The organism is Pseudomonas sp. 9.2(2024) (assembly GCF_039695385.1).
Classification (GTDB): Bacteria; Pseudomonadota; Gammaproteobacteria; order Pseudomonadales; family Pseudomonadaceae; genus Aquipseudomonas; species Aquipseudomonas paraglycinae.
Genome location: NZ_CP155585.1, coordinates 168,849 through 282,543, shown reverse-complemented (window position 1 = coordinate 282,543; position 113,695 = coordinate 168,849). Strand labels below are relative to the sequence as shown.

The window sequence follows — 113,695 nt, the reverse complement described above, 5'->3', positions numbered from 1 at the left end:
CTTGCGCCAAGGCACTCAGAGATACTGAATGGCTGGTGAAGCCCTTCGATGCTCCTATGTTGTGTTAAGTGTTGGCAGATATCTGAACCCCGCCCTAGCGGTTCGGAACTTAAACCCCGGAACTTCTCCCTCCCCATATGAAGTCCGGGGCTTTTTTTGCCTCAAAACTGCCTGTGGCGCCGTCATACTGCGTTAAAAGCACTGCTAAAAATGCTCATTTAAGTCCCCTAAACTCCGCTTTTTAGCAGTGCTTTTGCCTTGCCTGACAGCACCACAGACAGTTTTGAAATCCCTTACTCTGCCGCCGCTTCCACGCCTTTATCTGCCAGTTCCATCCAGCCTGCCAACACAGTGTAGGCCTCTTCCAGACCCATGCGTTTCGGGGCGGAGAACAGCTGGATCGTCACTTGATCGCCCCACCCCTTACGGATTTCCGACTGCACCTTGAGCAGCGTGTTCTTGGCTGCGCCGTAGGTCAGTTTGTCGGCCTTGGTCAGCAGGATGTGCATCGGCATGCCGGCCGCAACGGCCCAGTCGAGCATCAGCAGATCGAAGTCGGTCATTGGATGACGGATATCCATCATCAGAATCAAACCCTTCAAACTCTCGCGGCCACCGAGGTAGGCCTCAAGGTGACGCTGCCAGTGTTGCTTGAGCGGGATCGGTACTTTTGCATAACCGTAGCCCGGGAGGTCGACCAGACGCCGTTCATCGTCTAGCTTGAAGAAGTTCAACAGCTGTGTGCGACCCGGGGTTTTCGAGGTGCGCGCCAGGCTGGCGTGAGTCAGAGTGTTCAGCGCGCTGGATTTACCGGCGTTGGATCGACCGGCGAACGCCACTTCGAAGCCTTCGTCGTCGGGGCACTGATCGACTTTGGCGGCACTGAGCATGAACGTGGACTGTTGGCACAGGCCGAGGATGGGATTCTTGAGTTGCATGGGATTTCCGATGTGGGCGGCGCCGGGATTAGGCGCGGAACGCGGTGTCGCTTCCGTTTCAGTGACGCCAGTATATAATGCCGCAGATTTTGTGTGTGCTTTGTCCCAGCGAAGGATGAAGTTCACGAGAGCGACAGACCTTGATTGCGCATTAGAACGCAGAACGCTCTCAACCCTGAAAAGGTCGTTTTATGACGAAATGGCTGCTGGCTGCCGGAGTCTTGATGCCGCTTTACAGCGCACAGGCTACACAGGATCCGGAAGCCGTGTACAACCGTGTTTGTGGAGCCTGTCATTCCGGCCAACTACCCATGGCGCCCAAAAGAGGCGATCAGGAAGCTTGGACGCCGAGGTTGGCGAAAGGTATGGAGACGCTGGTGCAACACGTGACCCAGGGTTTCAAGGCGATGCCGCCGCGTGGTTTGTGCATGGACTGCAGTGCCGAGGATTACCAGGCCCTCATCCTCTGGATGAGCGAGAGTAAGCCCGGTCCATAACTCTTAACCCTTAGCCGTAGTTGGATTAGCTGATGAACAAACTGATCGTGAGTCTGCTGTTGACCGTGGGAATCTCAGGCTTCGCCCATGCTGCCGGTGATGCAGCCGCAGGCCAGGCCAAAGCCGCCGTATGCGGCGCCTGCCATGGCCCGGATGGCAACAGCATGGCGCCAAACTTTCCAAAACTGGCCGGACAGGGCGAACGCTACCTGACCAAGCAACTGCACGACATCAAGTCGGGCAAGCGCACCGTTCTGGAAATGACCGGCCTGCTGACCAACCTGAGCGATCAGGACCTGGCCGACATCGCCGCCTACTTCGCCAGCCAGAAAGGCAGCGTCGGCGCCGCCGATCCGAAGATCGTCGCTCGCGGTGAAGCCCTGTTCCGTGGCGGCAACCTCGAGAAAGGCCTGCCAGCCTGCACCGGTTGCCACTCGCCGAACGGCGCCGGCAACGCAGCCGCCGGCTTCCCGCACCTGGGTGGCCAACACGCTCAGTACATCGCCAAGCAGCTGACCGATTTCCGCAAGGAAGAAGCCGGCCGCAACAACGACGGCGACGCGATGACCATGCGCACCATCGCCCGCAAGCTGAGCGACGAAGACATCGCGGCAGTCTCCAGCTACATTCAGGGCCTGCACTAAGACGCGCGATTCGAGCGCTGCGTGCAATGGCCAACGCCTGCCACGTTAACGCTCGATTAATCCGTTGCAGCAAGTATAAAAAGGGTGGCTTTGGCCGCCCTTTTTTGTGGCCGCTGCCGTTACACTACAGAACTCATGCCCGCCAGGATCTGTCTGAAAACAGGTCGCGCGAGGCGACCAAAATTGTCCAGGAGTAAAGCATGCGTAATCTGATCATCAGCGCCGCCCTCGTCGCTGCCAGCCTGTTCGGCGTGACCGCCCAGGCCGCCGAAGCCCCTGCTGCCCCTTATGTCGAACTGAGCAACCCGGTGCCGGTCGCCGTGCCTGGCAAGATCGAAGTGGTCGAGCTGTTCTGGTATGGCTGCCCGCATTGCTACGCGTTCGAGCCGGTGATCAATCCGTGGGTTGAAAAACTGCCGTCCGACGTCAACTTCGTACGCATTCCTGCGATGTTCGGTGGCCCGTGGGACGCTCACGGTCAAATGTTCCTGACCCTGGAAGCCATGGGCGTCGAGCACAACGTGCACGCTGCCGTATTCAACGCCATCCAGAAAGAACACAAGAAGCTGACCGACAAGAACGACATGGCCGATTTCCTCGCCACTCAAGGCGTGGACAAGGACAAGTTCCTGGCGACCTTCGACTCGTTCGCGATCAAAGGGCAGATCGTGAAAGCCCGCGAACTGGCCAAGAAATATGAAATCACCGGCGTTCCAACCATGATCGTCAACGGTAAGTACCGCTTCGATATCGGCTCCGCCGGCGGCGCCGAACAGGCACTGAAACTGGCTGATCAACTGGTGGCCAAAGAGCGAGCGGCCAACAAGGCAGCCGCCAACTAAGCGCGGCAATCGCCATGCGCCGCTGGGGAACCGAACGCGTCGTTGGCCTGCATGAACCGCAGGTCAACGAGCATCACCTGGAATCGACGGGCCTGCCCGCAGACAGCCGTCTGCGCTTGCTCAGCTTCAATATTCAGGTCGGCATCAGCACCGAGCGCTATCGGCACTACCTGACCCGCAGCTGGCAGCATCTGCTGCCGCACCCAGGGCGCTCCAGCAATCTGCAAAAGATCGGTAATCTGCTCGGCGACTTCGATCTGGTCGCCCTGCAGGAAGCCGATGGCGGCAGCCTGCGTTCAGGCTACGTCAATCAGGTCGAACACCTGGCCCAGCTCGGCGCCTTCCCCTACTGGTATCAACAACTCAATCGCAACCTTGGCCGACTGGCCCAGCACAGCAATGGCGTGCTCAGTCGCCTGCGGCCGTGGGCGATCGAAGACCATCCGCTGCCGGGTCCGAAGGGACGCGGTGCGATTCTGGTGCGCTTCGGCGAAGGCCCGGAAGCGCTGGTGGTGGTGATGATGCACCTGGCGCTCGGCGCCCGGGTGCGCAGCATGCAACTGGCCTACATCCGCGAACTGATCGGCGGCTACAAGCATCAGGTGCTGATGGGCGACATGAACACCCACGCCAGCGATCTGCTGCAACACTCGCCGTTGCGCGACCTCGGCCTGCTGGCCCCGCAACTCGAAGCGACATTCCCCAGCTGGCGCCCGCAGCGCTGCCTGGACCATATTCTGCTCAGCCCGACCCTGACCCTGGAAAAGGTCGAAGTGCTGGCACAACCGATTTCCGATCACCTGCCGGTCGCGGTAGAGATTCGTCTGCCGGGTTCGCTCACGGCCGATGCATTGCCCGCGTTGAGCACTGCCCTTCGCGGAACCCCTGAATGAGCGACGAAGCCCAGCGCTGGAAAGAGAAATACCTCAAAAGCATCGAACAACAGGAAAAGCTTGAACGTCGATGGGACGCCCGGCTCGACCTGCTGCGCCGTGGTCTGGTGCGCAGCACCCTGGCGGCGGAAGGCACCGACCGCGTGGTCGATCAATGCATGAAAGAGATGCGCGACGTGGTGCGCACCGATGACATGGACGCCGGCCTCGCCGCCCTGCTCCCTCGCCTGGAAAAAGCCGTGCTCGATTCCGAGCAGCGCCGGGAAACCCGGATCGAACAGGTCAGCACCGCACTGACTGCGCTGGTTACTCAGTTGCAATCTCTCCCGCTGCCCCGAGATGTGGCCCAGCCGCTGAAGAAATTCGCCAAGCAGCTGGACGGCCGGGTAAGTCAGGCAAGGGAAATGCCGCTGTTGCTCAGCGAGCTCAGCGGCTTGCAAGGCAAGGCCTTGAGCCAGCTGGAGACGCCGGCGGAACCGGGACGACCGGGGTTGTTGCAGCGTCTGTTCGGCAGCCGCGACAACGAGGAAGCGCCTGTTCCAGTGATGCAGCCCGCGGCGGTCGTACTACCGGCACAAACAGAACAACCGCCCGTCACGCATGAAACCGCGCCCTTGCAGGAAGCGCCTGTCACGACCGCCGAACCGGTCGCCCCTGCGCCCGTCAGCCAGGCACCGGTCGCCGCCCCCGTGGCCGAACCCGCGAAAACTCCAGCGCCAACCCCCGAATATCATGCGGAGCCGGAGGTGGTGGCCTTCGAGCCGGCCAGAATCCTCACCGAATCCCCCTCCGCCCCCAGCGAACCAGAACCCGCCGAGCCTGAACCGGAGCCGCAGGCCTTTACGCCTCCTCCGGTTTTCGCGCCGGCAGTGCCAACAGCCATCAACCCGGACGAACTGATCCACCCCGGCGATACCCCGCCGCCCGTGATCCTCGACAGCCTGCCCATCCCCGAGCCCATCGCCCAGGCATTGGCCGCAATCGATCCGGAGCAATCCGAGCACGATATCCTTTACGCCCTGCCGGACTCGCCGGAACCGTCCTACAGTTCGGTCGCCAAACACATCGAAGACACGCTGATCGGGTTGCTGGACGACCTGACCTTGCCGGAGCGCCACCGCCCGCAAGCAGAGGCGATGCGCGACCGGCTGAAGAATGGGCTGAACTGGTACGAACTGTTGCCGATCCTCGACGATCTGGCGACTTTGATGCTGGCGATTACCGACAGCGGCCAGCACGAATTCGAAGCTTATTTGCAGCAACTCAACGAGCGGCTCGAAGCGTTTCAGAGCAATCTGCAGGCCGCCAGCGAAGGCCACGCCGACAACAGTTCTGCAGCGCGGGCGATGGACACGCAGATCCGCGAGCAGGTCGACGGCTTGCAGAACAGCGTGCAGGAAGCGGCCGATCTGGACGATTTGAAGCAGGTGCTGGAAAACCACCTCGAAGGCCTGCTCGGCACGATGGATCAGCATCAGAAACAGCGTGACGCCCGGGAGCAGGAAGTGGCTGTGCGCCTGAAAAGCCTGGCCGAGCGCGTCGCGCACATGGAGCAGGAAGCGCTGGGCTATCGCGAACACCTTGAAGAGCAGCGCCAGAAAGCCCTGATCGATCCGCTCACCGGCTTGCCCAACCGCGCCGCCTGGACCGAACGGCTCGAACATGAGATTGCCCAATGGCAGCAGCACGGCAACACTTTGAGCCTCGCCATGCTCGACCTCGATCACTTCAAACGGATCAACGACAACTACGGCCACCTGGCGGGCGACAAGGTGTTGAAGATCATCGCCACGGTGCTGCGCAAGCGTATGCGTGGCAACGATTTCATTGCCCGGTTTGGCGGAGAGGAATTTGTATTACTGCTGCCGGCAACACCGCCCGCCGTCGGTGCCAAGTTTTTGGAAACCCTGCGCGCGGCCATCGAAGCCTGCCCATTTCACTTCAAGGGTGAGCGCGTCACGATCACCGTTTCCATGGGTCTGACGACGTTCCGGGCGGGTGAGCACAGCGATCTGGTACTCAAAAGAGCCGATCAGGCGCTTTATCGGGCGAAAAACGCAGGGCGAAACCGGGTGGAGCTGGGCTGAGGCAATTGTTCCATATTGTTTAAATCAGCCATTCAAGCGTCGTAGCGCAAGGCGATACGTTACACTGTTGCATTATCGTCTTGCGTGTACTGCCCTCTGCCATGAAATTTTTTACCCTCCTCGCGTCGCTACTCTTACTGGCCGGTTGTGCCAGCGGGCCGCGTTTTGACACCAGCCACCCTTCGGTCAATCACGACAGCCGTGTGCAGTTCGTGATCGTGCACTACACCTCTGCATCACTCGAACGCTCATTGCAGTTGCTGACCCACGGCGAAGTCAGCAGTCATTACCTGATCGGCGACGACAAGAGCGCCACCATCTACAAACTGATGGACGAAAACCTGCGTGCCTGGCACGCCGGCGAAAGCGAATGGCAAGGTCGTACCTGGCTCAACTCCAGCTCGATCGGCATCGAGATCGTCAATCCGGGCTTCAAGGACACACCGACCGGTCGCCTCTGGTATCCCTACAGCGAAGCCCAGGTGCAGTCGCTGATCGTTCTGCTCAAGGACATCAGCAAACGCCAGGGCATCAGCCCGCGCCACATCATCGGCCATAGCGACATCGCCCCGTTGCGCAAGCTCGACCCGGGTCCGCTGTTCCCCTGGAAGCGTCTGGCGGCCGAAGGGCTGGGGCTCTGGCCCAACGAACAAGCGGTGGCACGCCAGCAGGCGCAATTCAACGCCGAACTGCCGAGCATCACCTGGTTCCAGAGCCAACTGGCGCGCCTGGGCTACTCGACGCCACAGACCGGCGAGCTGGATGTGGCGACCCGGCATGTGCTCGCGGCCTTCCAGATGCACTACCGCCCTACGCGCTTTGACGGTACGCCGGACGCGCAAACGGCAGCGTTGCTGCTGGTGTTGAATCAGACAAAATAATGACGCCCGCCCGACGGTCAGGGCGAAAGTGTAATCAGCAGCTATAACTCATTGGTAATTCTTCGGATATCCATGATGGTTGCTACCCGAGAGACGCTGCGTAGCTGGTTTTATCGCCCCTGGTTTCTGGCGATGATCGCGGCTGTCCTCAGTGCGAGCCTGCTGATCACCGGCGGGCTGTTCGTGGCCATGCGCCAGGTCGAACAAAGCGAAAGCCAGGAAATGAACGCCCAGGGCGAGCGGTTCCTGGCGCGTCTGGAGCAACTGTTCGGCCAGTTGCGCGAAAGCCTCGACGACCTTGAAGCCCAGCCCTTGCGCAGCTGCGACGACGAAATGATCGCGACGTTGCAGCAAGTGACGTTCAACTACCGCTTCGTCTATGAAGCGGCCTACATGGACGCCACGCGGATCTGCTCCAACCGTCCGCGCCAGGAAGGCCTGTCGGTGATCCGTCCTCCGGACATCAAGGGCCCGACCTACAGCTACTGGCTGAACACCACCACCGAACCCGATGAAAACCGCGCGGCGCTGATGCTCGGACGCGGCAACTTTCGCGTAGCCACCTCGCGCGGACATCTCACCGACATGGTCGACCTGTTGCCCGGCAGCAGCCTGTTGGTAGTGCTGGATCACGGGACCCGGGCGATTCCGGTACTCGGCGTTCCACAGGCATGGCCACCCACCGAACCCTGGCCGCCGAAAACCCCGAACGCGCTGCAAGTCACCCAGTCGCATCTGATTTACCGCATGCCAACCGACAACCCGGAATACCAACTAGTGCTGATCAGCCCGCGCACGGGCATGCATATTCCGGAGCTCTGGTGGTGGATGGTGCCTTTCTGTCTGGTGCTCGGTGCGCTGGTGGGCGTTCTGGTGTTCTGGGTCGTGCGCCAGCGCCAGTCGCTCGACGCCGAGCTGCACGGCGCCATCCGCCGTGGCGAGTTGCAGGTGCTTTATCAACCGATCTTCGATCTCGACAGCCGCAACTGCGTCGGCGCCGAAGCCCTGCTGCGCTGGCGACGACCGGACGGCACGCTGACCAGCCCCGACCTGTTCATCCCGATGGCCGAGAACACGGGGCAGATTCGCCAGATGACCGACTTCGTCCTGCAACGCTTACTCGAGCAGCTCGGCCAATTGCTGCGAGCCAATCCGCAGCTGTACATCTCGGTGAACCTGGCCGCCTGCGACGTGATGGTGCCGCGCATCGGCCAGGTCATGGCGCGGCTGTTGACCCTGCATAGAGTCGCGGCGCGGCAGATTGCTTTCGAGGTGACCGAACGCGGCCTGATCGATGTGGTGGTAGCCCGGGAAAACCTGCAAGCACTGCGGGATGTCGGCCATCAGGTGCTGATCGACGATTTCGGCACCGGCTATTGCAGCCTCGCCTACCTGCAAACCTTGCCGGTGGATTGCCTGAAGATCGACAAGGCCTTCATCGACGCCCTCGGCCATGACGCCGCCAGCAGCGGTGTCGCGCCGCACATCATTCACATGGCTCAGGCGCTGGACCTGAAGGTGATCGCCGAAGGGATCGAATTCGAGTCCCAGGCAGCACTGCTGAGCAGCGAAGGGGTGAAATTCGGCCAGGGCTGGCTGTTCGCGCATGCCCTGAGCGCGGTGCAGTTCATTGAACTGATCACTCGTGGACGGCGGCTCGCCGGCCGCCGGATCGACGACGAAGCCTAGACCGCCAGCGCCATGTAGAACTGCGTGCCCTGCCCCGGCCGCGAGTAAACGCCCATCCGCCCACCGTGCAACTGCACAATTTCCTTGCACAGCGCCAGACCCAGCCCGGCTCCGCCCTTCTTGCGCCCGACTTGAACGAACGGTTCGAAGATCCGCCCTTGTTGACCGTAGGCAATCCCTTCGCCGTTGTCTTCGACGCTGATGATCACCCGTTCGCCATGGCGCCGGGCCTGCAAGCGGATCAGACCGTCGCGCGCCGTGTGGCGCAAGGCGTTGTCGATCAGGTTGTCGAGGACTCGATCGAGCTGCGCCTGATCCGCCTGCAAGCGTGGCAGCGGGCCTTGCGCTTCGACTTGCAGGGTAACGCCCTTCTGCGCCGCCGAATCGGCGAAACGCAAACGCGCCTGCTCCAGCAGATCCTCGATGGAGCACGGCGCCAGCGTGAGCTTCTGCAAACCGCTCTGATAACGCGAAAAGTTGAGCAGATCGTTGATCAACTGCATCAGGCGCTGCATTTCTTCATTGACCGTGTCGAGCAGGTCGGACTCGCGCGACTCCGGAGGAAACTTAGCCCGCTCGCGGAACAGCCCGAAAGCCATGTGCATGCCCGTGACCGGTGTGCGCAATTCGTGAGACGCGCGCAGCACGAACTCGCTGCGCACCCGTTCGAAGGCGCGCTGCTCGGTGACGTCATGCAAAACCATCACGGCGCCTAGGATATGCCCCTGGGTATGGCTGACCGGCGTAAGGCTGTAGGTCAGCAGGCGCGACTCGCCATCGACCTCGATGCTCAAGTCTTCCGGCGCCCGCTCGAGGGTGCCGCCGCGCAATACCAATTGAAGTTGTGCATCCAGCTCCGGACGTTGAAGCGCTGTGCCCAGGCCCTCGCCGAAACGGTCGCTTTCCCAGCCCAATTGTCGCTGGGCCACCGGGTTCAAGTGTTCCAGACGACCCTGACGGTCGATCATCAGCAAACCATCATCGATGCTGTCGAGTACCGCTTGCAGGCGCTGCTGGCCAGCGAGCAGTTCGTCGACATTGGTCGCCTGATGCTCGCGCAGGGCTTCGGCCATCAGCCCGAAGCGGCGCGTCAACAGATTGATCTCCATCGCCGAGGACACCGGCAGGGTCACTTCGAAATTGCCCTGGCCGATATTGTCCGCCGCTTTGGCCAACGCTTCGATCGGCGCACCAAAACGCCGCGCAATGCCCTGGGCGGTAACAAAACCAATGATCAGCACTGCCAGCCCCACCAGCCCGAGCAGGCCGGAAATCAGCAGCGCCCGGTCACGGGCAGCGTGCTGGACAGCGTTGATGTTATCCAGCGCGTGCTTGTGCTCGGTGATCAAACCGTTACGCAGGGTGTTGAATCGTTCGCGCAAGTCGCCACTACCACTCAGGGCGGCGCCCGGATCGCGGGAGATATCGAACGCCTCAAGGAAGGTCAGGTAATCGCTCTTCGCCTGACTGAAGCCATATTGGCGATTGTCGTTTTTCTGCTCTTGGGCGATACCCTCGTCGAGCAATTCGAAATAGCGTTGTTTGGATGCTTCGAACGCCACGGGATCGGGTTTCTCGGCAAGCATCATGATCAGTTGATCGCCAAGCGTCTGCCGCAGCTTGAGCCCCAGATCGAGGGTGACGAAGTTGTTGCGGATCAGCGCCTCCTGAGTCCCGGCCATCTGCATCACGCTGACCAGCCCGAGCATCAGTCCGAGCAAGGCCACGGTGATCAGCGCGGAAATGCTCAGGAACAAGCGAGTCCGCAACTTCATCGCCAGTTTCATCGGCGGATGCTCACAGGTTGTACTGCTTGCGCTTGCGATACAGGGTCGAGGCGTCGATCCCCAGAGTCTTGGCGGCCTGATCAAGAGTGCCGGCAGTCGCCAGTACCGCGCCGATGTGGGCTTTCTCCAGCTCGTCGAGGCTCAGCGCGGCGCCAACCCGTGGCGCGTTGTTCGCCGGTTGTTCGGCCATGCCGAGGTGGCTGATTTCCACACGCTCCTGCGGGCAGATGATGCTCGCCCGCTCGACCACGTTACGCAGCTCGCGGATATTGCCGGGCCAGCGATAACCCAACAGTGCTTCACGAGCCTCATCACTGAAACCCCGCGCGGGGCGCGCGTATTCCTTCACGAAGCGAGCGAGGAAACGGTCGGCCAGGGTCAGGATGTCTTCGGCCCGTTCGCGCAGCGGCGGCAAATGCAGGGTGATGACGTTCAGGCGATAGAGCAGGTCTTCACGGAAACGCCCGTCGCGCACCATGTCTTCAAGATTGAGGTTGGTGGCGGCGAGAATACGCACATCGGCGCGGCGGGTGACCGGATCCCCTACCCGCTCGTATTCCTTGTCCTGGATGAAACGCAGCAACTTGGGTTGCAACGTCAGCGGAAAATCGCCGATCTCGTCGAGAAACAGCGTGCCGCCATCGGCTTGGTTAACCCGACCCAGCGTGCTTTCGCTGGCCCCGGTGAACGCGCCACGACTGTGACCGAACAGCTCGCTTTCCATCAGTTCGGCGGTCAGCGACGGGCAATTGATGGTGACGCAGGATTTCTTCTCGCGCTTGCTCCAGCCGTGAATGGCTCGGGCCAGTTCACCTTTACCGGTGCCGGACTCGCCGAGGATCAGAATATTGGCGTCGGTGCCCGCCACTTGCCGCGCGGTTTCCAGTACGACCTTCATCGCCGGGCTGTGGGAATCGAGACCGTCCTTGGGTTTGCGGATCTCGCCTTCGAGGGCTTCCAGACGCGCCGACAGCTGGCGCACTTCAAGCTGCTTGGCTGTCGCAAGGCGCAATTGATCCGGGCTGCACGGTTTGACCAGATAATCGGCAGCGCCGGCCTGAATCGCGTCTACCGCGGTATCGACGGCCGAATGCGCGGTGACGATCACCACCCGCATCCACGGCGCCTGAATGCGCATCTGCGCCAATACATCCAGGCCGTTGTCTTCACCCAGGCGCAAATCAAGGAAGCACAGGTCGAACACTTGGCGTTGCAGCAGCGCGTCAGCCTGAGCCGCGCTGTTGGCGGTGGCGACGGTATAACCTTCGTCTTCGAGGCAATAACGAAAGGTTCGCAGGATGGCGGATTCATCGTCCACCAGCAGAATGCGGCCTTGGTGCTCAGTGGCTGATTCCATTTTTCCTACGCTCCATAAGTGAATGTCTTGGGTTAGTCCCGGAAAAATCGGGCAAGTTGCATGGTTGATTCTGATCGATTCCAGTCATAGCAGGGTAGCTCTCTCCTGCCCTAACGGCTAATCCACTGATTTCATTGGTTTTTTAAACATCGCACAGTTTCAGGTCGGTTTCCTGCCTACTTTTCTGACATCCGTACCCTGTCCTCAATTCAAAAATAATGATTTCTCCTACGAAATAATCGTGCATTACGCACGACCCTATGCGGACCATCGTGCAAGATGCGTCGTCAGGAATTTTCATACCGTTTGTAACTAGCTGATTTTATTGGTTTTTTTCAAACAAAAAAGCTGGCACGCAGGCTGCAATACCTCTTTCAGCCCGGGCAGATATGCACTGCCCCAATCGAACAAGAGTGAGGAACCCAGGATGACTCGCCTACGTGCCGCCCAAATGCGTATCTCGCCACTGCACTTGCAGCAGGCCCTGTTTGGCGCACTTGCGCTGCTGATCACTTTGATCGCCTGCCAGCAATACCTGCGCTGGGAGCACAGTCAGCAACCTGAGCCTTTGATCTCGATGCAACACGCGACGCAGACGCACTTCAGCGCCGTCAGCAGCAGCCAGGCCGACAACGGCGCGATGCGCATGATGGACGTCGACCAGCCACAGCCACTGGGCGACATGCCCCGTGAAGAACGCTGGGTTTTCTGATCAACGAATCTGGGCGTCCCCGCGCCGAGACCGGCAACATCCCTAAATAGAAGCAAGGAGAATCACCATGTTGAGCTGGGCAATCACATTCCTGATCATTGCCATCATCGCTGCAGTACTGGGCTTCGGTGGTATCGCGGGCACCGCCACGGGTATCGCCAAGATTCTCTTTGTCGTGTTCCTGGTGATGTTCATCGCTTCCTTCTTCTTTGGCCGTCGCGGTCGAGGTTGAACATGAAGGGTTTAAAGACACTGGCAGCCGCCCTGCTCCTGGGCGGTAGTGCCATGGCGATGGCGGCCAATGACGGCCAGGCGCGGGTCAACGAACTGTTGAGTTCCGACCCGCAATACAGGGAAACCTGGGAAGGTGTGGTGAAGAAGGAAGAACGCCTGCCGGAATGGGTGATGAACCTGTCCGGTACGCCTGACCAGCAGATGAATGCCGTAACCGAAGATGGCGACAAGTATCTGGTCGGCCCGCTCTGCGAATCCGCAGACAAGTGCATGAACCATCGCTTGATCGTCGCGTTCAGTTTCGACAAGAAAGACGCTTACGCCATGCTTGTGGATGTGCCTGAAGGGCTGCCGGCAGACAAGTCGCCAACGCGACATGCCACCTACCGCTTCCTCGGCAAGCCCGACCAGGGCATGCAGGATCTGTTGATGGAAACGCTGAAGAAAGATCCGAACTGGTATTGAACACGAGGGCAGCCGAAAGGCTGTCCTCCATTGCGTCGGCCCGAGGAAGGCCGGTGCATGACCAGGGGGCCGGGACGTTCTGACTGTTGCAGGGTCGGAGTGACCTACGGGTACAGGGAGTGCCTGCGATGAGGGCCGGGTCAGGGTAAAAGCTGCGACGCAAGTTCGCCAACCGAAGCGGTTTGACGGACTTGCGCTGAGCTTTCAACGTGACAAAACGTTGATCCAGAGCGTTCTGCTCTTCATTTTTATCGCCCACACTGCGTGCGAAAGCATTTCGCGGTGTTTCCTGGCGACCGTATATCGAGAAAGAGTCGATCCACCAAGTCGGACATTTAGTTTCCGAACGTAGGCTTTTTCCCAAATTTTTCGTCGAAATCACTCGTTCAAAAAATAACCAACCTACGCTGTAATGGCCGGTTCACGGCACTTATGCCTGCCGAAATGTCGTATTCGAACCGGTTGGGACGCCAGTTTCATTTAAAAAAGCTCATGCCGATTCGGCATAGGGTAGGCGTTTACGGCATTAGACGGCGCAACCTTGCATCGGAATAGTTGCGCCTTTTTTCGCCTGCCGGAGAGCCGTAAACACGCGCTTCGGGGCACCTTATACGGAGGCAGATGCACAGACTTTTCCGCTGATGAGCGTTCCAGTTCCTGCATGTGCCTGAGTCAAACGCAAGTAAGGGTAAAGATAATGAAGAAGGCAAAGCTTAGCCTCGCCTGGCAGATCCTCATCGGTCTGGTATTGGGGATTGCAATCGGTGCGTTGCTCAACCATTTCAGTGCCGAGAAGGCCTGGTGGATCAGCAACGTCCTGCAACCGGCAGGCGATATCTTTATCCGTCTGATCAAGATGATCGTGATCCCGATCGTCATCTCTTCCCTGATCGTCGGCATTGCCGGCGTGGGCGACGCCAAGAAGCTCGGGCGCATCGGCCTGAAGACCATCATCTACTTCGAAATCGTCACTACCATCGCCATTGTTGTCGGCCTGCTGCTGGCCAACCTGTTCCATCCGGGTGCCGGCATCGACATGAGCACCCTGGGCACCGTCGATATCTCCAAGTACGAGGCGACCGCCGCCGAAGTGCAGCATGAACACGCGTTCATCGAGACCATCCTCAACCTGATCCCGTCGAACATCTTCGCGGCTATGGCCCGCGGCGAAATGCTGCCGATCATCTTCTTCTCCGTGCTGTTCGGTCTCGGTCTGTCGAGCCTGCAGTCGGACCTGCGCGAGCCGCTGGTGAAGATGTTCCAGGGCGTCTCGGAAAGCATGTTCAAAGTCACCCACATGATCATGAACTACGCCCCGATCGGCGTATTCGCTCTGATCGCGGTGACCGTGGCCAACTTCGGTTTCGCCTCGCTGCTGCCGCTGGCCAAGCTGGTGATCCTGGTTTACGTCGCCATCGCCTTCTTCGCCTTCGTGATTCTGGGCCTGATCGCCAAGCTGTTCGGTTTCTCGGTGATCAAGCTGATGCGCATCTTCAAGGATGAGCTGGTGCTGGCTTACTCCACCGCCTCCTCGGAAACCGTACTGCCACGGGTGATCGAGAAGATGGAAGCCTACGGCGCACCGAAAGCCATCTGCAGCTTCGTGGTACCGACCGGCTACTCGTTCAACCTCGACGGTTCGACCCTGTACCAGTCCATCGCGGCGATCTTCATTGCCCAGCTGTACGGCATTGACCTGTCGATCAGCCAGCAACTGCTGCTGGTCCTGACCCTGATGGTGACCTCCAAAGGTATCGCCGGCGTGCCGGGCGTGTCCTTCGTGGTACTGCTGGCCACTCTGGGCAGCGTGGGTATCCCGCTGGAAGGCCTGGCCTTCATCGCCGGTGTCGACCGTGTGATGGACATGGCGCGTACCGCCCTGAACGTGATCGGCAACGCCCTCGCCGTACTGGTCATCGCCCGTTGGGAAGGCATGTACGACGACGCCAAGGGCCAGCGCTACTGGAACTCGCTGCCGCACTGGCGCAGCAAGGAAAAACTGCCGGCCGGTGAAATCTCCAAAAACTGATGCAAAACCCTGTGGGAGCTGGCTTGCCAGCGATGAGGTGCGCACATTCAACATATTCGCTGAATGAACACCGCCATCGCGGGCAAGCCCGCTCCCACAGTGGTTGATGCAAGCCTTACCAACAAACCCCGGAGAAATCCGGGGTTTGTCGTTTCTGGCGACCCCGCTATCATTCGCCGCATCTTCCGGGGGATTTGACTGATGCTTAATGGCCTGTGGCTTGGCTTCTTCGTCGTGGCAGCCGTTTCGGCGCTGGGGCAATGGCTGATCGGCGGCAACGCCGGGATCTTCGCGGCGATGGTGGAAAGCATTTTTGCCATGGCCAAGCTGTCGGTCGAAGTCATGGTGCTGCTGTTCGGCACGCTGACCCTGTGGCTGGGCTTCCTGCGCATTGCCGAAAAGGCCGGCATCGTTGAATGGCTGGCCAAAGTGCTCGGGCCACTGTTCCTGCGGCTGATGCCGGAAGTTCCAGCCGGACATCCCGCGCTGGGCCTGATCACCCTGAACTTCGCCGCCAACGGTCTGGGCCTGGACAACGCCGCCACGCCGATCGGCCTTAAAGCCATGAAGGCGCTGCAAGAGCTCAACCCCAGCTCGACCATCGCCAGCAACGCGCAAATCCTGTTCCTCGTACTGAATGCCTCGTCCCTGACCCTGCTGCCGGTGACGATCTTCATGTATCGCGCCCAGCAAGGCGCGCCGGACCCGACGCTGGTGTTCCTGCCGATCCTGCTGGCGACCAGTTGCTCGACCATCGTCGGCTTCCTGTCGGTGGCGTTCATGCAGCGCCTGCGCGTGTGGGACCCGGTGGTGCTGGCTTACCTGATTCCCGGCGCGCTGATCCTCGGCGGCTTCATGGCGTTGCTCGCGACAATGTCGGCCACTGCGCTGGCGGGCCTGTCGTCGATCCTCGGCAACCTGACGCTGTTCGGCCTGATCATGCTGTTCCTGGTGATCGGCGCGTTGCGCAAGGTGAAGGTTTACGAGGCCTTCGTCGAAGGCGCGAAGGAAGGTTTCGACGTCGCCAAGAACCTGCTGCCGTATCTGGTGGCGATGCTTTGCGCGATCGGTGTATTGCGTGCATCGGGCGCACTGGATTTCGGCCTCGACGGCATCCGTCATCTGGTGGAGTGGGCAGGGTGGGACACACGCTTCGTTGACGCGCTGCCGACGGCGATGGTCAAACCGTTCTCCGGCAGCGCCGCCCGGGCGATGCTGATCGAAACGATGAAGACCTCGGGCGTGGACAGCTTCCCGGCGCTGGTGGCGGCGACGATCCAGGGCAGCACCGAAACCACGTTCTACGTATTGGCGGTGTACTTCGGCGCGGTGGGCATTCAGCGCGCCCGGCATGCCGTCGGTTGCGCGCTGCTGGCCGAGCTGGCGGGTGTGCTCGGCGCTATCGGCGTCTGCTACTGGTTCTTCGGCTGATATTCAGGGCCGGGCAGGTGGGGCAACTTTCTGCCCTTGCTCCACCGCCCACGCCACCACCTTCGCGGTGAGGCGATCACTGGCCTGACCGAAGCCGGCCACCACCGCCGGCACCTTCACATCACTGAGCGGCTGACGTTCTTCGAAGCGGCGACTGGCGAGGATCCGCTGGTCGTAACCGCGCACCAGCAACGCATCGACCCGCACCACCACGCTGGCCTGCGTGCCCTGATACTCGGTCTGAAACGCCTGCAGGCTGCCACCCAGTTCCAGGTCCGCCTGGAAATTGCTGTCGTCGGTGCTCAACAGCGACACCCGGCCATCGCGCTGGAAGCCATCGAGCAAGCGGTTACGCACCAGCACCGGCGCCGGATCGCTCCAGCGCGAGGCCTTGTAACTGCTGATCACATCGCCCTGAGGAATCACCGCGATGCTCGGCCGGTTCAGCGCTTCACTGGCCTGCAGTTTGTTCAGGCGCAGCGACCAGTGCTGGGTAGATGCCGAACTGGCCGAGGCGGGCGCCTGTGCCGTCGGCAGGCGATAGACATCCGACGGTTCGGACTTGGGCAGGATCGAGCACGCGCTGATCAGCGTGAAGCCGGCGAGGAGGGCGAGGCGAATCAGCTTCATGGCGTGAACTCCTTGTTCTTGTCACTGCCCAGCAGGTAACCGCTGGGGTTGGCCTCCAGGCGTTGGGAAATGGCGCGCAGCGAATTCAGGGTTTCACGCAGCTCGCGGATCGCCGGGGCCAGGCCGTTGAGGCCCTGCATGCCGCTGTCGAGGGAATTCTGATTCTTGCTCAACAGACCATTGATGGTGGCGCTGCTCTGCTCCAGGGATTTCATCGCCTGCTCGGCGCTGCCGAGCGCCTGTTTGCCCTGATCGTTGAGCAGGCCGTTGGCGTTGCGCATCAACGCGGACGTCTGTTCAAGCATGTTGCCGGCCTGTTTGCCGACCGTCGCCAGTTGCTGCATGGCCTGACGCAGGTCGCCGCGCTGATCGTTGATCGAGCCGGTGGTCTGCTCCAGATGTTCAAGGGTTTTGCTCACGCGCTCGATGTTGTCGGCAGAGAACATCTGATTGGCATTACTCAGCAACGTCGTGACCCCGCTCATCAAATCGTTGCTGTCGCTGAGCAGCCGCGAGATGGGCGAAGGCGAGGCGACGATGGTCGGCAGATTGCCGTCATGGCCCTTGAGTTTCGGGCTTTGCGGCGTGCCCCCGCTGAGCTGGATGATCGAGGTGCCGGTGATCCCGGCCAAGGCCAGTTTGGCCTCGGTGTCTTCCTTGACCGGCGTGTCGCCAGCCAGGCGAATCCGTGCCAGCACTCGACGCGGGTCCTTCGGGTCGAGGCGCAGGCTGACCACGTCGCCGACCTTGATCCCGCTGTACTGCACCGGACTGCCGCGGGACAGCCCGCTGACCGCCTCGTTGAACACGACTTCGTAATCCTTGAACTCGGTGTCGACACTGGACTTGGCCAGCCACAGACCGAAGAGCAGGGCGCCTGCCACCACAATCACCGTGAACAGGCCGATCAATACATGATGGGCTCGGGTTTCCATGTCAGACCTCGTTGAGCTGTTTGGCGGCGTCCAGCGCCGAGCGGCCGCGAGGGCCGTGGAAGTATTCGTGAATCCACGCGTCGTCGGTTTCCGAGACCACGTCGATGGGACCGGCCACCAGAACTTTCTTCTGCGCCAGTACCGCGACGCGGTCAGTGATGGTGTAGAGCGTGTCGAGGTCGTGGGTTACCAGAAACACGCTCAGGCCCAAAGCATCACGCAGGGTCAGGATCAATTGGTCGAACTGCGCGGCGCCAATCGGATCCAGGCCGGCAGTGGGTTCGTCGAGAAACAGAATGTCCGGGTCCAGCGCCAGCGCCCGGGCCAGTGCCGCGCGTTTGATCATGCCGCCGGACAGCGAAGCCGGGTACTTGTCCGCCGCCGACAGCGGCAGCCCGGCCAGCGCCAGCTTCACCGCCGCCAGGTGCTCGGCGTCGTCGCGGCTGAGGCCGGCGTGTTCGATCAGGGGCAGGGCGACGTTCTCGGTGACCGTCAGCGACGAGAACAGCGCGCCTTTCTGGAACAGCACGCCAAAGCGCCGCTCGATCAGCGAACGCTCATGCTCCGGCAGGCTCGGCAGGTTCTGGCCGAACACCTTGACCATGCCTTCGCTGGGCCGGCGCAAGCCGACGATACTGCGCAGCAACACCGACTTGCCGCTGCCGGAGCCGCCGACCACGGCCAGGATCTCGCCTTTGTACAAGTCGAGGTCGAGGTTCTCGTGCACGCTCTGGCTGCCGAAGCGATTGCACAGGCCACGGACTTCGATCACCGCCTCGGAAGGCGCGCGGGGTAGACGACTCACCAGCCCATCTCCATGAAAAACAGCGCGGCAACCGCATCGAGCACGATCACCACGAAAATCGATTGCACCACGCTTGAGGTGGTGTGGGCGCCGACCGATTCGGCGCTGCCGCTGACCTTGAAGCCTTCCAGACAGCCGATGGCGGCAATCAGGAACGCGAAGATCGGGGCTTTGACCAGGCCCACCAGGAAATGTTGAATCCCTATGTCGCTTTGCAACAGCGACAGGAACATCGCCGGCGAGATATCCAGCGACACCGCGCAGACCACTGCGCCACCGACGATCCCGCAGATCATCGCCAGAAAGGTCAGCATCGGCAGCGCCACCAGCAGCGCCAACACCCGGGGCACCACCAGTAATTCCATGGGGTCGAGGCCGAGGGTGCGAATGGCGTCGATTTCCTCGTTGGCCTTCATCGAGCCGATCTGCGCGGTAAAGGCACTGGCGGTGCGGCCGGCCATCAGAATCGCCGTGAGCAGCACCCCGAACTCGCGCAGGAAGGCGAAGCCCACCAGATCCACGGTGAACACGCTGGCGCCGAAACTGGCCAGCACCGTCGCCCCGAGGAACGCCACCACCGCGCCCACCAGAAAGGTCAGCAACGCGACGATGGGCGCGGCGTCGAGGCCGGTCTGTTCGATGTGGGCGATCATCGGCGTGATCCGCCAGCGCTTGGGCCGGAACAGGCTGCGAGCGATGGTTTCGAGGATCAGGCCGACGAAACCGAGCAGCTGCAAAGTGTCCTGCCAGACCGTATCAACGGCCCGGCCGATACGGGTCAGCAATTGCACGCTGACGCTGATTTCCGGTTCCTTGATCGGCACGCAGAAGTCGGTCAGCGAGCGATACACGGTTTGCAGCAAGGCGCGGTCGGCGCTGGAAATCGTGCAGTCAGGGTGTTCGGCGGATTTTCCCAGCCGCTCGGAGCCGAGCAGTTCGACGAGCAGCGACGCGCCGGCGGTGTCGAGGGCGCCGAGGCCGTTGAGGTCGATGGGGGTGTTGGCGTCGTACTGGCCGTGGAGCGTTTCGCTCAGTTGCTTGAGGTCGGCGTAATGGGCAAGCGTCCAGTCCCCGGTGACCCGCAGGCGGGCAGGGGTGATCGAGGTGTCCAGGCGGGCACTGCCGGTCATTGGGCTGCTGGTCATAAGCTCCGTGCTTGTTCGGCTTTTGAGACGAACCTACGTAATAGCACGAACACGGTTACTTTTCTTTGGTCGGTGTGCTGTCCGTGACTTCGAAGCGCAGCACGCCAATCACCTGACCGTCCTCGGTCAACACCCGCACCTGCCACTTGCCTGTCGGGTTGCCGGGGAAATTCTGTTTGTGAGTCCAGGCCCGGTAGCCCTCCTTGCGCCCGCCGTGGATGTCGAGGGAGATGCGGTCGACCTCTTTGCCGTTGAATTGCCAGACGTGATAAATCCGCTCATCAAGCCCGCGCGGCGCGTTGATCGCGGTGTAGGCATAGAGCCCGCCGCCACGGATCTGTTCGGCGCTGACTTCCTTGAGGCTGGCGCCCGGAACCCGGTCCTGCACCTGAGTGCTGATCGCCACGTCGGTCATCCACAGCGTCGCCGGCGGCACCCACGAACGCAGAACCCAACCGACGCCACCGATGCCGACCGTGATACACAGGATCGCCAGCGCATTGCGCACGGTGCGGATCGGGAAGATCGACGCCAGGCTCGGGAACGACAACACCACCGCAATCCCCAGCGCCCATTTGAAGCTTTGCGAGGTGGTCAGGTGCATGATCACCGGCAGCGCGGTGAGCAGGGCGGCGAACAGGGTCAGGGTGTGCAGCGCGAGGAACGCCCAGCGCCGTGGCGCCAGCCATTTGTAGTAGAGCGGGTCAACGATCGAGATCAGCGCCGCGATGCACAGCAGCCCGGTGAAAAACAGCTGGCCGCTGTTCCAGGTGGTGGTGATGAAGAAGAACGGCAGGACGAAAAACAGGCTTTCCTGGTGGATCATCTGCGTCGCGTAACGCAGCAGCGGCTGGGGGATTTCCCGTTTGAAGATCCGCGTGAACAGCTTGGTCAGGCTGTTTTCCAGCATCAGCCAGATCCAGCTCAGCAGCATGATCGTGGTGATCCAGCTCGCCAGCCCCTGTTGCCGGTCGACCAGAATGAAACTGCCGACCCCGGAGATGAAACCGCCGAGCGCAATGACCCCGGGGTAGCGCTTCATCAGTTCGAGAATGCGCTGGATCAGTAGGGTCAATTTAGACATTTGGGCGGTTCACGACAGTCGAGGAAAAAACCCCGACAGAGTACCGCCCGCCGGGCCGTGTGGCGAGGCTGCCGGTCAGTCTGGATCCACGGACTTGCGCCGATGCAGGCGCCAGCCAAGCAGAATCAGCACCAGCACGCCCAATCCGCCCGCCAGCAGCCACAACACCTGATCGTCGCTGAGCAGCGGTTTCTCGATCCGCAGATAACCCGGTTGCAGCAACAACTCGCGCATGGCCTTGTTCGCCGCCTCCAGCGTCACGCCTTGCAGCTCCCGCGCAGGATCGGCAAAGCGCCCGTCCTCGTAGTCGCCCAACGCGCTCCAGTAATAGTCGGCCATGGCGCTGGTGCCTTGCACGGCCCAGGCCTGGTGGGCGATGGCGGCTTGTTTCAAGCGATTGAAGGTGTCGGCGTCGAGGCCGTTTTTCAGCAGGTCGGCCTTGAGGTCTTCCAGCACTTGTTCGGCTTCGGCGATGTCACCGCGATCCAGGTCGGCGTTGAGGCTCATGAAGCCGACGCCACCGAACACCTCGCGTTCGGCCCACGGCCCGTAGGACAAACCGTGGTTCAGGCGCAGTTGGCGGTACAACGCCCACTCCAGGTATTCCTTGAGCAGGTCGAAGGTTTCGTCGTACTGATCGTCCAGCACCGGCTCCGGCACCAGCCAGTGCAGCTTGGCGCTGTTGCCGATGAAACCGCGAGTGATCGTGCGTTCGTGAGCGGCGCTGGCGCGGATGTCCGGCAGCGGACGGTGTTCGCTCGGCTCGACCGCTTCCAGCGCGCCCCACGCCCGTTCCAGATAGGCCGGCAGCAATTTATCGAGGTCGCCGACGACGATCAGGGTCATGTTGTTCGGCGCGTACCAGGCCTTGCGTACCTTCTCCAGCTGTTCGCGGGTCAGGCCATCGACCTCGGCCCGCTGCGGGCATTTGATGCCCAGTTCGACCGCCAGCTGATTGCTCGCGGTGTGGCCCAGGTCCTGCCGGTCGAGAAAGCGTTGCAGCCGGGTGTAATGACCGCCGTCCTCACGCTCGACCACTCGCTTGGCAGCGTTGATCGCGTTGTCGTCGAAGCGGGTCTGGGTCAGCAGGTCCAGCAGCAGGTCGAGGACCTTGCGCTGGTTTTTCGCCGGGGCTTCGATGACGAAGGTGGTGTCGGCGTTGCTGGTGAAGGCGTTCCAGTCACCACCGAGGGCCTGCATGCGCTCTTCGAGACCGCCTTCGCCGGTGGCGTCGATGCCGCTGAACAGCAAGTGTTCGAGCAGGTGCGGCAGCTCTTTTTCATTGCAGTCGAAATCGTCCAGACCGACGCCGATCACCAAGCGGATCGCCACGTGCCCACGCTCGGTGCCGGGCTTGAGCAGCAATTGCAGACCGTTGGGCAGCGCATAGCCTTCGACCTGAAAACGATCCAGGGCGAAAGCGGGCAGGGAACCGAGCAACAGACAGGCGAACAACAGGCAACGCATAACGAGCTTCCATACGGCTGAATTGGAGATCCGTGTCGTCAGTCCGGCTGCGAGGCCGAACCTTGAGTTACTGACTGACCACAACCCCAGACGTTCAAGGCGAATGCGTGATGTCCGCCATATCGTCCGCCGCCAGCGCGCCGGTATCGGAAGTTTCCAGCACCACATAGGCGCTGCTGCAGAACAGCGAGTTCAGGCGTTTCATGTCGGCAATCAACTCCAGGTGCAACGAACTGGTCTCGATACTCTGCACGATCTTACGTTGCAACCGGCTGACATGGGCGTGGGCCAGACGCCGTTCCTGTGCGCGAAAGCGACGTTTCTCGCGCAGCAACTGGCGGGCGCTTTCCTTGTCGCCGCTGAGGAACACCGACAGCCCCAGCCGCAGGTTGGCGATCAGTTGCTGGTGCAGCCCGGCCAGTTCTTCCAGCCCGTCTTCGGAGAACGACCGGCGTTGAGAAGTCTTCTGCTGCTGCACTTTGCGCAGCATGCGTTCGATCAGGTCGCTGGCCAGTTTGAGGTTGATCGCCAGCTCGATGATCTCCGCCCAGCGTCGACTGTCCTGTTCGCCGAGATCTTCGCGGGGCATCTGCGCCAGGTACAGCTTGATCGCGCTGTACAGCGCTTCGACATCATCGGTCAGCTTGCGCATTTCCTGAGTGATGGCGGTCTGCTTGCCGCGCAGCACGTCGAGGGTCGCGTCGAGCATGTTGTCGATCAGGTCGCCCATGCGCAGGGTTTCCCGAGCGGCGTTGGCCAGCGCCAGACTCGGCGTGACCAGCGCGGTGGCGTCGAGGTGACGCGGCTTTGCGGTGCCGTTGACCTCCGGCCGCTCCGGCAGCAGCCAGGCGCACAGCCGCGCCATCGGCCCGACGCTCGGCAGCAGGATCAGGCAACGCGCGGTGTTGTAGAGCAGGTGGAAGCCGATGACCATTTCCTGCGGGCTGAAATCCAGGCTGTCGATCCAGTGCACCAGCGGGTCGAGTACCGGAATGATCAGCAGCAGCCCGATCAGTTTGTACAGCAGGCTGCCCAGCGCCACCTGCCGGCCGGCGGCGTTCTGCATGCTGGTGCTCATGAACGCCAGCACGCCGCTGCCGATGTTGGCGCCGATCACCAGACCGATAGCCACCGGCAGACTGATGACCGCAGCGCCGGCGAGGGTGGCAGTCAACAGCACGGCGGCAAGGCTGGAATAGGAAATCATCGCGAACAACGCGCCGACCAGGGCGTCGAGCAGGATATCGCCGGTCAGCGACGCAAAAATCACCTTCACCCCTTGGGCATGGGTGATCGGCGCAGCGGCCTCGACGATCAGTTGCAGCGCCAGAATGATCAGCCCCAGTCCGATGGCCACACGGCCCATCTGCCCGAGCCGCGTCTGTTTGCGCGACAGAAAGAAAATCACCCCGATAAAAATCAGCAGCGGCGACAGCCACGACAGGTCGAACGTCAGCACCCGCGCCATCAGCGCCGTACCGACATCGGCACCGAGCATGGTCGCCAGGGCCGGGGTCAACGCCATCAGGCCCTGACCGACAAAGGACGTCACGAGCATGGCGGTGGCGTTGCTGCTCTGCACCATCGCGGTGACGACGATGCCGGCGACAAAGGCCAGCCAGCGTTTGGACATGTTCTGGCCGATCACGTGGCGCAGATTGGTGCCGTACACCCGCAGGATGCCGGTTCGGACGATGTGCGTGCCCCAGATCAGCAGGGCCACGGCAGACAGCAAATTCAGCAGGGTGAGCATGCAGACCCCCTGTAATAGCAGCGCCCCAGAGGGGCAAGTTGACGGTACCGCGCAATTTCTACGTTCTGATACTTAAGCTGTAGTTGGCTAACGGTCTGGGCGCCAGCATTGCACAGCTAAAGCGGAGATTGAAACAAAAGTGTCATGAAAACAGGTTCATGCAGCCATGAAAAAAGGGCCCGAAGGCCCTTTGATCTGTTGCGCAGCGTTCGGGTTACTGACCCGGAATATCCTTGCGCAGTTTCACCGGATCCTGCTGTTTGCGTTTTTTCGCGATGGCGGTGCGCATCTTGATGTTGATCGCTTCGACCGCCAGCGAGAACGCCATGGCGAAGTAGACGTAGCCTTTCGGTACGTGCACGTCGAACGACTCGGCAATCAGCACGGTACCGACCACCAGCAGGAACGACAGCGCGAGCATTTTCAGCGACGGGTGCTTGTCGATGAACTCGCTGATCTTGCCCGAGGCCAGCATCATCACCAGCACGGCCACGATGATCGCCGCAACCATGACCGGAACGTGGGACACCATGCCGACGGCGGTGATCACCGAGTCAAGCGAGAACACGATGTCGATGATCGCGATCTGGATGATGGTGTAGAGGAAATTGCCGCCCTTGCCCGAAGGCTCGTCGCCGCTCTCATCTTCACCTTCCAGCGCGTGGTACATCTCCTGGGAGCTTTTCCACAGCAGGAACAGGCCACCGAAGAACAGGATCAGGTCGCGACCGGAAATGCCCTGGCCGAACACTTCGAACAGGTCGGCGGTGAGGCGCATGACCCAGGTGATCGACAGCAGCAACAGGATCCGCGTGATCATGGCCAGGCCAAGACCGAAGATCCGGGTGCGCTGCTGCATGTGTTTGGGCATGCGGCTGACCAGGATCGAAATCATGATGATGTTATCGATGCCCAGAACGATTTCCAGGGCGGTCAGGGTGAAGAAGGCAACCCAGATCTCAGGGTTGGTCAGCCATTCCATGTGTATTCCTTTGAGCGAGTGTTAAACCAGGACGCCAGCAATCAGCTGGCGTCCTGGTGAGTTTGGTGCCGTTACAACGTGCTGAACAGCGGGAAAGTCCCCAACAGCAAGGCTGCGACCAGTATGCACAGGCAGACCAGCACTGCCCACTTCAGGGTGAAACGCTGATGATCGCCGAACTCGATCCCCGCCAGTGCGACCAGCAGGTATGTCGACGGCACCAGTGGGCTCAGCAGGTGAACCGGCTGACCGACGATCGAGGCACGGGCCATTTCCACCGCGGTGATGCCGTAATGGCTGGCCGCTTCGGACAACACCGGCAACACACCGTAGTAGAACGCATCGTTCGACATGAAGAACGTGAACGGCATGCTCACCAGCGCCGTGATCACCGCCAGGTACGGGCCGAGGAAATCAGGGATCACCGCCAGCAGGCTTTTCGACATCGCATCGACCATGCCGGTGCCCGACAGGATACCGGTGAAAATGCCTGCCGCGAAGATCAGACTGACCACCGACAGCACGCTGCCGGCGTGGGCGGCGACGCGATCCTTCTGCATTTGCAGGCAAGGGTAGTTGACGATCATGGCAATACTGAACGCCACCATGAACAGCACCGGCAGCGGCAACAGGCCGGCGATCAGAGTGCACATCAGGGCCAGGGTCAGCAGGCCGTTGAACCAGATCAGTTTCGGACGGCGGGCATCCGGGAATTGCGAAACGCTGATTTCGCTGTGATCGATTTCGTCGCCGATCAGGTGCAGCTCACCCAGACGCGCACGCTCACGTTTGCCGTAGAAGTAGGCAATGATCAGGATCGCCACCACACCGGCAGCCATCGCCGGGATCATCGGTACGAAGATGTCCGACGGGTCCACGTGCAGCGCACTGGCGGCACGGGCGGTCGGGCCACCCCATGGGGTCATGTTCATCACGCCGCCGGCGAGGATGATCAGACCGGCCATGATCCGCGGGCTCATGCCGATGCGACTGTACAGCGGCAGCATGGCAGCCACGCAGATCATGTAAGTGGTCGCGCCGTCACCATCGAGGGAAACGACGAGCGCCAGTACGGCGGTGCCGACCGAAACTTTCAGCGGGTCGCCCTTGACCAGTTTGAGGATCTTGCGCACGGCCGGGTCGAACAGGCCGGAGTCGATCATCAGGGCGAAATACAGAATCGCGAACATCAGCATCACGCCAGTCGGCGCAAGCTTGGTAATACCTTCGAGCATCATCGGGCCGATCTTCGGGGCGAAACCACCGAACAGGGCGAACAGGATCGGGATGATGATCAGAGCGATCAGCGCAGACAGGCGCTTGGTCATGATCAGGAACATGAACGTGATGACCATGGCGAAGCCAAGGAAAGTCAGCATGGGAATACTCCAGGCGTAGCGCGGCTAGGTAAGTGAGCGGATCGGCGGGATCAGCGCAGAACGGGAAGCACGAGGCGTACGGGCGGAGTGTCAGAAAAAAGGCGTGGGAGGAGGCGGGTTACAGAGGACATCAGAATCACCATTGTTGTTGTTAATTGGGCCTGTCGTGCGAGCAATCGCACGCGTTGGCCAACCGGTCTGTTGCCGGCAGTGGGGGCGATCCTAATCGGGGAACCTTTCAGCTACCTTTCGCGCAAGAAAGCTTTGGGCGAACGGCCAACCGGCCGTCGGATGCGGGCTAGAGTCAATGAACACGGGAAGCGGAGGGCAGGGCGATGACTGAGTTGCACGGCGGTGGCTGCCATTGCGGACATATCCGCTATCAGTTCAGCGGCGCGTTGCAGGACATCGCCCACTGTCATTGTTCGATCTGTCGAAAGGTCAGCGGTGGCATCGTCACTACCTGGATCACGCTGCCGGCGGCGAACTTCCAGTGGCTGGCGGGGACGCCTTCGCGCTATGACTCATCGACCAGTTGCGCCCGGTTCTTCTGTCCGAACTGCGGCGCACAACTGGCGCTGGTAACGTTGCTCAGTCCCGAGAGCATCGATCTGACGATTGCCACACTGGATCACCCGGAGCAGGCCGCCGCCGAGCGGCATATCTGGACCGACAGCCAGTTGCCGTGGCTGCACCTGGACGAGCATTTGCCGGGCGAGCCCGAAGAAACCATCTGATTAAAAAACAGACAGATCCAGCGGCCGCATCGCGCCCATCCAGATCGCGTGTTCGGTGTGATCGAGCAAGTCATCGCCGGTGTCCGGGTGCAGGAACACCACCAAACCCTTGCGATTGAGCGCCAGCCACGGCAGCACGTCGCCGATCAGCTCCGGGCCGAAGGCCAACTGGCAGCTCCAGTCCGGGTGCGGGCCGATCGGACGTTCATGCACGCGGCCCATCTTCAATGGGAATAATTGCGCGGCCTGCTCACACAGCGCCCGCGCCTGTTCGATCGTGCTGGCGTCGTAATAAACATGGGCGTGATAACCCTTGATCGTCTGCATCGCAAACCCTCTGAATCGGTTCGAACCCTCGGCGTTGCCCGTATGTCACACGCCATACAAGGGAAAACAAAAGGGACCTCAGCCATGAAAAATGCCGAAACCCCGGCGGTGAAAGTGGTGCTCTATGGTGCCATGAGTAGCCTGGGCAGTGCGTTGATGGCTGAACTGCTGCGTCGCCAGCACGAAGTCATCGCGATCCTCGACGATCTGACGGCGCTCGCGCCACGGCCGGGGCTGCGCACCAAAAGCGGCGATCTGCTCGATGCCGAGCGGGTCAACCAGAGTGTCGCCGGCAGCTCGGCAGTGATCTGCCTGCTGAATGCGCCGGGCTTGCCGCTGAGCAGCGATCATGTCGAGAAATCCGTGGTGCTGGGGCCGGTGGAACAGGTGCTGGCGGTGGATGCGCTGATCGACGGACTGCAGGCGGCGAACGTCTCGCGGCTGTTTGTCATCGGCGAATTCGAAGCCCTGGACGACCCGGAAAACGCAGACCCATTGCAACGCCACGCCGCCGAAGAAGTGCGCGAAGCCCTGCAAAGCAGCCCGCTGCACTGGACGCTGGTGAACGCACCGCGCAGCGTCGCCGGGCTGACGATCGAGCATTTCAATCAGGTCGGCCGCACGCTCGAACCGGGTCTGGCCGAACCGCTGGAACGCCTGAACCGGGTGGCGGTGGGGATTGCCGATGAGCTGCGGCTGAATCTGCATCTGCGCCAGCACGTGGATTTTGTCGCCGCCTCTTGATCCGTTACACAGCAATCGAAGGCAACGGCAGCCCGGCCAGGGATTCGGCGCTGCTCGCCTGTTCGGCCATCAGCCAATCCACGAACGTCTGGATCAACGCGCCCCGGCGCTTGCGTTGCGGCAGCACCACGTAATAACCGAGGCGCGACAGGGTGGTTTCGGCGATCGGCCGGCACAACAGTCCCTGAGTAAGCAAGTTATCCACAAGGTGCCGCCAGCCGATCGCCACACCCTGACCGCCAATCGCGGCTTGAATCAACAAGGTGTAATTGTCGAAGCGCAGTTGGCCCGGGGCCGGCGGCGTGCTGATGTTCAGCGCGCGAAACAGACCGCTCCAGTCGAACCAGTTGCTGCTATTTTCTCCGCGCAGGTGCAGCAATGGAAACTCCATCAATGCCTGGGCCGGCAAGGGCAGGGGGCGATCCTTGAGCAGTTGCGGGCTGCACACCGGAAACACTTCTTCGCTGAACAGCCAGTGACTTTCGCCCTGTTTGAAGCGACCGTCGCCGAACAGCACGGCAACGTCGATATCCGGACGCAGCATGTTGTGATTGCGCTCGCTGGTGACCAGGCTCACGTCCACCTGTGGATAAGCTTCATGAAAGCGGTGCAGGCGCGGCATCAGCCAATACGCGGCGAAGGCGAAGTCGGTGGCGACCTGCAGCACTTCATGTTGCTGTTGTGTGCTGATCGCGCTCAATCCTGCGTCGATGTTCTGCAAACCGAGGGTAACCTGCTCGAACAGGATCGAGCCGACCTCGGTCAGTTCGATGCCCCGGTAGATGCGGTCGAACAGCCGCGTTCCGAGCTGTTCCTCCAGCCGTTTGATCTGCTGGCTGATGGCCGGTTGCGTCGTGCCAAGCTCCACCGCCGCAGCGGTAAAACTGCGATGACGGGCCGCCGCCTCGAAGGCGCGCAGCAGGTCGAGCGACAAATCACCGAGGGCTTCATACATAAGCTGTGCTTATCCTAGTCATTGTCCGGCGCGGGCTTTACCGGATATTGCGTGGAATCCATGCTCGATCGCAGCAATGTCGCATAAATATTCACTATGGAATGCCGCGATCACATGAAGCGCAAGAACATTCTTTTCATCATGGCCGATCAAATGGCCGCGCCAATGTTGCCGTTCTACGGCCCATCGCCGATCAAACTGCCGAATCTCAGCCGCCTCGCCGAACAAGGCGTGGTGTTCGATGCCGCCTACTGCAACAGCCCGCTGTGCGCGCCTTCGCGCTTCACCCTGGTCAGCGGCCAGTTGCCGAGCAAGATCGGCGCCTACGACAACGCCGCCGATTTCCCCGCCGACATTCCCACTTACGCGCATTACCTGCGCCGCCTCGGTTATCGCACCGCGCTGTCGGGCAAGATGCATTTCTGCGGCCCCGATCAACTGCACGGTTACGAAGAGCGCCTGACCAGTGACATCTATCCGGCCGACTACGGCTGGGCGGTGAATTGGGACGAGCCCGACGTGCGGCCGAGCTGGTATCACAACATGTCTTCGGTGCTTCAGGCCGGCCCGTGCGTGCGTACCAACCAGCTCGATTTCGATGAAGAGGTGGTGTTCAGGGCTCAGCAATACCTGTTCGACCATATCCGCGAGGACGGCGATCAGCCGTTCTGCCTGACCGTGTCGATGACTCACCCTCACGATCCGTACACGATTCCCAAGGCGTTCTGGGATTTGTACGACGATGCGGATATCCCGCTTCCGACGACGCCGGATCAGCATTCACTCGATCCGCACTCCCAGCGTTTGCTCAAGGTCTACGACCTGTGGGACAAGCCGCTGCCTGTGGATAAAATCCGCGACGCACGCCGCGCGTACTTCGGTGCATGCAGTTATATCGACGCCAACGTCGGCAAACTTCTGCAAACCCTCGAAGATTGTGGGCTGACGGACGACACCGTCATCGTGTTCTCCGGCGACCATGGCGACATGCTGGGAGAGAAGGGCCTCTGGTACAAAATGCACTGGTACGAAATGGCCGCTCGAGTGCCCCTGTTGATAAGTGCACCCGGTCAGTTCAAATCGGGCCGTGTCAGCTCTGCCGTCTCCACCGCCGACCTGTTGCCGACCTTCGTCGAACTGGCCGGCGGCAGCCTGGAACCAAGTCTGCCGCTCGATGGCCGTTCGTTGGTGCCACATCTGCAAGGGCAGGGCGGTCACGACGAGGTATTCGGCGAATACATGGCCGAAGGCACTGTCAGTCCGCTGATGATGATCCGCCGTGGCGCCTTCAAATTTATCTACAGCGAAACCGACCCTTGCCTACTCTTCGATGTGGACAACGATCCGCGCGAGCAGGAAGAACTCAGCCAATCACCGCAACATCGCCAGCTTTTCGACGATTTTCTTGCTGAAGCACGGGCCAAGTGGGACATCCCGGCGATCCACCGTGAAGTCCTCGAAAGCCAGCGTCGCCGGCGCTTCGTCTCCGAGGCGCTGACGATCGGCAAGCTGAAGAGCTGGGATCACCAGCCGCTGGTGGACGCCAGTCAGCAGTACATGCGCAACCACATCGACCTCGATGACCTGGAGCGCAAGGCCCGTTATCCACAACCCTGCCAAAACCAATAACGTTAAGGGGAAGTCCATGGTCAAGTTATCCACAGTCGTGACGGTCAGTCTGCTGGCACTGGGCAGCGCATCCGCGTTCGCCGAGAGCTGCGACACGGTGAAAATGGCCGACCCCGGCTGGAGCGACATCGCCGCGACCAACGCCATCACCGGGTTTCTGCTGGATGGCATGGGCTACAAGGCCAAGGTCGACACCCTCGCGGTGCCGATCACCTTTGGCGGCTTGAAGGATGGCCAGGTTGACGTGTTCCTCGGCAACTGGATGCCGGCGCAGCAGGGCTTCTACGACAAGTTCGTGGCCACCGGTGACGTCACCCAACTGGCGAAGAATCTCGACGGCACCGAATTCACCCTGGCCGTGCCGGATTACGTGTGGGATGCGGGTGTGCATAACTTTGCCGACCTGAATAAGTACGCCGATAAATTCGAGAAGAAGATCTACGGCATCGGCTCCGGCGCGCCGGCGAACATCTCGCTGCAAGAGATCATCAAGAAGAACGACTTCGACCTGGGACAGTGGAAGCTGATCGAGTCCAGCGAACAGGCGATGCTGGCCGAAGTCTCGCGGGCGGTGAAGAAGCAGAAATTCGTCACCTTCCTCGGCTGGACCCCGCACCCGATGAACGTGCAGCTGAAAATGCATTACCTCAAGGGCGGCGAGAAGTACTTCGGCGACACGGGTAGCGTCTACACCCTGACCCGCAAGGGCTACGCCGAGGCCTGTCCGAATGTGGGTAAATTGCTGACCAATCTTGCGTTCACTCAGGAGATGGAGAACAGCATCATGGCCGAGGTGGTGAACAAGAAGGTCAGCAATGCGGAGGCGGTGAAGGCGTGGATCAAGGCGAATCCGGCGGTGTTGGACAAGTGGCTTGATGGGGTGAAAACGGTGGATGGCAAAGATGCATTGGCGGCGGTTAAAGCGAAGCTTTGATCGCGGTGTGCTGAAGGTCTGAGTTCGCTTTAGATCTTTTCCCCCCTCTCCCCAACCCTCTCCCCCCAAGGGGGGCGAGGGGGAAAGGGAGCTGACCGTCGTTGGTTTCAGAAACTGAGTTCGACTGAAGACGTTCAGGTCGATGGATTTCGAACAGACACCTCGGTAAGTTCCCTCTCCCTCCGGGAGAGGGTTAGGGTGAGGGGGCTGTTCCTGATTGACACCCTGATACCCTTCACACACCACCCATCCCAAACCGAGAGGATCCATGGCCCTCCCCAGCCGTCGCTCACTTTTCCCCTTCCTGACCTGGCTGCCCCGGCAGACTCGCGCCAGCGTCGGGCGGGACCTGGTCGTCGGGCTCAGCGGGGCGATTCTCGCGTTGCCCCAGTCGATTGCCTACGCCCTGATCGCCGGTCTCCCACCGGAATACGGGCTCTATGCCGCCATCGTCCCGGTATTGATCGCCTGCCTGTGGGGCTCGTCGTGGCATCTGATCTGCGGGCCGACGGCAGCGATTTCGATTGTGCTGTTCGCCAGTGTCAGTCCGTTGGCCGTGCCTGCGTCACAGGACTACATCACCCTGATCCTGCTGCTGACCTTCCTTGCCGGGATTTTCCAGTGGCTGCTCGGCCTGTTGCGCTTCGGCGCGCTGGTGAATTTCGTCTCACATTCCGTAGTGCTGGGTTTCACCCTAGGCGCTGCGGTGGTGATTGCCATCGGTCAATTGCCGAACCTGCTGGGGCTGGATCTGCCGGCCAAGGCCACGGCGCTGGCCAGCCTGATGGATTTGCTTCGCCATCTCGGGACTGTGGATAAACCATCGCTGGTCCTCGGTGCGGCCACGGTGGTGGTTGGCGCCTTGCTCAAACAATGGCTGCCGCGCTGGCCGACGCTGTTGATGACCTTGGTCCTCGGCAGTCTGGTGGTGTGGCTGTGGCCGGCGATGTTCGGCCATGTTCAACTGGTCAGCGCGTTTGTCGGGCGCTTGCCGCCGTTCAGTGGATTGCCGCTGGATATGGACCTGATCCTGCGCCTGCTGCCCAGCGCCGTGGCGGTGGGCATGCTCGGGCTGGTCACCAGCCTGTCGATTGCCCGTTCAATTTCCGCACGCTCGCAACAGCTGCTCGACGCCAACCAGGAAGTCCGCGCCCAGGGTCTTTCGAACATTGTCGGGGCGTTCTTTTCGGGATCGTTGTCGGCCGGCTCGTTCACCCGTTCCGGGCTGAGCTACGAGGCCGGGGCCTGTTCGCCGCTGGCCGGGGTGTTTTCGGCGTTGTGGGTGGCGTTGTTCGCGATCTTCGGTGCCGGGCTGATCGCGCACATTCCGATCCCGGCCATGGCCGGCAGCATTCTGCTGATCGCCTGGGGACTGGTGGATCATCGCGGCATTCGCGCGTTGCTGCGGGTCAGCCGGGCGGAATTTGTGGTGATGAGCCTGACCTGCGTCGCCACGTTGCTGCTGGAATTGCAGACGGCGATCTATGCCGGCGTGCTGGCCTCGTTGTTTTTCTACCTCAAGCGCACTTCGCAGCCGAGGGTGCAGCATTGGCGCGATGGTGAAGACGATGTGTTGCGGGTCGGCGGGTCGATCTTTTTCGGCGCGAGCCACTACCTGCAAGTACGCCTGCAACGGATGCATGGCGCGCGGGTGGTGATCGAGGCGCAGCAGATCAACTTCATCGACTATTCAGGCGTGGAAATGCTCCATCAGGAAGCCCGGCGGCTTCTGCGCCAGGATCGCAGCCTGACCTTGCGTCAGGCGCGACCGCAGGTGGTGGAGGAGTTGCGCAAACTCGAAGGGCCGGAGAAATGCCCGATCCGGTTCGAGGACTGAGGGCGCCTTACAGCGCCAACTGCCGACGCAATTCCGCCAGAACCGGCGCAGTGTCCGGACGCACACCGCGCCACAGGAAGAACGCTTCGGCAGCCTGTTCGGCCAGCATGCCCAAGCCGTCCATCACCACGCCTGCGCCATGCTCGCTGGCCCAGCGGCAGAACGCGGTCGGTTCCTTGCCGTACATCATGTCGTAGCACAGCGTCTTGCCGGGCTCGATCAGGCTTGGGGCAATCGGCGGCACGTCGCCGGTGAGGCTGGCGGAGGTGGCGTTGATGATCACGTCCACCGGCTCGCGCAACCAGTCGTAACCACTGGCCGACACCGGTCCCAAATCACAGAACAGTTCGGCCAGCAGCTCGGCCTTGTCCACCGTGCGGTTGGCGATGATCACCGAGGCCGGTTTCTCCGCCAGCAACGGCTCCAGCGCACCGCGCACTGCGCCACCGGCGCCGAGCAGCAGAATGCGTTTGCCGGTGAGGCTGAACCCGGCGTTGACCGTCAGATCCCGCACCAGACCGGCGCCGTCGGTGTTATCGCCGAGCAGGCTGCCGTCGGCCAGTTTGCTCAGGGTGTTCACCGCACCCGCGCGTTCGGCGCGGGCGGTCAGGCTGTTGGCCAGGCGATAAGCATCTTCCTTGAACGGTACGGTCACGTTGGCGCCGCGACCTTCCTGGAAAAACGCCGTTGCGCAGCCGGAAAAATCGTCGAGCGGCGCCAGCAGGGTGCTGTAGTCGAGGCTTTGCCCGGTTTGTTCGGCGAACAGTTTGTGAATCATCGGCGACTTGCTGTGGCCGATCGGGTTACCGAAAACGACGTAACGATCCATCGGAAATCCTCAGGCCTGGGCCAGCCAGTCGCGATCTTGCAGGAAGTACTCGGTCAGGCGCGCTTCTTCGCTGCCCGGCTCGGCTTTCCAGTCGTAGGCCCAGCGCACTTGCGGCGGCAGCGACATCAGGATCGACTCGGTGCGCCCGCCCGATTGCAGGCCGAACAGGGTGCCACGGTCGTAAACCAGGTTGAACTCGACATAACGGCCGCGACGGAATTCCTGGAACTCGCGCTGCTTGGCGGTGAACGCATCGTTCTTGCGTCGCTGCACGATCGGCAGATAAGCGTCGATGTACGCATCGCCGATGGCGCGCATGAAGGCGAAACTGGTGTCGAAGTCCCACTCGTTCAGGTCATCGAAGAACAGGCCACCGATGCCGCGCGGCTCGTGGCGATGCTTGATGTGGAAGTAGGTGTCGCACCAGGCCTTGTAGCGCGGGTAGACGTCCGGGCCGAACGGCGCGCAGGCCTGTTCGGCGACGCGGTGCCAGTGGATGCAGTCTTCTTCGTTGCCGTAGTACGGGGTCAGGTCGAAGCCACCGCCGAACCACCAGACCGGTTCTTCACCTTCCTTCTCGGCGATGAAAAAACGTACGTTGGCGTGGGACGTCGGCACATGCGGGTTGTGCGGATGGATCACCAGCGACACGCCAAGGGCTTCGAAACCACGCCCGGCCAGCTCCGGCCGATGGGCACTGGCAGACGGTGGCAGGCCACTGCCGAAGACGTGGGAAAAGTTGACGCCGCCCTTTTCGATCACCGTGCCGTTCTCGATCACCCGGGTCCGACCGCCACCGCCGGCCGGACGGGTCCAGGCGTCTTCGACAAAGCGCGTGCCGCCGTCTTCAGTTTCCAGCGCGGCGCAGATGCGGTCTTGCAGGTCGAGCAGATAGGCCTTTACGGCGTCGGTGCGGGTCGTCATGGCTTCACCTTGGATCGGGCGGAACTGCGCGGCGCCCCGCGCAAATGGGCGCGTAGCATACCATCGCAAACCGGCACGCCGCAGTTGACGAAGATCAAGCATGAGCGTTCGATAGGGACCTTCCCAAATGACCCAAGGAGTAGGCAGATGGCCAAGCGAATCCAGTTCCGCGCCCACGGCGGCCCCGAAGTGCTCGAGTACGTTGACTATCAACCCGCCGAACCCGGTCCGCAGCAGGTTCGCGTGAGCAACAAGGCCATCGGCCTGAACTTCATCGACACCTACTACCGCAGCGGTCTTTACTCGCCACCGACCTTGCCGTCGGGTGTGGGTGCGGAAGGCGCCGGTATCGTCGAGGCCGTGGGCAGCGAGGTCACCCGGTTCAAGGTCGGTGACCGTGTGGCGTACGGCAGCGGCCCGTTGGGCGCGTACAGCGACGTCCACGTCTTGCCGGAAGCGAATCTGGTGCACCTGCCGGACGCCATCAGCTTCGAAACCGCCGCCGGCGTGATGCTCAAGGGCCTGACCGTGCAGTACCTGCTGCGCCAGACCTACGAACTCAAGGGTGGTGAAACCATTCTGTTCCACGCAGCGGCCGGGGGCGTCGGTTTGCTCGCCTGCCAATGGGCCAGAGCCCTGGGCGTGAAGCTGATCGGCACCGTCAGCTCGAAAGCCAAAGCCGATCTCGCCAAGGCCCATGGCGCCTGGGAAACCATCGACTACAGCCACGAAAACGTCGCCCAGCGCGTGTTGGAATTGACCGACGGGAAAAAAGTCCCGGTGGTCTACGACGGCGTCGGCAAGGACACCTGGCCGGCTTCGCTGGACAGCGTGGCGCCCCGTGGCCTGCTGGTGAGCTTCGGCAATGCGTCGGGCGCGGTTGACGGCGTGAATCTGGGGATTCTGGCGGCGAAAGGCTCGCTGTACGTCACCCGGCCAACTCTGGCGACCTACGCCAACAACGCCGAAAACCTGCAGCGCATGGCCGACGAGCTGTTCGGGATGATCACCAGCGGCAAGCTGAAAGTGGATATCAGCCAGCGTTATCCGCTGGCTGACGCGGCCAAAGCCCAGACCGAACTGTCGGCGCGGCGCACCACGGGCTCGACTGTCCTGCTGCCCTGACCACCGATGACCTCGTCCCATCTTCATGACGGTGCCGGGGTCTGTTCAGACGTCACAAAAAACGGCGTCTTGCCGGCCAGGGTGGTTTCGAACTCCTGACGAGCAAGACGCTTCACCTCCAGCCCCAGCACACCGGGCAACCTGAACAGTGCGCTGGCTTGTCCTTCAACCTGCAACGCATCTTCAATGACGCTTCGTGTGTCGGCTGTCAGTGAGTCTTCGGCGAGGACCAGACGCATGCGTGCCCCCTCGGGCCGTCGATCAATCTGCACCTGGACATCGGTGGCCTGCAACTGCGGCAAAAGCTGCCGGAGTACGTGCAATACCTGTGACTGGGTGATGAGCGCGCCACCCAGTTTGATCGATGTCTCGACCCGCCCCTCAAGCGCCAGCACCGGCATGGGACTGCCACAGGCACACTTCGTCACTGTGCGCAGGATTCGCCCACGATCCCCGATCCGGTAGCGCAGCAACGGCACATGATCGGGCAGCAGCGGCGTCAGTAAAAACTCACCGGTTTTTTCTTCAGCCACAGCTTGCAGGGTCAGCGGATCAACCACTTCGAGCAACATGGCATCGGCATGCAGGTGATAAGAACCGTGGTCCAGATGGGCACACTGAAAACCGATGGGACCGGTCTCAGTCGAGCTGTAACCCAGCGAGCGGATCTTCAGCGTCGGCCAATCCCGGGCCAACTGGTCCTGCAGCGTTTTACTGCAGGATTCTCCAATGTAGTAAAGCCACTTCAGGCTGCACAATTGCACAGCGCCGACTGTTTCATGATTGAACAACGCGGCGGCGAAGGAGGGTGTGCATATCAACGTATCCACCTTGTGTGCCTGAATCAGCTCGGCAACGCGCTGCACGCCCATCTGTGAACCGGCAGGCAGCAGGCGTGCGCCAATGTGCTGGACGATGGCCGACGCGTATTGAAAGGCGCCCTGCATTTCCCCGGCCGTCAGGCAGTTGATGACCACCTCAGGGCGTTCGTCCGTCTCGCCGAACATCCGTGCCCCCAAGGGTACGATTGCAGCGTTGAACGCCCAGGAATGGGTGATCTGTTTGCGATTGCCGGTGCTGCCTCCCGAGGTCAGGGTCAGCCCGCCACCCAGTGCTCGATGTGAAGCTTCACCGAGCGCGGAAAACAGCCCGCCGCCGGACTCGTCTTCCACCGCCAGAACCGGCAGTCGATGCAGATCGGCCAATCCCTGTACTTCCAGGATTCTCGGATACAGCGCACGAAACCATGGCAGTGAGCGTGCGTAAGCCAATTTGTGTGTCAGAGCCTCGGCCGATACATCCGTGACGAGTTCATTGCTCATGGCCGCGCCCTCCCTGACGAATGCCCAGCTCATCGAATCCGCTACGGACGGCGTTCGCCAGACATTCCAGCTGGCGCTGACTGTGACTCGCGCTGATGGCCAGACGCAGAATCGCCTCGCCCTTGGCCACCACCGGAAACAGCGCGGTGGTGACCGCCATACCCTGCCGGCGCAAATGCTGCGCCAGGCTGATCGCATCTTTCTCGGCACCGACGCGGACGAAACGAATGGGGGATGCGACGTGATGATTACCCAGCACTGGCCCCAGCAAACGGTCGATCGTGGCGATATTTCTCCACAGCGCCACCTGCAACTGACCCAATTCCGGCGACAAATGAATTTTCCCCGAAGCAACTGCCGCGCCCACCCCGCCAACTGACAATGGTCCGCCAAACGTGTAGGTCGACGCATGACGCCGGATCATTTCGGCATCCGCTTCGGTGCGCACAGTGATCGCCCCACCGGTTGCACCGAACGCCTTCGACAGCGACGACACCAGGATCAGCCGGCCGCGTTGTCGTTCATCCGCCGCGTCCAGTGCGTAACCACCTCCAGCCACGCCATGGATCGAGGTGCCGTGGGCGTCATCCGCATAGAGATAACCGTCGAAACGCTCCGCCAGTTGCAGCAGCCGGTTGATCGGGTAAACACCGCGCATCGAGCCAATGCTGTCGGTCAGGATAATGGGCGTATTACCCGCCGCGACCGCCGTTGAGCACGCTTCCTCCACCTGCTCTACATCGCTGCAATCGCGGCGCTGTATCGGCCCGAATTGCCAGAGAATGCCTTGCAGCACTTGCATCGAAGCATGAGCGGAACGGTCGACAACCCAGCAGGGGCCACGACGCATGGGATATGAGGGCATCTCGCCGGAGCCGAGCAGCGGCAGACAGCCAAGGTGCGCACTGCCCACCGAGTTGAAGGTGACCGAATGCCCCTGAAATATCCGGTTCAGCAGTTCATCCAGCTCACGCATGGGTGGCAACAGCGCCCGGGTTCGTGCGGCGGCGAACTGCACGCCGAAGGACTCGACGGAGTGCATCGCCTCCTGAATCAAGCGAGGATCACACTCCAGCCCCAGATAAGAACACGAGAGAAACTCGGTCAGCCGTTCACCGCTGTCGAGCTCGATCTCTTTGCCTTCACGTTTAGCCAGTTTCAGACCATTGAGCCCGGCATCGAATAGCTGTTGCTGATCGTCACGCGCTTGCCGGACACGGTTTTTGACCCAATTGACGGTCGGTTGAAAAGTGTTCATCGGGATACCTGCAAAGAGGGTGTGCGGCGATAGATCTGGACATGCCAGAGCTGGGTTTTTTCTCGCGCAATGTCTGCCTGGTACTGCTGGGTGATATCGCAGAAACCTGCCCAATCGGGTCGCACCACATGCAAATGCCCGCGCATGACCACCTGTGCGTTTTCCGACAGGGCCGGTGCCAGGCGCTGCAAAACGTTCTTGCCGGCCGCTTCGGGCATAAAGGAAGGCACGTCCGACAGCGATACGAAATCGATGGCTGTTTCCCCGGCAACACAGTCAAGGATGTCGGTCTGCACCACGCGTAACTCGCACTGCTGAAGCCCCTCGCGGGCCCGCTGGAAAATCTGCGGATCGCACTCCAGCGGAAAGCCTTGTGGATAACGCAGCTCACCGAAAAACAGCATTTGCAGGAAAAAGCTCTCGCGGACCACCTGAGTGGTGAACAACGTATGGAAAATTTCCAGATACGCCGCGCGGGAACTGATCCCCAGGTTGTTGGGTGGAAACGCGCCCTTGTACAGCAGCGAATTGAGGACTGCTGCGTTTCCCAGCAAAGCGATCACGGCTTTCCAGCGCTTGAGGGGAAAGCGGTTTCGGTAATACTCCGTTTGCTCCTCGAGCTGGCTGAACTGAAAAATGCCCCGGCCGGCCTTGCCGGTGAACAGTCCGGTGATCTTCGCCAAGCGCTTCAGGGTCTGCTCGAATGCGCCCATGTAGATCGGCGCTTCCCAACGTCGGGACTGAAAAAACACGGACAGCCAGCGACGATCCGCCGGCGGTAAAACCAGTTGCTGGAAGATGGAGCGGCGTCGCGCCCTCATACTTTCCATTCGATAGCCCATGAACGCCATGAACGACTCGTGATCCGTCTGTTCCAGCAGGGCAAAACGCAATCGGGTAAACGCCAGTTGCGGCGCGCTGATATCGGTACAGGTCATGCGTGCCGGGGCGGCGGCCAATAACGGCAAGAGCCGGCCGCCGCATCCGGCGATACCCAGCACGTGCCCGGCATGTCTGGGCAGGATCGCGTACTCAAGCGCGGTGTCCTCATCGCCGAGCGTGTAGTTGAGCCGGTCGAAATAATCAGCCATGTCTGCCCCCAGCCTTCTGATCTGAACATGGGTGTGAGGCTGTCATTGGTTGTCCAGCGCATGGAGGAAGTCATAACGGGGCGCCAGCGCGTTTTGCCAGGCCTCGAACTGCTCATAAACCGCCTCGAGCATGTTGCCAGTCAGACGCAGACTGGTTTCCATGACAGTGCTAATCGCATCCCAGTCTTCCTGACGCTTGCAGGTGCGCTGCAGCATGAGTTTGATTTCATTGAAGTGCTCGATATCAATGTCGGAATGCGCAATGAAGAAAGTCAGTTGCGCGGGTTTGAGCGCCAGCGTTTCACTCAGGCTATTAATGAGCGGAGTGATGAACTGATAGGCATTTTCTGCCCAATAACTATAACCAAGCCGTTGTAACGGGTTACCGGTAAAGGAAATCCAATATAAATAAGCGATCAGCACATCGGTGGCCGGAAGTGCTGGCGGAATATCGAAAATTTCATTCTTCAAACCTAGACTCATGACATCATGCAGAGCCATTTTTTCATGACCGACTTCCTGTGCCGCATGTTCAAAGCAGAACTTGGCATACACCGGATTATCCGCATGTCTAACACCCACCAGTCCTTGATTTCGAGCATTGTGCGCCGTGTAGTGAAAAGTCTGGATCATGTAGATCGCATACAAGGCTTTTGAAACGCTACCTTCGCGGATGGCATTCACCAGCCGCGAACTTTCCAGAATATCGGCCCATGATTTTTCGATTCGCTCATCGAGCAGGCTTAATTGTTGTTCAAAACTGAGAGGCGTATTCATCAACGGGGGTCTCCAATGGGTTGGCGAGCAGGTGGGCGGACTGTTGAAGTGCTGTGAGGATTTGCTGCCATTGAGCCGAGAGCAGCCAGTAATCGCCGCGTTGGCGCTGTTCGATGCGAAGGGCGTCGGTGGTGATGGGCGTCAGGCCGAAGCGCTGGAACAGTCGCCGCTGCGGTGATCGGCACAGCGCGGTAACGCCCTCATAACCCCGCGTGACCGCCCATTCCGTGGCAGCGGCCAGCAGACCGTTGATCGACATGGGGAACTGAGTTTGCGAGTGACTGATCAAGCGACTGAACTCGACATGGCGCGACAGCGTCGTGGCGGGAGACAGTTGCTGCTGCGCCAGTGAGGCCCATTCGAACGGCGCAGGGGTCACTCTCAATACGGCCGTGGGCCTGTCGTGCTGATACAACAGAAAGTGGGTACTGCGCGAAATAATCGCCAGGCGTGTTTCAAGTGACCTGGCTCTGGGTGTCAACATGTAGTGTTGCAATCGCAATCGAAAATGACGGGAAACAAACCGTTCAAACTCTCGTGTGTCTGATCCTGCTTCAAGAATAACGATGCGATAGTTTTCATGACGCCTTTTAAAGGTCGCCTGAATCTCCTGCAGATAATCCGTTAATTGCGAATCCCTGATATCCATTTCTTCTCCGCAGCCGTTAACTTTTCGAAGTTTTCTGAGCGCATTGAAATAATGAATGGTTTTAGAAAAATCGCCACTGTGTGGCTTCTGAGAATAACGTCGGAAAAATTACAACAATTGAATACTTAAAGATTCATCTGACGTAGAAAGGAAAAATTCAAACAAAACGCGGGGCTATAACTTCAGATAAATGAAGGAAAAATCGCAGGCACGCGTAGTACTCCTCGCCATGAAAGCCGAGGAGTACTCACGAAATCAACCAAGGGCGGTATCAGGCCGGGCGCACGATATTGCCAGTGGCCAGATCCCGAATCAGGCTCGGGTTCTTGCGACCGCCAAGCGCTCCGCCGAGCACCAGATCGACCTGACCTCGGAAATATTGCTCGACCCGCAAGCGACTCTTCGCCGCCGGTCGCCCCTGTGGATTGGCCGATGTCGAAATCAACGGCCCTACCAGCGAGCACAGATCCCGCACCTGCGGATGATCGCTGACCCGCAGCGCCACGGTGTCATGCACCCCGGTCACCCACTCCGGCAACAGGTTCTGGTGCGGCACCAGCCAGGTGTTCGGGCCCGGCCAGGTGCTGGCCATGCGATCGATCCAGTCCTGGGGGAAATCCTCGAACAGAAAATCGAACTGACGAATATTGTCGGCGACCAGGATCAAGCCCTTGTCCACCGAACGGTTCTTGATCGCCAACAGACGATCCACCGCCTCTTCATTCCAAGGATCGCACCCCAGCCCCCAGACGGCTTCGGTTGGATAGGCAATCACCGCCCCGGCGCGAATCTCTCGTGCGGCTTGTTGCACACGCCAACTGTTGACCATGAAAAACTCTCCGCAAACAGGTTTCGCGCAGTTTACCGATCTTCAATGTAAAACCTAGCTCACGCGCGCAAACCAGCGGCCGTTTTCGCACACCGCGCGGCCATCCATCTCCAGTTCGGTCAGCGCCGCCAGCACTTTGGGCAGCGCCCAGCCACTGCTGTCGGCCAGCCCCTCGCTGGTGTGCGGCGCCGCGAGCAGCAGGCTCAACAACGGGTTCTCCGGATTCGCTGCAGCTGTGGATACCGGCAGGTGCTGCCAGCCGCGCAGCGCTTCGAGAATGTGCTCGATAGTTTCCACCAGCACGGCTCCGTCACGGATCAACTGATGACAACCCCGGGCGCCGGGGTGATGAATCGAACCCGGAATGGCGTAAACCTCGCGACCCTGTTCCGCCGCCAGCCGCGCAGTGATCAACGAACCGCTCGCAACGCTGGCCTCGACAACCAGCACGCCAAGGGACAAACCGCTGATGATCCGGTTGCGCCTGGGGAAGTTGCTCGCCGTCGGCCCGGTGTCCAGAGGAAACTCCGAAAGCACCGCACTGCCAGACGCAATCATCGCGTCCGCCAGCCGTCGGTTGCGCTGTGGATAAAAGTTTTCCAAACCGGTACCGAGCACCCCGACGGTTTGCCCGCCGACGTCGACAGCGGCTTGATGCGCCGCCGCATCGATGCCCAGCGCCAGGCCGCTGGTGATGACGAATCCGGCCCCCGCGAGGCTGCGGGAAAATGCAGCAGCAGTGTCCATGCCCGGGCGGGAAGCGCGGCGACTGCCGACCATCGCCAGTTGCGGTTTTTCCAGAATCCGTGGGTCGCCAGCGACAAACAGCAGAGGCGGTGGATCGGGAATCTGCCCCAACAAGGCCGGGTAATCCGGGTGATCCCACATCAACAAATGTTGATCCGGACGCTCTAGCCAGCGCAATGCGTGGCTGGCGCCGTCGCGAACTTCAGGGCAGCGTCTGGCCTCGGCGCAGGCCGCTGGCAAACCCAGAGATCGCCAGGCGCTGGCGGGAGCGCTGATTGCCTTCGAGGCGCAGCCGAAGGCTTCGAGCAGTTTGGTGAAACGCTTGGGACCGATTTCCGGCAAGCGGTGCAGGCGCAGGCGCGCTTCCAGTTCCGCCGGGGAAACCGACGGAGAGACAGGCATCATCATGGATCATCCTTGATCGTTATAAGGCCCGAACCTTTCGGAACAAGCTGTGGATAACTCTGTTGGTAACTTGTGAAGCCAGCTAAGGATTTCGCACCTTGTCCAGCACCGCGAGCGAGCGCGATGCGTTCAGCACGAGGCCGTAACTGAGTTTGTCGTAGGTGCGGAACACCATCAGCAAGCCAGCGCGTTCATCCGGTATTTTCAGCGGTTGACCGGTGATCCGGTCACGCACGGTTTCGCCGGTTTTCATCACCACCAGCACGTTGCCCTCGGCCAGGCCGTCGCGTTTGCCCTTGTTCAGGGTCACCACGTCCATCGCACCGATCTGCGTGACGCCGCGCGGCACATCGATGATCAGGCCGTTGATGTCGGTGGTGGGAGCGCTAGGCATGAAGGTCGAGTTGATCGAACGCTCTTCGCCACTGAACAAGCGGTCGCCCAGGCGCACTTCCTGAGTCGTGCGTTGCAGGGCGAGGGTGGCGACGTCACCTTCGGTGGCGACAATCTCACCGCCGCCGATGTCGTCGGCGTTGATCCCCAGAAACTCCTTGCTCTGCGGATCGGTGTAGACCTTGCCCTGGCGGAAGATGCCGTAGACCGGCTGGTTCGGGTCGAAATGGCCACGGGCGAAGATCCGGTCACCGGTGCCGCTGAGCACCCGTTCGGCATCGCCGGCGACGATGTACGGCGCCTTGTCGAAGTCCTCGACCTTGTCGACGATGCGGTTGCTCAGCAGAAAGCTGTTGATGGATTTGAGCGGAATGCTCGGAATCGCCTCTGCTACCGGGCTGGTGCGGATGCGTGGCGACAACTTGATGGTGCCGCGCGACTCACCGCGATTGACGGTCAGGCGCGGCTGGCCGTTGACGTAACTGAGCGTCAGCGTGTCGCCCGGATAGATCAGGTTGGGGTTTTCGATCTGCGGATTGGCCCGCCACAACTGCGGCCACTGCCAGGGTTCGCGCAAATATTTACCGGAGATGTCCCAGAGCGTATCCCCCGAAACCACCGTGTATTGCTGTGGAAAACCTTCCTTGAGTTGCACCTGCCCGTGCGCGGCGCTGGCCGAGGCCAGAAACAGCAGGGCGAGTAGTGATTTCCTCATGCGGTGAATCCCTTTATTATGTGCGTTCGCGTGAAACGCCAGAGCCCCCGTGGCTCGCTCCCTGCTCTATGCTGAAAATCAAGGAGCTACGTTTCACAACGGTAGCCTGCATCTTCGGACCCGCCAGGCCATCGCCCGACTTTACCTCACACGTGCAGCAATCAAGCTTATGGCCATTTTGAACATCCTCGAATTTCCGGACCCGCGTCTGCGCACTATCGCCAAACCTGTGGCTGTAGTGGACGACGAAGTGCGTCAGCTGGTCGATGACATGTTTGAAACAATGTATGAAGCGCCGGGCATCGGCCTTGCCGCGACCCAGGTCAACGTGCACAAACGTATCGTCGTGATGGACCTTTCCGAAGACCGCACCGAACCGCGGGTGTTCATCAACCCCGAGTTCGAATCGCTGACCGAGGAAATGGAGCAATACCAGGAAGGCTGCCTCTCGGTGCCGGGTTTCTACGAAAACGTCGACCGCCCGCAGAAGGTCAAGATCAAGGCTCTGGACCGTGACGGCAAGCCTTACGAACTGATCGCCGAAGGCCTGCTCGCGGTGTGCATCCAGCACGAATGCGACCACCTCAACGGCAAGTTGTTCGTCGATTACCTGTCCACGCTCAAACGCGACCGGATCAAGAAGAAACTGGAAAAGCAGCACCGCCAGAACGCTTGATGCCCCTCTCCAAAGGCTTGCTGCGGCAAGCCTTTTTCTTTTTATGAGACTCCCCCATGACTGAGCCACTGCGCATCGTTTTTGCCGGCACCCCGGAATTCGCCGCCGAACACCTCAAGGCCCTGCTGGACAGCCCTTACGAGATCGTTGCGGTCTACACCCAACCGGATCGCCCGGCCGGTCGTGGGCAAAAACTGATGCCGAGCCCGGTCAAACAGCTCGCCCTGGAAAACAATATCCAGGTGTTGCAGCCACCGACTCTGCGCAACGCCGACGCTCAAGCCGAGCTCGCGGCGCTGAAACCGGATTTGATGGTGGTGGTCGCCTACGGCCTGATCCTGCCGCAAGCGGTGCTGGATATTCCGCGCCTGGGTTGCATCAACAGCCATGCCTCGCTGCTGCCACGCTGGCGCGGTGCGGCGCCGATCCAGCGCGCCGTGGAAGCGGGCGATGCCGAGAGCGGCGTGACCGTGATGCGCATGGAAGCCGGCCTCGATACCGGGCCGATGCTGCTCAAAGTCGTGACACCGATCAGCGCCGAAGACACCGGCGGCAGCCTCCACGATCGCCTCGCCGAAATGGGCCCGCCCGCCGTGGTGCAGGCGATTGCCGGTCTGGCCGCTGGCACCCTGGAAGGCGAAGTGCAGAACGATGAGCTCGCCACCTACGCGCACAAACTGAACAAGGACGAAGCGCGCATCGACTGGAGCCGCCCGGCCGTTGAGCTGGAGCGTCTGGTCCGCGCCTTCAACCCGTGGCCGATCACCCACAGCACGCTCAACGGCGAAGCGCTGAAAGTGCTGGCGGCGACACTGGCCGACGGCAAAGGCGCACCGGGCACCATTCTCGGCGCCAGCAAGGACGGTCTGCTCGTCGCCTGTGGCGAACAGGCGCTGTGCCTTACCCGTCTGCAATTGCCCGGCGGCAAGGCACTGAACTTCAGCGATCTGTTCAACAGCCGTCGTGAGAAATTCGCTACCGGCACCGTGCTGGGTACAGCGGTGGACGCGCAATGAACCCGCGCCTGGCCGCCGCCAAGGCACTCGCTGCTGTCCTCAGCGGCAAGGCTTCGCTCAACAGCTCCCTGCCGACGCAACTGGACAAGGTCGAGGATCGCGATCGCGGTTTCACCCAGGACCTGGCGTTCGGCACCGCCCGTTGGCAGCCACGCTTGTCGGCGCTGGCGGAAAAACTGCTGCAGAAACCGTTCAAGGCAGCGGACGCCGATGTCGAGGCTTTGTTGCTGGTCGGTCTCTATCAACTGCTCTACACCCGCGTCCCGCCGCACGCCGCGATCGGCGAAACTGTCGGTTGCGCCGACAAGCTGAAAAAGCCGTGGGCCAAAGGCTTGCTCAACGCCGTGCTGCGCAATGCCCAGCGCGAACATGAGGCGATCTTCGCCGAACTGGAGCGCGACCCGGTGGTTCGCACCGCTCACCCGCGCTGGCTGCAAAAATCCCTGAAGGCCTTCTGGCCTGAGCAATGGGAAGCGATCTGCGAAGCCAACAACGCGCATCCGCCGATGATCCTGCGGGTCAACCGCCGTCATCACAGCCGTGACGCCTACCTTGGTCTGCTGACTGAAGCGGGTATCGCCGCGCAGCCGTGCACCTTCAGCCGCGACGGCATCGTGCTGGAGGCCGCTGCCGACGTGCGCAGCCTGCCTGGCTTCGCCGAAGGCTGGATCAGCGTGCAGGACGAGGCCGCGCAACTGGCCGCCGACCTGCTTGACCTCGCGCCGGGCCAGCGAGTGCTGGACGCCTGCTGCGCGCCGGGCGGCAAGACGTGCCACATCCTCGAAGCCGAACCGGCACTGGCCGGCGTGGTGGCGGTGGATCTGGAAGCCAAGCGGCTGGTGCGAGTGAAGGAAAACCTCGAGCGCCTCGGTCTGAACGCCGAACTGATCGCCGCCGACGGTCGCGACACGGCAGCCTGGTGGGACGGCAAACCGTTCCAGCGCATCCTGCTCGACGCGCCGTGCTCGGCCACCGGCGTGATCCGCCGCCATCCGGACATCAAGCTGACCCGTCAGGCCGACGACATTGCCGCCCTCGCGCAACTGCAAGGCGAGTTGCTCGACGCGATGTGGAAAACCCTCGAAGTGGGCGGCATCCTGCTTTACGCCACCTGCTCGACCTTGCCGACCGAGAACACCGAAGTGATCGCCGCGTTCCTTGAGCGCACACCGGGTGCCCGGGAGCTGGATCTGGCCACCACCGCCGGGATCAAGCAGCCCCATGGTCGCCAATTGCTGGCCCAGCGGGGCGGGCATGACGGGTTCTACTACGCCAAGCTGATCAAGATCGCTGCCGCGCGCGGCTAAACGGATTCAATGGAGTGACTGGATGAAAATCATCATCCTCGGTGCGGGACAGGTCGGCGGTTCGCTGGCTGAACATCTGGCCAGCGAGGCCAACGACATCACGGTGGTCGACACTGACGGCGACCGTCTGCGCGATCTTGGCGACCGCCTCGACATCCGTACCGTGCAGGGCCGTGGCTCGTTGCCGAACATTCTGCGTCAGGCCGGTGCCGACGACGCCGACATGCTAGTCGCGGTGACCAACAGCGACGAGACCAACATGGTCGCCTGCCAGGTCGCTCACACCCTGTTCCACACCCCGACCAAGATTGCCCGGGTGCGCGAAGCTTCGTACCTGACCCGCGAGGAGCAACTGTTCCAGAACGAGGCGATTCCGGTCGACGTGCTGATCAGTCCCGAGCAGGTCGTCACCAACTACATCAAGCGTCTGATCCAGCATCCCGGCGCCTTGCAGGTGATCGATTTCGCCGAAGGCCAGGCACAACTCGTCGCGGTGCGCGCCTACTACGGCGGGCCGTTGGTGGGTCAGCAACTGCGCCAGTTGCGCGAACACATGCCGAATGTGGAAACCCGAGTCGCCGCGATTTTCCGTCGTGACCGACCGATTCTTCCCCAGGGCGATACCGTGATCGAGGCCGACGACGAAGTCTTCTTCATCGCCGCCCGTGCGAACATTCGCGCAGTGATGAGCGAAATGCGCCGTCTAGACGAAAGCTACAAGCGCATCGTCATCGCCGGTGGCGGGCAGATCGGCGAGCGGCTGGCCGAGGCCATCGAAAGCCGCTACCAGGTGAAGATCATCGAGATGAACCCGGCGCGCTGCCGTTATCTCTCCGACACACTCGACAGCACCGTGGTGCTGCAGGGCAGCGCGTCGGATCGCGACCTGCTGCTGGAAGAGAATATTGCCGACGCGGACATCTTCCTTGCCCTGACCAACGACGACGAAGCCAACATCATGTCGTCGCTGCTGGCCAAACGTCTGGGCGCGAAGAAGGTGATGACGATCATCAACAACCCGGCGTACGTCGACCTGATCCAGGGCGGCGACATCGACATCGCCATCAGCCCGCAACTGGCGACTATCGGCACCTTGCTGGCCCACGTGCGGCGCGGCGATATCGTCAGCGTGCACTCATTGCGTCGGGGCGCGGCAGAGGCCATCGAAGCGGTGGCCCATGGCGATTCGAAGTCGAGCAAAGTCATCGGCAAGGCCATCGAAAACATCGCGCTGCCGCCAGGAACCACCATCGGCGCGATCATCCGCGATGAAGAAGTGATCATCGCTCATGACGATACGGTGATCGCAGCGGGCGACCATGTGATCCTGTTCCTTGTGGATAAAAAGCATATTCGCGATGTGGAGAAGCTGTTCCACGTAGGACTGAGTTTCTTCTGACCGACCAAGAGGCGAGACCGATGATCGAATCCCTGGAAAAAATGCTCGCCAAGGGTGTGGATAACTCGCTGCTGCGCTTCGGCCTAGGCAAGGGTTATCTGGATCTGGGGGAGAATGCGAAAGCGGCCGAGCATTTCCAGCGTTGCGTCGGCTTCGATCCGAAATACTCGGCGGCGTGGAAATTGTTGGGCAAAGCGCAAGTGGCGCTGGGTGACATGGCGGCTGCGCGTCATGCGTGGGAGCAGGGGCTGGAAGCGGCCCGGGCCCATGGCGACAAGCAGGCCGAGAAGGAAATGACGGTGTTTCTGAAGAAGCTCGAACGGCAGAAGCCGTGACGGCTGTGGATAACCCGTTTGGTCAGGTTATCCACAAACGCACATTGCCGATCAGTACCAGCGCGCCTCGCCCGGCGGACGCTTTTTGAAGCGTTTCATGCTCCACATGTACTGGCTCGGATAAGCCGCCACATAACGCTCGACGACTTTACTCATCGCCGCGCAGGAGGTTTCAGTGTCGGTGCTGTACATGGCTTCCGGCGCCGCTTCGAGGATCACCTTATAGCCGGAACCGTCCGGCAACCGCAGGGCATGCAGGAACACCCCAACCGCTTTGCCACCGGCCAGCATGTTCGGCACGAACTTGCTGGTCAGGGCCTGGGTGGCGAAGAACGGCACGAAGATCCCGGCGGATTCGGCCGGTTCCGGGTCTGCGGGAATCCCCACCTGACCACCCTTGCGCACTTCCTTGATGACACTGAGGATGCCTTCCTTGGTCGACGCGGCGACTTTGTTGCCCAGTTGCACGCGTTGTTTACGCAGCAATTCATCCACCGCCTTGAGCTTCGGCGGCCGGTAGAAAATGATCGGTTTGCACTGGCTGCAATAGAAGTGGTTGAGCACTTCCCAGTTGCCCAGGTGGCTGGTGATGCCGACCACGCCCTTGCCCGAGGCCAGCGCTTCTTTCAGCACTTCGAGGCCTTCGACTTCGCGCACCAGATCGATGGAGCGCTGGGCCGGCCAGATCCAGGCGCAGGCGCTTTCGGTCAGGGACTTGCCGATGTCTTTCAGGGTCTGGCCGACCAGACGCTCGCGTTCGGCCGGGTCCATCTGTGGAAAACATTTGGCGAGGTTGATCCGCACCACATCGCGGGAACGGTTGGGGGTTTTCCACATGATCCAGCCGATCGCCGAACCCACGGCCTGCACGGCCCGCCACGGAAGCAGGGCAAACAGCCGCAGAGCGCCAACCAGCATGGCGCCTTTAAACTTTTCCACAGGTCACTCCTGATCTTGTGCTGTGCGCGAGGCGGCCATTCTAACCGGCGTTGACGAGCTGCGCGTAGCGGTCGCAGTCTTGGGTGTGATCCATGACCATGCCCGAGGCCTGCATCAGCGCGTAGCAGATGGTCGGACCGACAAAGGTGAAACCGGCCTTTTTCAGGCCTTTGCTCATGGCCACGGCCTGCGGGGTGATCGCCGGGACTTCGCTGCGATCCTTGAAATGATTGATCACCGGGCGGTTATCCACAAACGACCAGAGGAAGGCCACCGGATCTTCCAGCGCCAGCCAGGCCTGGGCGTTGCGTCGGGCGGCGTTGAGCTTGAGGCGGTTGCGGATGATCCCCGGATCGAGCATCAATTGATCGATTTCCGCGTCGCTCATCTGCGCCACGCGCTGTACGTCGAAGCCGAACAACACCTCGCGATACCGCTCGCGCTTGCGCAGCACGGTGATCCACGAAAGCCCGGCCTGGAACCCTTCGAGCAAAAGCAACTCGAACAAACCCTGCGCATCGCGTAGCGGCGTGCCCCACTCCTGATCGTGGTAAGCCATGTACAGCGGATCTTCGTTGCACCAAAAGCAGCGTGGCATAAGGCTCCAGGGGTGGAGGTGCGACTGAATCGGGTATACTCCCGCTCTTTAAATCGCAGCCCAAGAAACAGGTGAATTTCGTGAGCCAGCCTACGCCAGCCGTGCGTACCTTCCAAGACTTGATCCTCGCGCTCCAGCAATACTGGGCCGAGCAAGGTTGTGTGGTACTTCAGCCCTACGATATGGAAGTAGGCGCCGGCACTTTCCACACCGCGACATTCCTACGCGCCATCGGCCCGGAAACCTGGAACGCCGCCTACGTGCAGCCAAGCCGCCGTCCGACTGACGGCCGTTACGGCGAAAACCCGAACCGTCTGCAGCACTACTACCAGTTCCAGGTCGTCCTGAAGCCGAACCCGGACAACTTCCAGGAGCTGTACCTGGGCTCCCTCAAGCATGTCGGCCTGGACCCGCTGGTCCACGACATCCGCTTCGTCGAAGACAACTGGGAATCGCCGACCCTCGGCGCCTGGGGTCTGGGCTGGGAAGTCTGGCTGAACGGTATGGAAGTGACCCAGTTCACTTACTTCCAGCAGGCGGGCGGCATCGAGTGCTACCCGGTGACCGGCGAGATCACCTACGGTCTGGAGCGTCTGGCCATGTACCTGCAGGGCGTGGACTCGGTCTACGACCTGGTCTGGGCTGACGGTCCGTTCGGCAAAGTGACCTACGGCGACGTGTTCCACCAGAACGAAGTGGAGCAGTCCACCTACAACTTCGAACACGCCAACGTCGACAAGCTGTTCGAACTGTTCGATTTCTATGAAAGCGAAGCCAAGCGCCTGATCGAACTCGACCAGCCGCTGCCGTTGCCAAGCTACGAAATGGTTCTGAAGGCCTCGCACACCTTCAACCTGCTGGATGCGCGCCGGGCGATCTCGGTGACTGCGCGTCAGCAATACATTCTGCGCGTTCGCACCCTGGCGCGTTCCGTCGCCCAAGCCTACCTGCTGGCCCGCGCCAAGCTGGGCTTCCCGATGGCAACCCCGGACCTGCGTGACGAAGTACTGGCCAAGCTGGAGGCTGCACAATGAGTGCTCAAGATTTTCTGGTTGAACTGGGCACCGAAGAACTGCCACCCAAAGCCCTGAACACCCTGGCCGAAGCGTTCCTGGCCGGTATCGACAAGGGCCTGCAAGCTGCCGGCCTGAATTACGAGACCAAAACTGTCTACGCAGCGCCGCGCCGTCTGGCTGTGCTGATCACCGCGCTGGCCACCCAGCAGCCGGATCGCAGCATCAACCTCGACGGCCCGCCGCGTCAGGCCGCGTTCGATGCTGAAGGCAACCCGACTCAAGCGGCACTGGGCTTTGCCAAGAAGTGCGGCGTCGAGCTGAGCGAAATCGACCAGAGCGGTCCGAAACTGCGCTACAGCCAGAACATCGCCGGCAAGCCGACCGCCAGCCTGCTGCCGACCATCGTCGAAGATTCGCTGAACGATCTGCCGATCCCGAAACGCATGCGTTGGGGTGCGCGCAAGGAAGAGTTCGTGCGTCCGACCCAGTGGCTGGTGATGCTGCTCGGCGACCAGGTCATCGACTGCACGATTCTCGCGCAGAAGGCTGGCCGTGAATCCCGTGGCCACCGTTTCCACCACCCGGAAAGCGTGCGCATCGGTTCGCCGTCGAGCTATCTGGCAGACCTGCGTGCCGCCTACGTGCTGGCCGACGCCAACGAGCGTCGCGAAATCATCAGCAAGCGCACCGAAGAGCTGGCAACCCGTCAGGAAGGCACCGCGATCGTGCCACCGGCGCTGCTCGACGAAGTGACCGCGCTGGTCGAGTGGCCGGTGCCGCTGGTGTGCTCGTTCGAGGAACGTTTCCTGGACGTGCCGCAGGAAGCGCTGATCACCACCATGCAGGACAACCAGAAGTACTTCTGCCTGCTGGATGCCGATGGCAAGTTGCTGCCGCGTTTTATCACCGTGGCCAACATCGAATCCAAAGACCCGCAGCAGATCATCGCCGGTAACGAGAAAGTGGTTCGCCCACGTCTGACCGACGCCGAGTTCTTCTTCAAGCAGGACAAGAAGCAGAAGCTCGAAGCGTTCAACGATCGCCTGCAGAACGTGGTGTTCCAGGAAAAACTCGGCAGCGTCTACGACAAGGCCGAGCGCGTATCGAAACTGGCCGCGTACATCGCCGCTCGCATCGGTGGCAACGCTTCGTGGGCTGCCCGTGCAGGGTTGCTGTCGAAGTGCGACCTGGCCACCGAAATGGTCGGCGAGTTCCCGGAGATGCAAGGTGTCGCCGGTTACTACTACGCCCTCAATGACGGCGAGCCGGAAGACGTCGCCCTGGCGCTGAACGAGCAGTACATGCCGCGCGGTGCCGGCGCTGAACTGCCAGCCACCCTGACCGGTGCGGCCGTGGCCATCGCCGACAAGCTCGACACCCTGGTCGGCATCTTCGGCATCGGCATGTTGCCGACCGGCAGCAAAGACCCGTATGCCCTGCGCCGTGCGGCACTGGGCGTGCTGCGGATCCTGATCGAGAAACAACTGGATCTGGACCTGAACGACGCCGTGGCGTTCGCCGTGAATGCGTTTGGTGCCAAGGTCAAGGCTGCCGGCCTGAACGACGCGGTGCTGGAGTTCATCTTCGATCGTCTGCGTGCGCGTTACGAAGACGAAGGCGTGGATGTTGCCACTTACCTGTCGGTACGTGCCCTGAAGCCGGGTTCGGCGCTGGACTTCGACCAGCGTGTGCAAGCGGTGCAGGCCTTCCGCAAACTGCCGGAAGCGGCAGCGCTGGCGGCGGTGAACAAGCGTGTTTCGAACCTGCTGAGTAAAGTCGAAGGCTCGGTGCCGACCGACGTTCAGGCCAAGTACTTCGACAACGCCAACGAGTTCTCACTGTACTCGGCGATCCAGCAGGCGGACCAGGCTGTACAGCCAATGGCCGCGGCGCGTCAGTACAACGAATCGCTGGCACGTCTGGCCGCCCTGCGCGAGCCGGTCGACGCGTTCTTCGACGCGGTGATGGTCAATGCCGAAGACGCCAATGTACGGGCCAACCGTTACGCGCTGCTGGCGCGTCTGCGTGGCCTGTTCCTGGGCGTTGCCGACATTTCGCTGCTGGGTTGAGGGATTGCTGTTGAAACTGCTGATTCTCGATCGGGACGGAGTGATCAATTACGACTCCGACGCTTACATCAAGTCGGTGGAGGAGTGGATTCCGCTGCCCGGCTCGATCGAAGCGATTGCGCAGTTGAGCAAGGCCGGCTGGACGGTGGCGGTCGCCACCAACCAGTCGGGCATTGCTCGCGGCTACTACGACCTCGCCACCCTCGATGCCATGCACGCGCGTCTGCGCGAACTGGTGGCGGAGCAGGGCGGTGAAGTCGGGTTGATCGTGTACTGCCCGCATGGGCCGGACGAGGGTTGCGACTGCCGCAAGCCGAAACCGGGGATGTTGAAAACCATCGCGCAGCATTACGACGTCGCGCTGACGAATGTCTGGTTCGTCGGCGACAGCCTTGGTGACCTGGAGGCCGCCAAAGCCGTCGATTCACAGCCCGTTTTGGTAAAGACCGGGAAAGGCGAAAAGACTCAGGCCAAGACCTTGCCGGTGGGCACCCTGATTTTTGACGATCTCGCGGCGATTGCCGCAGAACTTATCCACAACTAGAGTGCTTCTGAAGTTCCTGACCAGGGATTGATCGGGAGTGCGCTTGAACAGTCGGGCATCGCCCGTAACGGTAAACGTCGCCATGTCGATACTGCAGGCCATCAGAATCTTCCTCTTTTACCTGCTGCTGGGCACCACCGCTCTGCTGTGGTGCAGCCTGAGCTTTTTTATCGCGCCCTTTCTGCCGTTCAAGGCGCGCTATCGTTTCATCAACGTGTACTGGTGCCGCTGCGCCTTGTGGTTGACCAAGGTGTTTCTCGGTATCCGTTACGAAGTCAAAGGCGCGGAAAACGTCCCTGACCGGCCCTGCGTGATTCAATCGAACCACCAGAGCACGTGGGAGACGTTTTTTCTCTCCGCTTATTTCTCGCCCTTGAGCCAGGTGCTCAAGCGCGAACTGCTGTACGTGCCGTTCTTCGGCTGGGCGATGGCCATGCTGCGGCCGATCGCGATTGACCGCGACTACCCGAAAGCCGCCCTCAAGCAAGTGGCTGCGAAGGGTGACGAGCTGCTCAAGGATAATGTCTGGGTGCTGATCTTCCCTGAAGGCACTCGCGTTCCCCACGGCACCATCGGCAAGTTCTCCCGCAGTGGCAGCGCGTTGGCGGTGAATGCGGCGCTTCCGGTGCTGCCGATTGCGCACAATGCCGGCAAGTTCTGGCCGAAAATCGGTTGGGGTAAAAAGCAGGGTGTGATTACCGTGGTCATCGGTGAGCCGATGTACGCCGAGGGCAGCGGCCCGCGCGCCATCGCCGATCTGAATGACCGGGTGCAGGCGTGGAACGAGAAAACGCAACGAGAAATGGGCTCGCTGCCTCCGGCCCCTGAGGCACCGGCTGCGAACGATCAAATCGCTGTCTGAGATTTGTGGATAACCTGTGTACGGTTTGTTCGCAAAGTCCCGAATTATCAAATTAAGTAACTGATTTACTTATATATTTCCGAAACTGATAAAACGCCGTAAAAGGTGCATAAGTTTTTTTCGGAAGTAAGGAAACCGGCTGATATAGCCGGTTTTTTTATGCCTGCTCTTCGGCGATCAGCGGCAGATCCAGGCGGAACGTCGTGCCTTGATCGACCACGCTCAGGCACTCGATCCGACCGCCATGGTGATCGACCACGGCTTTGACCATCGACAACCCCAGGCCCACGCCGTCGATGCCCTGTGCAGAAGAAAAGCGCCGGTACTGGCTGAACAGGTCGGGCAGCTCCTCTGCAGCGATGCCTTTGCCTTGATCGGTCAGTTCACAACGCAGCCAGTCGTTGTGGCAACTGACACGCAGATCGACGGTTGATCCGGCCGGGCTGTACTTGATTGCATTTTCCAGCAGGTTGAACAGTGCGCGGGTCAGCAAGCCCTGATCGGCCAGGATCAGGCGCTCGTGTGATTGTTCGTCCATGTCGCTCAAAAGCTCAATGCGTTTTTGCTGGGCGATGGGCAAGGCCTGATCCAGCACGTCCATGACCAGCATCCCGAACAGGCTCGGTTGAAACTGATACGTCTCGGATTCGGCCCGTGCCAGCAGAACAAAGCCGTCGGTGAGCTCCAGCGCCCGGCGTACCTGGCGCTCAATCTGTTCGAACAGCGGCGAATCCGTTCCCGTCTGATGCCGGTGTACCTCGAGCAGGGCAAGAATCGCCGAATGAGGGGCACGCAGGTCATGGGACAGGAAGCGCAGCAACACACCGCGCTGTTCCTCGGCGGCGCGTTCGGCGCTCAGGTCAGTGAGGCTCAGGAGCCAGCCGATCGGCAAGTCGCCATCGACCGGCAATAAAGCGGCGCGCTCCAGACGCAGGCTACGCTCCTTGTGGTCACGAAATTCCAGCAGAGGAAGCTCGGATAGCGGCGGACGCGACTCTGTGGACAACTCCGGATAGCCCAGGCTCGCGAGTTGATCGAGCACATCCTCGCCCACCAGATTGTGATCGAACAGGCTCCGGGCCTTGCGGTTGCCCAACAAGACTTGTCCCCGTGGATCGCTGATCAGCGTTGCGACCGGCAGATACTCCAGCCCGTCGGCAATGAATCGGCGGGTATCGCGGGTGCGGCTCATGGCTTGCTCAAGCGCCATGATCTGCCCCTGCAAGCGGTCGGCGCTGGGAAACTGCGCCCGACGCCGTTCGGGAAAGACTTTCGGTTCACTGTCCAGCCGCGCCAGCTCCCAGCCGAAATAGGTCAGCACCACGCTCAGACGTCGCCAGTTCCAGATCAAATAACCGAACAACATACCCAGCACCGCCGGTGTCGGCGACCACCAACGCCTCATCTCCGCCAGCCCCGCACTGGTCAGCAGCACGCAGGCCATCCCGCCCAATGTCAGCCAGAGCGCCAGACGTGGACGCCACAGCAGCAATCCAAGTACGCACGCGACCATGGCTACCGAGAGTCCTGCGCCCATCAATGGCGCCGGGTCATGCAAATTGATCTGCGCGCGCCAGGAAAGCAGTGCAGTCAGCGGCAACAGCACTAGACTTATCCACACCCACTCGCGCACCAGTTGCCGGAACAAACGCTGAACCTGGCTGGGGACGCGGCTTTCATGTCGGCGCTGGTTATTCATGGGAAACAGGGCAGGGCGGGTTGAATGGTTTCATAGGCGGCCGGTCTGAGGACGTAGACCCGAAGAATCATAGCGGCTCGCCCTATGGCGTGCCGCTTACTTTCACTGCATGGAGTGAGCCGATCCGGTCGGCACCCACCCGAGCGACAAGGAACCACCGCGTATGCGCGTTGCGATACTAGACGATGAACCCGCCGAACTGCGCCGGGTCGAGCAGACCCTGCAACAAATGGCCGAGGCCGGAGGACAGCCCTGGTCACTGCACAGCTTCGAAAGTGGTGAAGACCTGCTGCGACAGTTGCGCCGGGAAACCTTCGACCTGCTGATCCTCGATTGGCAATTGCCCGACCTCACCGGCCTCGCGCTGCTGCGCTGGACCCGCGAACACATGGAAGCCCCCCCGGCGGCCATCATGCTCACCAGCCGCGACGGTGAAAGCGATATCGTCCAGGCCCTGAATGCCGGGGCCGACGATTACGTCAGCAAACCGTTTCGGCCCAATGAACTGAAGGCCCGCGTGGCGGCGGTATTGCGTCGGCACAGCCTGCAACGAAGCGCCCCGGCCGAGGTTCTGCGTTTCAATGACCTGGTGTTCGACGATGCCGAACTGACCGTCACCCGCGACGGGAAACCGATCGTCATGACTGAACGTGAGTATCGTCTCGCCCATTGTCTGTTCAGCAACCTTGGCCGACCGCTGTCACGGGATTACCTATACGAACGATTCTGGCCCCACGAAGAAATGTCCACGTCTCGGCCACTGGACACTCATATCTATCGCCTGCGCAACAAGCTCGGGCTGACGGCGGATCGGGGTTGGCAGTTGCTGACGATTTATGGGTATGGGTATCGGTTGGAGAGTGTGGCGGCAGGGGAGTGAATCGCAGGCAATAAAAAAGGCCAACGCTTGTGCGTTGGCCTTTTCGTTAGCGCCGACCGGGATCAGAAATCCAGGTTGGAAACCGCCAGAGCGTTGCTCTCGATGAAGTCACGGCGAGGTTCGACCGCATCACCCATCAGGGTGTTGAAGATCTGGTCTGCGCCGATGGCGTCTTCGATGGTGACTTTCAGCATGCGGCGCACGCTTGGGTCCATGGTGGTTTCCCACAGCTGATCCGGGTTCATTTCGCCCAGACCTTTGTATCGCTGGATGGTGTGGCGCTTGGTGCTTTCGGCCATCAGCCAGTCCAGGGCTTCCTTGAACTCGGTGACCGCTTTCTTGCGCTCGCCACGCTGGATGTACGCGCCTTCGTCGAGCAGGGTGCTCAGTTGAGCACCGAGGGTGACGACGGTCTTGTAATCGTTGCTGCCGAAGAAGTCGCGGTTGAAGGTGACGTAGTTCGACAGGCCGTGGGAGATCAGTTCGACCTCTGGCAGCCACACGCCACGTTCACGGTCTTCACGCAGGCTGGCCTTGTAGACCAGGCCCGACTTCTCGACGGTGCGCAGACGGACTTCGTACTGGGCCAGCCAGTCTTGCATCTTGGCGTGGTCGCCGAGCATTTCCAGGCTCACGGCCGGCAGGTAGATGAAGTGCTCGGTCAGCTCCTGCGGGTAAAGGCGCGACAGACGCTTGAGGGTCTTCATCACCATGCGGAAGTCGTTCACCAGTCGTTCCAGCGCTTCGCCGGAAATGCCCGGGGCGTCTTCGTTCAGGTGCAGGCTCGCATCTTCCAGGGCCGACTGCGTCATGTACTCTTCCATGGCGTCGTCGTCTTTGATGTATTGCTCTTGCTTGCCTTTCTTGACTTTGTACAGCGGCGGCTGGGCGATGTAGATGTAACCGCGCTCGATCAGTTCAGGCAACTGACGGAAGAAGAAGGTCAGCAGCAGGGTACGGATGTGCGAACCGTCGACGTCAGCATCGGTCATGATGATGATGTTGTGATAGCGCAGCTTGTCGATGTTGTACTCTTCGCGACCGATGCCGCAGCCCAGCGCGGTGATCAGGGTGCCCACTTCCTGGGACGAGATCATCTTGTCGAAACGGGCTTTCTCGACGTTGAGGATCTTGCCCTTCAGCGGCAGGATGGCCTGGGTCTTGCGGTTACGTCCCTGCTTGGCAGAGCCGCCCGCGGAGTCACCTTCCACGAGGTACAGTTCGGACAGCGCCGGGTCTTTCTCCTGGCAGTCAGCGAGTTTGCCCGGCAGACCGGCGATGTCCAGCGCGCCTTTGCGGCGGGTCATTTCACGAGCCTTGCGCGCCGCTTCACGGGCACGGGCGGCGTCGATCATCTTGCCGACGACCAGTTTGGCTTCGTTCGGGTTTTCCAGCAGGAAGTCGGAGAAGTACTTGCCCATTTCCTGTTCGACCGCGGTCTTCACTTCGGAAGACACCAGCTTGTCTTTGGTCTGGGAGCTGAACTTCGGATCCGGCACCTTCACCGAGATGATCGCGGTCAGGCCTTCACGGGCATCGTCACCGGTGGTGGCGACTTTGTGCTTCTTCGCCAGACCTTCCTGCTCGATGTAGTTGTTCAGGTTACGCGTCAGTGCGGAACGGAAGCCCACTAGGTGGGTGCCGCCGTCGCGCTGCGGAATGTTGTTGGTGAAGCACAACAGGTTCTCGTTGAAACTGTCGTTCCACTGCAGGGCGATTTCCACGCCGATGCCGTCTTCACGCTGGATGTTGAAGTGGAACACCTGGTTGACCGCAGTCTTGTTGGTGTTCAGGTATTCAACGAACGCACGCAGGCCGCCTTCGTACTTGAACAGCTCTTCCTTTCCGCTGCGCTCATCCTTGAGGACGATGCCGACACCGGAGTTGAGGAAGGACAGTTCACGAATGCGCTTGGCCAGGATGTCCCAGCTGAAGTGAATGTTCTTGAAGGTTTCGCTGGAAGCCTTGAAGTGAATCTGGGTACCGGTGGTTTCGCTGTCGCCAACGATCGCCATCGGTGCCTGAGGCACGCCGTGAACGTAGGTCTGTTCCCAGATCTTGCCGCTGCGGCGAACGGTCAGTACCAGCTCTTCGGACAGCGCGTTCACAACAGAAACACCTACACCGTGCAGACCGCCGGATACCTTGTAGGAGTTGTCGTCGAACTTACCGCCAGCGTGGAGGACGGTCATGATGACCTCGGCGGCGGAAACGCCTTCCTCTTTGTGCACGTCTACCGGGATGCCACGGCCGTTGTCTTTAACGGTGATGGACTCATCCGGGTGGATGATGATGCTGATGTCGTCGCAGTGGCCGGCGAGGGCTTCGTCGATCGAGTTGTCGACCACCTCGAACACCATGTGGTGCAGACCGCTGCCATCGTCGGTGTCACCAATGTACATACCGGGACGTTTGCGCACGGCATCCAGGCCTTTCAGCACTTTAATGCTCGATGAGTCGTACGTATTTTCTTCGCTCAATGCCTTCACTCCCGATGGTCGTGGGTCTGGGTGATACGGCCCTGTTCCACGTGGAACAGAGCGACTGGCGTTTCCGTCTGCCAGCCTTCCCTCAATAATTCGTGATCTACACAGGTGATAAAGACCTGGCAGCGTAAGTCTTCCAGCAAGCGGCACAGCGCGCGACGGTGGCTCTCGTCCAGTTCGGACGGCAAGTCATCCACCAGATAAATACACTGGCCGCGTCGGGCCTGGCTCACCAGATGCCCCTGGGCAATCCGCAATGCACAGACCACCAACTTCTGCTGACCCCGGGACAAGATGTCCGCGGCATTGTGCGCGCCCAATCTAAGACGCAAGTCAGCCCGTTGTGGCCCGGCCTGGGTATGACCCATTTGCTGGTCCCGTTGCACGGATCCGGCGAGTACAGCGCTCAATTCCCGGTCCTTGTCCCAGCCTCGGTAATAGCTGAGCGTCAAACCTTCGAGCTCAACCAGTTCGCTCAAGGTTTGTTCAAAGACTGGTTTCAAGGCTTTGATGTAAGCGCGGCGGTATTCATCGATTTCAGCGCTGGCCTGGCACAGTTCCCTGTCCCAAACCGCTTGCGAAACGGCGTCAAGTGTACCATGCCGCAGCCAGGAGTTTCTCTGGCGCAAGGCCTTCTGCAAACGCTGCCAGGTGGCCATGAACCGCGGCTCGACGTGGAACACACCCCAGTCGAGGAACTGCCGGCGAATCTTCGGCGCGCCTTCCAGCAGGCGAAAGCTGTCGGGGTTGATCAACTGCAGCGGCAGGATTTCCGCCAGTTGTGCAGCGCTACGAGCATTCTGACCATCGATGCGAATCTGGAACTCGCCCTGACGGTCGCGGGATATCCCCAATGCGCTGTGGCCACCCTCGGCGAGTTCGACCTGACCGAATACGGTGCAAGCGAGTTGCTCATATTGGATGACCGGCAACAGTCGCGTGCTACGAAACGAACGGGCAAGCCCCAGCAGGTGAATGGCTTCCAGAACACTGGTTTTGCCGCTGCCGTTGGCGCCGTAAAGAATGTTGATTCGGGGGGAGGGGGAAAAGGTCACCGGGTGCAGATTGCGCACCGCGGTGACCGAGACGCGACTTAGCGACATCCAGAGTCAGCTGATTACAGACGCATCGGCATGACAACGTAAGCCGAATCGTCATTGTCGGACTCTTGCACCAGCGCACTGCTGTTGGAGTCGGACAGGATCAGACGAACCTGCTCGGTAGTCATCACGCCCAGCACGTCGAGCAGATAGCTGACGTTGAAGCCGATTTCCAGGGAGCCGCCGTTGTATTCCACGCCTACTTCTTCTTCCGCTTCTTCCTGCTCCGGGTTGTTGGCCTGGATCTTCAATTGACCGCTGGCCAGTTGCAGACGGATACCGCGGTACTTCTCGTTGGACAGAATCGCGGTACGGCTGAACGCTTCACGCAGCGCCTGACGATCGCCCAGTACCAGCTTGTCGCCACCTTTTGGCAGAACGCGCTCGTAGTCCGGGAACTTGCCGTCGACCAGTTTCGAGGTGAAGGTGAATTCGCCGGTGGTCGCACGGATGTGGTGCTGGCCCAGGACGATGCTGACGTTGCCGTCCGGCTCGGTGAGCAGACGTGCCAGTTCAAGAATACCTTTGCGCGGCACGATCACCTGGTGGCGATCCTGCTGGCCGATGTCGGCCTGCATCGAGCACATGGCCAGACGGTGACCGTCGGTAGCCACGGCACGGATCACACCGGTCGACACTTCCAGCAACATGCCGTTGAGGTAGTAACGCACGTCCTGCTGGGCCATGGCGAAACTGGTGCGTTCGATCAGGCGACGCAGCTTGCTCTGTTCCAGACTGGTAGTCAGCGACCCCGGGCCTTCTTCCACAGTCGGGAAGTCGTTGGCCGGCAGGGTCGACAGGGTGAAACGGCTACGGCCGGCTTTCACCACCAGCTTCTGCTCGTCGACCTTGATATCGATCAGCGCATCGTTCGGCAGGCTCTTGCAGATGTCCATCAGCTTGCGCGCAGGCACGGTGATGGAACCTGTTTCAGCCGGCTCCTCGAGTTGCACGCGACCGACCAGTTCGACTTCCAGGTCGGTACCGGTCAGCGACAGTTGCTGGCCATCGACAACCAGCAGCACGTTGGACAGTACCGGCAAGGTCTGTCGGCGCTCGACGACGCCTGCGACCAGTTGCAGGGGTTTCAACAGGGCTTCGCGTTGAATGGTGAAATGCATGGTCTAGTCCCTTGCCTTAATAAGCTGCGCTGGTGTTCATCAAGTGGTCAGTGTACGCAGCAGGTTCTTGTAGTCCTCGCGGATGTCCGCGTCGGATTCCTTAAGTTCGTTGATCTTGCGGCAGGCGTGCAACACGGTCGTGTGATCCCGGCCGCCAAACACATCGCCGATTTCCGGCAGGCTGTGGTTGGTCAGTTCCTTGGACAATGCCATGGCCACCTGACGCGGACGAGCGACCGAACGCGAACGGCGTTTGGACAGCAGGTCGGAGATCTTGATCTTGTAGTACTCGGCGACGGTGCGCTGAATGTTATCCACAGAGACCAGTTTGTCCTGCAACGCCAACAGGTCTTTCAGGGATTCGCGAATCAACTCGATGGTGATGTCGCGGCCCATGAAGTGCGAGTGGGCGATCACGCGTTTCAGCGCGCCTTCCAGTTCACGGACGTTGGAGCGAATGCGCTGGGCAATGAAGAACGCCGCATCGTGTGGCAACTCGACTTTGGCCTGGTCGGCCTTCTTCATCAAGATGGCGACGCGGGTTTCCAGCTCCGGCGGCTCGACGGCAACCGTCAGGCCCCAGCCAAAGCGGGATTTAAGGCGCTCTTCAAGGCCTTCGATTTCTTTCGGGTAGCGGTCACTGGTGAGAATGACCTGCTGACCACCTTCAAGCAGGGCGTTGAAGGTGTGGAAAAACTCTTCCTGGGAACGTTCCTTGCGGGCGAAGAACTGAATGTCGTCAATCAGCAGGGCGTCCACCGAACGGTAGAAACGCTTGAACTCGTTGATCGCGTTCAGTTGCAGTGCCTTGACCATGTCGGCAACGAAACGCTCGGAATGCAGGTACACGACCTTGGCATTCGGGTTCTTCTTTAAGAGATGGTTACCCACCGCGTGCATCAAGTGCGTCTTACCCAGACCTACGCCGCCATAAAGGAAGAGCGGGTTGTAGCCGTGCTTCGGGTTGTCTGCCACCTGCCAGGCCGCCGCACGGGCGAGCTGGTTGGATTTACCTTCGACAAAGTTTTCGAAGGTAAAGGTGCGGTTCAGGTAGCTGGTGTGCTTGAGCGCGCCTTCGACCTGCACGGTGCGCTGTTCGGCGCGAACCGGGGCCTGTTGAGACGCGGCACCAGCCATCGGATCGAAGCTGTCGCGGGACGGCTCTTCACTGATCTCTTCTGTTTTCTGCGTTGTGCGCTTGGTCGGCGCAGGCGTCGGAGCTGGTGCTGGCGCACTGGCCGGCGCGGCATTGGCCTGAGCCTGGGACACTTGCGCAGCAGCCAACGGTGCGTTCGGTGCGGCACGAGGAGCCGAACTGCGCTTGCTGCCTATTAATAAGGAGAGCGACGGTGCGAGACCGTTGCCATGCTCATCCAGCAGTTCAAGGACGCGCCCCAGGTACTTTTCGTTGACCCAGTCCAGAACAAAACGGTTCGGTGCGTAGACGCGCAACTCGTCGCCTTCGGCTTCGACCTGTAGTGGACGGATCCAGGTGTTGAATTGTTGGGCAGGCAGCTCTTCGCGCAAAAGCTCCACGCACTGCTGCCAAAGTTCCACTGACACGGATATCCCCTAAGTTGAAAGCCGGTGAGGCAAAAACAAGCGGCCATTGTAGCGGCCAGTCGTCCACTTATCCACATGCAGGTTGCCCGGTGGACATGATTTATCAATGCGTTAAACGCGAAAAAGGCGACCGACGGTGTGTGCATAAGCTCTGTGGATAACCCTATCTGAGCACACTGGACAACTGGGGGCGAAAGTCGGTGGATAACCAGCCTGTGGATAACCACCTATTCCACACACAGGTTATCCGACAGCGCAGCACAGGCTGAACACGGTTTTCCACTGTAGTTGTCATTCTCTGTACATCGCTTGAAACAAGGCCTTGAGCCAGTTATCCACAGATAACGGTGTACCTAGCTTTTACAAGCTTTACAGAAAAGCTTTAAATAATTCCCTTCTTTATTTTTATCTTTGGCAAACCGGGTAAACAGGTCCTGGCGGCTCCGAAGATCTATTTATAAGGAAACGTTGGTTGGAAATTGACCTATTGGCTTGCTTTCTCTAGAATCCCCGGTCTCTTAAAACGGGGGCCATTCCGGCCCGTTGTGGACGAACCAGGTAACACGACATGAAACGTACTTTCCAACCAAGCACTATCAAACGCGCTCGTACCCACGGTTTCCGTGCTCGCATGGCTACCAAGAACGGTCGTGCCGTACTGTCGCGTCGTCGCGCCAAAGGCCGCGCACGTCTGGCAGTTTGATAATCCGGCACTGGAGGTGAGTCAGGACTTCAGTCGGGAAAAGCGTCTGCTTACTCCCCGGCATTTCAAGGCAGTCTTTGACTCCCCTACCGGCAAGGTTCCGGGGAAAAATCTCCTGCTCCTTGCGCGCAACAACGATCTCGATCACCCCCGTCTCGGGCTGGTTATCGGGAAAAAGAGCGTCAAGCTCTCCGTCGAGCGCAATCGCCTCAAACGTCTTATGCGCGAATCGTTTCGCCTGCACCAGGATTCACTGGTCGGCTGGGACATCGTTATCGTCGCGCGCAAAGGTTTGGGTGACGTAGAAAACCCCGAATTGATTCAGCATTTCGGCAAACTCTGGAAACGTCTGGCACGCAACAAGCCGGTACCAGCAGTCAAAACCGAAACTGTAGGGGTAGACAGTCCAGATGCGTAAACTGGCGCTCGTTCCGATCCAGTTTTATCGCTACGCCATTAGTCCCCTGATGGCCAGTCACTGTCGTTTCTACCCCAGTTGTTCTTGCTACGCGTATGAAGCCATCGAAAATCATGGCCTTCTGCGCGGTGGCTGGCTGACCTTTCGTCGTTTAGGTCGCTGTCATCCGTGGAATCCCGGTGGTTATGACCCGGTTCCACCTATCCCTACCTCCCGTTCTTCTTCGATGGCCGAGTAATCATGGATATCAAACGCACGATCCTGATCGTCGCCCTGGCAATCGTGTCCTACGTCATGGTCCTTAAATGGAACCAGGACTATGGCCAGGCTGCCCTGCCGACTCAGAATGTTGCTTCCAGTACGACTACATCCGGTTTGCCGGACACCGCCACTGGCAATAATGCTGCTGCCAGTGACGATATTCCGCGCGCCGCAAGCGATACCAGCGCACCTGCCGAAACGCCGGTCGCCGTCAGCAAGGATCTGATCCAGATCAAAACCGATGTGCTCGATCTCGCGATCGATCCACAAGGTGGCGATGTTGCCCAGCTGACCTTGCCGCTGTATCCACGTCGTCAGGATCGTCCGGACGTTCCGTTCCAGCTGTTCGACAACGGTGGCGAACGTACCTATCTGGCACAGAGCGGTCTGATTGGCACCAACGGTCCGGATGCAAACCCGGCCGGTCGTCCGGTCTACTCCTCGGAGAAGAAGACTTATCAACTGGCTGACGGTCAGGACCAACTGGTCGTTGACCTGAAGTTCAGCAAGGACGGCGTCAATTACATCAAGCGTTTCACCTTGAAACGTGGCCTGTATGACGTGACCGTGACCTATCTGATCGACAACCAGAGCGCTCAGCCTTGGTCCGGTTCGATGTTTGCTCAGCTGAAACGCGATGCAAGCGCTGATCCTTCGTCGACCACTGCTACCGGTACCGCGACTTACCTGGGCGCCGCCCTGTGGACAAGTTCCGAGCCGTACAAGAAAGTGTCCATGAAGGACATGGACAAAGCTCAGCTCAAGGAAACTGTCACCGGTGGTTGGGTAGCCTGGCTGCAACACTACTTCGTGACTGCATGGGTTGCTCCGAAGGGCGAAAACAACATCGTCCAGACCCGTAAAGACAGCAAAGGCAACTACATCATCGGTTACACCGGTCCTTCGCTGACCGCTGCACCGGGTGCGAAAGTCGAAACCAGCGCTGTTCTGTACGCCGGTCCGAAAAGCCAGGCTGTGCTGAAAGAATTGTCCCCAGGTCTGGAACTGACTGTCGACTACGGCATTCTGTGGTTCATTGCCCAGCCAATCTTCTGGCTGCTGCAACATATCCACAGCATCGTCGGCAACTGGGGCTGGTCGATCATCTTCCTGACCATGCTGATCAAAGGGATCTTCTTCCCTCTGTCGGCCGCCAGCTACAAGTCGATGGCCCGCATGCGCGCCGTGGCTCCGAAACTGGCTGCACTGAAAGAGCAACATGGCGATGACCGGCAGAAAATGTCGCAAGCCATGATGGAGCTGTACAAGAAAGAGAAGATCAATCCGCTGGGCGGCTGCTTGCCGATCCTGGTGCAGATGCCGGTTTTCCTTTCCCTGTACTGGGTTCTGCTGGAAAGCGTGGAAATGCGCCAGGCGCCGTTCATGCTGTGGATTACCGACCTGTCGATCAAGGATCCGTTCTTCATCCTGCCGATCATCATGGGTGCGACCATGTTCATCCAGCAGCGTCTGAACCCTACACCTCCGGATCCGATGCAGGCCAAGGTGATGAAAATGATGCCAATCATCTTCACCTTCTTCTTCCTGTGGTTCCCGGCGGGTCTGGTGCTGTACTGGGTTGTGAACAACTGCCTGTCGATTGCCCAACAGTGGTACATCACGCGTAAGATCGAAGCGGCGACGAAAAAAGCCGAGGCGTAACTTACTCTGTGGATAACACCACTCAAAACGCCCCCTAGTGGGGCGTTTTGCTATCTGCCATTTTTGTCTGGATACCGGTTTATGAGCGCACCTCGTGAAACCATCGCAGCCGTCGCTACCGCCCAGGGCCGTGGCGGCGTGGGCATCGTTCGAATTTCCGGGCCGCTGGCCGGCGTTGCGGCCAAAGCCATCAGCGGCCGCGAGCTGAAACCACGGTTTGCCCACTACGGCCCGTTCTTCAGTGACGATCAACAGGTGCTGGATGAAGGTCTGGCGCTGTATTTCCCCGGGCCGAACTCGTTCACCGGCGAAGACGTATTGGAACTGCAGGGCCACGGTGGCCCGATCGTCCTCGACATGTTGCTAAAGCGTTGTCTGGAACTGGGCTGCCGTCTGGCTCGTCCCGGTGAGTTCAGCGAAAGAGCGTTCCTCAACGACAAACTGGATCTGGCGCAGGCCGAGGCCATCGCCGATCTGATCGAAGCCAGTTCTGCACAGGCCGCGCGCAATGCCTTGCGCTCCTTGCAAGGGGCCTTCTCCCAACGTGTGCATAACCTCACCGAACAGCTGATCGGCCTGCGGATCTATGTCGAAGCGGCGATCGACTTCCCGGAAGAAGAAATCGACTTCCTCGCCGACGGCCATGTGCTGAGCATGCTCGACAAGGTTCGTAACGAGTTATCCACCGTATTGCGCGAAGCCGGGCAGGGTGCGTTACTGCGTGACGGCATGACCGTGGTGATTGCCGGTCGTCCGAATGCCGGCAAATCCAGCCTGCTGAACGCACTGGCCGGTCGTGAAGCCGCGATCGTGACCGAAATCGCCGGCACCACTCGGGATATCCTGCGTGAACATATCCACATCGATGGCATGCCGCTGCATGTTGTGGATACCGCTGGTCTGCGTGATACCGATGACCATGTGGAAAAGATCGGCGTTGAACGAGCGTTGAAAGCCATAGGCGAAGCTGACCGAGTGCTGCTGGTCGTCGATGCCACTGCGCCAGAGGCCGCCGATCCGTTCGCCTTGTGGCCGGAATTCCTTGAAACCCGGCCAGATCCGGCGAAGGTCACCCTGATTCGTAACAAGGCTGATCTCACCGGTGAACCCATTGCCCTGGAAGTCAGTGACGATGGCCACGTGACGATCAGCCTGAGCGCCAAGTCTGCCGGTGAAGGTCTGGACCTGCTACGTGATCACCTCAAAGCCTGCATGGGCTACGAACAAACATCGGAAAGCAGCTTCAGCGCACGCCGCCGGCACCTCGAAGCCCTGCGTCATGCCAGTGATGCCCTGGAACATGGACGTGCCCAACTGACCTTGGCGGGTGCTGGTGAGCTGTTGGCCGAAGACCTGCGTCAGGCCCAGCAGTCTCTCGGGGAAATCACCGGCGCCTTCAGCTCCGATGATCTGCTGGGACGGATCTTTTCCAGCTTCTGCATCGGTAAATAAACCTCCCGTTGTCCACAGACAGGTCCGTTCGCGACCTGTCTGTCCTCCTTCCTCGTTTTTCCTTCCTCCAGTGCCGGACACATTTCTGTTCCTGAGCGGATGTTCCGTGCCCGCGATTCCTTCATTCATCCGATTTCTGTGGATTAATCCCTGTGAATAACTGCCGCTGAGGGCAGTTGATAACAGGGCCTGAAAACTGAACATAACTGCCGCTGTGGATAACCACCTCATTCATCCACAGGCTTACACCGGTTATCCAAGGGCCTCATGGCGACATGGCCACAGGGTTTTGAATATCTGTACACATTGAAAATAAAGGCCTGCAGAAATCTATCCACAGAAAACATGGGCAGTAAGAATAAGCTTTAAAACAAAGGTTTTATAAATTTCTCTCTTTTTTATTCTTTTAACCGCGAGTTCTCCACAGCTGGTTAAATTTTGTGCAAAGGGTTCTTTAGGAAGGGCGAAGTCCCTATACTTGCCGACCAGGTCCAGAAACCTGATCTCAAACTATTCCTGAATTACCTACTTAAGCAGGCACGAGGTGCGTGGTGGATTTCCCTTCCCGTTTTGAAGTGATCGTCATCGGCGGCGGTCATGCCGGTACCGAGGCAGCACTGGCCTCAGCACGCATGGGTGCAAAAACCCTTCTGCTGACGCACAACGTGGAAACCCTCGGTGCCATGAGTTGCAACCCGGCCATCGGCGGCATTGGCAAAAGCCATCTGGTCAAGGAAATCGACGCCCTCGGCGGCGCGATGGCCATGGCCACCGATCTGGGCGGTATCCAGTTTCGCGTGTTGAACAGCCGCAAAGGCCCGGCCGTACGTGCAACCCGTGCGCAAGCCGACCGGATTTTGTACAAGGCCGCTGTCCGCGAAATTCTGGAAAACCAGCCGAACCTGTGGATATTTCAACAAGCCGCTGACGACCTGATCGTTGAGCAGGAACAAGTACGCGGTGTCGTCACGCAAATGGGTCTGCGTTTCTTCGCCGATTCCGTGGTGTTGACCACCGGTACGTTCTTGGGCGGACTTATCCACATCGGCTTGCAGAATTTTTCCGGTGGTCGCGCCGGTGATCCACCATCGATCGCCCTGGCGCATCGTCTGCGTGAATTGCCGCTGCGTGTCGGTCGCCTGAAAACCGGTACGCCACCGCGTATCGACGGCAAGTCGGTGGATTTCTCGGTGATGACTGAGCAGCCAGGCGATACGCCGATCCCGGTGATGTCGTTCATGGGCAACAAGGAACAACATCCACGGCAAGTCAGTTGCTGGATCACCCACACCAACGCCCGCACCCACGAAATCATTGCCGCAAACCTTGATCGTTCGCCGATGTATTCCGCTGCCGGCGAAATTGAAGGCATTGGCCCGCGTTATTGCCCGTCGATCGAAGACAAGATCCACCGCTTTGCCGACAAGGAAAGCCATCAGGTGTTCATCGAGCCAGAAGGCCTGACCACCCACGAGCTGTATCCGAACGGGATATCCACAAGCCTGCCGTTCGACGTGCAGTTGCAGATCGTGCAATCGATCCGCGGCATGGAAAACGCGCACATCGTGCGTCCGGGTTATGCGATCGAGTACGACTACTTCGATCCGCGCGACCTGAAGTACAGCCTGGAGACCAAAGTCATCGGCGGTCTGTTCTTCGCTGGTCAGATCAACGGCACCACCGGTTACGAAGAAGCCGGCGCCCAGGGTTTGCTCGCCGGCGCGAACGCCGCATTGCGTGCGAAAGGCAAAGAAGCCTGGTGCCCGCGTCGTGATGAGGCGTACATCGGGGTACTGGTCGACGACCTGATCACCCTAGGTACCCAAGAGCCGTACCGCATGTTCACTTCCCGTGCCGAGTACCGCCTGATCCTGCGTGAGGACAACGCCGACCTGCGTCTGACCGAAAAAGGTCGCGAACTGGGCCTGGTCGATGACGCGCGCTGGGCAGCGTTCTGCAAAAAACGCGAGAGCATCGAACTCGAAGAGCAGCGCCTGAAAAGCACCTGGGTTCGCCCGGGCACTCCGCAGGGCGATGCGATTGCCGAGAAATTCGGTACGCCGCTGACTCACGAATACAACCTGCTCAATCTCTTGAGCCGTCCGGAAATCGACTACGCTGGTCTGGTCGAAGTGACCGGGCAGGGCGCGGAAGATCCACAGGTCGCCGAACAGGTCGAGATCAAGACCAAATACGCCGGTTACATCGACCGTCAACAGGACGAAATCGCCCGTCTGCGTGCAAGCGAAGACACGAAACTGCCTGTGGATATCGATTACACCAACATTTCCGGTCTCTCCAAGGAGATCCAGAGCAAGCTTGGCGCGACTCGTCCCGAGACGCTGGGCCAGGCTTCGCGGATCCCGGGTGTGACCCCGGCAGCGATTTCGCTGTTGATGATCCATTTGAAAAAACGCGGCGCGGGCCGTCAGTTGGAGCAAAGCGCTTGAGTTCTAAGGTCACTTCGCAACACGCCGAAGAGTTATCCACAGGAGCCCGCGAGCTCGGTGTCAATCTCACTGAAACCCAGCACGAATTGTTGCTGGGTTATCTGGCCCTGTTGATCAAATGGAACCAGGCCTACAACCTGACCGCGGTCCGCGATCCGGACGAAATGGTTTCCCGTCACTTGCTCGATAGCCTCAGCGTGATGTCGTTCATCGAAAACGGCCGCTGGCTGGATGTCGGCAGCGGCGGCGGCATGCCGGGGATCCCTTTGGCGATCCTGTATCCGGACTCGCAAGTGACTTGCCTGGACAGCAACGGTAAGAAAACCCGCTTCCTGACCCAGGTCAAACTCGAACTCAAACTGGATAACCTGCAAGTTATCCACAGTCGCGTCGAAGCATTCCAGCCTGCACAGCCGTTCAACGGGATCATTTCCCGGGCCTTCAGCAGCATGGAGAACTTCACCAACTGGACTCGCCACCTCGGCGACGCCGATACGCGCTGGTTGGCAATGAAGGGCGTCCATCCGGCCGATGAGCTGGTAGCATTGCCGGCAGACTTCAAACTCGATAGCGAACACGCCCTGGCCGTACCCGGTTGCCAAGGCCAACGCCATCTGCTGATACTGCGCCGCACGGCATGATTGGGAACACAAGCAAGAATGGCTAAGGTATTCGCGATAGCGAACCAGAAGGGTGGTGTGGGCAAGACCACCACCTGCATCAACCTCGCAGCATCCCTGGTCGCGACCAAGCGCCGGGTGCTGTTGATCGATCTCGATCCACAGGGCAACGCCACCATGGGTAGCGGTGTGGATAAACATGGCCTGGAAAACTCGGTCTACGACCTGCTGATCGGCGAATGCGATCTGGCCCAGGCCATGCACTACTCCGAACACGGCGGTTATCAACTGCTGCCGGCCAACCGCGACCTGACGGCGGCCGAAGTGGTGCTGCTGGAAATGCAGATGAAGGAAAGCCGTCTGCGCAGTGCGCTGGCGCCGATCCGTGAAAACTACGATTACATTCTGATCGACTGCCCGCCGTCGCTGTCGATGCTCACACTGAACGCACTGGTCGCTGCTGACGGGGTGATTATCCCCATGCAGTGCGAGTACTTTGCGCTCGAAGGTTTGAGCGACCTTGTGGATAACATCAAGCGCATCGCCGAACTGCTGAACCCGAACCTGAAAGTCGAAGGCCTGCTGCGGACCATGTATGACCCGCGCCTGAGCCTGATGAACGATGTATCGGCCCAGCTCAAGGAACACTTCGGTGATCAGCTGTACGACACGGTGATCCCGCGCAACATCCGACTGGCTGAAGCCCCGAGCTACGGCATGCCGGCGCTGGCCTACGACAAGCAATCGCGTGGCGCGCTGGCCTATCTGGCCCTGGCGGGCGAGATGGTTCGCCGTCAGCGCAAAAATTCACGCATCGCCGCTGCCCAGCCAACTTAAGGAATCCCCATGGCCGTCAAGAAACGAGGTCTCGGACGAGGACTGGATGCACTGCTGAGCGGTCCGACTGTCAGCTCGCTGGAAGAACAAGCGGCGCAGGCTGACAGCCGTGAGTTGCAGCACCTGCCACTGGACTTGCTGCAGCGCGGCAAGTATCAGCCACGTCGGGACATGGATCCGCAGGCGCTGGAAGAGCTGGCGCAGTCGATCAAGGCCCAGGGCGTGATGCAGCCGATCGTGGTTCGCCCGATTGGCGGTGGTCGTTTTGAAATCATCGCCGGCGAGCGCCGCTGGCGCGCCAGTCAGCAGGCCGGCCAGGAAACCATTCCTGCAATGGTCCGCGACGTGCCGGATGAAACCGCGATCGCCATTGCGCTGATCGAGAACATCCAGCGCGAAGACCTGAACCCGATTGAAGAAGCGGTGGCCCTGCAGCGCTTGCAGCAGGAATTCCAGCTCACCCAGCAACAGGTCGCCGAGGCTGTGGGTAAGTCCCGCGTCACTGTGGCCAACCTGTTGCGCCTGATTGCGCTGCCGGAAGTCATCAAGACCATGTTGTCCCACGGCGACCTGGAAATGGGTCATGCCCGTGCATTGCTCGGTCTGCCGGACAATCAGCAGGTGGAAGGGGCGCGACATGTTGTCGCACGCGGTCTCACCGTGCGCCAAACCGAGGCACTGGTTCGTCAGTGGTTGAGTGGCAAACCGGAGCCGGTCGAACCGTCCAAACCCGACCCGGATATCGCTCGCCTCGAGCAACGTCTGGCCGAGCGCCTAGGCTCTGCGGTGCAGATCCGCCACGGCAAGAAGGGAAAGGGTCAGTTGGTGATCGGTTACAACTCCCTCGACGAGCTTCAAGGTGTGCTCGCACACATCCGCTGAAACAATTCCTCTTGTAGCGCGCAGTCGGAAATCACTACCTGACAGTTGAATAGGGGCAGAACCGCCCCTATACTCTGCGCGCATTTTGTCGGCACAAATTATGCCAAGTTATTGAATTTCGGCAGCCGACCATTGGAGAGCAATAGTGATGGAAACCCGCACGCCAAACCGCCTGCCGTTCCATCGCCTGGCGGTTTTTCCGGTGTTGATGGCTCAATTTGTCATTTTGCTCATTGCCGCTTTGGCGCTCTGGCAATGGCACGGAGTCGTTGCCGGATACTCGGGACTTTGCGGAGGCCTGATAGCCTTGCTGCCCAATGTTTATTTCGCTCACAAGGCATTTCGGTTTTCCGGCGCCCGAGCAGCCCAGTCCATCGTCCGGTCTTTCTATGCCGGCGAGGCAGGCAAACTGATTTTGACGGCAGTGCTGTTTGCACTGGTGTTTGCAGGTGTGAAGCCACTGGCGCCGATCGCTGTATTCGGCGCCTTCGTGCTGACTCAGTCGGTCAGCTGGTTCGCTCCCCTGCTGATGAGAACAAGACTTTCGAGACCTTAGGGCGTTTGAGGCAACCATGGCAGAAACAACCGCTTCGGGCTATATCCAGCACCACTTGCAGAACCTGACCTTCGGTCAGCTACCCAACGGCGGCTGGGGCTTTGCCCACACCGCAGCAGAGGCCAAGGAAATGGGCTTCTGGGCTTTCCACGTCGATACCCTCGGCTGGTCGGTCGCGCTGGGTCTGATCTTCGTTCTTCTTTTCCGCATGGCGGCCAAGAAGGCGACTTCCGGTCAGCCGGGTGCATTGCAGAACTTCGTTGAAGTCCTGGTCGAATTCGTCGATGGCAGCGTGAAAGACAGCTTCCATGGCCGTAGCCCGGTGATCGCACCGCTGGCACTGACCATCTTCGTCTGGGTGTTCCTGATGAACGCCGTCGACCTGGTACCGGTCGACTGGATTCCTCAGCTGGCCATCCTGATCTCCGGCGACCACCACATCCCGTTCCGCGCCGTGTCGACCACCGACCCGAACGCGACCCTGGGCATGGCGTTCTCGGTTTTCGCACTGATCATTTTCTATAGCATCAAGGTCAAGGGCCTCGGCGGCTTCATCGGCGAGCTGACCCTGCACCCGTTCGGCAGCAAGAACATCTTCGTTCAGGCCCTGCTGATCCCGGTGAACTTCCTGCTGGAATTCGTGACCCTGATCGCCAAACCGATCTCTCTGGCTCTGCGTCTGTTCGGCAACATGTATGCCGGCGAGCTGGTGTTCATCCTGATCGCTGTGATGTTCGGCAGCGGCCTGCTCTGGCTGAGCGGCCTGGGCGTTGTCCTGCAGTGGGCGTGGGCTGTGTTCCACATCCTGATCATCACCCTGCAGGCGTTCATCTTCATGATGCTGACCATCGTCTACCTGTCGATGGCGCACGAAGAAAACCATTAAGACCAGTCTCGACTAGTCTGATGTCCTTCCCGGTCAAACGGGAAGGGGCTCCTCACGGGGCACCATGAAACGATTTGTTTTACCGCTTTAATCTAAAAAACCTAAACCATACGACGTAAAAGTCGGGAGGAAAGATGGAAACTGTAGTTGGTCTAACCGCTATCGCTGTTGCACTGTTGATCGGCCTGGGCGCACTGGGTACCGCAATTGGTTTCGGCCTGCTGGGCGGCAAGTTCCTGGAAGGCGCAGCGCGTCAGCCAGAAATGGTTCCAATGCTGCAAGTTAAAATGTTCATCGTTGCCGGTCTGCTCGACGCCGTAACCATGATCGGTGTTGGTATCGCTCTGTTCTTCACCTTTGCGAACCCGTTCGTTGGTCAGATCGCTGGCTAATCATTCGGATCTCCGAGTGATTTGGTGTGATGGACAACGTAACTGCGAGGTGTTGGCGTGAACATTAATGCGACCCTGATTGGCCAGTCCGTTGCGTTCCTGATTTTTGTACTGTTCTGCATGAAGTTCGTATGGCCTCCGGTCATCGCAGCTCTGCACGAACGTCAAAAGAAGATCGCTGATGGTCTGGACGCTGCCAGCCGTGCAGCTCGCGACCTGGAGTTGGCCCAAGAAAAAGCGGGTCAGCAACTGCGCGAAGCGAAAGCTCAGGCAGCTGAAATCATCGAGCAAGCCAAGAAACGCGGTAACCAGATTGTCGAAGAGGCCGTTGAAAAGGCCCGCATCGACGCTGACCGTGTGAAGGTTCAGGCTCAAGCCGAGATCGAACAGGAACTGAACAGCGTCAAAGACAAGCTGCGCGCCCAAGTGGGCTTGCTGGCTGTCGGCGGCGCCGAGAAGATCCTGGGTGCCACAATCGATCAAAACGCGCACGCAGAGCTGGTTAACCAACTGGCTGCTGAAATCTAAGCGAGGGCGATCATGGCAGAACTGACCACGTTGGCCCGACCTTACGCTAAGGCGGCCTTCGAGCACGCTCAGGCCCACCAGCAACTGGCCAATTGGTCAGCCATGCTCGGCCTGGCAGCAGCGGTGTCGCAAGACGACACCATGCAGCGCGTGCTCAAGGCCCCGCGACTGACGAGCGCAGAAAAGGCCGCCACGTTCATTGACGTGTGCGGCGACAAGTTTGATGCCAAGGCACAGAACTTCATCAATGTCGTTGCCGAAAACGACCGTCTCCCGCTTCTGCCGGAGATCGCCGCTCTGTTTGACCTGTACAAGGCCGAGCAAGAGAAATCGGTAGACGTTGAAGTGACCAGTGCTTTTGCATTGAACCAAGAACAGCAAGACAAACTCGCCAAGGTTCTCAGTGCACGACTCAACCGGGAAGTGCGCCTGCAAGTCGAGGAAGACAGCTCCCTTATCGGGGGGGTGGTCATCCGCGCCGGCGACCTGGTTATCGATGGCTCGATTCGCGGCAAAATCGCGAAACTTGCCGAAGCATTGAAATCTTGAGTTTGAAGGGGCAGCAGAGCAATGCAGCAACTCAATCCTTCCGAAATAAGTGAAATTATCAAGGGCCGCATCGAAAAGCTCGATGTGACCTCCCAAGCCCGTAACGAAGGCACTGTCGTCAGCGTATCTGACGGTATCGTGCGGATTCACGGTCTGGCCGACGTCATGTACGGCGAGATGATCGAGTTTCCGGGCGGCGTCTACGGTATGGCCCTCAACCTGGAGCAAGACTCCGTAGGTGCCGTTGTACTGGGCGCGTACACCAGTCTGGCTGAAGGCATGAGCGCCAAGTGCACCGGCCGCATCCTCGAAGTTCCGGTTGGTAAGGAACTGCTGGGTCGCGTTGTCGACGCACTGGGTAACCCTGTTGACGGCAAAGGTCCACTGGGCAACACCGAGACCGACGCGGTCGAGAAAGTTGCTCCGGGCGTGATCTGGCGTAAGTCGGTAGACCAGCCTGTACAGACTGGCTACAAGGCTGTCGATGCCATGATCCCTGTCGGCCGTGGCCAGCGTGAGCTGATCATCGGTGACCGTCAGATCGGTAAAACCGCTCTGGCGATCGACGCGATCATCAACCAGAAAGACAGCGGCATTTTCTGCGTCTACGTGGCAATCGGTCAGAAGCAATCGACCATCGCCAACGTGGTTCGCAAGCTGGAAGAAAACGGTGCACTGGCTAACACCATCATCGTTGCAGCGAGCGCTTCGGAATCTGCAGCACTGCAATTCCTGGCTCCGTACTCCGGTTGCACCATGGGTGAATTCTTCCGCGACCGCGGTGAAGACGCGCTGATCGTTTATGACGATCTGTCCAAGCAAGCAGTGGCTTACCGCCAGATTTCCCTGCTGCTGCGCCGTCCACCAGGCCGTGAAGCTTACCCAGGCGACGTGTTCTATCTCCACTCCCGTCTGCTGGAGCGCGCATCCCGCGTTTCGGAAGAGTACGTAGAGAAGTTCACCAACGGCGCAGTGACCGGCAAAACCGGTTCCCTGACCGCACTGCCGATCATCGAAACCCAGGCTGGCGACGTTTCCGCGTTCGTTCCGACCAACGTGATTTCCATCACCGACGGTCAGATCTTCCTGGAATCGGCCATGTTCAACTCGGGCATCCGCCCTGCAGTGAACGCCGGTGTTTCGGTATCCCGTGTGGGTGGTGCCGCTCAGACCAAGATCATCAAGAAGCTGTCCGGTGGTATCCGTACCGCTCTGGCTCAGTACCGTGAACTGGCGGCATTCGCCCAGTTCGCTTCTGACCTGGACGAAGCGACCCGCAAGCAACTTGAGCATGGTCAGCGCGTTACCGAGCTGATGAAGCAGAAGCAATACGCACCGATGTCGATCGCTGACATGGCGCTGTCGCTGTATGCCGCTGAGCGTGGGTTCCTGACTGACATTGAAATCGCCAAGATCGGCAGCTTCGAACAAGCGCTGATTGCTTTCTTCAACCGCGATCACGCCGACTTGATGGCGAAGATCAACGTTAAAGGTGACTTCAATGACGAAATCGACGCTGGCCTGAAGGCTGGTATCGAGAAGTTCAAGGCCACCCAAACCTGGTAAGCCGCAGCGGGAGCCGCAAGGCTCCCGCTTGCTAACCTGATAGGTGTTACATGGCAGGCGCAAAAGAGATTCGCAGTAAGATTGCGAGCATCAAAAGCACGCAAAAAATTACCAGCGCCATGGAAAAAGTGGCGGTCAGCAAAATGCGCAAGGCACAAATGCGCATGGCTGCTAGCCGTCCTTATGCGGAGCGTATCCGCCAGGTAATTGGGCATCTGGCCAACGCCAACCCGGAATACCGCCACCCGTTCATGATCGATCGCGAAGTAAAGCGCGTCGGTTATGTCGTCGTGAGCAGTGACCGTGGTCTGTGCGGCGGCTTGAACACCAACCTGTTCAAGGCCCTGGTCAAGGACATGGCGGTAAACCGCGAAAACGGCGTCGAGATCGATCTGTGTGTCGTTGGTAGCAAGGGTGCGGCCTTTTTTCGCAACTTCGGCGGTAACGTCGTTGCAGCTATCAGCCACCTGGGTGAAGAGCCGTCGATCAATGATCTGATCGGCAGCGTCAAGGTGATGCTGGATGCCTACCTGGACGGCCGTATTGACCGCCTGTCCGTGGTATCCAACAAGTTCATCAACACCATGACGCAACAGCCTACCGTGGAGCAGTTGATTCCACTGGTGGCGACCCCGGATCAGGAACTCAAGCACCACTGGGACTACCTCTACGAACCAGACGCCAAAGAGCTGCTTGACGGCTTGATGGTGCGTTACGTGGAGTCGCAGGTGTACCAGGCGGTGGTCGAGAACAACGCGGCTGAACAGGCTGCGCGGATGATCGCGATGAAGAACGCTACCGACAACGCCGGTGATTTGATCAGCGATTTGCAGCTGATCTACAACAAGGCGCGTCAGGCTGCGATCACCCAAGAGATCTCGGAAATCGTCGGCGGCGCTGCCGCGGTTTAACGGTTCAAATATTCAGAGGATCCAGCTATGAGTAGCGGACGTATCGTTCAAATCATCGGCGCCGTTATCGACGTGGAATTTCCACGCGACAGCGTACCGAGCATCTACGACGCCTTGAAGGTTCAAGGCGCCGAAACCACTCTGGAAGTTCAGCAGCAGCTGGGCGACGGCGTGGTTCGTACCATTGCGATGGGCTCCACCGAAGGCTTGAAGCGCGGTCTGGACGTCAACAACACTGGCGCAGCCATCTCCGTACCGGTCGGTAAAGCGACTCTGGGCCGGATCATGGACGTACTGGGCAACCCGATCGACGAAGCTGGCCCGATCGGCGAAGAAGAGCGCTGGGGTATCCACCGCGCCGCTCCTTCCTTCGCTGAACAGGCCGGTGGCAACGAGCTGCTGGAAACAGGCATCAAGGTTATCGACCTGGTTTGCCCGTTCGCCAAGGGCGGTAAAGTCGGTCTGTTCGGTGGTGCCGGTGTAGGCAAGACCGTAAACATGATGGAACTGATCCGTAACATCGCCATCGAGCACAGCGGTTATTCCGTGTTCGCCGGTGTGGGTGAGCGTACTCGTGAGGGTAACGACTTCTACCACGAGATGAAGGACTCCAACGTTCTCGACAAGGTAGCCCTGGTCTACGGTCAGATGAACGAGCCACCGGGAAACCGTCTGCGCGTAGCGCTGACCGGTCTGACCATGGCCGAGAAGTTCCGTGACGAAGGTAACGACGTTCTGCTGTTCGTCGACAACATCTATCGTTACACCCTGGCCGGTACCGAAGTATCCGCACTGCTGGGCCGTATGCCTTCGGCAGTAGGTTACCAGCCGACCCTGGCAGAAGAGATGGGCGTGCTGCAAGAGCGCATCACTTCGACCAAGCAAGGTTCGATTACTTCGATCCAGGCCGTATACGTACCAGCGGACGACTTGACTGACCCGTCGCCAGCGACCACGTTTGCTCACCTGGACGCCACCGTCGTTCTGTCCCGTGACATCGCTTCCCTGGGTATCTACCCGGCGGTAGACCCACTGGACTCGACTTCGCGTCAGCTGGACCCGAACGTGATCGGCAACGATCACTACGAGACAGCTCGTGGTGTTCAGTACGTGCTGCAGCGTTACAAAGAGCTGAAGGACATCATCGCGATCCTGGGTATGGACGAGCTGTCGGAAGCCGACAAGCAGTTGGTAAACCGTGCTCGTAAGATCCAGCGCTTCTTGTCGCAGCCGTTCTTCGTGGCTGAAGTCTTCACCGGTGCTTCGGGTAAATACGTTTCCCTGAAAGACACCATTGCTGGCTTCAAAGGCATCCTCAACGGTGACTACGACCACCTGCCAGAACAAGCGTTCTACATGGTCGGCGGCATCGAAGAAGCGATCGAGAAAGCCAAGAAACTGTAATCCAGGCGCCCGGCAACGGGCGCTAATTTAGGTTGAGGCAATCAGATGGCTATGACAGTCCATTGCGACATCGTCAGCGCGGAAGGAGAAATCTTTTCCGGCCTGGTCGAGATGGTGATTGCGCACGGTGCTCTGGGTGATCTTGGTATCGCTCTGGGCCACGCGCCGCTGATCACTAATCTGAAGCCAGGTCCGATCCGCCTGATCAAGCAAGGCGGGGAAGCCGAGGTGTTCTACATCTCCGGTGGTTTCCTCGAGGTTCAGCCGAACATGGTCAAGGTGCTTGCCGATACCGTGCAACGTGCCGCCGACCTGGATGAAGCTCAGGCTCAAGCAGCTCTCAAGGCTGCCGAAGCTGCTCTGCATGAGAAGAGCGCAGATTTCGACTACGGAGCTGCATCCGCACGTCTGGCCGAGGCTGCAGCTCAGCTGCGCACCGTCCAGCAGATCCGCAAGAAGTTTGGCGGTTAATCCGTCAGCCACTTGTTGTGCGATTGATAAAAAAGGGTAGCCTCGGCTACCCTTTTTTCTTTTCAGAATTCCCGAAACCCCGGTCGCAGTTGCTGACCACCCAGGATTGGTAGCCAGTCATGTCTCTTGAAATCGTTATCCTCGCGGCCGGTCAAGGCACCCGCATGCGTTCCGCGCTGCCAAAAGTGCTGCACCCGATTGCCGGCGACTCCATGCTCGGTCATGTTATCCACAGCGCCCGTCAACTTGATCCACAGCGCATCCATGTCGTCATCGGCCATGGTGCGGATGTAGTACGCGAACGTCTGGCCGCAGACGACCTGAACTTCGTGTTGCAGGACAAGCAGCTGGGCACCGGCCACGCCACGGCCCAGGCTGTTCCGTTCATCACGGCCGATACCGTACTGATTCTCTACGGTGACGTGCCGTTGATCGAGGTCGAGACCTTGCAGCGTCTGCTCAAGCACGTTGTACCGGGGCAAATGGGTCTGCTCACCGTCGAACTGGACGACCCCACGGGTTATGGCCGCATCGTGCGCGACGCCGACGGCAAGGTGGCCGCCATCGTTGAGCACAAAGACGCCAGCGAAGCACAACGGGCGATCACCGAAGGCAATACCGGCATCCTGGCTGTGCCGGCCAATCGCCTGGCGGACTGGATGAGTCGCCTGTCGAACAACAACGCGCAGGGCGAGTATTACTTGACCGACGTGATCGAGATGGCAGTCAACGACGGCCTGACTGTCGCCACCGAACAACCGCACGACCCGATGGAAGTGCAGGGCGCCAACGATCGCAAACAGCTTTCCGAGCTGGAGCGTCATTATCAGTTCCGCGCCGGTCGTCGCCTGATGGCTCAGGGTGTCACTCTTCGCGATCCTGCCCGGTTTGATGTACGTGGCGAAGTGACCGTCGGTCGCGACGTGCTGATCGATATCAACGTGATTCTCGAAGGCAAGGTCGTCATTGAGGACGACGTGGTCATCGGCCCGAACTGCGTGATCAAGGACAGCACCCTGCGCAAAGGCGTGGTGGTCAAGGCCAACAGCCACATCGAAGGTGCGGTGTTGGGTGAAGGCAGCGATGCCGGCCCGTTTGCCCGTCTGCGTCCGGGCACTGTGCTGGAGGCCCGCGCCCATGTGGGTAACTTTGTCGAACTGAAAAACGCGCGCATGGGCGAGGGCGCCAAGGCTGGACACCTGACTTACCTGGGCGACGCCGAGATCGGTGCGCGAACCAACATCGGCGCCGGCACCATCACCTGCAACTACGACGGCGCCAACAAGTGGAAAACCGTGTTGGGCGAAGATGTATTCATCGGCTCCAACAACTCGCTGGTAGCGCCTGTGGATATCTCCGCCGGTGCAACCACTGCGGCCGGTTCGACCATTACCCAGAATGTGGATAACGCGCAGTTGGCGGTTGGTCGGGCACGGCAGAAGAACATCGATGGCTGGAAGCGGCCTGAGAAGATCAAGAAGAGCTGAGTTATCCACAATGCTCGATGTATGAAAAAGACCGCCGCCGGCGGTCTTTTTTATTGGGCACGTCTTGACGATTTGCAGCTGATAGGTTTTGATTGCTTCCGTTATCTTTCGAATCGAAACTTAGTAGCCCATGTCGAAACGCAATACACCTCAGCGTCGTCACAACATTCTGGCTTTGCTTAATGAGCAGGGCGAAGTGAGTGTGGACGAACTGGCCAAGCGCTTCGAAACTTCGGAAGTTACGATTCGCAAGGATCTCGCTGCTCTGGAAAGTCACGGTCTGTTGCTGCGCCGTTACGGGGGAGCGATCACCATGCCTCAAGAGTTGGTGGCAGACGTCAGTCAGAACGTTTCCAAATACAAACAGGCGATTGCCCGCGCCGCGGTTACACGCATCCGCGAGCACGCCCGCATCATCATCGACAGCGGCAGCACCACCGCCGCCATGATTCCCGAGCTTGGCCAGCAGCCAGGCCTGGTGGTGATGACCAATTCCCTGCACGTGGCCAACGCCCTGAGCGAGCTCGAACACGAGCCGGTACTGCTGATGACCGGCGGTACGTGGGATCCCCACTCGGAATCCTTTCAGGGCCAGGTCGCCGAGCAGGTACTACGCTCTTACGACTTCGATCAGTTGTTTATTGGTGCCGATGGCATCGACCTGGTGCGCGGCACCACCACTTTCAATGAGCTACTCGGCCTGAGCCGGGTGATGGCGGAAGTGGCGCGGGAAGTGATCGTGATGGTCGAGGCCGACAAGATCGGCCGCAAGATTCCCAACCTGGAGCTGCCATGGAGCAGCGTCCATACCCTAATTACCGATGATCGCCTGCCCCTTGAGGCACGCGCTCAGATTCAGGCTCGCGGTATCAACTTGATTTGCGCGACTGTCAGTCAGGAGAAATAAGCATGTGTGGAATTGTCGGCGCGGTAGCTGAACGTAACATCACCGCCATTCTGGTCGAAGGCCTCAAGCGCCTCGAATACCGGGGTTATGACAGCGCCGGTGTGGCGGTGTACACCAATGACGGCACTCTGGAACGCACCCGTCGTGTGGGCAAGGTCAGCGAACTCGACGCGGCGCTCGCCGAACATCCGCTGGTAGGCCGTCTCGGCATTGCCCACACCCGTTGGGCCACTCACGGTGCGCCGAGCGAGCGCAATGCCCACCCGCATTTCTCCGGTGACGTTGCCGTCGTGCACAACGGCATCATCGAAAACCATGAGGCGCTGCGTGAACAACTCAAGGCGCTGGGCTACGTGTTCACCTCGGACACCGACACCGAAGTCATCGCCCACCTGCTGACTGAAAAGCTCAAAAATCTGCCGGACCTGACCGACGCCCTGAAGGCCGCGGTCAAGGAACTGCATGGCGCCTACGGTCTGGCGGTTATCCACGCACAGCAGCCGGATCGACTGGTCGCAGCCCGCAGCGGCAGCCCGCTGGTGATCGGTCTGGGCCTGGGCGAGAACTTCCTCGCTTCCGACCAACTGGCCCTGCGTCAGGTCACCGACCGTTTCATGTACCTGGAAGAGGGCGATATCGCCGAAATCCAGCGTGACAAGGTGCAGATCTGGGACGTGAGCGGCAAAGCCGTCGAGCGCCAGACCGTCCAGTACACCGATGGCGCCGAAGCCGCCGACAAAGGCGAGTTCCGTCACTACATGCTCAAGGAAATCCACGAGCAGCCATCCGTGGTGCAGCGCACCCTGGAAGGTCGATTGAGTTCGGATCAGGTGCTGGTGCAGGCGTTTGGCCCGCAAGCGGCCGAACTGTTCGCCAAAGTGCGCAACGTGCAGATCGTGGCGTGCGGCACCAGCTACCACGCCGGCATGGTTGCCCGTTACTGGCTCGAAGAGCTGGCCGGCATTCCATGCCAGGTCGAAGTCGCCAGCGAGTTCCGCTACCGCAAGGTAGTGGTGCAGCCGGACACCCTGTTCGTCACCATTTCCCAGTCCGGCGAAACCGCCGACACCCTGGCTGCGCTGCGCAACGCCAAGGAACTGGGTTTTCTGGGCAGCCTGGCGATCTGCAACGTCGGCATCAGCTCGCTGGTACGCGAATCCGACCTGACCCTGCTGACCCAAGCTGGTCGTGAAATCGGCGTGGCCTCGACCAAGGCGTTCACCACACAATTGGTTGGTCTGCTGCTGCTGACCCTGTCTCTCGGTCAGGTGCGCGGTACATTGGGCAAAGGCGTTGAAGCCACGCTGGTCGAAGAGCTGCGTCGTCTGCCAACCCGTCTGGGCGAAGCGCTGGCCATGGACAGCACGGTGGAAAAAATCGCAGAGCTGTTTGCCGAGAAAAACCACACCCTGTTCCTGGGCCGTGGCGCGCAATTCCCGGTGGCGATGGAAGGGGCCTTGAAGCTCAAGGAAATCTCGTACATCCACGCCGAAGCCTATCCGGCTGGCGAACTGAAACACGGCCCGCTGGCGCTTGTGGATAACGACATGCCGGTGGTCACCGTCGCACCGAACAACGAACTGCTGGAGAAGCTCAAGTCCAACCTGCAGGAAGTCCGCGCCCGCGGCGGCGAACTGATCGTGTTCGCTGACGAGAAAGCCGGGATGACCAACGGCGAAGGCACCCACGTGGTGCAGATGCCGCACATCCACGACATCCTGTCGCCGATCCTTTACACCATTCCGCTGCAATTGCTGTCGTACTACGTTGCTGTGCTCAAGGGCACGGACGTGGATCAGCCGCGCAACCTGGCGAAGTCGGTGACGGTGGAATAAGTTATCCACAGTTGAATCACCCCCATAAAATCGCAGCTTCGGCTGCGATTTTTTTATCCGGATCGAGGGCACCATGGATCGCTTCCAGGAAATGCAAGTCTTCGCCATCGTTGCCCAGGAGCAGGGCTTCTCCGCTGCCGCGCGGCGCCTGGGTTTGTCGGCAGCCAGCGTGACCCGGGCGGTGGCGGGGCTGGAGCAGCGAATTGGTACGCAGTTGTTGATCCGTACCACCCGCAGCGTGCATTTGAGCGAAGCGGGTCTGCGTTATCTGGAAGACTGTCGGAGAATTCTCGCCGAGGTGCAGGAAGCGGAGGATTCCGCTGCCGGCAGTCATACCCAGCCCCGTGGGCAGTTGACGGTGACGGCGCCAGTTTTATTCGGAGAACAGTTCGTCACGCCGGTAATGGCGCGTTATCTGACGCAATACCCGGACGTTTCCATCAATGCCCTGTTGCTCGACCGGGTGGTGAACATGGTCGAGGAGGGCGTCGACGTCGCGGTGCGCATCGGCGAGTTGCCGGACAGCAATCAGCATGCGATCCGGGTCGGTGAGGTGCGGCGGGTGATTTGTGGTTCGCCGGAATACTTTGCGGTCCATGGCCGGCCGACCCATCCGCAGGCCTTGGCCGGGGCGCCGGTGGTGGCGACGTCGGCCATCGGCCAGCAGCGCAGTTGGCCATTCATGGAAAACGGTGAGCTCATTGGCGTAAAACCGGAGCCGCGTCTGGTGGTTACCGCCAATCAAGCTGCGATCACAGCGGCGTCGTTGGGTCTGGGGTTGACCCGGGTGCTGTCTTATCAGGTGGCCGGCAAGGTGGCTTCCGGCGAACTGGAAATCGTCCTCGCCGAGTTTGAACTGCCTGCTCTGCCGATCCATGTGGTGTATCAGGGCGGGCGCAAGGCGCCGGCGCGGATACGCAGTTTTGTCGACTTCATCGTGCAGGCGCTGCGCGAGCATCCGGCGCTGAAAAACGCTGCGTTATTTCATCCAGAGAAATAATGGATTGCATTTGCTGGTGATTCTGTTGTTTTCGCGATCAGGGGAAGATGGCTCCTACGGCCACCGTCCATCCTGAACGGCGCCATCATCCAGCGGAGTCGACCATGCAAGCGATCAAACTCTACAACTTCCCGCGTTCCGGCCACGCCCATCGCGTCGAGCTGATGTTGTCACTGTTGCAACTGCCGACCGAGCTGATCTTCGTCGATCTGGCCAAGGGCGAACATAAACAGGCGGCATATCTGGCCATCAATAGCTTCGGCCAGGTTCCGGCCATTGATGACAATGGTGTGGTGCTCGCGGACTCCAACGCGATTCTTGTCTACCTGGCACAGAAATACGGCAATGGCCGCTGGCTGCCAAGTGATCCGGTCGGCGCCGCGCACGTGCAGCGCTGGTTGTCGGCCGCCGCCGGGCCGATTGCTTTCGGGCCCGCTGCCGCACGCTTGATCACGGTGTTCGGGGCGAAGTTCAACGCCGAGGAGGTCATCACCCGTGCGCACAATTTTCTCAAGGTGATGGATGCGGAACTGGGCAAAACCCCGTACCTGACCGGCACTGAGCCGACCATTGCCGATGTCTCGGCCTACAGTTACATCGCCCATGCGCCGGAAGGCAATGTGTCGCTGGACGACTACGCTAACGTTCGCGCCTGGCTTTCGCGGATTGAGGCGCTGCCCGGTTTTGTCGGCATGCCACGCACCGTTGCCGGCCTGCAAACCACCGTCTGACATTCAATCTGCGCCGACGGCGCAGGGGAGAGACCGTGATGGAACGTTCACCGTGGCACGCTGGCGAGCAACAGTTGCAGGCCCATGTCGGCGTTGCCGAGCGCATGGAGGAATTCGGTCGTAAGGTGATTCGCACCTGGATGCCGGATCAACACCGCCAGTTCTATCAGCAATTGCCATTCATGCTGTACGGCGCGGTGGATGCCGAAGGTCGCCCCTGGGCCAGTGTGCTGGAGGGGGAGCCGGGCTTTGCTCACTCTCCCGAGCCGACGCAACTGCAGTTCGCAAGTCTGCCGGCTGCTGATGATCCTGCAAAGTTAAAGGCCGGCGCAGCGATCGGTCTGCTTGGGATCGAACTGCACACCCGCCGGCGCAATCGGCTAAATGGCCACATCGATAATTTCGATGCGAACGGCTTCGGGCTGACGGTCGATCAGTCGTTCGGCAACTGCCCGCAGTACATTCAATTGCGACAGTTTCAGCGAGTGCCGCTGACGGATCCGCAGACCCGCAAAGCCGAACACCGTGACAGCCTTGATGACGCCGCCATTGCACTGATTGAAAGTGCCGACACCTTCTTCGTCGCCAGTTATGTCGATGTCGACGGTGAGCGTTCGGTGGATGTTTCCCACCGCGGCGGTCAGCCCGGTTTTGTGCGGATCGAGGGTAATCGCCTGACGATCCCTGATTTTGCCGGCAACCTGCACTTCAATACGTTGGGCAACCTGCTCCTCAATCCCTTGGCCGGCTTGCTGTTCATCGACTTTTCCACAGGCGATGTGTTGCAGCTCAGCGGTCGCACCGAGATCATTCTCGAGGCGCCGCAGATCGAGGCCTTCCAGGGCGCCGAACGGTTGTGGACTTTCGAGGTGGAAAAACTGGTTCGGCGTCCGGCAGCGCTGGCTCTTCGCTGGCGCTTCGACGGCATGTCACCCACCAGCCTGCTGACCGGCAACTGGGCCCAGGCCGATGCACGATTGCAGGCCAAGGCATTGGGGGACAGCTGGCGGCCATTGCGCGTGGCAAAAGTCGAAATGGAAAGCCGTCACATCCGCTCGATCTATCTGGAGCCGGACGATGGCGCAGGACTGCCGGTGTTTCTCGCCGGGCAGCATCTGCCGCTTCGGTTCAACCTCGACGGTGAGGTGCACATCCGTACTTACAGCCTGTCGGGCGCGCCGTCGGATGATTTCTTCCGGATCAGCGTGAAACGCGAAGGGCGGGTATCGACCCACCTTCACGAAAAGATTCGCGTCGGCGACGTGCTGGAGGCGCGATTGCCCCAGGGGCATTTCACTGTAGCGGCGCTGGAACGTCGTCCATTGGTGCTGCTGGCTGCGGGCGTCGGCATCACGCCATTGCTTTCGATGCTGCGTGAGGTGGTGTATCAGGGCCTGCGGACGCGGCGGATTCGTCCGACCCTGTTTGTTCAAAGCTCCCGCAGCCTCGCCGACCAGCCGTTCCGCGCAGAGGTGGATCGTTTGCTGGAGGACGCCGGTGATGCCGTGAAGGTGTTGCGAGTGCTCAGCCAGCCGGAGGACGATCTGGTGCAAGGCGAGGATTACGATATTCGTGGCCGTATCGATGGCGATCTGTTGCGCAATCTGCTGACCGACGAGGACTTCGATCAGGTCGACTTTGTACTCTGCGGCCCCGGCGGTTTTACCCAGGGCATCTACGACACTTTGCGCGAACTGGATGTGCGGGACGGGCAGATCCATGCCGAAACCTTCGGCCCTTCGACCCTCAAGCGCCAACCCGATCCGGATGCGATCGTGATCGAGCAATTGCCCGCCGCGACCACATCGGTACCGGTGGTGTTCGAGCGTTCGGCCAAGGAAGCACGTTGGCAGCCCGACGGCGGCAGTTTGCTGGAGCTGGCGGAAAGCCGTGGATTGCGTCCGGAGTTCAGTTGCCGCGGTGGTTCGTGCGGCACCTGCAAGACCCGGCTGATCAGCGGCGCGGTGAATTATCCACAGCCTCCGGCTGAAGTGCCGGAGGAGGGGCAGGTGCTGATTTGCTGCGCGGTGCCGGCGCAGAGTGCCCAGTCGCTGGTGCTGGATCTGTAAGGGATCAGGCGTAGGACAACGCCTTTTCCTCCAGCAGCTCCTGATACAACTCGGTCCACTTGCGGCCCATTTCGTCGGCTGTGAATAACTGCCGATAGCGGGCCTCTGCCTTGAGGCCCATTTCGGCGGCGCGGGCCGGGTTTTCCCACAGGGTGCGCATCGCTTCGCGAAACGCCTGGGGATGACTCGGTGGCACCACCAGCCCGGTTTCGTTGTGGATATTGATGTAGCTGGTGCCGGTGCCGATCTCGCTGGAAATCATCGGTTTGCCGTACATCGCGCCTTCGAGCAGAGAAATGCCGAACGCTTCCGAGCGCAGGTGCGACGGGAAGACGATGGCGTAGCTCAGTTGCAGCAGGGCGACCTTGTCTTCATCGCTCAGACGGCCGAGGAAATGAATGTTTTTCAGGCCAAGCGCGGCGGCCTGGGCGTGCAGCTCCTGCTCCAGCGGGCCCGCGCCGACGATCACCACCGGGTAGTCAACGTCCTTCAAGGCATCAAGCAGGATGTGCAGGCCTTTGTAATAGCGCATCACCCCGACAAACAGGAAAAACTTATCCCCAAGCTGCTGGCGCCAGCGGTTCATGCGCTCGACATCGGCCTGTGGATAACCTGCCTTGTTCAAGCCATAAGGGATGACGCGGGTCTTGTCCTGGAATTGCTGCAACACATCGCTGGTGTGCAGATAGTTAGGCGAGGCCGCGACAATCCGGTCGGCGCTGGCGAGGAAGCGGTTCATCAGCGGGCGATAGAGCTTTAGCAGGTGCTTCTGGCGAATGATGTCCGAGTGGTACGTCACCACCGTCGGTTTGTTCACGCCGCTGGCGAAGTGCACCAGATCCATGAACGGCCACGGGAAGTGGTAGTTGATCACGTCGGCTTCGGCGGCCAGTTCGCGAAACTGCTTGAACACGCTCCAGGAAAAACCGGTGGAGGCGAACTGGATATCCAGTTTTGCCCGATGCACTTCGTGCTGGCCGAGACGCACCACAGCAGGCTCTGGATTGGCGCTAAGGGTCAGCACCTGGCCGTCGATGCCGTGCTGGGCGCCGCTCTCGCAGAGTTGAAAGATCACTTGTTCGATACCGCCGACCGAGTCAGGCAGGTACGTCTTGAAAAAATGCAGAACCCGCATTCAACCTCCCATGGCCTGGAGGTAGGCGCCGGCCGTGGCCTGCGCGCAACGCTTCCAGGGAAAAAGCCGTGCCTGCTGCAATCCGGCTTTCCGGCATGCCTGCCAGTGCGCTTGATCTTCGATCAGTCGGCTCATCGCATCACGCAAGCCGTCTGCATCGTCAGCTTCAATATAGTTGCCGGCGTCTCCCGCCACTTCCGGCATGGCCGAAGAGCGGGTGAGCACCACCGGCGTGCCGCTGGCCATCGCTTCCAGCACCGGCAGGCCGAAACCTTCATACAGCGACGGAAAAATCAGCGCCCGGGCGCCGGACAGCAATTGCGCGACTTGCTCATCGGGCAAGTAGCCGAGCAGGCACACGTGCCCGCAAGCCAGCGCCTGCTGCAATTCATCACTGAACTGGTCGCGCTGCCAGCCGGCCATGCCGACGATCAACAGCGGAAAACGCTGGCGTACCAGATCCGGCAACAGCGCGTGGGCGCGCAGAGCCAGGTTCAGGTTCTTGCGTGGCTCCAGAGTGCCGACGCAGAGGAAATACTCCCGGAACTCGACCGCATGGGCCTTGAGCACCGTGTCGATGTCTTCCGGCTCGCGCGGATGGAAACGCTCGGCAACACCCAGCGGCGCGACCACGAAACGCTCGGCAGGCAGTCCGAAATATTCCCGTGCCTCGTCAGCGATGGCTTGCGAGTCTGTCAGGATGATCCGTGCCCGGCGTACGCCGTCGGCGAGTCGTCGCTCGATTTCCCGCAGCCGTGCCGGCGGCTGGGTCTCGGGGAAATGCAGGTGCGTCAGATCGTGCAGGGTGATCACGGTCGGGCCATCGAAGGCCAGCGGCCACAGGCTCGGTTCGTGATACAGATCGACCGGGTGCGCCGGGCCCTGATCGAAGCGTTTCTGCTCCAGCCAGCGGCGGGCCTGATAGGCGCCGGGGATCTGCCGCAGCAATGGCGTCAGACGCGAATAACCGGGCATCGCTGCTTCCGGCAGCTGCGAACTCCAGCCCCAGCCATGGAAGAGCGCCACGTCGATATCGGTGTCCGCGTGCAAGGCATTTACCAGCTCGGCGACGTAATGGCCGATGCCGGTGCGCGGTGCCTGGAGAATCCGGGCGTTAAGGGCTATGCGCATGTTGCCTCGCTGGCACCTGAGGCGCCTCCAGCACATGGCGTGCGGTACGCTCGGCCAGTTGCGCGCTGGCTTCGCGCCAACCGTTCCACTGCCAGTCGCTGACATCGCGGGCGGCGGGGAATCGACCGCTGCGTTCAAAGGACTGCACCAGATCGGCGAGGCTTTGCGGGGCCTGCAGATCGAAATAGGCCATGAACTCACCGCCGATCTCGCGAAACACCGGGATGTCGCTGCCCATCGCCGGCAGCCCGCGCTGCATGGCTTCCACCAGCGGCAGGCCGAATCCTTCGACGAACGACGGAAACACCAGCGCGCTGGCATGGGCGTAGGCGTGTTCGAGGCTGGTGTCGCTCAGGTCGTTGAACATGAACAGGCGCCGGTTCAGTTCGGGATGATGGCGGATCCGGGCGAGCAGCGTGTCGCACTTCCAGCCAATGCGTCCGGCGATGCACAACCGGGCTTTCGAGCCGTCCGCCCAGGCATGATCAAAGGCATCCAGCAGATAGTCATGGTTCTTGCGCGGCTCGATGGTGCTGACCATCAGGAACACTGGCTCCGGCGTTGCGAACAGCCGTTCCAGACGCGGTTCGACGGCAGCTTCAACGCTCTGCAGATCCAGCTCGGAACCGAGGTGAAAATAGTCGAACCAGCGTTTGCCGGTCTGTTCCGATCCGAGGCGACGTTGCAGTTCTGCACGCACCTGATCGCGCACGGTGGCGGAAATCGCCATGAAACCGTCGGCGTTGTGGGCGATCCAGTCGAACCACTCGCTGTACACCTCGACCAGCCGCGTGTCGTAAAACTGCGGGTGGGACAGGGGAATCAGGTCGTAGATCACCGCGACGATGCCCAGACCTTCATGTTTGAGGCGTTCGGCGTGCAGAAAAAAGTCCGAATGCCAGGACGAGTCCAGCAACACCAGATGATCGCCGGGCTGGTGTTGCAGCGGCTCACAGCGTCGATCCAGTTGATAGCGATTGATCTGCTCGACCAACCGCAGTGGTATCCCGAATACACCGAACGACGTGAGGCGATAGCCGACGTACAACAAACGTCGTGTCAGCTTTGTTTGGCAGCGTGTGTCCAGCCGCTGATGCACTTGCCAGAAGCGGTGGGCAAGCCGTTCCAGGCGTTCGCCAAGCGTGGCGATGGTATTGAACAGCGGTGAGTCCAGCGGCGCCAGACGCGTCACACGGTACAGCCTGCCCTTGAGCAGGATCACCGGCACGCATTCGACCCCTTCGGCGCTCGGCGGCAGCTGTTTGATGACGTTGCGCACCACCCGCTGAATCCCCGAATTGACCTTCGGGTGTTTGAACACGTGGGTGCATTCGACCAGCAGCCGGGTCATGGCGCGCGCTCAGTCAGCGCAGCGGCGGTATGGCGGGTTATCGAAGCCTTGGCGTCGAGCCACGAGCAGCCGACAAAATTTTCCTGCCGGCCGTTGATCACATGAAACACCAGGCCATAGTCGCGCCACTCGAAGTTTCGATCCATATGAGAGTCCAGTCGCGACAGGCTCAGCGATACCGAGTAATTGCCCTTGCCCAGTCCCATCACGAAGGCAAAGCGATAGGTGAAACGTTCTCCGGCGTGCAGATCCGTCAGGGCTTTGTCGAGGCGATGGGTATTGATGCCATACATCATCTGGCCCAGGCGGTCCTTGATGAGAAAGCCGAGCACCATTCGTTCGATGTCGCTGCGCACCTCGACCTGTACTTCCAGCACTACCGGCTGACCGACCTCCGCTGCTTCGATGGAGCGCTCCTGTTCATCCAGCAGGCGCACCCCGAGGATGACGGCTTCTCCTGTGCCCGACACGGTCCGTACTTCGCCGCCGGCGAGCATTTCCTGACGCACGATCTGGCCTTCGCGTTCGGCCATCAGGGCGTTGTAGTAATCGAGCACCACTTCCGGCTTGTCGTACATGGCCATGTGGCCGTCCTTGAGCAGGATCGCCGAGTCGCAGATCGACTGGATCGCCGAGCGGTCGTGGGACACGATCAGCAATGTCGTGCCCGCCTTGCGGAAGCTGCGGATGCGATCGAAGCTCTTGTGCTGAAAGTAGGCGTCACCCACCGACAGTGCTTCGTCGACGATCAGGATGTCCGGTCGCCGTGCGGTGGCGACGCTGAAGGCCAGGCGCATCTGCATGCCGCTGGAGTAGGTGCGGACCGGATGGTCGATGGCCTCGCCGATTTCGGCGAAATGTTCGATCTCGGGCATCATCGCTTCGATTTCGTCGACCTGCAGACCCAGCAGTTGCCCGGCCATGATTGCGTTCTGGCGGCCGGTAAAGTCCGGGTGAAAGCCCATGCCCAATTCCAGCAATGCGGCGACGCGACCTTCAATTTCAATCTTGCCGCACGTGGGTTGAGTGGTGCCGGTGATCATCTTCAGCAAGGTGCTTTTACCCGCACCGTTGGCGCCGACGATGCCCACCGCCTCGCCGGAAGCGATTTCGAAAGCGACATCCTGCAGCACCCAATGCTGGTGGTGGCGCAGGGGCGAAAACGGGATCAGCCATTCCGCCAGGCGACTCCAGCGATTGGGATACTGCTTATAGGCCTTGCCCAGGCCGGTGACGCGAATATGTCCCATCAGAGTTCATCCACCATTTCACCGACACGCCTGCGAAACAGCCGCAGGCCGATCAGGCACATCACCAGCGCGGTGATGAACACCGGCAGCAGCGAACTCCAGACGGGCCACTGCCCATACAGGAACAGGTTCTGATAGCTGCCGATCAGGTTGGTCAACGGGTTGAGTTGCAGCAGCCGCTGAACCCACTCCGGCAGGATGCTCATCGGGTACACGATCGGCGTCAGCCAGAACCAGAACTGCAGGCAGATGGCGAAGAGCTGACCGACATCGCGAAAGAACACATTCAATACGCCGAGGATCATGCCCAGCCCGGCGCAGAACATCATTTGCAGCGCGATCAGGGGGATCAGCGCCAGCAGCGCCATGCCCGGCCAGCGCCCGGTGATCAGCAGAAAGCCGAGGAACAGGCCGATGATGATGGCGAAGTTGATTGCCGCGTTGCAGAGCACAATCACCGGCAGGCAGATTCTGGGGAAGCTGATTTTCTTCAGCAGGTTGGCGTTGTCCAGAAACATGGTCTGGCTGCGCAGGGTGATTTCAGAGAACAGCCCCCAGGCCAGCAGACCGGCGCAGAGGTAGACGCTGTAGGCCATGCTGTCATCCACGCCCGGCAGGCGTGCGCGCATGATGTGGGAAAAGATCACGGTGTAGACGATGATCATCGACAGCGGGTTGAACACGGGCCACAAGGCACCGAGCAGTGAATTGCGATACCGCGATTGAAACTCTCGCTGCACGCTGCCGAGAATGAAACCTCGATAGTCATGCAGCGAGCGATACAGGGAAAGCAGCATTTAAACCGTCCTGCCGTACTGGTCTTCGAAGCGGACGATGTCGTCCTCTCCCAGGTATTCGCCACTTTGCACTTCGATGATCACCAGGTCGATCACGCCGGGGTTCTCCAGACGGTGCTTGTGACCGGCGGCGATGAACGTCGATTCGTTCTTCGCCACCAGGGTCGTGCCGCTGCCGTTGTTGGTGACCTTGGCCATGCCTTCGACCACCACCCAGTGTTCGTTGCGGTGATGGTGCATCTGCAACGACAGCTTGCCGCCGGGTTTGACCACGATGCGCTTGATCTTGAAGCGCGGGCCTTCCTCGAGCACGGTGTAGGTGCCCCACGGACGGCTGACCGTACGATGCAGGCGATAGGCTTCGTGGGATTTGTCCTTGAGCTGCTTGGCCACGCGCCGCACATCCTGAGCACGGTCGGCGTGGGCCACCAGCACGGCGTCGGCGGTGTCGATGATGATCAGGTCTTCCACACCGACGGCGGCCACCAGCCGGCCTTCGCTTTGAACGAAGTTGTTGCGGCTGTCGATGAAGATCGCCTCGCCGCTCGCACGGTTGTTGTCAGCGTCGGCCGGCACCAGCGCCGCTACGGCACCCCACGAACCGATGTCGCTCCAGTCGAAACCGGCGGGCACCACCACGACTTTCTCCGAACGCTCCATCAATGCGTAGTCGATGGAAATGTCGGTGATCTCGGCGAACAGCTGCGGCGACAGTTCCTGTTGCAGATAACCCGTGGTTTCCAGCGGTTCGCTGGCGGCCATGCAGGCGCGGGTCTGTTCCAGCAACTCGGGGGCGTGCAGCGCCAACTCGGCGATCAGGGTCGCGGTGGTGAAACAGAACATCCCCGAGTTCCACAGGAAGTTGCCGCTCTCCAGATAATGGGTCGCGGTTTGCAGGTCGGGCTTTTCCACGAAGCGCTGCACCTTGGCTGCGCCGTTTGCGTCCAGTGGCGCGCCGGTTTCGATGTAGCCGAATCCGGTTTCCGGGGCGGTCGGCACCACACCGAAGGTCACCAGATAACCGTCTTTTGCCAGATTGACTGCATGTTCGACCGCGCTCTTGAGCGCGTCTTCGTTGACGATCAGATGGTCGGCAGGCATCACCACCATGATCGCTGCATCACCGTGCAGGGCTTGCAGCGACAGCGCTGCCGCCGCGATGGCCGGCGCGGTGTTGCGCCCGGTGGGTTCGAGCAGAAAGTGCCCGCGATGGCGTGAAAGGCGCGCGGCCTGATAGTGATCCTTGCTCTGGAAGTAGTAATCGCGGTTGGTCACCGTGACAATGTCGCCCCAGCCGTCCAGCAGCGCGGCGGCGCGCCGGTAGGTCTTGCCCAGCAGCGACTGGCCGTCGGGCAGGGTCATGAACGGCTTGGGATGGCCCTCCCGGGACACCGGCCACAAACGGGTGCCGGCACCGCCGGACAGAATCACGGGGATCAGCATGGCCTACTCCTTGGCGACGCGTTTCATGTCCGCATCCATCATCATGCGGATCAGGGTGTCGAGGTCGGTTTTCGGTTTCCAGCCCAGCACGCGCTGGGCCTTGGCCGGATTGCCGAGCAGCACTTCGACTTCCGCAGGGCGGAAAAACGCCGGGTCGATCTTCACGTAATCCCGATAGTTGAGGCCGACGTGATCGAAGGCGATGCGGCACATCTCGCGCACGGTGGTGGTGACGCCGGTGGCGACCACGAAATCGTCGGGCTTGTCCTGTTGCAGCATCAGCCACATGGCCTCGACGTAGTCACCGGCGAAGCCCCAGTCGCGCTTGGCATCGATGTTGCCCAGGGCCAGCTCCTGCTGTTTGCCCTGCTTGATCCGCGCCGCAGCGTCGGTGACCTTGCGGGTGACGAACTCGATACCGCGCAGGGGCGATTCATGGTTGAACAGGATGCCGCTGCTGGCGTGCAGGTTGAAGCTTTCGCGGTAGTTGACGGTGATCCAGTGGCCATAGAGCTTGGCCACGCCGTAAGGGCTGCGCGGATAGAACGGCGTGTTTTCGTCCTGTTGCTCGGCCTGGATCAGGCCAAACATTTCGCTGGTGGACGCCTGATAGAAACGCGTGTGCGGGCTGAACTGACGGATCGCTTCGAGCAAGTGAGTCACGCCCAGGCCGTCGACGATGCCGGTGGTTACCGGTTGGTCCCAGGAGGCGGCAACGAAGCTCTGGGCCGCCAGGTTATACACCTCGTCCGGCGCCGACTTGATCACCGCGCGCTGCACCGAGCAGGCGTCGGCCATGTCGCCGTCCAGGTAAACGATGTCGGCTTCAACGCCCATCTCGCGCAGACGCCAGCGCGAGTCGCTGCTGCGCCGTGCCACGAGGCCGTGAACCTTGTAACCCTTGTCGAGCAACAGTCTGGCCAGATACGCGCCATCCTGGCCGGTGATCCCTGTGATCAATGCACTTTTTGTCATTCTTGTCGTACTCGCGTCTCCCAGTCGGACAGGATCGCCCGCAGGGATTGTTGTGTAGTGATTTGCGGCGTCCATCCTGTGATCCGGGCCAGCCGTCGGTGGCTGCCGCAGACGCGACGCTGATCCGCGCGGCGCATACGTGCCGGATCCTGAACCAGTTGCAGCTTGACCTGGGCCAGGTCGCCCATCTGTTCGATGAGGCTGCGGATGCTTTGCTCATGGCCTGAGCAAATGTTGTACACCTGCCCCGGCGTGCCTTTTTCCAGCAGCGCGAAATAGGCCGAGACCACATCGCCGACGTCGAGGAAATCGCGGGTGACATCAATGTCACCGACTTCCAGTTGCGGCGCCTGCAGGCCTTGCTTGATACGGTTGATCTGCCGCGCGGCGCTGGCGATGACAAAACTGTCTTTCTGCCCGGTGCCGATGTGGTTGAACGGACGCGCGACCAGTACCGGCCAACCTTCGCTCAGCCCCCATTGCAGGCTGAGGAACTCCGCCGACAGCTTGCTGACTGCATAGGGATTGCGCGGGCAGGGTGGTTGTTGTTCGGTGATCGGCAGCGCGGGTTCTTCGACCTGGCCATAGACGTCGCCCGAGCTGACATACAGGAACGTGCCCTTGAAGCCGCGGGCCTTGAGGGCCTGCAACAGGTTCAGAGTGCCGAGCAGGTTGATGTCGAGAGTACGTGCCGGGTCGCGGAAAGCTTCGGGGACGAAGGTTTGTCCAGCCAGGTGAATGATCGCATCGGGCAGCTGCGGCCACAGATCGATAAGGCTGTCCGGTTTTGTCAGGTCGTAGGCCGAGGCGGCAGGCAGAAGCTGCCACGACGCGTCTTCCCCTTGCAGACGTGACTGGATGTGTTGTCCTACGAACCCACTGAGGCCCGTGATGAACAGACTTTTTTTCAAACAGCGACCCCTTGGTCTTTAACTTTCACCTCTTCCCACAGGCTTTAAGGGAATGTCTGTCAGACCCCTGGTAAAACCGGGCAGAACGGCAGGTGAAGTCATTGTTGTAGTTGTTTGACTGCCAATCTGTGCCAATTGCGCAGCAATTTCAACCGGCCAAACCGTGACCGGTCAGTTCTCGTCAGCGTAGTCGCGTTTTTCTCGTCGGGCGGTTCCCGAACCTTCAACGGATGTGTTTAGAATGCCCCTCGTCACGGTTCCCCGAACGCTGCCGGAGTGGGTGTGCAACCGGGTGAATCTGACCACTAAAACAAGAACGAAGACATGTCCCGGAACACTGGACGAGCATCGGCCCTGCCGACTCGATCCAATGGCCAGGCCGTCATAGCGTGAAGTTGCCGGGATGGCGGTTTCACCGTGGGATGCCATGAATTTCATTCTCTACTCGGACGTCAACGACCGCTCCATCAGCCAGAGTCTCGGGCGTCCCGAATACAGCTATTACTTCGTGCTCAAGGCCTATCGCCCGGTGCTTGAAAGCCTCGGGCAGGTGCATGTGGTGTCCACCACCGCCGAGGTCGATCCGCTCTATCGACGGCTGCTTGCTGCCGGCGAGTCCAGCGTGTTTCTGTCTTTTACTCCGCCGCAAAATACCCCGAGCGATCTTGAATGCCCGACGATCTGCGTGATCGCATGGGAGTTCGATTCGATCCCGGACGAGTCGTGGGACGATGATCCGCGCCACGACTGGACGCAAATGCTCGCACGACAGGGACGGGTCATCACGCTGTCGAGCCACACCGCCCGCGCGATTCGCCGCGCCATGGGCGAGGACTTTCCGGTACTCGTGCTGCCGACGCCCTTGTGGGAAAACTTCGCCGCCATTCGTGAGCAGCACGTCAGTGCGCCGATCAATCCAGGCGCGACCCTGGCGATCAAGGGCTGCATTTTCGACAGCCCCACGCTGGGACTGTCTGCCGACGATTTGCTGCCCAAACCGCTGACCGCCGAACAACTGGCTGAAATCGAGGCACTGCGCCCGCCACCGCTGACGGTCAAACGACGCCTGGTCATTGCCCGTCACTATCTGCGTCTGTGGAGGCTGGGCGCGGGTGAAGAACGGGTGAAATTCCTGCACCACTGGTACTGGGAGGGTGTGCAGGATCTGCTGTCGGACAGCGCACACGCCTGGCTTGAAAAACGTTTCCCGGCCATCGCCGCTCCGCATGCGGTGGCGGTGGTCGAGCCACCCCCGCTGGATTTGCCGGACACCTCCTCGGTGGTCGAGACCGCGGTGGAAGGCGTGATCTACGTCACCGTGTTCAACCCCAAAGACGGCCGCAAGAACTGGCACCACCTGATCACCGCGTTCTGCTGGGCCTTTCGCGAAACGCCTGACGCGACGCTGGTGCTGAAGATTACCCAGAATGATCTGGCGTCCTACTACAGCGAACTGATGACCCTGCTCGCGCAACTGACACCGTTCGCCTGCCGGGTGCTGGTGATGCACGGTTACCTGGACGACGCGCAATACGCGCGGCTTTACCAGGCCGCCAGTTTTTACGTCAACGCCTCACGCTGCGAAGGCCTGTGCCTGCCGCTGATGGAGTTCATGTCCAGCGGCAAACCGGTGATCGCCCCGGACCATACGGCCATGGAAGACTACATCGACGATACGGTGGCCTTCGTCGTCCGGTCCAGCGAAGAGCTGACGATCTGGCCTCAGGACACCCGGATAATTTATCGCACGCTGCGCTATCGGCCGGACTGGGCTTCGCTCAAAAGCGCCTATGAGAACAGCTACCGGATGGCCAGGGCGCAGCCGCAGGAGTACGCGCGCATGTCTGCCGCCGCTGTCGAACGCATGCGCGACTATTGCGCGTTCGCCCCGGTGCAACGGCGCATGGCGGACTTTTTCGGCCTCGAGCCACTGGCCGCCGATGCCGCCCCTGTGACGGACAACGCCTCATGCTGATCATCATTCATTCGGAAACCAACCAGCACACCATCGCGCAAAACCTCGGCCGTTCGGAGTACAGCTACTACTTCGTACTCAAGGAGTACCGGCCGGTGCTCGAACGCCTTGGGCGTGTGGTGGAAGTCGTTGATCCGGCGCGCGAAGTCGATGCGTTGTATCTGGAATGCCTGGCCCGTGGCGAGCCCTGCGTGTTTCTGTCGTTCTCGCCGCCGCACCGCACGCCGATCCACCTCGCGTGCCCGACACTGCCGGTATTCGCCTGGGAATTCAGCACCATCCCCAACGAACCCTTCGACAACGAGCCGCGCAACGACTGGCGCACGGTGCTCCGGGCCTGCGGTGCGGCGATCACCCATTCCGGTTACACGGTCAATGCCGTGCGCGAGGCCATGGGCGCCGATTACCCGATTGTCGCGGTCCCGGCGCCTGTATGGGATCGCTTCGCAGCCCGAGGCGCGCAGCTTCAGGGTCAGTCTCCGACCGGACCGGTGCGACTGACGATCAAGGGACTGATCGCCGACAGTCGCCAGCTCGACCTCGACGCCTTCGGCCCGGAACATTTGCGCCGTGGTGAGGGCATCGATTTCCAGGCACCGGTGTGCGAGCAAGAGTTGTTGCTGGACGGGGTCGTCTACACGTCGGTGTTCAATCCCGGTGACGGCCGCAAGAACTGGGAAGACATGCTGAGCGCATTCTGCGTGACGTTTCGCGACATCGAAGACGCGACGCTGGTACTCAAGCTCACGCACCACGATGCCGAAGAAGCGCTCAGCGACATTCTTCATCACCTGTATAAGAACCAGTCCTATCGCTGTCGCATCGTGCTGATTTATGGCTACCTCGCGGACGCGGACTACGAGCGTCTGGTACAGGCCACGCGTTACGTGGTGAATACTTCTTACGGTGAGGGCCAGTGCCTGCCGTTGATGGAATTCATGTCCTGCGGCAAGCCGGCCGTGGCGCCGCGGACCACGGCGATGATCGATTACCTGAGTGCCGAGAACGCATTCCTGGTCGAGTCCTCCGATGAACTTACCGCCTGGCCTCACGATCCGCGCAGGGCTTTCCGTACCCTGCGCTACATGACCAACTGGGCGTCGGTCTGCGTGGCCTACCGCGACAGCTACGAAGTGGCGAAACACGATCCGCAGCGTTACGCACACATGGCGGCCCGGGCCGTCAGCAGTCTGCAGGGTTTCTGCAGTCAGGCAGTGGCAGAGCAGCGGTTGCAGGTTTTTCTCGCGCAACTGTTCGAGCATCAGGCATCCGCGGGCACCGAGGTGCCCCAGGCATGAGTGACAAACGAATCCTGGACATCGAAGTGCTGCGGGCGATCGCGGTGCTCGGTGTGCTGTTTCATCATTTGCAGGGCAGCCTGTTCACCGACCCGGTACCCCTGCTGGAAAAAATCCACGCCTGGGCGCAGCCGTGGTGGGGCGTCGATCTGTTTTTCGCGATCTCCGGATTCGTCATAGCCCGCAGCCTGATCCCGGCGTTGCGAGGTTGCACGACCCGTCAGGAATACTGGGAGCAGACGCGCAACTTCTGGTTGCGCCGGGTCTTTCGTCTGCTGCCGTCGGCGTGGCTGTGGCTGGCGCTGATGTTGCTGGCGTGCCTGTTTCTCAATCGCTCCGGAGCGTTCGGTACGCTGCACGCCAACCTGCAGGCGACGCTGGCGGGCGTGTTGCAGTACGCTAACTTCCGTTTTGCCGACAGTTTCTTTCATTACGAGTACGGCAGCAGTTTCGTGTATTGGAGCCTGGCGCTGGAGGAGCAGTTCTATCTGCTGTTCCCGCTGCTGATTCTGGTGTGCCGCAAGCATCTGGTCTGGGCGCTGCTGGCACTGGTTGCGGTGCAATTGTTCACCCTGCGCACGCCGATACTGATGGTCATCCGTACCGATGCGCTGGCCCTGGGTGTGTTGCTGGCGATGTGGAGCATGCAGCCGGGCTATCGCCGGTGGGAGCCGACTTTCCTGCACCGCCCGTGGGCCGGAGTGGGTGCGCTGATCGTGCTGGCGCTGCTGCTGAGCTACATGGCCACCGACCGTTTCACCTTTGTTTCTTACCGCATCGGCTCGATTGCCGTGCTCGGTGCGCTGCTGGTGTGGATCGCTTCGTACAACCGCGATTACCTGCTGCCTGCCGGCAGGCTGCAACAGTTGATGGCATGGGTCGGCAGCCGTTCCTACGGGATCTACCTCATCCACATTCCGGCTTACCAACTGGTGCGTGAGCTGATCTTCCGCTTGCAGGAGGCGGGAATGTCCAGCCCTGCCGGTCACCCGATCATCACGCTGTTGCTGGCGTTCGGTCTGATCGTGCTGCTCAGCGAGCTCAATTACCGTCTCATCGAAATGCCGATGCGCAATCGAGGCGCTGCCCTGGTGCGGCGCCTCGGTACATCGCGAATCGCCGTCCCATCCTCTGGAGCCACCTCATGCTGAGCCTTTTGAAGAAACTCACGGCGTCGACGCCTGCACCGATGCCCGAGCAGCCAGCTGCCGGGAAGGTCGATTCGTACATGCTCGGCCTGCACGACGCGATGCTCAGCGGCTGGTTCAACCAGGAAACCGGTGAGCTGTTCAAAGGCTTCCCGGTGACCGCCGATGACACCTTGCTGGACGTTGGCTGCGGCGACGGTGGCAACGTGCATTTCTGCGGCATGCGCGGGGCGAAGATCATCATTGCCGACATCGACGGCGCCAAGGTCGAGGCGACCCGCCAGCGCCTGAGCGATACCCCGGCGCGTGGGGTCGAATGCCATGTCACCGACTGCAATCCGCTGCCGATCGCCGATGGCACCGCCACTCGTGTGGTGTCCACCGAAGTCATCGAGCACGTCGACGACCCGGCGCAGTTCCTTGCCGAGCTGGTGCGCGTCGGTCAGTCGGGCGCGCTGTACCTGTTGAGCGTGCCGCATCCGAGCTCCGAAGACCTGCAGAAAGATATCGCCGCGCCGGAGTATTTCCAGAAGCCCAACCACATTCGCATCATCAGTGAAGAGCAGTTCAAGGCGATGGTCAGCGAGGCGGGACTCGAGATCATCAGCCATAGCCAGTACGGCTTTTACTGGTCGATGTGGATGTTGCTGTTCTGGGAGGCCAAGGTCGATTTCAGCAACCCGGATCACCCGTTGCTAAACCATTGGGCCGAGACCTGGCAAGCGGTGCTCGACTCACCGCGCGGCGCGCAGATCAAGCAGGCGCTGGATGCGGTGGTGGCCAAGAGTCAGGTAATCATTGCCCGCAAGCCCTGAACGCTTTTGTGTAACCTTGCAGCTTGATGTCTCAGGGATCTGCAAGGTATGCGCTTTATCATCGGGTGGTTGGCCCTGGTGGCTGTGTTGTTGCTGTGTGCTTGTGAACGACAGGACGCGGTGCCGCTCGATCAGCAGCTTTACGTCTGGCAACGGCAATGGACGCCAGCCCATGAACGTGCCTTGAACGACAGTCGCAACGACTTTTCGACGTTGCGGGTATTGGCGTTGCAGGCTTTCCCGAATGACGGCTGGAGTCTCGCACGCGTCGATTTCGCGCTGCTGAAACACGATGCGCGGCCGTTGATTGCGGTGATTCGCCTCGACGGCCAGCTCAAGGCGCTCGATACGCAAGCGGTCACGGCGCAAATCCTTCAAGTGCTCGCTGACTGGCAAGGCCAGGGGCTGAACCTGAGCGGCGTCGAGATCGATCATGACGCCGGCAATGCCCGACTGCCTGCTTACACTGAATTTCTCACTCAGTTGCGCGGCGCATTGCCGGCCAATCTGCCCCTGAGCATCACCGCGTTGCCCGCCTGGCTCGACAGCCCGCAATTGCCGGCGCTGCTGGCGACCGTCGACAGCAGCGTGTTGCAGGTGCATGCCGTCAGCGATCCGCGTCGCGGTCTGTTCGATCCCGAGCTGGCCCAGCGCTGGGCCAAGGCCTGGGGGCGGGTGACCGACAAACCGTTTTATCTGGCACTGCCGGCCTATGGCGTGGCGTTGTTGGCGGCTGCCGACGGCGCCCCGGTGGTGGAAAGCGAAGTGCCGCTCGAGCGCGGTGGCCAGCGACGCGAATTGCTCGCCGATCCGCAACAACTGGGCCGGCTGGCCAATGAGTTACGCGAGGATCGCCCGGCGCATCTGGCCGGTCTGATCTGGTTTCGGCTGCCGTTGGCCAACGACCGCAGAGCCTGGAGCCTGAGCACGTTGCGTGCGGTCGCCCGAGGCGATGCATTGAGCAGCCAGCTCGGACTGACGTTCACCGAACAGAACGGCCTGCAAGACATCGCCCTGCGTAACGTCGGTAACCTCGACAGCGCCTGGCCCGCCCGCATCACCATCAAGGCCCGGGGCTGCGAAGGTGCCGATGCGCTCGCCGGTTATGCGTTGCAACAGACGGCGGATCTGCTTACCTTCACCCGCCTGCGCGACGGCCGATTGCCGGCGAACGGGCAGCGTGCGATCGGTTGGGCACGCTGCGCAAATATTGATCAAGGAGGTTCGCATGTTGACCCGTAACTGGCCGCGCCATCTGCTTTGCCTGAGCCTCAGCCTGCCGCTGGGCTCGGCGCTGGCCTGCGGCCCGGATTTCCCGATGCGTCTGCTCGACGATCGCGGGCAATCGCTGGCGGAGCTGCCGGAGGGCAACTTCAGGTTCGAGATCAGTCGCCTCGGCAAAACCATCGCCGGGCTGAAGAACGTCACCGCCGCCACCCACAATCCGGATGACATCTACGCCGAGGCTCCAGAACCCGCCGAGGTGCGCGACAAGGCCGAGCAGATCGGCCTGACGCCTGATCAGCAAGCGCTGGTCAAACAACTGCGCGGCCTGACCGATGCGCATCAGGTCGACGTGCAGGGCGCGAGCCTGCCGGCGGAACTGCGTCTGTATGTGGCGGGCGCGGTGGCGTTCGGCGCCGGTGACCATCAACTGGCGGTCGAGTATTTCCGTCAGTTGCTGGCGCTGCCGGCCGATCAGCGGGCGTTACGCAGCACCTGGGCTGCCTATTCTCTGGGCCGGGCGTACTTTGCCATGAGCAGCGAATCGGGCGATGCGCTTGAAGCCTGGGAAAACGCTATCGACGCGTTCCGCCAGACGCGGCAACTGAGCATCGACGGCTTCAGCGATCCGCTGGAACTGGGCGTGGCCAGCCTTGGCGAAGAGGCGCGGGCGTTGCGCATGGCGGGTGACTGGAACAACGCCATCAAGCTGTATGCCGCGCAAAACCTGCACGGCTCGAACGTCGGGTATACCTCGCTAAAGCAGTTGATGAACGAACTGGCCGAGGAGCCCGAAGATCGGTTGGCGAAATTGCTGCGCCGCGAAGCGGTGCAGCAACTGGTGACCGCCTCGCTGATCAGCCGGATCGGCTGGTCGTTCGGTGATGAGCCGCCGAACGAGAAGAAGCTGGTCAAGGCCCTGCAAGCGAGCACCCGCGGCAGCCTCGATAACGCTGATCGTCTGGCGGCGATGAATTATCAACAGGGCGATTACGCCAGCGCCAAGGCGTTCCTCGAACACGCTGGCGACAGCGGCCTGGCGTGGTGGCTGCGGGCGAAACTGGCGGTGCGCGATGGCGACAGGAACGCGGCGGCTGCGGCTTATGCGAAAGCCGCGCAAGCGTTCCCGCAGGACGAATCCTGGGGCGAGCGGCGCACTGCCGACTGGAATCTCGAAAGCGTGCAGCCCAAATGCCGGGTCGAGGGTGAAAGCGCCATTCTGGCGCTGCAACGTGGCGAGTACCTGCAGGCCTTCGATCAGTTGTATCGCAGCCAGACCATTTACTGGTTCGACGCCGCGACCGTGGCCGAGCGCGTGCTGACGGTCGAGGAGTTGAAAAACTATGTCGATACCAACGTCCCGGCGCCGCCTGCGTTGAGCCAGCAGGATCGCGACAATTACGTGCCGCTGCCGGTGGCCGCCAGTCTGCGCAATCTGCTGGGGCGGCGTTTGTTGCGTGAGGGGCACTACGAAGAAGCGGTTGGCTATTTCGACAGCGCGGATCTGCAGAACAAGGCGCGGCTCTATGGTGAGCAACGCCTCAAAGCCGATTCGGCATGGTGGCCGACCAAACGTGCCAGCGCACTGTTCAATGCTGCGTGGACAGCCCGTGAGTGGGGCATGGACATCCTGGGCTACGAAATGGCCCCGGATTACGCGACCTTCGGCGGCAACTACAGCCTGGAAACCACCGAACTGAAAGTTGGGCCTTTGGTGAGCGAGGCTGAAGTGCAGCGCCAGAAGGCCAGTGAAGCGCAGCCGGATGAGCGCTATCACTATCGGTTTGTTGCCACAGCGCTGGCCAGCCGTGCGGCGGATAACTTGCCGCACACCAGCCAGGCGTTCGCCGCTGTGTTGTGCTCGGCGGCCGGTTTCAATAGCAGCCTGCAAGAGCAAAGCGCGCTGTATCAGCGCTATGTGAAAGAAGGTCCGTACATGGGCTGGGGCGGCTATTTCGGCCAGCAATGCCCTTATCCGGATTTCGCCAACGCAGACAAACGCTACGTCACCCAGGTTGTCGATGCTGTACGCGGAGTGTTGCGACCCTACAAGCGTGCAGTACAGATCGGCACCATTGTCGGGTTGACCTTCATTGCGCTGGTGATCATTACCCGCCGTCAGCGCAAGTCTCGCAAAGCCTAAGCCTGCTGGACGAAGGTCAGGCGCACCGCAAAGCCGATCAACAGGCTGCCAAACAGCCACTGTTGCACTCGCTGGGCCGTCGGGCTGTGTTTCAGCCAGCGGCCCAGCGCGGCGCCGGTCAGGGCGTAGGCGCAGTCGAACAACAGACCGGCGCCCACCAGCATCGCGCCGAGCACGGCGAATTGCGTCAGCACCGGTGCGCCATCCGTCACGATGAACTGCGGCAGCAACACCGAACAGAACAGCAGGGCTTTCGGGTTGAGCAGGTTGGTCAGCAGGCCGCGACGGATGGCGGCGTAGCACTGCGCATGACTGTCCGTGATGGTGCCGGCGTTCAGATCCGGCAGCAGCGTGGTGCGCAGGCACTGAATGCCGATCCACAGCAAGTACGCCGCCCCGGCGATCCGTACGGCATCGAACGTCCACGGCGCCGCCTTGAACAGCGCCGCCAGCCCCAACGCCGCGAGCGCTACATGACAGCCTCGGGCGATGGCCAGACCCACCGCCGTGGCCAGCGCTGCACCGCGCCCCTGGCGAGCGCCGGTCTGCAGCAGCAGGATCATGTCCGGGCCGGGCAACAGAAAGACCACTGCCAGCGCCAGGAAAAACAGCCAGAGACTCGCCATGTCGCACCCCTTTCGTTGTCGATTCGGTCGCCTCAGTCTAGGGCCGAAGGGCGGGGCAGGTGGTTGCGTAGTCAGCTTCTAAAGGCCTCTGAATTGGCATAATCTGCGCTCATTCACCGCTCAAACCATCAGGATCTGCCAACCATGAAACTGGATGCCTTCGACCGCAAGATTCTCGCCGCGCTGCAACGGGACGGGCGCCTGAGCAATGTGCAGTTGGCCGACGAAATCGGTCTGTCGGCATCACCGTGTCTGCGTCGGGTGCGGATGCTCGAAGAGGCCGGGGTGATTCGCGGTTATCAGGCCAATCTGGATCGGGATGAAGTGGGGTTGGGGCTGACGGTGTTTGTCGGGGTCAAGGTCGAGCGGCATAACGACGAACAAGCCGAGGCGTTCCACCGGGCGGTGACGGCGTTGCCGGAGGTGATTTCAGCGTTTCTGGTGTCCGGGGAATCGGACTTTCTGCTGCAAGTGGTGGTGCCGGATCTGCGCGCCTATGACCGCTTTCTCACCGGTTGCCTGTTGAAGCTGCCGGGGGGAAGCGACATCCGCAGCAATTTTGCGATCCACACGGTGAAGACGCCCGGCGCGTTACCGCTGGGCATCTGCCGTCCTGATACTTCCCGCATTGCGCGGGAAGTATTCGCACAGTGCTTACATCTGCGTTGCCATCCCCTCGACATTCATCGCCGCCTGACGCAACGCTTCAGAGCGGGTTGGATGCGGGTGACAGGTCAGGGCAATGTCTTCGGCCGAGGCACTGAACTCCATGGCGACGCAGAACTCCCCGATCATTTCACTGACGCTCGGGCCGACCAGGTGCACACCGAGGACTTCGTCGGTGCGCTCATCGGCGATGACTTTGGCAAAACCTTCGGTCTCGTGATTGATCTTCGCCCGGCTGTTGGCGGTGAACGGGAATTTGCCGACCTTGTACGCCCGACCTTCGGCTTTCAGCTGCTCTTCGGTCTTGCCGACGCTGGCCAGCTCTGGCCGGGTGTAGATCACGTTGGGAATCAGGTCGTAATTGACCTCGCCGGCCTTGCCGACGATCTGTTCGATGCAGGCCATGGCTTCGTCTTCGGCCTTGTGCGCGAGCATCGGCCCGGACGTGACGTCGCCGATCACCCACACGCCGGGCGCCTCGGTGCGATGCTGTTTGTTGGCGAGCATGCCGCGTTTGTCGGTGCTCAGGCCGACGTTTTCCAGGCCCAGGCCTTGGGTGTACGGACGACGTCCGATGGCCACCAGTACGTAATCGGCTTCAAGGATTTCTGCGCTGCCGCCAGCGGCGGGTTCGACGCTGAGCTGTACGCCAGTGGCCGAAGAAGTGGCACTGGTCACTTTCGAGCTCAGCTTGAAGCTGATGCCCTGTTTGCTCAGCGAACGTTGCAGAGTCTTACCGGCTTCGCCGTCGACGCCGGGGCAGATGCGATCGAGGTATTCCACCACGGTCACCTGCGCGCCGAGCCGGCGCCAGACCGAGCCGAGTTCGAGACCGATCACGCCCGCACCGATCACAACAAGATGCTTGGGTACTTCGCTCAAGGACAGCGCACCGGTCGAGTCGAGGATGCGCTTGTTGTCGATCTCCACACCGGGCAGGGGAGTGGGCTCGGAGCCGGTGGCGATGACGATGTCTTTTGCGGTGAGCTCGATCCTGCTGCCCTGATCGCCGGTCACGCTGACTTTTCCGGGACCGTCGATGTGGCCCCAGCCCTTGATCCAGTCGACCTTGTTTTTGCGAAACAGGAACTCGATGCCTTTGGTCAGGCCGCTCACGCTTTCGTCTTTCTGCTTCATCATTTGCGCAAGGTTGAGCGTGGGTTTGACTTCGATGCCGAGGTTGGCGAACTCCGCTCCCAGGGCCGCTTCGTAGAGCTCTGACGCATGCAAAAGCGCCTTGGACGGCATGCAGCCGACGTTCAGGCAGGTGCCACCCAGCGTGGCGCGGCCCTCGACGCACGCGGCCTTGAGGCCCAGCTGGCCGGCGCGGATGGCTGCGTTATAACCGCCGGGGCCACCGCCCAGAATCACCACGTCATAGTTGCTCATGCTCTTGCTCCTGGCTGAAGGATGCGGATCAGTAAAAGTAGTTCGTGCTAAAAATTACGAACGTAATATGAATGTTTCCCGACATTTCGGTCAAGGCTTCAGGCAAGCGACAGGTTGCGCATCTTTGAATGATGCAAATGAGTACAAATATTTCACGACTTTCGTTATATCGTAACGATATGTGCAGTGAGCCAAGGGTTTTGGGGGGATATGCAAGTCGATCTGGATGAAGGCACGCCAGTGACCGGGTTGCCGCGCTTTCAGCAAGCGGCGACGCAGGGCCGGCGCTTGCGTCGCCTGGCGATCGGTCTGGCTGCGTTGGCCGGTGCAGGGTGGGTGCTGGCATTTTTTGTCGGGCTGTTTGCGCCGCAATCGCTATGGCCCGCGTTGCTGGTCAATCAGAGCGCGGCATTGCTGGTGCTGGTGGCCGGGCTGCAATCGGCGAGGTGGGTGACACAATGGCGGGCGCGGGTGATCAATCCCGTCGTGCCGGTGAGGGCTGCTGAAGAACCTGCGTCGGATGGCTGGTACGAGCGACTGCTGGATCGCATGAGTCAGCGCAGTCTGCACCTGCTAGGGCAGATCGGCGCGGCCACATTGTGGCTGGGCGGGTGGTCGTTGCTGGTGCTGTTAAGCATCGAGCAAATGTGGAGCCTGACGCTGCCGGCGGCGGGAGTGGGGTTGTCCGCCACGGTCGGCGCGGCCATCGCGTTGCTGCTGGCGTTCGCTCTGCTGGTGCTGGAGCGGCAACTGGAGCAGGAAAACCCGGCGCAATGGCCCGAGGCCGAAGCGCTGGCACAACTGACGCGGGTGGCAATCATCAGTCTTGTGCTGGGCGCGTTGTGCCTGTTGTTCGCCAGTGACAGTGCAATCTGGCCGGTGCGTCTGGCAGTGCTGATTGGCATTCTGCCGGGTTTGGTCGCTGTGGAATTGCTGCTGCGTGCCTTGCTGTCGCTGTTCAGCCCGCGCCGCGAACAACTCGAACCGGTGCTGCTGGCGCGCAGTTTCGTTGCCGATTTGCTGCGCTGGCCGCCACAACCTTTGCTCGCGTTACAGCATGAATTGCACAACCGCTTCGGCATCGATCTGCGTCAGATCTGGGCCTTCAGTTACATGCGCCGCGCCTTCTTGCCGGTGTTGGTGTTGGTGGCAGCGGTGGGCTGGTTGCTCACCGGCCTTCACGAAATACCGATGCAAAGCCGTGGCATCTACGAGCGCTTCGGCAAACCGGTGCAGGTGTTCGGTCCGGGTTTGCACGCTGGTTTGCCCTGGCCGTTGGGTCGTGTGCTGAACGTTGAAAACGGCGTGGTGCATGAACTGGCAACCAGTGTCGGCGAGAACCCGGCACTCGTGCAGTTGGATCCGGCAGAAGGCCCGGCGCCATTTACTGCCAACCGTTTGTGGGACGCCAGCCACGTCAATGACAAGTCCCAGGTTATCGCCAGCAGCCGGGGCGATCAGCAGAGCTTTCAGATCGTCAACATGGACGTGCGCTTCGTCTATCGCATCGGCCTGAGCGATCAAGCCGCACTGGCCGCCAGCTACAACAGCGCGGATGTGCCGACGCTGATCCGCAGCACCGCCAGCCGGATTCTGGTGCATGACTTTGCCTCGCGTACCCTCGACGGATTGCTTGGCGAGGACAGGACCGGGCTCGCCGAAGAAATCGGCCGTGCCGTGCAAAGCGATCTGCAGAAACTCGACAGCGGTGTGGAAATTCTTGCCACGGTGGTCGAAGCGATTCACCCGCCGGCCGGGGCGGCCAATGCCTATCACAGCGTGCAAGCGGCGCAGATCGGCTCTCAGGCGTTGATCTCCCGCGAGCGCGGCGCTGCCGCCGAAGCGAGTAACCAGGCGCAGTTGCAGGCCAGCCTCGCTCGGGATCAGGCCAGTGCCAACGCCCATGAAATCAACGCCACCGCCCGAGCGGCGGATCTGAAATTCAGCGCCGAACAAAAGGCCTACGCCAGTGCCGGCCAGGCCTTCGTGCTGGAGCAATACCTCAGCCAACTCAGCCAGGGTTTGAGCAAAGCCAAACTGTTGGTACTCGACCATCGTCTGGGCGGCAGCAGTAACGCACCGACCATCGACCTGCGTACGTTCACGCTGCCGGCAGATCCGGCGCGCACCACCGCTCAGCCAGGAGCCACCCATTGAGCCAGTCGCACACTCACGATCACCATGACCACAGCGGCCACGATCATGCTCATGCCGGCGGTCATCACCATCACGGGCATCATCACCATCACCACGGTGCGCCGGAGGAGGTGGGTCCTTTTCCGTGGAGACGCATGGGCTGGGCAGCGTTACTGGTGGCGTTCGCCATCGCGGCGGCGAGCCTGGTGCAAGTGCGCTCCGGTGAAGCCACGGTCATCACCCGGTTCGGCAATCCATCCCGCGTGTTGCTGGATCCGGGTCTGAGCTGGCGCTGGCCGGCGCCGTTCGAAGCGGCGATTCCGGTGGATCTGCGTTTGCGCACGACCTCCAGCGGCTTGCAGGATGTCGGCACCCGCGACGGTTTGCGCATCATCGTTCAGGCTTACGTGGCCTGGCAGGTGCAGGGCGATCCTGACAACGTGCAGCGCTTCATGCGCGCTGTGCAGAACCAGCCGGACGAAGCGGCCCGGCAGATTCGCACGTTTGTCGGCTCGGCACTGGAAACAACCGCCAGCAGTTTCGATCTGGCCAATCTGGTGAACACCGATGCCAGCCAGGTTCGCATCGCCGATTTTGAAGCGCAGTTGCGTCAGCAAATCGATCAGCAGCTGCTCGCCACTTACGGCGTGCGCGTGGTGCAAGTGGGCATCGAACGGCTGACCTTGCCATCGGTGACCCTCACCGCAACGGTTGACCGGATGCGTGCCGAACGTGAAACCATCGCCACCGAACGCACCGCCATTGGCAAACGTGAAGCAGCGCAAATCCGCTCCGCCGCCGAACGCGATGCGCGCATCGTGCAAGCCGATGCCACGGTGAAGGCCGCCGATATCGAAGCCCAATCGCGAGTGGAAGCGGCGCAGATTTACGGACGCGCTTATGCCGGTTCGCCGCAGCTGTACAACTTGCTGCGCTCGCTGGACACCCTCGGCACCATTGTTTCGCCGGATACCAAACTGATCCTGCGCACCGACGCCGCGCCGTTCCGGGTGTTGGTCGACGGTCCGCCGAATCTCGACAGCAAAAGCGGATCGCAGCCATGAATGAAGTTCCACGTGGAACACATTCGCTGAACAGTCCATGGATTCAAGCGGGACGTCTGGCGTTTTTCGCGCTGTATGCGGTAACCGTGCTCGCGGCATTGGCCTGGGCGTTTTCCAATGTCCGGCAGATCGACCCGCAAAATCGCGCGGTGGTTTTGCATTTCGGAGCGCTGGATCGCATTCAGAATGCCGGGTTGTTATTGGCCTGGCCGCAGCCGTTCGAGCAGGTGGTTTTGTTGCCGGCGGCAGATCGTGTCATCGAACGCAGGGTAGAAAATCTGCTGCGCAGTGATCAGGCCTTGCAGGCGGATCGCGTTGCAACCTTTGCTACGCCGTTGAGTGATGCGCTGGCCGGTTCCGGTTATCTGCTCACCGGTGATGCCGGTGTTGTGCAGCTGGATGTGCGGGTGTTCTACAAAGTCACCGATCCCTATGACTTCGTACTGCAAGGCGAACATGTGCTGCCGGCGCTGGATCGAGTGGTAACGCGCAGCGCAGTGGCGCTGACGGCGGCGCGGGATCTGGACACGATTCTGGTGGCGCGGCCAGAGTTGATCGGCGCTGATAATCAGGCGGCCGAACGTCGCGAACGGTTGCGCGGTGATCTGGTGCAAGGCATCAACCGACGTCTCGCCGAGTTGAAGGCGAGCGGGCAGGGCATCGGCATCGAAGTGGCGAGGGTCGATGTGCAATCGAGTCTGCCGGAGCCGGCGGTCAGTGCTTTCAACGCCGTTCTCACCGCCAGCCAGCAAGCCGACAAAGCGGTCGCCAATGCCCGCACCGAGGCCGAAAAGCTCACCCAGTCCGCCAACGAGCAGGCCGACCGCACGCTGCAAGTCGCCCATGCCCAAGCCGGTGAGCGCCTGGCCAAAGCCTCCGCCGACACGGCGACGGTGCTGAGCCTGGCTAAGGCGCAACAGCAGGGCACTGACCCGCAAATGCTGTTGCGTCTGTACCGCGAGCGCATGCCGAAGATTCTCGGTCAGGCCGGTTCGGTCACCACGGTCGATCCAAAAGACGATTCACGCCTGATCATTCAGGGAGCCAGCAAATGACTGCCACCACCACCGCACCGAGCCTGTTGTCCTCGGCCGAACAACGCCGCGCCGCGCGCCAGTTGACTTTGGCGATGCTCGCC

Annotated in this window: 103 protein-coding genes and 1 pseudogene (1 of these 104 running past the window's edge); 63 read left to right on the top strand and 41 right to left on the bottom strand. The window is 60.6% G+C overall.

The features are described from left to right. Window positions 1–293: 293 nt before the first annotated feature. Complete coding sequence (gene yihA, locus ABFB52_RS01290) at window positions 294–938, bottom strand: ribosome biogenesis GTP-binding protein YihA/YsxC (RefSeq protein WP_102718519.1); 645 nt, start codon at window positions 936–938, stop codon at window positions 294–296. Window positions 939–1,129: 191 nt separating this feature from the next. On the opposite strand from yihA, the gene ABFB52_RS01285 reads away from it, so the two are divergent. The 7 genes from ABFB52_RS01285 (at window position 1,130) to ABFB52_RS01255 (ending at window position 8,471) form a co-directional block, all read left to right on the top strand. Beyond that, window positions 1,130–1,435, top strand: coding sequence for a c-type cytochrome (locus tag ABFB52_RS01285; protein WP_085690419.1), 306 nt, complete (start codon window positions 1,130–1,132; stop codon window positions 1,433–1,435). Between the two features lie 32 nt (window positions 1,436–1,467). Further along, entirely contained in the window at window positions 1,468–2,079 is a 612-nt protein-coding gene (locus ABFB52_RS01280; RefSeq protein WP_039764863.1) for a c-type cytochrome, read from the top strand. A 200-nt stretch (window positions 2,080–2,279) separates the two neighbouring features. Continuing rightward, a complete protein-coding gene (locus ABFB52_RS01275) occupies window positions 2,280–2,921 on the top strand; it encodes a thiol:disulfide interchange protein DsbA/DsbL (RefSeq protein ID WP_102688236.1) in 642 nt (213 codons plus the stop codon). 14 nt (window positions 2,922–2,935) lie between these two features. Then, entirely contained in the window at window positions 2,936–3,814 is an 879-nt protein-coding gene (locus ABFB52_RS01270) for an endonuclease/exonuclease/phosphatase family protein (protein WP_011331775.1), read from the top strand. Further along, window positions 3,811–5,901 (top strand): diguanylate cyclase, encoded by a 2,091-nt coding sequence (locus tag ABFB52_RS01265; protein WP_129973329.1) that lies wholly within the window; start codon window positions 3,811–3,813, stop codon window positions 5,899–5,901. The genes ABFB52_RS01270 and ABFB52_RS01265 overlap by 4 nt, the downstream gene beginning before the upstream one ends. Before the next feature lie 101 nt (window positions 5,902–6,002). Beyond that, window positions 6,003–6,782 carry an N-acetylmuramoyl-L-alanine amidase gene (locus ABFB52_RS01260; RefSeq protein WP_102688234.1) on the top strand — a complete coding sequence of 260 codons (780 nt, stop codon included), beginning with the start codon at window positions 6,003–6,005 and terminating at the stop codon, window positions 6,780–6,782. Window positions 6,783–6,854: 72 nt separating this feature from the next. After that, window positions 6,855–8,471, top strand: coding sequence for an EAL domain-containing protein (locus ABFB52_RS01255; protein WP_085748039.1), 1,617 nt, complete (start codon window positions 6,855–6,857; stop codon window positions 8,469–8,471). On the opposite strand, the gene ABFB52_RS01250 is transcribed toward ABFB52_RS01255, so the two are convergent. Further along, the gene (locus tag ABFB52_RS01250) at window positions 8,468–10,258 is read right to left on the bottom strand and encodes a KinB sensor domain-containing domain (RefSeq protein WP_085748038.1); all 1,791 of its coding nucleotides are present in this window, start codon (window positions 10,256–10,258) and stop codon (window positions 8,468–8,470) included. The two genes, ABFB52_RS01255 and ABFB52_RS01250, sit on opposite strands and share 4 nt — an antisense overlap. A gap of 10 nt (window positions 10,259–10,268) precedes the next feature. Next, window positions 10,269–11,615: a sigma-54-dependent response regulator transcription factor AlgB gene (algB, locus tag ABFB52_RS01245; protein WP_007954049.1), complete on the bottom strand. Its 1,347-nt coding sequence runs from the start codon at window positions 11,613–11,615 to the stop codon at window positions 10,269–10,271. 427 nt (window positions 11,616–12,042) lie between these two features. Between algB and ABFB52_RS01240 the strand changes: the two genes are divergently transcribed. The 5 genes from ABFB52_RS01240 (at window position 12,043) to ABFB52_RS01220 (ending at window position 16,486) form a co-directional block, all read left to right on the top strand. After that, window positions 12,043–12,327 (top strand): hypothetical protein, encoded by a 285-nt coding sequence (locus tag ABFB52_RS01240; protein WP_129973330.1) that lies wholly within the window; start codon window positions 12,043–12,045, stop codon window positions 12,325–12,327. A gap of 67 nt (window positions 12,328–12,394) precedes the next feature. Next, window positions 12,395–12,559, top strand: a complete 165-nt coding sequence (locus ABFB52_RS01235; RefSeq protein ID WP_003177151.1) for a DUF1328 domain-containing protein — start codon at window positions 12,395–12,397, stop codon at window positions 12,557–12,559. Window positions 12,560–12,561: 2 nt separating this feature from the next. Beyond that, the gene (locus tag ABFB52_RS01230) at window positions 12,562–13,026 is read left to right on the top strand and encodes an inhibitor of vertebrate lysozyme family protein (protein ID WP_085748037.1); all 465 of its coding nucleotides are present in this window, start codon (window positions 12,562–12,564) and stop codon (window positions 13,024–13,026) included. 697 nt (window positions 13,027–13,723) lie between these two features. Then, window positions 13,724–15,055, top strand: a complete 1,332-nt coding sequence (gene gltP, locus ABFB52_RS01225) for a glutamate/aspartate:proton symporter GltP (protein ID WP_129973331.1) — start codon at window positions 13,724–13,726, stop codon at window positions 15,053–15,055. 201 nt (window positions 15,056–15,256) lie between these two features. After that, the gene (locus ABFB52_RS01220) at window positions 15,257–16,486 is read left to right on the top strand and encodes a spore maturation protein (RefSeq protein WP_011331768.1); all 1,230 of its coding nucleotides are present in this window, start codon (window positions 15,257–15,259) and stop codon (window positions 16,484–16,486) included. Between the two features lie 3 nt (window positions 16,487–16,489). Here ABFB52_RS01220 and ABFB52_RS01215 read toward each other — a convergent pair whose 3' ends face one another. The 9 genes from ABFB52_RS01215 to ABFB52_RS01175 all read right to left on the bottom strand — a co-directional run bounded on the left by ABFB52_RS01215 (window position 16,490) and on the right by ABFB52_RS01175 (window position 26,666). Then, window positions 16,490–17,116: an ABC-type transport auxiliary lipoprotein family protein gene (locus ABFB52_RS01215; RefSeq protein ID WP_085748036.1), complete on the bottom strand. Its 627-nt coding sequence runs from the start codon at window positions 17,114–17,116 to the stop codon at window positions 16,490–16,492. Beyond that, window positions 17,113–18,051, bottom strand: coding sequence for an MlaD family protein (locus tag ABFB52_RS01210; protein ID WP_102688230.1), 939 nt, complete (start codon window positions 18,049–18,051; stop codon window positions 17,113–17,115). The genes ABFB52_RS01215 and ABFB52_RS01210 overlap by 4 nt, the downstream gene beginning before the upstream one ends. Window position 18,052: 1 nt before the next feature. After that, complete coding sequence (locus ABFB52_RS01205; protein ID WP_007954063.1) at window positions 18,053–18,856, bottom strand: ATP-binding cassette domain-containing protein; 804 nt, start codon at window positions 18,854–18,856, stop codon at window positions 18,053–18,055. Then, window positions 18,853–20,001: an ABC transporter permease gene (locus ABFB52_RS01200; RefSeq protein ID WP_045121722.1), complete on the bottom strand. Its 1,149-nt coding sequence runs from the start codon at window positions 19,999–20,001 to the stop codon at window positions 18,853–18,855. The genes ABFB52_RS01205 and ABFB52_RS01200 overlap by 4 nt, the downstream gene beginning before the upstream one ends. Before the next feature lie 55 nt (window positions 20,002–20,056). After that, window positions 20,057–21,085 (bottom strand): DUF5924 family protein, encoded by a 1,029-nt coding sequence (locus tag ABFB52_RS01195; RefSeq protein WP_129973332.1) that lies wholly within the window; start codon window positions 21,083–21,085, stop codon window positions 20,057–20,059. Between the two features lie 75 nt (window positions 21,086–21,160). Then, on the bottom strand, window positions 21,161–22,552 hold the full coding sequence (locus tag ABFB52_RS01190) for an insulinase family protein (protein WP_085748033.1): 1,392 nt from the start codon (window positions 22,550–22,552) through the stop codon (window positions 21,161–21,163). Window positions 22,553–22,646: 94 nt separating this feature from the next. Beyond that, window positions 22,647–24,305 carry a Na/Pi cotransporter family protein gene (locus tag ABFB52_RS01185; RefSeq protein ID WP_102688228.1) on the bottom strand — a complete coding sequence of 553 codons (1,659 nt, stop codon included), beginning with the start codon at window positions 24,303–24,305 and terminating at the stop codon, window positions 22,647–22,649. Window positions 24,306–24,519: 214 nt separating this feature from the next. Then, a complete protein-coding gene (locus ABFB52_RS01180) occupies window positions 24,520–25,287 on the bottom strand; it encodes a TerC family protein (protein ID WP_085748031.1) in 768 nt (255 codons plus the stop codon). 71 nt (window positions 25,288–25,358) lie between these two features. After that, a complete protein-coding gene (locus ABFB52_RS01175) occupies window positions 25,359–26,666 on the bottom strand; it encodes a CitMHS family transporter (RefSeq protein ID WP_007954069.1) in 1,308 nt (435 codons plus the stop codon). Window positions 26,667–27,001: 335 nt separating this feature from the next. Here ABFB52_RS01175 and ABFB52_RS01170 point away from each other — a divergent pair, with 335 nt between their 5' ends. Further along, the gene (locus ABFB52_RS01170) at window positions 27,002–27,403 is read left to right on the top strand and encodes a GFA family protein (protein WP_085748030.1); all 402 of its coding nucleotides are present in this window, start codon (window positions 27,002–27,004) and stop codon (window positions 27,401–27,403) included. On the opposite strand, the gene ABFB52_RS01165 is transcribed toward ABFB52_RS01170, so the two are convergent. Further along, the gene (locus tag ABFB52_RS01165; protein WP_085748029.1) at window positions 27,404–27,730 is read right to left on the bottom strand and encodes a DOPA 4,5-dioxygenase family protein; all 327 of its coding nucleotides are present in this window, start codon (window positions 27,728–27,730) and stop codon (window positions 27,404–27,406) included. Window positions 27,731–27,814: 84 nt separating this feature from the next. Here ABFB52_RS01165 and ABFB52_RS01160 point away from each other — a divergent pair, with 84 nt between their 5' ends. Next, a complete protein-coding gene (locus tag ABFB52_RS01160; protein WP_129973333.1) occupies window positions 27,815–28,474 on the top strand; it encodes an NAD(P)H-binding protein in 660 nt (219 codons plus the stop codon). Between the two features lie 4 nt (window positions 28,475–28,478). Here the strand turns inward: ABFB52_RS01160 and ABFB52_RS01155 are convergent, their stop codons facing one another. Beyond that, window positions 28,479–29,429: a LysR family transcriptional regulator gene (locus ABFB52_RS01155; protein WP_129973334.1), complete on the bottom strand. Its 951-nt coding sequence runs from the start codon at window positions 29,427–29,429 to the stop codon at window positions 28,479–28,481. 114 nt (window positions 29,430–29,543) lie between these two features. Here ABFB52_RS01155 and betC point away from each other — a divergent pair, with 114 nt between their 5' ends. From betC to ABFB52_RS01140, 3 genes are all read left to right on the top strand, one after another. Then, a complete protein-coding gene (betC, locus tag ABFB52_RS01150) occupies window positions 29,544–31,058 on the top strand; it encodes a choline-sulfatase (protein WP_129973335.1) in 1,515 nt (504 codons plus the stop codon). Window positions 31,059–31,074: 16 nt separating this feature from the next. After that, the gene (gene choX / locus ABFB52_RS01145; protein ID WP_129973336.1) at window positions 31,075–31,992 is read left to right on the top strand and encodes a choline ABC transporter substrate-binding protein; all 918 of its coding nucleotides are present in this window, start codon (window positions 31,075–31,077) and stop codon (window positions 31,990–31,992) included. A 268-nt stretch (window positions 31,993–32,260) separates the two neighbouring features. Continuing rightward, a complete protein-coding gene (locus tag ABFB52_RS01140) occupies window positions 32,261–33,829 on the top strand; it encodes a SulP family inorganic anion transporter (RefSeq protein ID WP_085748024.1) in 1,569 nt (522 codons plus the stop codon). Window positions 33,830–33,836: 7 nt separating this feature from the next. On the opposite strand, the gene aroE is transcribed toward ABFB52_RS01140, so the two are convergent. Then, window positions 33,837–34,658 carry a shikimate dehydrogenase gene (gene aroE / locus ABFB52_RS01135; protein WP_064379616.1) on the bottom strand — a complete coding sequence of 274 codons (822 nt, stop codon included), beginning with the start codon at window positions 34,656–34,658 and terminating at the stop codon, window positions 33,837–33,839. Between the two features lie 9 nt (window positions 34,659–34,667). After that, window positions 34,668–35,582 (bottom strand): oxygen-dependent coproporphyrinogen oxidase, encoded by a 915-nt coding sequence (hemF, locus tag ABFB52_RS01130; RefSeq protein WP_007954079.1) that lies wholly within the window; start codon window positions 35,580–35,582, stop codon window positions 34,668–34,670. Between the two features lie 147 nt (window positions 35,583–35,729). Between hemF and ABFB52_RS01125 the strand changes: the two genes are divergently transcribed. After that, a complete protein-coding gene (locus ABFB52_RS01125; protein ID WP_085748023.1) occupies window positions 35,730–36,707 on the top strand; it encodes an NADPH:quinone reductase in 978 nt (325 codons plus the stop codon). A 23-nt stretch (window positions 36,708–36,730) separates the two neighbouring features. On the opposite strand, the gene ABFB52_RS01120 is transcribed toward ABFB52_RS01125, so the two are convergent. The 8 genes from ABFB52_RS01120 to ABFB52_RS01085 form a co-directional block, all read right to left on the bottom strand. Further along, window positions 36,731–38,029: an AMP-binding protein gene (locus tag ABFB52_RS01120; protein ID WP_129972476.1), complete on the bottom strand. Its 1,299-nt coding sequence runs from the start codon at window positions 38,027–38,029 to the stop codon at window positions 36,731–36,733. Continuing rightward, a complete protein-coding gene (locus ABFB52_RS01115; protein WP_085748021.1) occupies window positions 38,019–39,287 on the bottom strand; it encodes an aminotransferase class I/II-fold pyridoxal phosphate-dependent enzyme in 1,269 nt (422 codons plus the stop codon). Before ABFB52_RS01115 ends, ABFB52_RS01120 begins: the two co-directional genes overlap by 11 nt. Next, window positions 39,284–40,378 carry a DUF3419 family protein gene (locus ABFB52_RS01110; protein WP_102717955.1) on the bottom strand — a complete coding sequence of 365 codons (1,095 nt, stop codon included), beginning with the start codon at window positions 40,376–40,378 and terminating at the stop codon, window positions 39,284–39,286. Before ABFB52_RS01110 ends, ABFB52_RS01115 begins: the two co-directional genes overlap by 4 nt. A 42-nt stretch (window positions 40,379–40,420) precedes the next feature. Next, window positions 40,421–41,155, bottom strand: coding sequence for an iron-containing redox enzyme family protein (locus ABFB52_RS01105; protein WP_129972475.1), 735 nt, complete (start codon window positions 41,153–41,155; stop codon window positions 40,421–40,423). Then, window positions 41,133–41,804: a hypothetical protein gene (locus tag ABFB52_RS01100; RefSeq protein WP_085748018.1), complete on the bottom strand. Its 672-nt coding sequence runs from the start codon at window positions 41,802–41,804 to the stop codon at window positions 41,133–41,135. Before ABFB52_RS01100 ends, ABFB52_RS01105 begins: the two co-directional genes overlap by 23 nt. Before the next feature lie 271 nt (window positions 41,805–42,075). Continuing rightward, window positions 42,076–42,633, bottom strand: a complete 558-nt coding sequence (locus tag ABFB52_RS01095; protein ID WP_007954101.1) for an L-threonylcarbamoyladenylate synthase — start codon at window positions 42,631–42,633, stop codon at window positions 42,076–42,078. Between the two features lie 54 nt (window positions 42,634–42,687). Beyond that, window positions 42,688–43,788: a DNA-processing protein DprA gene (dprA, locus tag ABFB52_RS01090; protein WP_129972474.1), complete on the bottom strand. Its 1,101-nt coding sequence runs from the start codon at window positions 43,786–43,788 to the stop codon at window positions 42,688–42,690. A gap of 79 nt (window positions 43,789–43,867) precedes the next feature. After that, a complete protein-coding gene (locus tag ABFB52_RS01085; RefSeq protein ID WP_129972473.1) occupies window positions 43,868–44,893 on the bottom strand; it encodes a LysM domain-containing protein in 1,026 nt (341 codons plus the stop codon). A 169-nt stretch (window positions 44,894–45,062) separates the two neighbouring features. Here ABFB52_RS01085 and def point away from each other — a divergent pair, with 169 nt between their 5' ends. From def to ABFB52_RS01060, 5 genes are read left to right on the top strand one after another with little or no spacing between them, the layout of a single operon-like run. After that, window positions 45,063–45,569 carry a peptide deformylase gene (gene def, locus ABFB52_RS01080; protein ID WP_064116564.1) on the top strand — a complete coding sequence of 169 codons (507 nt, stop codon included), beginning with the start codon at window positions 45,063–45,065 and terminating at the stop codon, window positions 45,567–45,569. A 56-nt stretch (window positions 45,570–45,625) separates the two neighbouring features. Beyond that, complete coding sequence (gene fmt, locus ABFB52_RS01075; protein WP_129972472.1) at window positions 45,626–46,585, top strand: methionyl-tRNA formyltransferase; 960 nt, start codon at window positions 45,626–45,628, stop codon at window positions 46,583–46,585. After that, window positions 46,582–47,892: a 16S rRNA (cytosine(967)-C(5))-methyltransferase RsmB gene (gene rsmB, locus ABFB52_RS01070; RefSeq protein ID WP_085748014.1), complete on the top strand. Its 1,311-nt coding sequence runs from the start codon at window positions 46,582–46,584 to the stop codon at window positions 47,890–47,892. Before fmt ends, rsmB begins: the two co-directional genes overlap by 4 nt. Before the next feature lie 22 nt (window positions 47,893–47,914). After that, entirely contained in the window at window positions 47,915–49,291 is a 1,377-nt protein-coding gene (gene trkA, locus ABFB52_RS01065; protein WP_085606334.1) for a Trk system potassium transporter TrkA, read from the top strand. A 20-nt stretch (window positions 49,292–49,311) separates the two neighbouring features. Next, window positions 49,312–49,626 carry a tetratricopeptide repeat protein gene (locus ABFB52_RS01060; RefSeq protein ID WP_085748013.1) on the top strand — a complete coding sequence of 105 codons (315 nt, stop codon included), beginning with the start codon at window positions 49,312–49,314 and terminating at the stop codon, window positions 49,624–49,626. Between the two features lie 51 nt (window positions 49,627–49,677). Here ABFB52_RS01060 and ABFB52_RS01055 read toward each other — a convergent pair whose 3' ends face one another. Together ABFB52_RS01055 and tag are read right to left on the bottom strand one after the other, a co-directional pair. Further along, complete coding sequence (locus tag ABFB52_RS01055) at window positions 49,678–50,565, bottom strand: lysophospholipid acyltransferase (protein ID WP_085748012.1); 888 nt, start codon at window positions 50,563–50,565, stop codon at window positions 49,678–49,680. A 40-nt stretch (window positions 50,566–50,605) separates the two neighbouring features. Further along, on the bottom strand, window positions 50,606–51,163 hold the full coding sequence (gene tag / locus ABFB52_RS01050) for a DNA-3-methyladenine glycosylase I (protein WP_085748011.1): 558 nt from the start codon (window positions 51,161–51,163) through the stop codon (window positions 50,606–50,608). Window positions 51,164–51,243: 80 nt separating this feature from the next. Here tag and glyQ point away from each other — a divergent pair, with 80 nt between their 5' ends. From glyQ to ABFB52_RS01030, 4 genes are all read left to right on the top strand, one after another. After that, on the top strand, window positions 51,244–52,197 hold the full coding sequence (glyQ, locus tag ABFB52_RS01045) for a glycine--tRNA ligase subunit alpha (RefSeq protein WP_003187265.1): 954 nt from the start codon (window positions 51,244–51,246) through the stop codon (window positions 52,195–52,197). Next, window positions 52,194–54,248 (top strand): glycine--tRNA ligase subunit beta, encoded by a 2,055-nt coding sequence (gene glyS / locus ABFB52_RS01040; RefSeq protein WP_085713090.1) that lies wholly within the window; start codon window positions 52,194–52,196, stop codon window positions 54,246–54,248. Before glyQ ends, glyS begins: the two co-directional genes overlap by 4 nt. Before the next feature lie 4 nt (window positions 54,249–54,252). Further along, on the top strand, window positions 54,253–54,792 hold the full coding sequence (gene gmhB, locus ABFB52_RS01035; protein WP_165369524.1) for a D-glycero-beta-D-manno-heptose 1,7-bisphosphate 7-phosphatase: 540 nt from the start codon (window positions 54,253–54,255) through the stop codon (window positions 54,790–54,792). An 82-nt stretch (window positions 54,793–54,874) separates the two neighbouring features. Beyond that, entirely contained in the window at window positions 54,875–55,654 is a 780-nt protein-coding gene (locus ABFB52_RS01030) for a lysophospholipid acyltransferase family protein (RefSeq protein WP_129972471.1), read from the top strand. Window positions 55,655–55,811: 157 nt separating this feature from the next. Here the strand turns inward: ABFB52_RS01030 and ABFB52_RS01025 are convergent, their stop codons facing one another. Beyond that, window positions 55,812–57,353: a HAMP domain-containing sensor histidine kinase gene (locus ABFB52_RS01025; RefSeq protein ID WP_129972470.1), complete on the bottom strand. Its 1,542-nt coding sequence runs from the start codon at window positions 57,351–57,353 to the stop codon at window positions 55,812–55,814. Window positions 57,354–57,516: 163 nt separating this feature from the next. Between ABFB52_RS01025 and ABFB52_RS01020 the strand changes: the two genes are divergently transcribed. Beyond that, entirely contained in the window at window positions 57,517–58,233 is a 717-nt protein-coding gene (locus tag ABFB52_RS01020) for a response regulator transcription factor (RefSeq protein ID WP_064592400.1), read from the top strand. A 62-nt stretch (window positions 58,234–58,295) separates the two neighbouring features. Here ABFB52_RS01020 and gyrB read toward each other — a convergent pair whose 3' ends face one another. Genes gyrB through dnaA form a run of 4 tightly spaced genes read right to left on the bottom strand, consistent with a single transcriptional unit; the run spans window position 58,296 to window position 64,503 of the window. After that, window positions 58,296–60,713 (bottom strand): DNA topoisomerase (ATP-hydrolyzing) subunit B, encoded by a 2,418-nt coding sequence (gene gyrB / locus ABFB52_RS01015; RefSeq protein WP_011331734.1) that lies wholly within the window; start codon window positions 60,711–60,713, stop codon window positions 58,296–58,298. Window positions 60,714–60,718: 5 nt separating this feature from the next. Further along, complete coding sequence (recF, locus tag ABFB52_RS01010) at window positions 60,719–61,822, bottom strand: DNA replication/repair protein RecF (protein ID WP_003220208.1); 1,104 nt, start codon at window positions 61,820–61,822, stop codon at window positions 60,719–60,721. A 14-nt stretch (window positions 61,823–61,836) separates the two neighbouring features. Next, complete coding sequence (gene dnaN / locus ABFB52_RS01005) at window positions 61,837–62,940, bottom strand: DNA polymerase III subunit beta (protein WP_011331733.1); 1,104 nt, start codon at window positions 62,938–62,940, stop codon at window positions 61,837–61,839. 39 nt (window positions 62,941–62,979) lie between these two features. Next, window positions 62,980–64,503, bottom strand: coding sequence for a chromosomal replication initiator protein DnaA (gene dnaA, locus ABFB52_RS01000; protein WP_011331732.1), 1,524 nt, complete (start codon window positions 64,501–64,503; stop codon window positions 62,980–62,982). Between the two features lie 568 nt (window positions 64,504–65,071). On the opposite strand from dnaA, the gene rpmH reads away from it, so the two are divergent. The 24 genes from rpmH to ABFB52_RS00880 all read left to right on the top strand — a co-directional run bounded on the left by rpmH (window position 65,072) and on the right by ABFB52_RS00880 (window position 89,080). Continuing rightward, window positions 65,072–65,206: a 50S ribosomal protein L34 gene (gene rpmH / locus ABFB52_RS00995; RefSeq protein WP_003213577.1), complete on the top strand. Its 135-nt coding sequence runs from the start codon at window positions 65,072–65,074 to the stop codon at window positions 65,204–65,206. A gap of 16 nt (window positions 65,207–65,222) precedes the next feature. Continuing rightward, on the top strand, window positions 65,223–65,624 hold the full coding sequence (rnpA, locus tag ABFB52_RS00990; protein WP_011336726.1) for a ribonuclease P protein component: 402 nt from the start codon (window positions 65,223–65,225) through the stop codon (window positions 65,622–65,624). After that, window positions 65,617–65,862 carry a membrane protein insertion efficiency factor YidD gene (yidD, locus tag ABFB52_RS00985; protein WP_010465488.1) on the top strand — a complete coding sequence of 82 codons (246 nt, stop codon included), beginning with the start codon at window positions 65,617–65,619 and terminating at the stop codon, window positions 65,860–65,862. The genes rnpA and yidD overlap by 8 nt, the downstream gene beginning before the upstream one ends. Before the next feature lie 2 nt (window positions 65,863–65,864). Beyond that, window positions 65,865–67,547 carry a membrane protein insertase YidC gene (gene yidC, locus ABFB52_RS00980; protein WP_085748005.1) on the top strand — a complete coding sequence of 561 codons (1,683 nt, stop codon included), beginning with the start codon at window positions 65,865–65,867 and terminating at the stop codon, window positions 67,545–67,547. An 81-nt stretch (window positions 67,548–67,628) separates the two neighbouring features. Further along, window positions 67,629–68,999, top strand: a complete 1,371-nt coding sequence (mnmE, locus tag ABFB52_RS00975; protein WP_129972469.1) for a tRNA uridine-5-carboxymethylaminomethyl(34) synthesis GTPase MnmE — start codon at window positions 67,629–67,631, stop codon at window positions 68,997–68,999. Window positions 69,000–69,550: 551 nt separating this feature from the next. After that, window positions 69,551–71,449: a tRNA uridine-5-carboxymethylaminomethyl(34) synthesis enzyme MnmG gene (gene mnmG / locus ABFB52_RS00970; protein ID WP_007954140.1), complete on the top strand. Its 1,899-nt coding sequence runs from the start codon at window positions 69,551–69,553 to the stop codon at window positions 71,447–71,449. Next, on the top strand, window positions 71,446–72,090 hold the full coding sequence (gene rsmG, locus ABFB52_RS00965) for a 16S rRNA (guanine(527)-N(7))-methyltransferase RsmG (protein WP_007911906.1): 645 nt from the start codon (window positions 71,446–71,448) through the stop codon (window positions 72,088–72,090). The genes mnmG and rsmG overlap by 4 nt, the downstream gene beginning before the upstream one ends. 18 nt (window positions 72,091–72,108) lie before the next feature. Further along, window positions 72,109–72,906: a ParA family protein gene (locus tag ABFB52_RS00960; RefSeq protein WP_007954142.1), complete on the top strand. Its 798-nt coding sequence runs from the start codon at window positions 72,109–72,111 to the stop codon at window positions 72,904–72,906. A gap of 9 nt (window positions 72,907–72,915) precedes the next feature. Further along, a complete protein-coding gene (locus tag ABFB52_RS00955; RefSeq protein WP_064600630.1) occupies window positions 72,916–73,788 on the top strand; it encodes a ParB/RepB/Spo0J family partition protein in 873 nt (290 codons plus the stop codon). A 148-nt stretch (window positions 73,789–73,936) separates the two neighbouring features. Next, a complete protein-coding gene (locus ABFB52_RS00950) occupies window positions 73,937–74,344 on the top strand; it encodes a F0F1 ATP synthase subunit I (protein ID WP_129972468.1) in 408 nt (135 codons plus the stop codon). A 16-nt stretch (window positions 74,345–74,360) separates the two neighbouring features. Beyond that, on the top strand, window positions 74,361–75,230 hold the full coding sequence (atpB, locus tag ABFB52_RS00945) for a F0F1 ATP synthase subunit A (protein ID WP_007954148.1): 870 nt from the start codon (window positions 74,361–74,363) through the stop codon (window positions 75,228–75,230). A 134-nt stretch (window positions 75,231–75,364) separates the two neighbouring features. Beyond that, the gene (gene atpE / locus ABFB52_RS00940) at window positions 75,365–75,622 is read left to right on the top strand and encodes a F0F1 ATP synthase subunit C (RefSeq protein ID WP_003097235.1); all 258 of its coding nucleotides are present in this window, start codon (window positions 75,365–75,367) and stop codon (window positions 75,620–75,622) included. 57 nt (window positions 75,623–75,679) lie between these two features. Then, window positions 75,680–76,150 carry a F0F1 ATP synthase subunit B gene (locus ABFB52_RS00935; RefSeq protein WP_011336718.1) on the top strand — a complete coding sequence of 157 codons (471 nt, stop codon included), beginning with the start codon at window positions 75,680–75,682 and terminating at the stop codon, window positions 76,148–76,150. 12 nt (window positions 76,151–76,162) lie between these two features. Continuing rightward, entirely contained in the window at window positions 76,163–76,699 is a 537-nt protein-coding gene (locus ABFB52_RS00930) for a F0F1 ATP synthase subunit delta (RefSeq protein ID WP_011336717.1), read from the top strand. A gap of 21 nt (window positions 76,700–76,720) precedes the next feature. After that, the gene (gene atpA / locus ABFB52_RS00925; RefSeq protein ID WP_041073579.1) at window positions 76,721–78,265 is read left to right on the top strand and encodes a F0F1 ATP synthase subunit alpha; all 1,545 of its coding nucleotides are present in this window, start codon (window positions 76,721–76,723) and stop codon (window positions 78,263–78,265) included. A 50-nt stretch (window positions 78,266–78,315) separates the two neighbouring features. Further along, window positions 78,316–79,176, top strand: coding sequence for a F0F1 ATP synthase subunit gamma (atpG, locus tag ABFB52_RS00920; RefSeq protein ID WP_007954161.1), 861 nt, complete (start codon window positions 78,316–78,318; stop codon window positions 79,174–79,176). A 27-nt stretch (window positions 79,177–79,203) separates the two neighbouring features. Beyond that, entirely contained in the window at window positions 79,204–80,580 is a 1,377-nt protein-coding gene (gene atpD / locus ABFB52_RS00915; RefSeq protein WP_007954162.1) for a F0F1 ATP synthase subunit beta, read from the top strand. Between the two features lie 45 nt (window positions 80,581–80,625). Next, a complete protein-coding gene (locus ABFB52_RS00910; RefSeq protein ID WP_007954164.1) occupies window positions 80,626–81,051 on the top strand; it encodes a F0F1 ATP synthase subunit epsilon in 426 nt (141 codons plus the stop codon). Between the two features lie 119 nt (window positions 81,052–81,170). Continuing rightward, entirely contained in the window at window positions 81,171–82,538 is a 1,368-nt protein-coding gene (gene glmU, locus ABFB52_RS00905; protein WP_129972467.1) for a bifunctional UDP-N-acetylglucosamine diphosphorylase/glucosamine-1-phosphate N-acetyltransferase GlmU, read from the top strand. A 130-nt stretch (window positions 82,539–82,668) separates the two neighbouring features. Continuing rightward, entirely contained in the window at window positions 82,669–83,445 is a 777-nt protein-coding gene (locus tag ABFB52_RS00900) for a DeoR family transcriptional regulator (protein ID WP_102687914.1), read from the top strand. A 2-nt stretch (window positions 83,446–83,447) separates the two neighbouring features. Beyond that, a complete protein-coding gene (glmS, locus tag ABFB52_RS00895; RefSeq protein WP_102687915.1) occupies window positions 83,448–85,280 on the top strand; it encodes a glutamine--fructose-6-phosphate transaminase (isomerizing) in 1,833 nt (610 codons plus the stop codon). A 73-nt stretch (window positions 85,281–85,353) separates the two neighbouring features. After that, a complete protein-coding gene (locus ABFB52_RS00890; protein ID WP_085747999.1) occupies window positions 85,354–86,280 on the top strand; it encodes a LysR family transcriptional regulator in 927 nt (308 codons plus the stop codon). A gap of 104 nt (window positions 86,281–86,384) precedes the next feature. Then, a complete protein-coding gene (locus ABFB52_RS00885; protein ID WP_064379665.1) occupies window positions 86,385–87,011 on the top strand; it encodes a glutathione S-transferase in 627 nt (208 codons plus the stop codon). 38 nt (window positions 87,012–87,049) lie between these two features. Continuing rightward, window positions 87,050–89,080: a pyridoxamine 5'-phosphate oxidase family protein gene (locus ABFB52_RS00880; protein WP_129972466.1), complete on the top strand. Its 2,031-nt coding sequence runs from the start codon at window positions 87,050–87,052 to the stop codon at window positions 89,078–89,080. 4 nt (window positions 89,081–89,084) lie between these two features. Here the strand turns inward: ABFB52_RS00880 and ABFB52_RS00875 are convergent, their stop codons facing one another. Genes ABFB52_RS00875 through ABFB52_RS00840 form a run of 8 tightly spaced genes read right to left on the bottom strand, consistent with a single transcriptional unit; the run spans window position 89,085 to window position 98,073 of the window. Continuing rightward, on the bottom strand, window positions 89,085–90,215 hold the full coding sequence (locus tag ABFB52_RS00875) for a glycosyltransferase family 4 protein (RefSeq protein WP_085747997.1): 1,131 nt from the start codon (window positions 90,213–90,215) through the stop codon (window positions 89,085–89,087). Next, window positions 90,216–91,346 (bottom strand): glycosyltransferase family 1 protein, encoded by a 1,131-nt coding sequence (locus tag ABFB52_RS00870; RefSeq protein WP_129972465.1) that lies wholly within the window; start codon window positions 91,344–91,346, stop codon window positions 90,216–90,218. Beyond that, a complete protein-coding gene (locus ABFB52_RS00865; protein WP_129972464.1) occupies window positions 91,330–92,697 on the bottom strand; it encodes a glycosyltransferase family 1 protein in 1,368 nt (455 codons plus the stop codon). The genes ABFB52_RS00870 and ABFB52_RS00865 overlap by 17 nt, the downstream gene beginning before the upstream one ends. Continuing rightward, window positions 92,694–93,947: an ABC transporter ATP-binding protein gene (locus ABFB52_RS00860; protein WP_102687920.1), complete on the bottom strand. Its 1,254-nt coding sequence runs from the start codon at window positions 93,945–93,947 to the stop codon at window positions 92,694–92,696. The genes ABFB52_RS00865 and ABFB52_RS00860 overlap by 4 nt, the downstream gene beginning before the upstream one ends. Next, window positions 93,947–94,744 carry an ABC transporter permease gene (locus tag ABFB52_RS00855; RefSeq protein ID WP_085747994.1) on the bottom strand — a complete coding sequence of 266 codons (798 nt, stop codon included), beginning with the start codon at window positions 94,742–94,744 and terminating at the stop codon, window positions 93,947–93,949. Before ABFB52_RS00855 ends, ABFB52_RS00860 begins: the two co-directional genes overlap by 1 nt. Further along, window positions 94,745–96,187, bottom strand: coding sequence for a mannose-1-phosphate guanylyltransferase/mannose-6-phosphate isomerase (locus ABFB52_RS00850; protein WP_129972463.1), 1,443 nt, complete (start codon window positions 96,185–96,187; stop codon window positions 94,745–94,747). 3 nt (window positions 96,188–96,190) lie between these two features. Further along, complete coding sequence (gmd, locus tag ABFB52_RS00845; RefSeq protein ID WP_007954189.1) at window positions 96,191–97,162, bottom strand: GDP-mannose 4,6-dehydratase; 972 nt, start codon at window positions 97,160–97,162, stop codon at window positions 96,191–96,193. After that, entirely contained in the window at window positions 97,159–98,073 is a 915-nt protein-coding gene (locus ABFB52_RS00840; RefSeq protein WP_129972462.1) for a GDP-mannose 4,6-dehydratase, read from the bottom strand. Before ABFB52_RS00840 ends, gmd begins: the two co-directional genes overlap by 4 nt. A 427-nt stretch (window positions 98,074–98,500) precedes the next feature. Between ABFB52_RS00840 and ABFB52_RS00835 the strand changes: the two genes are divergently transcribed. From ABFB52_RS00835 to ABFB52_RS00810, 6 genes are read left to right on the top strand one after another with little or no spacing between them, the layout of a single operon-like run. Next, on the top strand, window positions 98,501–100,048 hold the full coding sequence (locus ABFB52_RS00835; RefSeq protein WP_240871361.1) for a glycosyltransferase family 4 protein: 1,548 nt from the start codon (window positions 98,501–98,503) through the stop codon (window positions 100,046–100,048). Beyond that, a complete protein-coding gene (locus ABFB52_RS00830; RefSeq protein WP_085747989.1) occupies window positions 100,042–101,346 on the top strand; it encodes a glycosyltransferase in 1,305 nt (434 codons plus the stop codon). Before ABFB52_RS00835 ends, ABFB52_RS00830 begins: the two co-directional genes overlap by 7 nt. Further along, window positions 101,343–102,497, top strand: a complete 1,155-nt coding sequence (locus ABFB52_RS00825; RefSeq protein ID WP_129972460.1) for an acyltransferase — start codon at window positions 101,343–101,345, stop codon at window positions 102,495–102,497. Before ABFB52_RS00830 ends, ABFB52_RS00825 begins: the two co-directional genes overlap by 4 nt. Beyond that, window positions 102,491–103,309 carry a class I SAM-dependent methyltransferase gene (locus ABFB52_RS00820; protein WP_085747987.1) on the top strand — a complete coding sequence of 273 codons (819 nt, stop codon included), beginning with the start codon at window positions 102,491–102,493 and terminating at the stop codon, window positions 103,307–103,309. The genes ABFB52_RS00825 and ABFB52_RS00820 overlap by 7 nt, the downstream gene beginning before the upstream one ends. A gap of 48 nt (window positions 103,310–103,357) precedes the next feature. Then, a complete protein-coding gene (locus tag ABFB52_RS00815) occupies window positions 103,358–104,551 on the top strand; it encodes a DUF3142 domain-containing protein (protein ID WP_129972459.1) in 1,194 nt (397 codons plus the stop codon). Beyond that, window positions 104,538–106,676, top strand: a complete 2,139-nt coding sequence (locus tag ABFB52_RS00810) for a hypothetical protein (protein WP_129972458.1) — start codon at window positions 104,538–104,540, stop codon at window positions 106,674–106,676. Before ABFB52_RS00815 ends, ABFB52_RS00810 begins: the two co-directional genes overlap by 14 nt. Here the strand turns inward: ABFB52_RS00810 and ABFB52_RS00805 are convergent. After that, on the bottom strand, window positions 106,673–107,302 hold the full coding sequence (locus ABFB52_RS00805; protein WP_129972457.1) for a LysE family translocator: 630 nt from the start codon (window positions 107,300–107,302) through the stop codon (window positions 106,673–106,675). The genes ABFB52_RS00810 and ABFB52_RS00805 overlap by 4 nt on opposite strands. A 144-nt stretch (window positions 107,303–107,446) precedes the next feature. On the opposite strand from ABFB52_RS00805, the pseudogene ABFB52_RS00800 reads away from it, so the two are divergent. Further along, window positions 107,447–107,905 (top strand): annotated as a pseudogene (locus tag ABFB52_RS00800) (Lrp/AsnC family transcriptional regulator); the annotation flags it as partial. A gap of 51 nt (window positions 107,906–107,956) precedes the next feature. Here ABFB52_RS00800 and lpdA read toward each other — a convergent pair. Further along, on the bottom strand, window positions 107,957–109,357 hold the full coding sequence (gene lpdA / locus ABFB52_RS00795; RefSeq protein WP_085747982.1) for a dihydrolipoyl dehydrogenase: 1,401 nt from the start codon (window positions 109,355–109,357) through the stop codon (window positions 107,957–107,959). Window positions 109,358–109,567: 210 nt separating this feature from the next. On the opposite strand from lpdA, the gene ABFB52_RS00790 reads away from it, so the two are divergent. The 4 genes in view from ABFB52_RS00790 to ABFB52_RS00775 are tightly spaced (each overlapping or abutting the next) and all read left to right on the top strand, a layout consistent with a single transcriptional unit that may run on beyond the window. After that, a complete protein-coding gene (locus ABFB52_RS00790) occupies window positions 109,568–111,514 on the top strand; it encodes a protease modulator HflK (protein WP_129972456.1) in 1,947 nt (648 codons plus the stop codon). Beyond that, the gene (locus ABFB52_RS00785; RefSeq protein WP_085747980.1) at window positions 111,511–112,557 is read left to right on the top strand and encodes a protease modulator HflC; all 1,047 of its coding nucleotides are present in this window, start codon (window positions 111,511–111,513) and stop codon (window positions 112,555–112,557) included. The genes ABFB52_RS00790 and ABFB52_RS00785 overlap by 4 nt, the downstream gene beginning before the upstream one ends. Further along, complete coding sequence (locus ABFB52_RS00780; RefSeq protein WP_085606271.1) at window positions 112,554–113,612, top strand: protease modulator HflK; 1,059 nt, start codon at window positions 112,554–112,556, stop codon at window positions 113,610–113,612. Before ABFB52_RS00785 ends, ABFB52_RS00780 begins: the two co-directional genes overlap by 4 nt. After that, on the top strand, window positions 113,609–113,695 hold the 5' end (the start) of the coding sequence (locus ABFB52_RS00775) for a heavy metal translocating P-type ATPase (RefSeq protein ID WP_129972455.1). The gene runs 1,821 nt beyond the window's last position; the window shows 87 of its 1,908 coding nt (coding positions 1–87); the start codon lies at window positions 113,609–113,611; the stop codon falls past the right edge of the window. The genes ABFB52_RS00780 and ABFB52_RS00775 overlap by 4 nt, the downstream gene beginning before the upstream one ends.

What these genes read in the sequence shown, in the direction of transcription:
- yihA (WP_102718519.1), bottom strand. Translation starts at nt 938, where the DNA reads ATGCAACTCAAGAATCCCATCCTCGGCCTGTGCCAACAGTCCACGTTC.
- ABFB52_RS01285 (WP_085690419.1), top strand. Translation starts at nt 1,130, where the DNA reads ATGACGAAATGGCTGCTGGCTGCCGGAGTCTTGATGCCGCTTTACAGC.
- ABFB52_RS01280 (WP_039764863.1), top strand. Translation starts at nt 1,468, where the DNA reads ATGAACAAACTGATCGTGAGTCTGCTGTTGACCGTGGGAATCTCAGGC.
- ABFB52_RS01275 (WP_102688236.1), top strand. Translation starts at nt 2,280, where the DNA reads ATGCGTAATCTGATCATCAGCGCCGCCCTCGTCGCTGCCAGCCTGTTC.
- ABFB52_RS01270 (WP_011331775.1), top strand. Translation starts at nt 2,936, where the DNA reads ATGCGCCGCTGGGGAACCGAACGCGTCGTTGGCCTGCATGAACCGCAG.
- ABFB52_RS01265 (WP_129973329.1), top strand. Translation starts at nt 3,811, where the DNA reads ATGAGCGACGAAGCCCAGCGCTGGAAAGAGAAATACCTCAAAAGCATC.
- ABFB52_RS01260 (WP_102688234.1), top strand. Translation starts at nt 6,003, where the DNA reads ATGAAATTTTTTACCCTCCTCGCGTCGCTACTCTTACTGGCCGGTTGT.
- ABFB52_RS01255 (WP_085748039.1), top strand. Translation starts at nt 6,855, where the DNA reads ATGATGGTTGCTACCCGAGAGACGCTGCGTAGCTGGTTTTATCGCCCC.
- ABFB52_RS01250 (WP_085748038.1), bottom strand. Translation starts at nt 10,258, where the DNA reads ATGAAACTGGCGATGAAGTTGCGGACTCGCTTGTTCCTGAGCATTTCC.
- algB (WP_007954049.1), bottom strand. Translation starts at nt 11,615, where the DNA reads ATGGAATCAGCCACTGAGCACCAAGGCCGCATTCTGCTGGTGGACGAT.
- ABFB52_RS01240 (WP_129973330.1), top strand. Translation starts at nt 12,043, where the DNA reads ATGACTCGCCTACGTGCCGCCCAAATGCGTATCTCGCCACTGCACTTG.
- ABFB52_RS01235 (WP_003177151.1), top strand. Translation starts at nt 12,395, where the DNA reads ATGTTGAGCTGGGCAATCACATTCCTGATCATTGCCATCATCGCTGCA.
- ABFB52_RS01230 (WP_085748037.1), top strand. Translation starts at nt 12,562, where the DNA reads ATGAAGGGTTTAAAGACACTGGCAGCCGCCCTGCTCCTGGGCGGTAGT.
- gltP (WP_129973331.1), top strand. Translation starts at nt 13,724, where the DNA reads ATGAAGAAGGCAAAGCTTAGCCTCGCCTGGCAGATCCTCATCGGTCTG.
- ABFB52_RS01220 (WP_011331768.1), top strand. Translation starts at nt 15,257, where the DNA reads ATGCTTAATGGCCTGTGGCTTGGCTTCTTCGTCGTGGCAGCCGTTTCG.
- ABFB52_RS01215 (WP_085748036.1), bottom strand. Translation starts at nt 17,116, where the DNA reads ATGAAGCTGATTCGCCTCGCCCTCCTCGCCGGCTTCACGCTGATCAGC.
- ABFB52_RS01210 (WP_102688230.1), bottom strand. Translation starts at nt 18,051, where the DNA reads ATGGAAACCCGAGCCCATCATGTATTGATCGGCCTGTTCACGGTGATT.
- ABFB52_RS01200 (WP_045121722.1), bottom strand. Translation starts at nt 20,001, where the DNA reads ATGACCAGCAGCCCAATGACCGGCAGTGCCCGCCTGGACACCTCGATC.
- ABFB52_RS01195 (WP_129973332.1), bottom strand. Translation starts at nt 21,085, where the DNA reads ATGTCTAAATTGACCCTACTGATCCAGCGCATTCTCGAACTGATGAAG.
- ABFB52_RS01190 (WP_085748033.1), bottom strand. Translation starts at nt 22,552, where the DNA reads ATGCGTTGCCTGTTGTTCGCCTGTCTGTTGCTCGGTTCCCTGCCCGCT.
- ABFB52_RS01185 (WP_102688228.1), bottom strand. Translation starts at nt 24,305, where the DNA reads ATGCTCACCCTGCTGAATTTGCTGTCTGCCGTGGCCCTGCTGATCTGG.
- ABFB52_RS01180 (WP_085748031.1), bottom strand. Translation starts at nt 25,287, where the DNA reads ATGGAATGGCTGACCAACCCTGAGATCTGGGTTGCCTTCTTCACCCTG.
- ABFB52_RS01175 (WP_007954069.1), bottom strand. Translation starts at nt 26,666, where the DNA reads ATGCTGACTTTCCTTGGCTTCGCCATGGTCATCACGTTCATGTTCCTG.
- ABFB52_RS01170 (WP_085748030.1), top strand. Translation starts at nt 27,002, where the DNA reads ATGACTGAGTTGCACGGCGGTGGCTGCCATTGCGGACATATCCGCTAT.
- ABFB52_RS01165 (WP_085748029.1), bottom strand. Translation starts at nt 27,730, where the DNA reads ATGCAGACGATCAAGGGTTATCACGCCCATGTTTATTACGACGCCAGC.
- ABFB52_RS01160 (WP_129973333.1), top strand. Translation starts at nt 27,815, where the DNA reads ATGAAAAATGCCGAAACCCCGGCGGTGAAAGTGGTGCTCTATGGTGCC.
- ABFB52_RS01155 (WP_129973334.1), bottom strand. Translation starts at nt 29,429, where the DNA reads ATGTATGAAGCCCTCGGTGATTTGTCGCTCGACCTGCTGCGCGCCTTC.
- betC (WP_129973335.1), top strand. Translation starts at nt 29,544, where the DNA reads ATGAAGCGCAAGAACATTCTTTTCATCATGGCCGATCAAATGGCCGCG.
- choX (WP_129973336.1), top strand. Translation starts at nt 31,075, where the DNA reads ATGGTCAAGTTATCCACAGTCGTGACGGTCAGTCTGCTGGCACTGGGC.
- ABFB52_RS01140 (WP_085748024.1), top strand. Translation starts at nt 32,261, where the DNA reads ATGGCCCTCCCCAGCCGTCGCTCACTTTTCCCCTTCCTGACCTGGCTG.
- aroE (WP_064379616.1), bottom strand. Translation starts at nt 34,658, where the DNA reads ATGGATCGTTACGTCGTTTTCGGTAACCCGATCGGCCACAGCAAGTCG.
- hemF (WP_007954079.1), bottom strand. Translation starts at nt 35,582, where the DNA reads ATGACGACCCGCACCGACGCCGTAAAGGCCTATCTGCTCGACCTGCAA.
- ABFB52_RS01125 (WP_085748023.1), top strand. Translation starts at nt 35,730, where the DNA reads ATGGCCAAGCGAATCCAGTTCCGCGCCCACGGCGGCCCCGAAGTGCTC.
- ABFB52_RS01120 (WP_129972476.1), bottom strand. Translation starts at nt 38,029, where the DNA reads ATGAGCAATGAACTCGTCACGGATGTATCGGCCGAGGCTCTGACACAC.
- ABFB52_RS01115 (WP_085748021.1), bottom strand. Translation starts at nt 39,287, where the DNA reads ATGAACACTTTTCAACCGACCGTCAATTGGGTCAAAAACCGTGTCCGG.
- ABFB52_RS01110 (WP_102717955.1), bottom strand. Translation starts at nt 40,378, where the DNA reads ATGGCTGATTATTTCGACCGGCTCAACTACACGCTCGGCGATGAGGAC.
- ABFB52_RS01105 (WP_129972475.1), bottom strand. Translation starts at nt 41,155, where the DNA reads ATGAATACGCCTCTCAGTTTTGAACAACAATTAAGCCTGCTCGATGAG.
- ABFB52_RS01100 (WP_085748018.1), bottom strand. Translation starts at nt 41,804, where the DNA reads ATGGATATCAGGGATTCGCAATTAACGGATTATCTGCAGGAGATTCAG.
- ABFB52_RS01095 (WP_007954101.1), bottom strand. Translation starts at nt 42,633, where the DNA reads ATGGTCAACAGTTGGCGTGTGCAACAAGCCGCACGAGAGATTCGCGCC.
- dprA (WP_129972474.1), bottom strand. Translation starts at nt 43,788, where the DNA reads ATGATGATGCCTGTCTCTCCGTCGGTTTCCCCGGCGGAACTGGAAGCG.
- ABFB52_RS01085 (WP_129972473.1), bottom strand. Translation starts at nt 44,893, where the DNA reads ATGAGGAAATCACTACTCGCCCTGCTGTTTCTGGCCTCGGCCAGCGCC.
- def (WP_064116564.1), top strand. Translation starts at nt 45,063, where the DNA reads ATGGCCATTTTGAACATCCTCGAATTTCCGGACCCGCGTCTGCGCACT.
- fmt (WP_129972472.1), top strand. Translation starts at nt 45,626, where the DNA reads ATGACTGAGCCACTGCGCATCGTTTTTGCCGGCACCCCGGAATTCGCC.
- rsmB (WP_085748014.1), top strand. Translation starts at nt 46,582, where the DNA reads ATGAACCCGCGCCTGGCCGCCGCCAAGGCACTCGCTGCTGTCCTCAGC.
- trkA (WP_085606334.1), top strand. Translation starts at nt 47,915, where the DNA reads ATGAAAATCATCATCCTCGGTGCGGGACAGGTCGGCGGTTCGCTGGCT.
- ABFB52_RS01060 (WP_085748013.1), top strand. Translation starts at nt 49,312, where the DNA reads ATGATCGAATCCCTGGAAAAAATGCTCGCCAAGGGTGTGGATAACTCG.
- tag (WP_085748011.1), bottom strand. Translation starts at nt 51,163, where the DNA reads ATGCCACGCTGCTTTTGGTGCAACGAAGATCCGCTGTACATGGCTTAC.
- glyS (WP_085713090.1), top strand. Translation starts at nt 52,194, where the DNA reads ATGAGTGCTCAAGATTTTCTGGTTGAACTGGGCACCGAAGAACTGCCA.
- ABFB52_RS01030 (WP_129972471.1), top strand. Translation starts at nt 54,875, where the DNA reads ATGTCGATACTGCAGGCCATCAGAATCTTCCTCTTTTACCTGCTGCTG.
- ABFB52_RS01025 (WP_129972470.1), bottom strand. Translation starts at nt 57,353, where the DNA reads ATGAATAACCAGCGCCGACATGAAAGCCGCGTCCCCAGCCAGGTTCAG.
- ABFB52_RS01020 (WP_064592400.1), top strand. Translation starts at nt 57,517, where the DNA reads ATGCGCGTTGCGATACTAGACGATGAACCCGCCGAACTGCGCCGGGTC.
- recF (WP_003220208.1), bottom strand. Translation starts at nt 61,822, where the DNA reads ATGTCGCTAAGTCGCGTCTCGGTCACCGCGGTGCGCAATCTGCACCCG.
- dnaN (WP_011331733.1), bottom strand. Translation starts at nt 62,940, where the DNA reads ATGCATTTCACCATTCAACGCGAAGCCCTGTTGAAACCCCTGCAACTG.
- rpmH (WP_003213577.1), top strand. Translation starts at nt 65,072, where the DNA reads ATGAAACGTACTTTCCAACCAAGCACTATCAAACGCGCTCGTACCCAC.
- yidD (WP_010465488.1), top strand. Translation starts at nt 65,617, where the DNA reads ATGCGTAAACTGGCGCTCGTTCCGATCCAGTTTTATCGCTACGCCATT.
- yidC (WP_085748005.1), top strand. Translation starts at nt 65,865, where the DNA reads ATGGATATCAAACGCACGATCCTGATCGTCGCCCTGGCAATCGTGTCC.
- mnmE (WP_129972469.1), top strand. Translation starts at nt 67,629, where the DNA reads ATGAGCGCACCTCGTGAAACCATCGCAGCCGTCGCTACCGCCCAGGGC.
- ABFB52_RS00960 (WP_007954142.1), top strand. Translation starts at nt 72,109, where the DNA reads ATGGCTAAGGTATTCGCGATAGCGAACCAGAAGGGTGGTGTGGGCAAG.
- ABFB52_RS00955 (WP_064600630.1), top strand. Translation starts at nt 72,916, where the DNA reads ATGGCCGTCAAGAAACGAGGTCTCGGACGAGGACTGGATGCACTGCTG.
- ABFB52_RS00950 (WP_129972468.1), top strand. Translation starts at nt 73,937, where the DNA reads ATGGAAACCCGCACGCCAAACCGCCTGCCGTTCCATCGCCTGGCGGTT.
- atpB (WP_007954148.1), top strand. Translation starts at nt 74,361, where the DNA reads ATGGCAGAAACAACCGCTTCGGGCTATATCCAGCACCACTTGCAGAAC.
- atpE (WP_003097235.1), top strand. Translation starts at nt 75,365, where the DNA reads ATGGAAACTGTAGTTGGTCTAACCGCTATCGCTGTTGCACTGTTGATC.
- ABFB52_RS00930 (WP_011336717.1), top strand. Translation starts at nt 76,163, where the DNA reads ATGGCAGAACTGACCACGTTGGCCCGACCTTACGCTAAGGCGGCCTTC.
- atpA (WP_041073579.1), top strand. Translation starts at nt 76,721, where the DNA reads ATGCAGCAACTCAATCCTTCCGAAATAAGTGAAATTATCAAGGGCCGC.
- atpG (WP_007954161.1), top strand. Translation starts at nt 78,316, where the DNA reads ATGGCAGGCGCAAAAGAGATTCGCAGTAAGATTGCGAGCATCAAAAGC.
- atpD (WP_007954162.1), top strand. Translation starts at nt 79,204, where the DNA reads ATGAGTAGCGGACGTATCGTTCAAATCATCGGCGCCGTTATCGACGTG.
- ABFB52_RS00910 (WP_007954164.1), top strand. Translation starts at nt 80,626, where the DNA reads ATGGCTATGACAGTCCATTGCGACATCGTCAGCGCGGAAGGAGAAATC.
- glmU (WP_129972467.1), top strand. Translation starts at nt 81,171, where the DNA reads ATGTCTCTTGAAATCGTTATCCTCGCGGCCGGTCAAGGCACCCGCATG.
- ABFB52_RS00900 (WP_102687914.1), top strand. Translation starts at nt 82,669, where the DNA reads ATGTCGAAACGCAATACACCTCAGCGTCGTCACAACATTCTGGCTTTG.
- glmS (WP_102687915.1), top strand. Translation starts at nt 83,448, where the DNA reads ATGTGTGGAATTGTCGGCGCGGTAGCTGAACGTAACATCACCGCCATT.
- ABFB52_RS00890 (WP_085747999.1), top strand. Translation starts at nt 85,354, where the DNA reads ATGGATCGCTTCCAGGAAATGCAAGTCTTCGCCATCGTTGCCCAGGAG.
- ABFB52_RS00885 (WP_064379665.1), top strand. Translation starts at nt 86,385, where the DNA reads ATGCAAGCGATCAAACTCTACAACTTCCCGCGTTCCGGCCACGCCCAT.
- ABFB52_RS00880 (WP_129972466.1), top strand. Translation starts at nt 87,050, where the DNA reads ATGGAACGTTCACCGTGGCACGCTGGCGAGCAACAGTTGCAGGCCCAT.
- ABFB52_RS00875 (WP_085747997.1), bottom strand. Translation starts at nt 90,215, where the DNA reads ATGCGGGTTCTGCATTTTTTCAAGACGTACCTGCCTGACTCGGTCGGC.
- ABFB52_RS00870 (WP_129972465.1), bottom strand. Translation starts at nt 91,346, where the DNA reads ATGCGCATAGCCCTTAACGCCCGGATTCTCCAGGCACCGCGCACCGGC.
- ABFB52_RS00865 (WP_129972464.1), bottom strand. Translation starts at nt 92,697, where the DNA reads ATGACCCGGCTGCTGGTCGAATGCACCCACGTGTTCAAACACCCGAAG.
- ABFB52_RS00860 (WP_102687920.1), bottom strand. Translation starts at nt 93,947, where the DNA reads ATGGGACATATTCGCGTCACCGGCCTGGGCAAGGCCTATAAGCAGTAT.
- ABFB52_RS00855 (WP_085747994.1), bottom strand. Translation starts at nt 94,744, where the DNA reads ATGCTGCTTTCCCTGTATCGCTCGCTGCATGACTATCGAGGTTTCATT.
- ABFB52_RS00850 (WP_129972463.1), bottom strand. Translation starts at nt 96,187, where the DNA reads ATGCTGATCCCCGTGATTCTGTCCGGCGGTGCCGGCACCCGTTTGTGG.
- gmd (WP_007954189.1), bottom strand. Translation starts at nt 97,162, where the DNA reads ATGACAAAAAGTGCATTGATCACAGGGATCACCGGCCAGGATGGCGCG.
- ABFB52_RS00835 (WP_240871361.1), top strand. Translation starts at nt 98,501, where the DNA reads ATGAATTTCATTCTCTACTCGGACGTCAACGACCGCTCCATCAGCCAG.
- ABFB52_RS00830 (WP_085747989.1), top strand. Translation starts at nt 100,042, where the DNA reads ATGCTGATCATCATTCATTCGGAAACCAACCAGCACACCATCGCGCAA.
- ABFB52_RS00825 (WP_129972460.1), top strand. Translation starts at nt 101,343, where the DNA reads ATGAGTGACAAACGAATCCTGGACATCGAAGTGCTGCGGGCGATCGCG.
- ABFB52_RS00820 (WP_085747987.1), top strand. Translation starts at nt 102,491, where the DNA reads ATGCTGAGCCTTTTGAAGAAACTCACGGCGTCGACGCCTGCACCGATG.
- ABFB52_RS00815 (WP_129972459.1), top strand. Translation starts at nt 103,358, where the DNA reads ATGCGCTTTATCATCGGGTGGTTGGCCCTGGTGGCTGTGTTGTTGCTG.
- ABFB52_RS00810 (WP_129972458.1), top strand. Translation starts at nt 104,538, where the DNA reads ATGTTGACCCGTAACTGGCCGCGCCATCTGCTTTGCCTGAGCCTCAGC.
- ABFB52_RS00805 (WP_129972457.1), bottom strand. Translation starts at nt 107,302, where the DNA reads ATGGCGAGTCTCTGGCTGTTTTTCCTGGCGCTGGCAGTGGTCTTTCTG.
- lpdA (WP_085747982.1), bottom strand. Translation starts at nt 109,357, where the DNA reads ATGAGCAACTATGACGTGGTGATTCTGGGCGGTGGCCCCGGCGGTTAT.
- ABFB52_RS00790 (WP_129972456.1), top strand. Translation starts at nt 109,568, where the DNA reads ATGCAAGTCGATCTGGATGAAGGCACGCCAGTGACCGGGTTGCCGCGC.
- ABFB52_RS00780 (WP_085606271.1), top strand. Translation starts at nt 112,554, where the DNA reads ATGAATGAAGTTCCACGTGGAACACATTCGCTGAACAGTCCATGGATT.